Source organism: Paenibacillus antarcticus, assembly GCF_001637225.1.
GTDB lineage: Bacteria > Bacillota > Bacilli > Paenibacillales > Paenibacillaceae > Paenibacillus_AQ > Paenibacillus_AQ antarcticus.
In genome coordinates, this window is record NZ_LVJI01000025.1 from 1 (window position 1) to 99473 (window position 99473).

Sequence of the window (99473 nt, forward strand, 5' to 3'; positions counted from 1 at the left end):
CAACCGGAGCAGCAGGAGCAACAGGAGGAACTGGGGCAACAGGCGCAGCAGGAGTATTAAGCTTTGCTGATTTTTTTGCCTTGATGCCTCCGGATAATGCAGCAACAGTTGCTCCTGGCACAGATGTAAGTTTTCCTCAAAATGGACCAACCAGCGGGACTACTATTGCCCGAACGGGTCCCAGTACATTTAATTTGGCCGCCATTGGCACTTATCAGGTATTGTTTCAGGTCAGTGTAACTGAAGCTGGGCAACTCATTTTAACGCTCAACGGCGCTGATCTGGCCTATACAGTAGTCGGGCGAGCAACAGGTACATCTGAGATTATAGAAATGGCTCTTGTACAAACAACAGTCATTAATTCCATACTGACCGTACGAAATCCTGCCGGCAATTCCACTGCACTAACTATCACTCCTCTCGCTGGAGGGACAAGGGCTGTTTCAGCACATCTTGTTATCACACAAATTGCATAGAGGGAAGTTACTAACGATTTAACTGTTTAATAGTAGACGTTTTTATCTTTTAGCCAAATTAGAAAGAGGATGTGTGAACGTCCTCTTTTTAATTTATAGAAGATAATGAAGAGACCACAATGGGAATATGTCAATATGTTCTTTGGTTCAATGGAGTGTCTTCTCCTTATTTATACAAATATACAATAAACTCTGTAAACACTGGATTTATTTACAATCTTGCTTTGGGTAAGTTCCTTATCGAATCCTGTAATTAATGGAAGAATAGATCTGATAATGATAGCCCATACAGACCTTATCCTATTGTGATTTAAGAACAATAGATACTTTTCTTGAAGCTCGAAATGAATTGGGTTAGAATTTAAGGTACGTTATAATATTTACTGACATATGGTAGCAAAGTAGGAAACAGAAATCGATACAGAAGGAAGCGGTGTGTTTGTGCAACATGCAATTGCAATATTAGACTCGGGTGTTGGGGGGCTAACGGTAGCTAAAGAAGTGATGAGACAGCTCCCACGTGAGAAAATTATATATTTTGGAGATACTGCCCGCACACCATATGGACCAAGGTCATCGGATCAAGTCAGATTATTCACCGAACAAATTGTAGACTTCCTTCTCCAATTTGAACCTAAGATGATTGTTATTGCATGTAATACTGCAACGGCAGCGGCACTCACATATATTTCGGAAAAGGTAAATATACCTGTTATTGGCGTTATTCATCCAGGAGCTCGTGCAGCGATCAGTGCAACGAAGACAGGGGACGTTGGTGTTATAGGGACAGTGGGTACAATTGGGAGCGGGGCCTATACGGCTGCCCTTAAAGAACTCTCTCCATATGTAAATGTGATAAGTGAAGCTTGTCCACTGCTTGTACCACTTGTAGAGCAAGGATTATTCCGAGCAGAAGGGACAACAGATATTGTGAAGCGGTCACTACAGAACATTCGTGACACTTCTATTGATTGCCTTATTCTTGGATGTACACACTATCCTTTTCTTATGGATTCCATTCAAGAGGTTATGGGAAGTAATGTTAAACTGATTAGTTCAGCTGATGAGACGGCGAGGGAAATCAGTACGATTTTATACGAAAAGGGCCAACTTGCAAAGAGTGATGAAAGCCCGGTACACCAGTTTTTCTGTAGTGGAGATGGCGAAATATTCAAGAAGATTGCGAATGAATGGTTGGGCGAACAGATAAGACGTACTCCTGTCGTCTGGCAAGTGTCTACCTTTGAAGAATGAAGTTAGTCATCAGCACAACTGAATCATGAATAGAGTAGACTAGCCCGAAGTTCAATTGAACTTCGGGCTTTTTGCATATCTTGTAGAACGAAATAATTATTTCGTGATTACGAATGAAGGACAAGGGTATAGACATACAATCTAAGCACCAAATCTTTGATGTTTGTGGCTCACACCAAGTCATAAAGAAAGGATGGTATGTATGCTAGAATATATCGTTCGTGGAGGAGATACATTGCAACGCATCGCTATGATTAGAGGCCTTAAACCAGAGAATATCCTGAACGCCAATCCTTGGGCCTCTGATCAACCCTATCTTATTCCTGGACAAATATTATTTATACCTTCTACACCTCGGCGGAGATATGCTATACAATCGGGTGATACACTTGCACGCGTGCTAGAACAATTTTCAATTACGGAACAGGCTCTCGAAGGGTTTAATCCTGGTATCTCCCACGATCGGTTCCCGATTGGACGCATTCTTGTACTTCCTTCGTCGGAAAAGATGTCTATTGTTGAACCTCAAGGTGAATACGGATACAGAGATATGATGAAGCATATTACAGAGTTATTGGGTAAATATAAGTTTATTGAGGCAAATTCAATAGGTGAAAGCGTTATGGGTAAGTCGCTTGAAATATTAAAAATAGGAAAGGGGAAGCGAATAATACATGTGAATGCATCCATCCATGCTAATGAATGGATGACAACGTTATGTGTGATGCGATTCGTAGAGGAATACGCGGAAGCTTATCAGAGTCAGCGTATGTGGAATGGGTATAATCCACAAGAATGGTTCGACAATTGTACGTTATGGGTGCTGCCTATGGCTAATCCAGACGGTGTAGCTTTGGTTCAAGAAGGTGTTACTCCTGAACATCCCTTCTACACTGAAATTATGGAATACAATAGTCACCGCAACGATTTCAAACATTGGAAAGCGAATATTCGAGGTGTAGACCTTGGGGATCAGTTTCCCGCGCATTGGGAAGAGGAAGTGATCCGTAGAGGAAAGATACTCCCAGCACCTCGTGATTATGCAGGAACAAGTCCATTATGTGAACCGGAATCTAGAGCACTTGCTGCTTTCACATTAGATATAAGCCCTGACACGGTCGTGGCGTTACACAGCCAAGGCCAAGAAATATACTGGAATTATCGTGACTATGAACCAGAGATGAGTGAGAAATGGAGTCAAAAATTAGCCCAAGTCAGTGGATATCGTTCAGTGAAATTACAGGGTAGTGACGCAGGCTATAAAGATTGGTTCATTCAACATTTCAAACGTCCAGGCTTCACGGTGGAAATAGGTCAAGGTGTGAATCCCCTTCCACTCTATGATTATCGAAATATGAGTCTTGAGGTAGGTTTAATCGTGGGTGAATTGATGAGTTTATGAAATCATTATGAAACATTTTCAGCCTCAAGTCGTATGTTATACCAGAGGGGGCCGACCGCTTAAGCATGATTCTTTTCCTTCAAGCGGTTGCTTCCTCTTTTTCATAGGTCTAAGACTGGAGGTAGAAATTCATGAAACGAAGAAGAATATTTTCCTTTAAGCATTGGTCTGTCATGTTTACAAATGTACGAAGATATGTAATGTCATCTCAGGTTTCGCTAGGAGACAAGTTGTTATTCTTAGTACCTGTAGTTGTTTATTGGATTTTTCCTTTTGATTTATTACCAGGACTACCTATAGATGATATCGGAATAACAATGTTATTAATGGGTTGGTTTACAACACGGGTGGAACGCAAATATCCAACATTGTAGATGTATGGGTTCCACAACAATGAGTTGCTAATCTGTCATAAATAAGGACAAGCCATGTCTTGCGAATTAGGATCTGTTTCTTTACAATATATAAAGGAATTAGCCATCACATCTAATTTAGGAGATGCAGCAGATGAAGTGTAAAATTACTCGTAATGCGGCAAAAGTACTATCTAAAGAATTGAGCAAAGAAGACAATAAAGAATTGAAAATCCGTGTACTCATCACACACGCCCATGGGGACCATGCCCATTATGGTTTGGACTTGGATATGGCAACGGAGAATGATGAAGTGGTATCGACGGATAAAGATATCGATGTGATTTTGAATAAGAATGAGCCATTACTTGATGGTGTAAAAATTGATTACCTGTACCTTCCTGAGGAGGGGTTTGTTATAACGAATCCATCCATGGGCAATCACGGGGACCACTAAGATAGAAAAAGTGAAGAAGGTTGGAATGAACATGGCAAATGATATACGCGTATGTGATAAGTGTAAGCACATACGGCTCAAAAGTATTGTACCCAAGATTCAAAAGATGGCGCCTGACGCTGAAATTCAGGTCGTATGTAAATCTTACTGTGGTCCTTGCGGAAAAAGAGCATTCATCTATATTAATGGACGTTATATAAGTGCACCGACAGAAGATGAGGTACTAGCTAAGGCAGCTCCGTTTATAAAAAAATAGCCCATTGGTAAATGATGATGTTTCTCTTTGTGCATAGTTCTTTTCTGTTGGAACCAAGCTAATGATGGTGACTGATATGGAATATGTACTAAAAGGGGGAGCATATGAATGTCTAAACGTGATTTTTCTAGTATGCAAACGAACACACCTGAGTCTCAAGCGAATAACGCTGTGGATCGGCTCCATCAGTCGATCACTCAAGCTGTAAGCCATCCTACGGAGCAGTTGGTGGATCAAGCGGAGAATTCCTTGATTCATGCGGAGCATGCTGTTCAGGCACTTCAAGGCAGCGAGAATGGACTAGCTGCGGAACAAACGGAGGCTTGGCTTGCTGAAGAGAAAAGTAGGCTAGCGGCAGTTAATGTTTCAGAAGGCTAATGATTAATGTTGGTTTAGATATGAAAGAAACCTCCACAATGAGTATTCTCATTTGTGGAGGTTTCTTTCATGTGAAGAATTATTCATCATCCAATTTACTGAGCAAATCATACTGGATAACTTGATCTGAGCTACGAAGTTGAAACTTGGCTTGATCGAAGCCGACACGACAGCTACCGACAGTCGTCTTTTCACGTGTATTGAGATCATAGCAACGACCGTTCTCGAATATGCCGTCTGGGGAAGGAATATAAAATACGTTATTATCTGAGAAAGCCCCAGAACGAAGAACTACAAATCGATCCTCTTCAGCAAATAAATTATTACCTAACATGTGATAGGAATCCGTTGGAATACCAAGTAGGTGGAGGAGAGATGGTGTCATATCCAGTTGGCCAGAAGGCTCTGAATATTCTCCGACTTGACTGCCATCAGGTAGATGTACTAGTAAAGGAACTTGATTCATGATTTGCTCCATATCGAGATCATTCAAGCTTTTACCTAGAAATTGTTCGTAATAGGGCTTGTCTTTAATTGAATTATCATGATCTCCATATACGACAAGGATGGTATTATCCCAAAGCCCCTGTTTTTTCATCTGCTCTGTAAATTTCCCCAGTGCATCATCAACATAATGAATAGATTGTAGATAATTCCCGAATATATTATCACTGAATTCACCCACATCTAAACCTTGTTTATCCTTAGGGATCGTGTAAGGGTGATGGCTGGAAAGCGTAATAAGAAAAGAGTAGAAAGGCTCCGTGATCGATGTCATCTCATCTAGGGATTGTTTGAAGAATGAGTTATCACTAAGTGACCAGCCCATTGGCTCATCGATAGTGAAATCTTTTTTGCTGAAGAAGCGGTCATAACCCATATTGTTATACATGATTGTCCGATTCCAAAAGCTGCTATCGTAAGCATGAAATACGTTTGGTGAGTATCCGTGTTCTTTCAAGATGGTTGGTAACATATCGTAATGATGATTAGGATAACGAACGAATACAGAACCTGAGGGCAGAGGATGTAGTGAACTATGAGAACTAAAGTCTGCATCGGATGTTCTTCCTTGTCCTGTCTGGTGATAATAATTGCTGAAGTACATACTTTCTTTCATTAGTTTGTTGAAATTCGGAGTAATTTCTTCCCCATTGATGCTTTTACCGATCATAAAATTCATGAAGGCTTCAACTTGAACGACTACGACATTACTATTCTTGTACTTTCCGAATGCTTCGTTTTGTACAGAACGTTGATCACTCTTCTGTTGAAATAAGGCCTTAATGGCATCCATTTCTTCTTCCGGAAGTGTGGGATCGGGGCCAAGATGATCTTGGGCATATCGATAAATATCATAGCCATGAAATCCTAGTATACCTGTGACATTGTATAGCGTGATGTTCCACCAATTACTTTCGAACACGCCTTTGGCCCAGGTTTCACTGTAGTATTTAATGGGAGCAAAGGTCAGAACCGATCCAATGACTAAGATTAGAATACCTGTGATGAATCGATGGAGAATACTTTTACGTCTAAGATAGGTTGAACGTGTCTGGTGGATAGGCCAACTGGTGTTTCTTCTAAGTCGTTGAATAAGCTTGATGATGGCATAAGCGCTGATGATTACCCAATCAACAAAGAAGTATAGATCATTCCAGTGTATAAGAGATTGTATACTGTCTCCTAACGAACTGATTTGCCCAGTCTGAAGAAGTACAGGTATCGTAATAAAGTCCCCGAAATATCGATAATAGACCAGATCTGAATACATAATTGCCGTTAGAAATAAATTCAATAGCACAAGCGATATGAGATAGCCTCCGCGGGGTAACCAGAACGCCCAGAATGATACGATCATGATTGATCCTATGGCAATAATAGAATCAAGAAAACTTAGATTTACATACGGAATGTTAAGGCGATGATCGATCAGAGTTATTTTGCAAAGCATGAGAAGAATAAATAATGGATAGCTGATGAATCGGAATAGATGAAGCTTGTTGTTACGGCTCCAACTATTACCGAGGTTGTTGTCTCTTTGGAAATACACGAATAGCGCTCCTTTTTGTTAACGAAATGTAAAAGTAATAGGCTTTTTCTATCATATCACTCCAATGATTGTTTTCAATGGAAGGTAGGTTTTAGGATGTGGGATTAGAACAGCGTATAGATAGACAACAGGAGCGAATTCAGTAGTGTACTGAATTCGCTCCTGTTGATCATGCGGGGAATTGATAGTTATTCAATGTGTAATTGGGATTCCCCACGCCCACGAGGTGGAAGTGGTCCAAGGTATTGATAATATTGACATTCGATGGTTCCGTTGTATAACTTGCGCCGTTTGTCAGCTTTCTTGTTGAAGATGGTCTCGAAACGTTTAGTTGAACTAATCGCAAAGAATGACCAAGAAGGTATACTTACCGTCAGCTTCTTTAAATCACGGATAATTTGTTCTACTTCCGCTATTTCACTTAAACGCTCCCCGTAAGGTGGGTTGGTAATTATGCAACCGAAATCTCCTTGAGGTCTTGCTTTGCTGATGGGTAATACTTCTAACTTAATATCTTTTGCAAATCCAGCTGCATTTACCGCAGCTTGAGCAACTTCGATAGCGCTTGGATCGATATCACTTCCGGAAATCTGCAAAGGAATATCATCGCGAACGGAATCAAAAGCTTCTTCCCTTGCTTCATTCCATAGATGTTCAGGGATGATAGGCCATTCTTCAGAGTTAAAGGTACGACGTAGTCCCGGAGCGATGTTCCAGCCAATCATCGCGGCCTCAACTAAAAGAGTACCTGAACCACAACATGGATCGTAGAAAGGTCTAGTAGGATTCCAACGGCTTAATTGGATAAGTGCCGCAGCCATTGTCTCCTTCAATGGAGCTTCCGTCACGAGCTTACGATAGCCACGTTTATGAAGACCAGATCCTGTTGTATCAAGTGTGATCAAGGCAGTATCATTTAACATAATGACCTCAACGACATAACGTGGTCCATCTTCAGGGAACCATTCCGTATGGTAAGTCTGGTTTAATTTGTCGACGATTGCTTTCTTAACGATACTTTGACAAGCAGGCACGCTGCTTAGTTGTGACTTCAGTGAACGTCCTTCAACAGGGAATTCACCGTTCTGAGGAATCACATCCTGCCACGGTAATGCTTTGACACCTTCGAACAATTCGTCGAAAGTGAGAGCCGTGAATTCGCCCATCAGAATCAAAATACGGTCTGAGGTACGAAGCCATAAATTACAACGACATATATCGATTAAGTCACCACTAAAGATGACACGTCCATTCTCAACCGTCACATCATGGTAACCGAGTTCTTTTAATTCTCGAGCCACGATTGACTCTAAGCCCATTGGTGCGGTAGCAATAAGTTGCAAGTTAGCCACGGTTTACAATTCAACTCCATCCGGCCATCTGTACTGCATTACGGCAATACTGAGAGACCTATAAATTTAAAGCAGTCTTGCCGATTATCGACAAAACACATACAATAATGACTTAGTAACGCTTAAACGTACAACCAAACATTTATTATAAAACAAATAGGCTTATATGGAAAGTTAGTCTTAAGGAGGAAATGGCGTTGAATTTAACCCCTGATGAATATGTTAACCAATTGTATCAAGAAGATGAGCAATTGCAGCAAGTAAAAAAAAGTATTATCAAAAAGGGAATGCCAGAAGTGTCGGTAGCTCCTGCATATGGCAGGCTTCTAACGTTACTTGTTCAGACAGCTCGTGCGCAGAGTGCTCTTGAAATAGGTGCTTTGGGTGGATATAGTGGCATTTGTATTGCAAGGGGTCTTCCAACGAATGGACAACTACTCTCCTTGGAATTAAAGGAAGAGTATGCGAATCTTGCGAAGGGTAATCTGGAATCCGCAGGACTGGGTTCCCATGTGGATTATATGATCGGGCAAGCACTCGACAGTCTAGAAGAACTCAAACAAGCTGGTAGAACGTTTGATTTCTTTTTTATTGATGCTGATAAGGAGAACTACCCATTGTACTTAGAGTATGCTATTCAGTTGTCCAAGCCTGGATCATTGATTGTAGGGGATAACTGCTTCTTACGTGGACGCACATTGAATTCAGAGAAGAATGGACCAGCGGTTCTAGGAATGCGTCATTTCAATGAGAAAGTGGCTACAGATGATCGTCTTGTGAGCACATTACTTCCAGACTACGATGGATTGTCCATCTCATGGGTCAAGTAAGAGGTTAATTGATCATAATAGTAATCGTTGCAATTATTTTAAGGGGCTATCCCAAAGGTCTGATTCATGACCTTAGGGTATAGTCTCTTTTTGTTGACACTTTGTAATATTTAACGAAATGTACGATGTTTATCGATACGGGTATAGAGCTTTAGTCTTACCCATACCATGTTCAGTAGAAGTAAGCATCCCGAGATGATAAATAAGCCCTCGATTCCAATGATGCCAGATAATAATCCTCCAACTACGGCACCCATCATACTACCGAGGGCAAGTGTACTACTGTTAAATCCAAATGAACGACTCTCCATACCATCAGGCGTATAGGCACGAATGAGAGCATTCACACTCGGTAATAAACCACCCATAAACATACCCATCAGGAATCGGATCACGATGAGTTGCCATACATTATGTACAAATGCTTGAGGGATCAGAGTAAGTGAGGTACCTATTAAGGCATAAGTAAGGATGCGATGAGCTCCTAATTTATCACTTAACTTACCAAGGACGGGTGAAGAGATCATATTAGAGACCCCTGTTACAGCTATAACTACACCAGCCCAAAAAGCAATGTCTTCAGAAGAGTTATGAAGTCTTTGTACATATAATGCTAATAATGACATGGGGCTTACCATGGCAAATTGTAAAAGAAAAGTCACAGCAAATAGCGCTGGCAACTGAGGAATGTGTGCTAAATCTTTAAAACCTTGGATGACAGATACTTGAGGGATTTGTGAAGCTTCTTCGCGATCAAAGGTTTCTTTGACTAAGAATAGTGCTAGGAACGATGCGAGCAGAATTAGAATTCCTGTAATATAGAAAATAGGACGAAATCCGATAATATCAGCCAGAATACCACCAATTAGTGGACCAAGGATGGTTCCAGCAACAACACCAGATTGCATCATTCCCATGGCAAATCCCATACGGTCTTTAGGCGTGGTTCCTGATACAAGTGAGATTGCGGCGGGATTGAACCCTGATATGGTACCGTTCAATAGACGGAGTAACAATAGTTCCCACGGATTTCTTGCGAATCCCATAAGCACGATGACAATGGCCATACCAAAACCTGACCGTAATAACATGATTTTACGTCCATATCGGTCTGCAAGCTTACCCCAAAGTGGCTGAAATAAGAATGACGTCAAGAAGTTAGCAGCGAAAATGAGTCCAGCCCATATGCCAATGGCATGATCGTCTTGTACTCCTAAATCTTTGGCGAGATATAAAGCTAAGAATGGTGTAATCATAGTCATTCCAGCATTGATGAGAAATTGTCCAATCCAAAGTACGATAAGATTTACCTTCCAAGTCTTCAAATGCCGTCACTTCCTTATCTAAGGTGTCGATACAATTTGCTTAAAGAACAATATTTCAGTATAGCACACAAGGTTTTGCTAAAATGATAGGAATGTCATAGTATTGCCATGACATTGTACGGTGTGATAGTTGTTACTTACTTTTAAAAGGGGCATAATATATGAAGGGAAAACTTACTATACTGGAGGCCTATGAATGACCTACAATGATACTTTTATACGCGCTTGCTTTAAGCAGGATGTTAAACATGTACCCGTCTGGTATATGAGACAAGCGGGTCGTTATGATCCGGAATACCGCAAAATCAAAGAAAAATATAGTTTACTTGAAATATGTCGTCAACCGGAGCTCGCAGCTCAAATTACGATGATGCCCGTACATAAGCTAGGTGTCGATGCAGCTATTCTTTATTCTGATATTATGAATCCTGTAGCTTCCCTTGGTATTGATTTCGATATCGTCAAGAACATAGGACCTGTGATTGATAATCCAATTCGTTCTGCCGCAGATATTGAACGCCTCCGCCCAATTGATGTGGATAAGGATCTAAGTCATATTTTAGAGACCATTCGGATTCTAGATAAAGAATTGAATGTTCCACTTATTACTTTTGCCGGAGCGCCTTTTACAATTGCTAGTTACTTGATTGAAGGTCGACCGTCCAAGAACTATATTCTTACGAAGACTATGATGTATAGTGAGCCGCATCTTTGGTTCTCCTTAATGGACAAGCTAGGAGATATGGTCATTACCTATGTGAGATCACATATTTCCAATGGTGGTAAAGCAATCCAGCTATTTGATAGTTGGGTAGGGGCACTTGCTCCGAAAGACTTCGAGAAGTTCGTGCTTCCAACGGTTACTCGTATCTTTGCCGAACTTTCGGATTTGAATGTACCCAAAATTTATTTTCCAGGTGTAAGTTCTGGAGAACTCTTACCAAGGCTAAGTAACTTGCAATCTGATGTGATTGGTCTAGATTGGAGATTATCTATCTCTGAAGGACGAAGAAGAACAAGTGGTCGATTTGCTATGCAAGGAAATCTAGATCCATTTATCTTGACTGCGCCTATGGATGTTATTAAACAATATGCGAAAGAAATCATTGATGATGGTATTGCTGAACCTGGTTTTATTTTCAATTTAGGACATGGGTTATTCCCAGAAGCATCGCTTGATAAACTGCGTGAATTGACAGAATTTGTTCATGAATATTCTGCTTCCCAAATCCAATCCTAAAAAGATTAATTTGTGTAAACCTATACTGACTTAGAGGTGGTTAGCTCGTGAAATCTAAAGTAGGCGTGTTGGTTATGTCATACGGAACACCGGAGAGCATAGACGGAATTGAAGCTTATTATACGCATATTCGCCGGGGCAATGCCCCAACTCCAGAGCAACTTCAAGATTTAACAAGTCGTTATGAAGCGATCGTGGGTGGCGTATTCCCACTTCGCGAGAATACGAATCAACAGGTATCTGAACTACAAGCAGCACTCAATCGAGACCAAGAACAATCCGAGATTGAGTATGTGTGCTACCAAGGATTAAAACATGCATCGCCATTTATTGAAGACGGTGTAGAGGAAATGGCTAAAGACGGTATCAAGCGTGCAGTTGGTATTGTGTTAGCACCTCATTATTCCATCATGAGCGTAGGTAGCTATATCAAACGGGCTCAGGAGAAAGCAAAGGAATTGGGAATAGAGATGTCCTTTGTCGAAAGTTATCATCTACATCCTAAGTTGATTCAGGCACTTAGCGAACGTGTAAGTACGAAGCTGGATCAATTCGAGGAAGCGGGAGCTGTTCGTGAGGAAGTAAGAGTATTATTTAGCGCACATAGTCTACCTAGTCGAATCGTCGAGATGGGAGACCCATACCCAGAGCAACTACTGGAGACTTCACGAGCTATCGCTGAAGCGACAGGAGTTACTTCATGGCAGTTCTCTTGGCAAAGCGCTGGGCGGACGGCTGAGCCATGGTTAGGACCTGATATTCTGGATACTCTTCAAGAACTTAGTGTAGAACAAATCGAGAATGTACTTGTAGCACCTGTAGGTTTCGTATCAGACCATTTGGAAGTATTGTACGATCTGGATATTGAGGCTCAAGCCATCTCGAAAGAACTGGACATGCGTTTAATGCGTATTGATTCGTTGAATAGTGATCCTCTCTATATGGAAACTCTTCGTGATGAGGTTCTGGCTGCTTTAACAAATTCATAATTCAGTTGTATCAACTGAATTTATAAGACATAATGGCATCACAATAGGAACTCCCGAATTATTTCGGGGGTTCTATTTGTTTAGCTGAACCTGATATAATGAAAAGTGATACGGTTCGAACATTTTCAAGGTATAAGAAGGAGTGAACAATGTACCCACCACGTTCTAGTAAAAGTAAAGCAACAAGAAGAGTGAAAAAAAGGCGCTCCAGCAAGTCATGGGTGCTACTTAATGCATGTCTAGTTACGTTGATAGTGATGTTATTTTCGTATTACTGGATAACCAAAGATAATAAATTGGCTCAACCGCCTGTGAAATCATCATCTAATTCTTTCTCAGAGCTTCCACCTACAGCAGATAGTCCAAGTATTGATACTGATAGTTCACCTGCGGAAAATTTAGAGAAGGATCAACCTATACCCAAGGATGAAGCGAAGGAAATAACGAATGAAACGAATGATACGAAAGAAACGGAAACCATTAAGCTTGAATCTCCTAAAGATTCGGAAATAGTTAATGAACACAAATTATCAGAAGAACCCAAAGAGACGGTGAAACCTGTCGAATCGGATGATCCGAACAAGATCGTAGCGAATGCAGATACCATTCTTAATTTCCACTTTGCAGGGGATATGATATTCTCCGGTAAAGTAGAGGGTAAACTGAAACAAGAAGGGTATGATTATCCCTTTAAATATGTAGGGGACCTTTTTCAAAAAGATGACCTTACGATTGCAAACCTAGAAACACCGGTAACGACAGCGGGCGTAGGAGCTACTAATAAACAATATGTATTCAAGTCCTCCCCTAAGGCGCTTGATGCCCTGAAGAAGGGGGGAATGGATGCCGTAGGCCTTGCTAATAATCATATCTTGGATCAAGGCGTTCCAGGACTGCTGGATACGTTGAAACACTTGGAAGAGAGTAAGCTTCAGTATGCGGGTGCTGGTAAAAATGCAGAGGAAGCCTATGCACCAGAGTATTTCACACGTCAAGGTGTAAAGATTGCACTTGTAGCCGTCAGTCGTGTAGTACCTGATACCGAGTGGTTTGCAACAAAAGGCAAACCGGGTGTAGCATCAGCTTATGATCCAACTGCGGCTCTGCAATCTATCGCAAAGGCGCGCAAAAATGCTGATATCGTCATCGTTATGGCACATTGGGGAATAGAGCGAGCTTTGACTCCTAATGTGAATCAGACACAGCTAGCTCATCAATTCGTAGATGCTGGTGCTGATCTTGTCATAGGATCTCATCCTCATGTCCTTCAAGGGCTTGAGCAGTACAAGGGCAAGTGGATTGCCTATAGTACGGGCAATTTCATATTCACTAAATCGGCAACGCCATCGACTTGGAAGACAGCTGTCTTCGCAACCACTTGTACGCCGAAGGGTGATTGCAAGATCAAGCTTATTCCTTTCCACGCGGAGATAGGTCAACCCGTACCGATGTCAGCTGAAGAAGGGCAACAACTGTTTAAAGAAATACAGACCTTATCTATTGGTGGTGTAACCATAAATAAAGACGGTACAGTTATTAAACCTAAATCATGATTTCGTCATACCTTGAGGAGGTTGAAGCATTGTGAATAATTTATGTGTAGCCCACAGGGGATTTTCATACATTGCTCCTGAGAATACCATGGCAGCGATAACAATGGCCATGGCAGAATCTTTTGTGCAATGGGTTGAGATTGATACACAACTATCGAAGGATGGTATACCTGTTGTTATTCATGACTTCACACTGAATCGGACGACGAACGGTAAGGGCTTAGTGAAAGATCACACATGGGCACAACTTCAGCAACTAGATGCAGGGAGCTGGAAGAGCCGTGCTTTTAGAGGAGAACGGATTCCTACACTGGATGAAGTACTTAAGCTTAGTTGTGGGAGACTTCGCCTTAATATTGAACTAAAGACGAAGGGGGACATGTACCCTGGTCTTGAGCAAGCTGTTATGGAACGAATTGCGTATTATCATATGCAGAACGATGTGGTACTGACGTCATTTGACACAGATGCGTTAAGAAAAGTGAAAGAATTAAATCCTAATTTTCCAACAGGGCTTATCATAGATGCCAGGCCGCTTGATTTACTGGAGAGACTTAAAGAGCTGCGTTGTTCATTCCTATCGATAGGGGCAACTCATTTGGATTCAACGCTTGCCTCGATGCTTGTCTCGGCAGGAATAACTGTCATGGCATGGACCGTGGATGATGCTACGGGAATGAAACGTCTGGCATCAATAAATCCAGAAATCATGATATGTACCAATCGTCCAGATGTATGGGGCGCTACTTTCTTAGAACACAAACAATCTTTTTGGCATTGGAAATCACAAAAAAGGGACTGATAAACTCATGGATTCAATGATTCGTAATGTCTATTGTGTTGGCCGTAACTACAGATTACATGCAGCAGAGCTGGGTAATGCTGTACCGCAAGAACCAATGATATTCATGAAACCTTCTCACGCGGTTATTCCACTTGATCAGAGCATCATTACATTACCCCAAGATCAAGGTGAAGTACATTATGAAGGGGAAATTGTTATCCTAATTCATCGGGATTATGAGCCAGGGATTTCTGTTAATGAGTTAGTTGACGTTATGGCGTTAGGAATTGATTTCACGTTGCGTGATGTTCAGCAAGTCATTAAGGAAAAGGGTCATCCGTGGACAGCTGCGAAAGGGTTTAAATCATCCGCACCACTTACGCCATTCGTCGCATTTCCAGGTTTGGAAGAATTAAATGCACAAGACTTTACGGTCATTAAGAATAACGTGGAAGTACAGCGTGGTAATGCGAGTGATATGATCTTCTCATTGCAAAATATTGTGGATTACATAGGCTTACATTATGGATTAGGTAAAGGTGATTTGATCTTTACGGGTACACCAGCAGGTGTTGGACCTGTATCTTCAGGAGATGAATTCAAGCTCTTATGGGGAGATAAACAGCTGGGAAGCTGTGTTATTGGATAACGCGGTATGATGTGGATTATAGGTATTATATGTGCACTAATGGTATCAACTTCAGCCTATCGGAAGAAGTCCCTTACGTTCTCAGGTGCACTTGCGGCAACGATCATGGGGACCATATACTTCGCGGCTGGAGGTTTATTCTGGTTCGGTATTTTACTTGCATTCTTCGTCTCGTCATCAGCCCTATCCAAGTTCCGTCAAAGCCAAAAGGCTGAATTGGAAAAGTCATATGCAAAGACTGGACGGCGTGATGCTGGACAAGTACTAGCAAACGGTGGATTGGGGATGGTGTTATGTATGCTAAATGCGATATGGCCTCATCCTGAATGGTCTTACCTATTCATAGGCATTATGGCTACAGTGACTGCAGATACATGGGCTACGGAGATAGGAAGTTTAAGCACCAGACCTCCACGCTCAGTGTTAAATGGTAAGGTGTTGACGGTTGGAACATCTGGGGGCGTATCCCTCTTAGGAAGCGCTGCTGCGGCTGCTGGTGGAGCGATGATTGGGGGATTTGCGTGGGTGTTGGAAGTCTTATCTAGCCCATGGTCAGATATTCAATGGACGGTGCTTCTGATATGGGTACTAGTAGGGCTTGTCGGAGGACTCGTGGGAGCCTTTACTGATTCATTGTTAGGAGCATCGATTCAGGTCATGTACAAATGTAGTGTATGTGACAAAGAGGTAGAAGTGATAAACCATTGCGACATACCGACAATACAGGTCCGAGGTTGGCCTAGAATGAATAATGATGCCGTCAATGTATGGAGTTCTGTCGTTGGAGGAATCGTTGCTTGTATAATTGGATTATATATGGGATTATAAATGGTTGATAATAAATGGTACAATGGATTGGAATGATTCGCTGCTGATACAAGTACATCGAATGATTGCCGTTCAAATATGATAAGTTAGTAGGGAAAAATAGAGATGAACATATTGACTGTAGAACATATAAGTAAAAGTTATGGTGAAAAGGTACTATTTAAAGATGCTTCTTTCGGTATGGAAGATCAGGATAAGATTGGTATTGTTGGTGTAAATGGAACGGGCAAATCAACGTTCTTACGTATTATTGCTGGATTAGAAAAGCCGGATGAAGGACAAATCTCAAGTGGGAATGGCGTTAGAATTAGAACACTCGCACAGAATCCTGATTATGACCCTGAAATGACCGTATTACAACAAGTCTTCCAAGGTAATGATCCGCAAATGAAAGTTGTGCGTGACTATACAGAAACGATGGATTTATTAGATCTTGATCCTTCAAATGAAGAAGTCCTGGAGAGATTGTTGGAGTTAAATCAGGATATGGATACACTACAGGCTTGGAATCTTGAAAGTGAAGCGAAGATCATTCTGAATAAGCTAGGACTTACACAGTTTGAAAGTTTGATGGGGACGCTATCTGGTGGACAACGCAAGCGTGTAGCATTGGCTAATGCCCTAATTCAACCTTGCGAATTGTTGATCCTGGATGAGCCTACGAACCATATTGATACGGATTCCGTAGCGTGGTTAGAGCAATATTTACAGAAGCGCCGTGGTGCGTTACTCATGATTACCCATGACCGGTATTTCCTTGACCGTGTAGCAAACGTTATGTTGGAGCTTGACTATGGGCGGTTATTCCGATATCAAGCCAATTATTCAGCATTCTTGGAATTGAAAGCAGATCGCGAAGATAGAGAAGCTTCTACGGAGCATAAGAGACAGAATTTACTTCGTTCTGAGCTTGCTTGGATGCGTAAGGGGCCTAAAGCGAGATCTACCAAACAGAAGGCACGTATTGATCGCTATGAAGAGCTTAAAGATCAGCAAGTTGTACAACGCGCTGGATCGATGGATATGTCTGTAGCTTCAAGCCGTCTCGGTCGTAAAATTCTAGAGATTGATCATTTACACAAAACCAACGAAGGGATCACTCTTATTGAGGATCTTACTTATATTGCTGTGCCGGAAGATAGAGTAGGAATTGTGGGTCCAAACGGAAGCGGGAAATCGACGCTACTTAACCTTATAGCAGGTAGACTCGAACCGGATGGTGGAGAGATTAGTCTAGGTTCCACAGTGAAGATTGGTTACTTCACACAAGAGCATCAAGAGATGAATGAGAAACAACGCGTTATTGAATACATCAAAGAAGTAGCAGAAATCATTACTACTTCAGATGGAAGTACGATTACTGCCGGAGCGATGTTAGAACGTTTTCTATTCCCTCCAGTTCTTCAATGGACACCGATCGTGAAGTTATCTGGTGGAGAGAAGAGACGTCTATACTTACTAAGAGTACTTATGGGAGCACCTAACGTTCTTCTTCTTGATGAACCGACGAATGATCTCGATATCCAGACATTAGCTGTCTTGGAACAATATTTAGACGAGTTCCCTGGTGTTGTATTTACAGTATCGCATGATCGGTACTTCCTAGACCGTACGGTAGATAAGATTGTTGCTTTTGAAGGAAATGGAGATCTTAGAGTTCATGTCGGTTCATATAGTGAGTATGAGGAATGGATGGCTAAGAATGTTTCCAAAGGGTCAGATCGGAAGCGTGTAGATCAACCTTCGGAACCTGTTTCCAAACCAACACCTGAACCTAAAGAACCGGTTAAAACTGTATCTTCAACTGAGAAAGTCAAGTTCAGCTTCAAAGAACAACGGGAATTTGATCAGATCGATAGCCTAATTCTGGCATGTGAACAGAAAATAGTGGATCTAAATACTCAGATGGAAGCTGCCTTTAGTGATTCAGCACGTCTACAGGAACTTATGACCAAGCAACAGGAAGCACAACAAGAGCTTGAACACCTCATGGAGCGTTGGACGTATTTAAATGAGTTAGCGGATAAAATGTAAAAGAGTAATCTTAAATAGATGCAACAAAAAAAGGGACTGTTCCAAAGTCGAAATACGACTTAGTGGAACAGTCCCTTTTTGAATTAAATAATTATGACTGCAAGTATGCTGCAAGCAACTTTGTTGTATTGAATACGGCTTGCTTATGTGTGCGTTCCATGGCATGAGAAGCATGCACACCTGGACCAATCAAAGCGGCACGAATGTTGTTCCCTGCACTGAGTGCTGCAGAAGCATCAGATCCATAGTGTGGATATATGTCGACAGCATAAGGAATATTCTCTGATTCGGCTAATGCGATAAGACGGCTTGTCATCTCATAATCATAAGGTCCTGAAGAGTCTTTAGCGCATATAGATACATCTGTTTCCTTACAACTAAGATCATCACCAATACAACCCATATCGACTGCAATCATCTCCACAATATCGTCCGGAATGGATGCAGCTCCGTGCCCAACCTCTTCATAGTTGGATATCAGAATTTTGACCGTTGTGCGTGGTTTCCAACTCTCACGTTTCATAGATTCAAGGAGACCAAATAGAGCAGCTACACTGGCTTTATCATCGAGATGGCGAGACTTAATATGTCCACTGTCCGTGATAATGGATCTAGGGTCGAATGAAATGAAGTCACCTACAGCAATCCCTAATTTCAATACATCATCTTTCGATTCTACAAGTTCATCAATACGAACTTCCATATGATCTTCTTGTCGTTTGAAATCACGCGCATCACTGTAGACATGTACAGAAGGATGAGTGCTTAGAATAGTTCCGGTATAGGTCTTGCCGCTACGTGTATGTATCGTACAGTATTCGTTCTCAATAGCTTGTAGCATGAAACCGCCAACCAATGTAAGTCGAAGGGTGCCTTCAGATTTAATCGCACGAACCATTGCGCCTAATGTATCGACATGGCCACTCAGACCTATCGTACGGCTGTTATCATGACCCTCTACGGTTAAGATAGCCCCGCCTTTATGATTCCATGTAAGAGGCACTTGAAGAGCTACTGCTTCCTCCTCAATATATTTCATGACTTGAGTAGTATATCCACTCGGACTAGGTGTGTTTAGTAACTTCTGAAGAAAGGTTAGTATATATTTCTCATTTGGTTGAATTGACAAGTGATGCATCCTCCTTAGGATCTTCTAGGGTGTCTGATATGTTATTTGGGGAAGGTGAATATCCTGTTGCTTGTATAACATGATTAAGCTCACTTCCCAAACGTTTAATTTCTCGTTGAAGCTTATATTGCCTATAGATACCATACGAGCCTACGATGATACCTCCGATAAGCGTACATCCTATGATAAGTAGAATGAGGGGAAGACTGATCACACTGAAATAAAAATTAACCTCAACGGGATTTACATTAATGACAGCAAATACAGCTGTTAATAGGGCAAACAAAAGTCCAGCAATTAATGACCATTGCATTTTCATATAATTATAAGCACCTCCTAAAATTGTTTTTATAGCGTTCTTCTGAAAGTCCATCGCAGAAAAAACTTACATCGAAAAGTTAAGGCTTCAATGATAGTATAAAATCCCTTGACCAAATGGACAAGGGATTTTATAACGATTGTTCAAAATATAATATTATTTGGCGAGTTGCTCCATTTGAGTAATTAATTCTTCGAATACGCTCATTGCTTCGCGAATAGGTTGCGGTGAGGACATATCCACACCTGCTTTACTCAGAATATTAATGGAGTAATCACTACCTCCGCTTTTGAGGAATCCAAGGTAACGGTCAACGGCAGGCTGGCCTTCTTCTAAGATTTGTTTAGAGAAGCTAGTTGCAGCAGAGAAGCCAGTAGCGTATTTGTATACATAGAAACTGTTATAGAAGTGAGGGATACGTGCCCATTCCATAGCGATCTCTTTATCGACTACCATATCTGAACCATGATATTTGACAGTTAGATCATAGTAGATATCGGAGAGTGCCTGAGGTGTAAGAGTTTCACCTTCCTCAGCATGCTCATGAATGAGCTTCTCGAACTCTGCAAACATGGTTTGTCTGAATACCGTTGTGCGGAATTGATCTGCGTAGTAGGTGAGTAAATACATTTTTTCTTTAGGATCAGTTGATTTCTTCAATAAATAATCCATCAACAGTGCCTCATTCGTAGTGGAAGCCACTTCAGCTAAGAAAATGGTGTATTGTGCATCACGATAATTCAATGCTTTATCTGAATAGTAAGAGTGTAGCGCATGACCCATCTCATGAGCTAAGGTAAACATGCTATTCAAATTTTCATTGTGGTTCAATAGAACATAAGGATGAGTACCATAAGCTCCCCAGCTATAAGCGCCAGTTCGTTTGCCCTCATTCTCATATACATCAATCCATCCATTATCGTAACCTTCCTGTAGCGCACTCAGGTAATCTTCTCCAAGTGGTTTTAGGCCTTCTTTAATGGTTTTCTTTGCTTCCTCATAAGTAATGTCCATTTTGTATTCATCTACAAGTGGAGCAAAGAGATCATACATGTGTAATTCATCGACGCCAAGAAGTTTCTTGCGAAGCTTCATGTAACGATGCAATAACGGTAAGCTTTCATGAATGGTATCGATTAAATTGGTATAGACTTCCTTCTGAATATTGTCGCCGTATAGAGACATTTCAAGCACAGAAGGATACTTACGGACTGTTGAATAAAAAATATTTTTAGTTACATTTGCACTTAATGTTGCAGCAATGGTGTTTTTTTGTTTGCCATAGGTTTCATAGACCGCCTTGAAAGCACGACTACGAACGTCACGGTTAGGACTTTCTAGATATTGAATATAGCTACCATGAGTCAGCTCAACTTCTTTGCCATTCTCATCTTTAATCTTAGGAAACTTCATATCAGCATTATTAAGCATACCGAAAATGTTTTGTGGTGCTTGAGATAAGTTACCTACTTGTGCAAGTAGCGCCTCTTCTGTCTTCGAGAGAACATGAGCTTTCTCACGCTTCATTTCTTGGAATGTAAATTTATAGTCACTTAAGGTTGGATCAGCAATGAAAGAATCTAATTTATCATCTGGCAGGGCTAAAAGTTCAGGTGTAACGAAGGATAATGCCTCACCTGCGTCAACGCTTAATTTCTTTCCTTTTTGAGTTAATGCTTGGTATGTAGGGTTAGTTGTATCCTCATCAAGGTGCATATGGGCATAAACGTAAAGACGCTCAACGTCGAAGGAAATTTCATCATCTAGAATAAAACAATCCTTCACAGATTGAACCGAATCTAATTTACCTTGAAAGTCAGATGCTTTCGAAATTTTCTTCTGAACTTCTTTGTAAGTGTGGTCCCAAGCGGATTGGTCTTTAAATAAATCTTGTAGGTTCCATTGATTGTCCTTGGATACTTCAGAGCGTTTCAATAATTGATCCATGGGAATCCTCCTTAAATGTTGTGTGAGTAAAGGTTGGGTTCCTGCTGAGGCTTTAATGGGTTGAGAATAAGGACTGGACACAATACTTAGGGCGATGATGAGTGATACAGTCTTGGTTAGTTTCACCAGAGTTGTACCTCCTTTACATATGCAATCAGCCTGTAGTATATCCAGTCCTACAATAAATTATTAATATTCTCTCATCAAACTTAGGAACCCATGTTTAGAAAACTGAATACGATTAAGATAAAGGCAATGAGGATCATAATGATGGCGGTAAGAGCCATCCAACGCTTCAATGAAGGTGGGATGGAGTTCTTACCCATGATTAGGACACCACCTAAAGCAAAAGCTAAGATAATAAAAATGAGAGTGCTACTTGGGTCCATTGGTAATTATACTCCTTTAAAGGCAGCCATTAACTCGCGCCACTCGTCTTCTTTATCAATAAACTCTTCTTTAGGAAACCTAATGTTTGCCCAATGCATGAGCGCGGGCCGACTTAGAAAAGTCTGAGTTTCTTCTCCCCATTGATCAGAGATTTCACGAAGAACGAGGTATTTTCCTTGAACTTCGATGGTCATCATATTCCAGTTGTCTTTTTTGTATATTTCATGTTTTTTAATCATATGCACATATCTCCGTTTGCTCTTTTGATAAAATGATAACGCAGACACACTTATAAAAGCAAATAAAAACGGAGATATCCTAATAATTACTGTGTTGCATGTGTGAAATTCATGAAGTATTTTATTTGTAATCGCCAGATCTGGCGATATTTTTAGGAGGTTGTTCATTTGAAGGGAACAGTTAAATGGTTTAATGCGGAAAAGGGTTACGGTTTCATTCAGGTTGAAGGTGGCGAAGATGTATTTGTTCACTTTTCTGCCATTCAGGGAGAAGGTTTCAAGACGTTAGATGAAGGTCAAGCGGTTGAATTCGAAGTTGTTGAAGGTAATCGCGGCCCCCAAGCGGCTAACGTAATTAAATTATAAAGAAGAGCTCTGTCATTATAAGAATATAAAAAATAGTATAGGCGCGATTCTCTTTACAGAGGATCGTGCTTTTTTTGTTGCGTATTCGTGATGGATGATGTCTGTAATGCCTTTGACCGATTCAACAACGAAATGATACACTAGTAGTGAAGAAACATACAATTTTATAGGGAGCGCTACCGTTATGAAGTTTAAATTGTTTAAAGATCGCAAAGGGAAAGCGGATCAAGCAAAGAATAACAAATTCGTGAAACTTGGCCGTGAAATTTATGTGCAAGCTCGTAAAGGTGGACCTAATCCGGACGCAAACTTTGGCTTGAAGACAGCTATTGCGAATGCTCGTCAGATTAACATGCCTGTTGATAACATTGAACGTGCAATAAAGAAAGCTGCAGGTAACGGTGATAACGTAGAATACGATGAAATCTATTATGAAGGTTATGGCCCCGGTGGCGTAGCAATCATGGTGAAGTGTCTGACAGATAACCGTAATCGTACAGCTGCAGATGTGAGATCCATTTTTAATAAGCGTGGTGGTAACATGGGAGAGTCTGGTTGCGTCTCTTACATGTTTGATCAGAAGGGCTTACTTGTTATAGATCGTGAGAAGTATGAAGATTTGGATGAAGATACACTCATGCTACAGGCGATTGAGGCTGGGGCTGATGATGTCATTACGAATGAAGAGAGTTTTGAAGTTATAACTCATCCTCATGAGTTTGAAGCGATTAAGAGTATTTTGGAGAAAGCTGAACTTGAATTTAGTAGCTCTGAAGTACGTTGGATTCCTCAGAATACAATTGATGTAGAAGGCGAGAATGCAGAGAAATTGCTACGTATGATGGATCTTTTTGAAGATAATGATGATGTTCAAGATGTATATACTAACTTTGAAATTAGTGAAGCAGAGATTGAACGAATTGGTTAACCACTTTAGGTACCATCATAAAAAATGCACTGACCTTGGAACTTAACCAAGGGATAGTGCTTTTTTTGCGATAAGTTACTTTGAAATTGATGGGTTAAGGATGTCTTTACTAAATTCCGACAAAATTTCTGAATCTGTAACAATAAAAATGAGAAAAGTGATTTTGTTTATTTGTACAAAATGGTGGTACATATTATAATAATGATGGTTTGAATTATGAAATAATTAGACAACCATGTGGAGGCACCGTCATTGAAAGATAATGAGCAACGCCTAAATCAAGTTCCTAGTAATCCATTAAGTCTAATGAGTCGAGTATATAAGCATATTTTGCCGGAAGTACGGAAGGAATTGAGCGCTTGGCGCAGGCTAGCAAGCGATATACCAGATCCAGAGCTCCGTATGCAGGCACTTGCTAGCATTGACACGAAACAATTTCATTGTCAGGGTGGCGCTGTGTATGCAGCCATTGATCCCCCGTATAGAAATGTGTTAATTCGTCTCATTGTGTCGTATCAGACCATTAGTGATTACCTTGATAATTTATGTGATCGAAGTACATCTATGGAAGCTGAGGATTTCAGATTGTTACATCAGTCTATGTTAGATGCTGTGGATCCTGATGCATTGCAACATGATTATTACGCCCTGCATAAGGAATTCGATGATGGTGGATACCTATCTAACTTAGTAAAGACCTGCCAGAGTTGTATTGGAATGCTTCCAGGTTATTCTGCTACCCTACCTTATATAAGAGATCTAGTAAGTCTGTACACGGACTTACAAGTGTACAAGCATATCCATCCAGATAGTAGAGAAGAAGCGCTACTGAACTGGTGGTCCATGCATAAACATCGAACTCCTCATTTGGAATGGCAGGAGTTCGCTGCTGCTACAGGGTCTACACTAGCTGTTTTTATGCTGTTTCTTGCTGCAACTGATGCTGGATTGTCTGAAGATGGAGCAGCGTCCATTCATACATCTTATTTCCCACATGTGTGCTGTCTGCATATTATGTTGGATTACTTAATTGATCAGGAAGAGGATCGGTCAGGTGGTGATCTTAATTTCTGTAATTATTATACGAATACAGAAATGATGCTAGATCGGATCACCTTCCTTGTAGAATCTGCAAGAAAGGATGTTGCTACAATCCCTTCGACTCCTTTTCATCGAATGATTATTGAGGGGCTATTGGCTATCTACTTATCCGATCCCAAAGTAAGCGAGCAACAGGAAGTTGTTATGGCATCAAAGCAATTGATGAAAGGAAGTCCGCTTACCCGAATCTTCTTCTTCATGAATAGCCGTTGGATTCGTAAACGTTTGTATAAGTAATACACAAGGAGGAGAAAGAAATCATGACAATAAAAAAAATAGCAGTATTAACAAGTGGTGGCGATTCTCAAGGAATGAATGCAGCTGTACGCGCGGTTGTTCGTAGTGGATTGTATTATGGCTTAGAGGTATATGGTATTCAAAGAGGATATCAAGGACTTCTAAATGATGATATATTCTCCATGGATCTAAGAAGTGTGGGTGATATCATACAACGTGGGGGAACGGTACTTCAATCTGCACGATGTAAAGAATTCATGACTCCTGAAGGTCAGCAAAAGGGAGCGGATATTTTACGTAAACGTGGCATTGATGGCTTAGTCGTTATCGGTGGTGATGGTTCTTATCATGGCGCTAATAAGTTAAGTAAGTTGGGAATCAACACAATGGCCCTACCGGGTACTATTGATAATGATATTTCTTTTACAGATTTCACAATAGGTTTTGATACATCTGTAAGCATTGTTGTGGACGCCATCAACAAGCTGAGAGATACGATGTCATCTCATGAACGTTCATCCATTGTAGAAGTTATGGGTAGACATTGTGGTGATATCGCATTATATGCAGGTCTTGCTTCAGGAGCGGAAACAATTATTGTACCTGAGGTACCGTTCGATATGGATGAAATTGCAGAACGTATGAAGCAGAATTTCGCTCATGGTAAACGTCATAGTATTGTTGTCGTTGCTGAAGGAGCAGGTAATGGTGAGAATGTAGCGAAACAACTGGTTGAACGCTGCGAGACTTTGGAGCCAAGAGTAACCGTTCTAGGTCACATTCAACGTGGAGGAACACCAACACCAGCAGATAGAAACCTCGCAAGCCGTTTGGGTGATTTCGCTGTACGTATGCTTATTGCAGGGGAATCAGCTAAAGCTTGTGGAATTATTAGTAATGAATTGGTTCTTACGGATATCGATAAGGTCGTTAACAGTAAGAAAGAATTTAATATGGAATTGTATGAACTGGCTGCTCGTCTTTCCCAATAATCTTTATTTAACAAAAAAGAGCCTTCCCTTGAGTAGAATAATCTAATCAAAGGAGGGCTCTTTTTTTTGGATCCAGATACTGTTTTTTTGAAGCACAGAATGATGAATGAAGATAAGAAGCTAGAGTTGTGGAAGATTATCATGTACAATTTTAAATCGTTTCTGGATATACATGAGACGTCTAAGAAGAAGAATGGCCCCTATAGCTAATCCAGCAATTAAACCGATCCAATAACCATCTGCTCCAAGTGTAGTGTAAGTAGCTAATAGGTAACCGACAGGAAGACCTATAACCCAGAATGATATGAAGGCAATGATAAATGCGGGAGTAACATCCTTATAACCACGTAATACGCCTTGAGTTGGCGTTGCAATAGCATCGGAAATCTGAAAGAAAATGGCATAGACTAGAAAATGCTGAATGAGCTCAATGATATGATTCTCATCCGAGTAGAGGAATGCGACTTGTCTACTTGCGAAAATAAGTACAACGGCTGTGAGGAGCGAAAGGGCAACAGCCGTACCGATGCCAATTAATGCGTACTGTCGTGCATCTTTGGTTCGTCCTGCGCCTTTTTCAAATCCGACTAAGATCGTAAGGGTCATACAGATACTTAAAGGAATCATATATAAGGTTGTTGCAAAGTTTAAAGCTGCTTGATGTGCTGCAATGGTAGCCGTGTTAAATTGACTCATTAGTAGTGTGACCGCAGCAAAGACAGCCGTTTCAAAAAACACAGAGAATCCGATAGGTAAGCCTATCTTTAATAGTTCTTTCCATGCTTTCAAGGAAATCTTATAGAACTTATGAAATATACCGAATACGGCAAATTGTTGTTGACGGTGCACAAACCATATCGCAATGAAGAATATGCACCAGTATGTTATACCAGAGGCGATACCTGCACCAGCTCCACCAAGACGCGGGAAACCGAATTTACCAAATATTAATAAATAATTGAGAGTGATGTTGATTGGCAAAGACATTAGTGTAATTGTCATGGAGGTTCGTGTTTCACCGAGTGCATCAATTAAGCTACGTAATACCATATATCCGAACAAAGGAATAACACCTATGGAAATACCCAATAGGAATTGGTGAGCAATCTTTCTCACATTAGATTCCAAACTCATTGCATCTAGAATGGGAGAAATAACAAGTCCTCCTAAGATCAGAACCATTACCGCGAGAATGAGTGAGAGCCAAAGTGCTTGTACGACCTGATAAGAAACTTTGTTCTTTTGGTTATTCCCAATTAATTGCGATACGATGGGAGTAAGGCCCATTAGAATTCCACTAAGACCGACTTGGACGGGTATCCAAAGACTAGAACCTATGGCTACGCCGGCGAGATCGACAGAGCTTGATTTTCCTGACATATTCGTGTCAAAAAAAGTGATCGCTGATAAGGTGATCTGGGTTATCAGAATGGGTAATAAAATGACTAGAAATTGCTTGTATTTTTCTCGGATGGTTGTTGTAGGTTTCATTAATATTCCTTTCTAAACTAACCAGTAAGATGGATTTAATATCACACATGCAAAAGGCCCGGTTATTGACCGGGTCCTCTTTGGGTTGAATGTACTATTGGATGGACTATTTATAAGTTACACCCTTACTATATCGATTGTTAGCATTCCAGAGCAGATACTCATCCACTTTCATATCTTTCATCGCTCGGATTTGTTCTTCTACTTCGTTCTTGCCATATTTAGTGTAGTGTCCGCTACCTAACCAACTGGCAGTGAAATCTTGAATCCAAGGCCGTATGATAGGTTTTTGATCTCCAAGTGGATCAAGTTTCTTATGGGTATCGACCATTGAGCCTTTAATTACAGCGTAAGGTTCTTTATCAGGGTTTGTTGCGCCAAACCAACCGGTGGAGTAATGACTCGGATATACCATAGGTGCGATAACATCCACATTTTCAGAAATTTTGACCATATCTTGTCCAATACCTTCAGCTGCTGGAACGGATGCAGCGTATCCAAAGATATCGACTGATACGCGAAGTCCGAGTGGAGCCAACTCTTTGCGTGCATATTGAACAAATTCAGTAACAATATCTACACGAGATTTTTCATTTTTAACATATGTCATCGCATCTGCACGTTTCTCAAATCCTTCAGGGAAACGAACGTAATCGAATTGGATTTCTTTAAAACCTAGTTTAGCGGCTTCCTTCGCTAGTTCAATATTGTAATCCCATACTTCCTTGCTATAGGGATTTACAAATGCATCTCCATTCCCATTCTTCCAAAGCGTACCGTCTTTTTTAACAAAAGATAATTTGGGATTCTTGGTAGCTAGAATAGTGTCTTTAAATACAACAATTCGTGCGATAGGGTATACATTATGTTTTTGTAGTCGTTCCATTAGTGATCCGATGTTTCCAATGTAAGGCTGGGTTTTGCCCAGTTTTTGAAGAATTGGATTATCAGATTTGTACGTTATGTAACCAGCATCATCCTTGAGATCAATAACCATAGCATTAAGGTCAGTTGAATCAATAAGGTCTAACAACTCAGTCATGCGTGAACCTCCTGCACTATGAGCTGTGACATAGATCCCTTTAACAACGGGTGCATCCTTCTGAGGGTCTACCTTGTCCGACGGTTGTAATGGATCTGACGGGTTGCCTAATGTAGTAGTAGTTCCCGTGTTTTGGGTCATAGCTGAATGAATAGATGATTGCAATTTGCTGATCGTCCCTGGTTGATCTGTTGACTGCCCTGATGTACTTCCCAATACTAATAACATTAATGCCCAAATGATGTTCATAATCTCTCTCCCCTATAGCGTATGCGCTCTCATTAGTATGATTATATAGAAGCAATGGCTTCTAAAAACAACAGCTTTGTAACAATCATTATTTCAAATAATCTTATTGTGTTTTAACCTCAAATGAAGGGAATTAAACAATCCTATACATATAAAATGCCGTCTATTCCGCCAAAAGTGGGGAGGAGACGGCATGAAAATCTAGCTTACTTCTGTTAATGAAGATGAGCGAGGTTCTGATGTTCGCAAATACTGATTTGGATAATCTCCATGGCATCCTGGGGTTCAAGAATACTAAGTCCGTCACGCAACATAATGAGGGAATTTAGTTCTTTTTGTTTTAAGAAAGGCATCATATCAGGATACCAGCGTTTAACAATCTGAGACAATGTTACGGATTCCATTTCCACAAAAAATCACCCTTTCTCCTTTAAATTCTTTACTGTCAAAAGTTCTTGAGTAGCGAATAGGAAAAATCTTTCGTGCCTGGGCATTAAGGGTGAATCTGTATCTTATGCGATGAAATGGAAATTACGCATCTATAATATAACATAAATTTGAATCCATAACACGCTGTTTATCAAAAATCATCTCCTGCGGAATGATCCCATAATACCTACCGTTTCCACAATGTTTACAAAGGCATTGGGATCCGTTTTTTTGATGATTCGTTTTAGCTCTGCTAGCTCATATTGGGTCGTGACAGTCATCAACATATCTCTAGGCTCGTGAGAATAGGCGCCTTCTGTTTTGATCTTGGTAACGCCACGTGGAATTTTAAGTAGCTGATCTAGTAGTTCCTCAGTCTGATTGGTAACAATATATACCGTTACTTTAATGTGACTGATATGTATAAGATCTAGGACCCTACCTGTAATGTATATTGAAGCCATAGAAGCCAAGGCTACATTCCAATTATTACTTAAGTATCCTGCCGCAAGAATGACCATACCATTCATGACAACGATAATATTGCCTACTGGGAAATCACGGTAGCGTGTAATTAATGAACCAATGATATCAAATCCACCAGAAGATCCACCTACACGAAAGGAAATACCACTTCCTATTCCAACGAGTACCCCTCCGAACACACTAGCCAGAAGGAAATCGGTTATGACGAGTTTAACGGGGATAGCTGTTAGGAACCATGTGGTTGCAACAACAGAGAGTATGCTGAGACTGATGAATCGTTTCCCCAATTTAAACCAACCTGCAATCAGAATTGGGATGTTGATGATGAAGTACATGGCACTAAGACTAAAATCACTGAAATAACTGATTAGTAAGGATACACCAGAAACACCGCCACTCAGCAGTTGGTGTGGAATAAGAAACAAATTAAAGCCACATGCTATAATTGCGGCGCCGAGAATTATTGATATTGCATTCCAAACATCTTTTAACAAAATAAACCCACCTCTTATGTCTTGTTTTATGTCTTTTGTTAGTAAATATTTTTATTATTCGGATTAACTTAGTAGTAAATGCAATTTGTTTTGTGATATAATGTATTGGATGTTCTTGAGTAGGGTTGTACAATAGTATTATTTTTGCATTATTTCGGCTTAATAATAACCGAATAGTCATTTAAATGGTTTAAAAAAATCCGAATAGCGCTATGAACTTTTGTTCATGCAATATTTTACGGCATGTATGGCTACCCTATACACGTATGCCGCTACTTAAGAATACAGAGAAGAATGTGGAATGTCCACTTACAAGAAAGTGGAATATCCACTATATAGAAGGAGCATGAATATATTTGAAAACATTTGCAGAATTTGGCTTGGAGCCTAAGATCCTCCAGGCAATTACGGAGCTAGGATTTGAAGAATCCACGCCAATTCAAGACCAAGCTATTCCTATCGCTATGTCAGGAAGAGATTTGATCGGTCAAGCACAAACAGGTACTGGTAAGACAGCGGCATTTGGTTTACCGTTGATTTCCAAAATTGCTAAAGAAGAAGAAAGAATCATGGCTTTGATCATGACTCCGACTCGTGAGCTTGCAATCCAAGTAGCTGAAGAAATCGGTAAACTTTCTCGCTTCAAAGGAATTCGTTCGTTAGCTATTTATGGTGGTCAAGATATTAGCCGTCAAATTCGTTCCCTTAAAAACAAACCTCAGGTTATCATTGGTACACCTGGACGTCTTCTGGATCATATTAACCGCAAAACAATCAAGTTGACTGATGTTCAAACGGTTGTATTGGATGAAGCAGATGAAATGCTTGATATGGGCTTCATGGAAGATATTCAATCCATTCTAAAGTTGGTACCAGCAGAACGTCAGACTATGCTTTTCTCCGCAACTATGCCAGCTAACATTCAGAAGCTTGCACAACAGTTCTTGAATAATCCTGAGCACGTATCAGTTATTCCTAAACATGTAAGTGCTCCACTTATTGATCAAGCTTATATCGAAGTTCCTGAGCGTCAAAAATTCGAAGCACTTAGTCGTCTAATTGATATGGAATCTCCAGATCTTGCCATCGTATTTGGACGTACTAAACGTCGTGTAGACGAATTGTCTGAAGCTTTGCAGAAACGTGGATATTCAGCTGATGGATTACACGGTGACTTGTCTCAGAACCAACGTGATGCTGTAATGCGTAAATTCCGCGATGGCAGTATTGACGTACTAGTTGCAACAGATGTAGCAGCTCGTGGTCTTGACGTTTCTGGTGTAACTCACGTTATCAACTTCGATCTTCCTCAAGATCCTGAGAGCTATGTACACCGTATTGGTCGTACTGGTCGTGCAGGTAAAGAAGGTACGGCTTGGTCATTCGTAACTCCACGTGAAATGGATCATTTCCACTTTATCGAGCGTGTTACTCGTCACCGTATTACACGTAAACCACTTCCAACAATGGCTGAGGCTATTGAAGGTAAACAACGTATTACTGCTGAAAGATTGCTTGAAACGTTGGAAAAAGGTGAGTTGAACGAGTACAAAGGAATTGCTATCCAGTTGTTAGAGCAATATGATTCAGTTCAATTGTTAACTGCAGCTATGAAGTTACTTACAGGTGAGAAGAAGGATAGTGATATCCATTTGACTCCGGAAGATCCAATGCGTGCTAAACGTCGTAAGCCAGACATTCGCAGTGGTCGTAAGCCTTCAGGTGGTGGTAGCTATAGTTCCCGTAACGGTAGCAGCAGTACTTCTGGATCCAGCACAGGCGGTGGTAACTATCGTCGTGATCGTGACAGTAGTGGTGGTGGAAGCCGTGGTGGATATGCTGGTAAGAGCAGTTACAACAAAGATGGCGGAGCTAGTCGTGATTCTGCAGCACGTACGAACAGACCGCGTCCAAGTAGTAGCACTAGCAGCACTGGCAGCAGCGCTAGCCGTCCGGCTAAACGTCCTGACAGTTCATTCGAATAATATTAATACAACTATAAGGCGAAGTGTAATTACACTTCGTCTTTTCTTTATGTGAAATAATAAAATACATAAGTAGAAAATTATGGACTGGCATTCTCTACCGTAAATACGGTATATTATTATGTACATGCATGTTTACAGAGGAGGAGAGATCTTGGAATTTAGAGGCGCAATGGGAGGAATTTACAAATTAACGGAATGGGTTTCGCGAATAGCACTCAGTAACATACTGTGGGTGATCTGTTCTGCTCCGTTTTTATTTGTACTATTATTTAAATTCTTGTTGTTTCAAACGACAGCGACAGCAAATGATCAATTATTGTTAAACTGGGCTATGGGTATTTTGGCACCGTTTACATTGTTTCCTGCGATCTCAGCTTTATTTGCTACGGTACGGAAGTGGATTATGGGGGATACTGATGTACCTGTGATTCGCACATTTTTTAAGGGTTACAAGGATAATTACAAACAGTCTATGATTGGTGGATTCTTCTATACACTGTTGTTTGTTATTATGTTTATTGATTATAAGGTTTATATGACATTGGATAACTTACAACTCGTGGGTGGAGTCATGCTCCTACTACTTGTTATGCTATTTGTTTCTATGTTTAATTTCTTCTCTATGGTTGTCCATTATCACATGAGTATTTTCCTGATTATAAAAAATGCCATTCTCCTAACGCTCATTCGTCCTTTTAAAATGGTTGCGACAGTAGCTGGTTGTGGATTATTGTTATATGTCACATCATTATATCCCGTATTGATTGTATTTTTCATCATCACGTTAATGGCGATGTGGTCATTCTTTAACTTCTATGGATCTTTCCTCAAAATGCAAGAGAAGGCGGAACGGATGAGACTCTTAGAAGAAGAGAAGCAACAAGAAGTGACTGAGTCTTCTTCTTTAGAAGAAGGTACAATATCTAAGAATTAACTTTGATCATGAATTGTAATAAAATGGAGTGAAAAAAAGACTCCATTTGAGTTTACATTTATAAGTGTTAGGATTATAATAATAACAAATCCTGCGATGTTCGCCACGGTTAATCGTTATTTTGAACCAATGATGATGTCTAGGGAGATCAATAAGGAGCGTGGCTGAAACGCCCTGTCTATATGACATGGGGACTTCAAAAACATTTCTGCGATCACCCACCTGCTACTGCAGGTTCAGAAGACAATTTGACCGAACGGCATAAGCGGGATTCTTTTTATTTAACTTATGAATTATAATTCCCAAAGCATTTCACTATCGATAATTATCGATGCTGGAATGCTTTTTTTGTTGAGACTACGAGATTATATGGCCAACCTCTTTTGTTCTGGAGAGTTCAATGTTAAACTATTATGTATTGATGGTTATTTTAAAGGGGGAAAGGTCTTGTCGTTAAAGAGAGTTCTAGTGGGGATCATACGTAGTCAAGAAGGAACCGGAGACAGAGCAAAAGATCCTAAAATGAAAACGCGCTATTACAATTTATCGAAAGACAAGGCATGGGAGGAGATTTCTTCCACGCTTAAAAAAATTCCGGGTTATAAAGTGTTACATGAAGTTCCAGGTGTTGGAGAGATTATTCTTGAGAAGAGGACTTCTATGGGACGTACGGTGGATATTACCGTGTCTGTTCTTTCGACGGGTCCTGTTCGTAGTGCAGTGGATATATACTCAGCATCTAGAGGTTCGTTGGGTGATCTAGGAGCTAATTATCGATATATTATTCATTTGTTTGCAGCTCTAGATAAGAAGTTGGCTAAATTTAAAACATCTGAGTAAGAATTCGAGTTATTAATTTAAAAAAGCGAGAGGAAGAAGATCTCTTTCTCACGCTTTTTTAAGCATAAATTACAGCAAAGATTTAACTGCTTTTACAGCATCTTCATAGTTTGGATGTTCTGTCATTTCACTAAGATATTCAACATAAGTGAGCTTATCGTCTTTGTCGATTACAAATATCGAACGCATATCAAGACGGAATTCTTTAATTAATACGCCATATGCTTCACCAAAAGAAGATGTCTTATGGTCAGACAATGTAACGACGCGCTCCACACCGGCTGCACCGCACCAACGTGCTTGTGCAAATGGGAGATCCATACTAACGGTAAGGATAATGACATCATCGCCTAACGTAGATGCCTCTTCGTTGAAACGACGTGTTTGTGAATCACAGACACCTGTATCTAAAGAAGGGACGACACTGATTAATTTAATTTTACCTGCGTAATCCTTTAAGGATACGTCTTCAAGCAAGTTTTTGCTAACAGTGAAATCAGGAGCGGAATCACCTGCTTTCAGTTTTGGTCCAATCAATGTAATAGGGTTACTCTTGAAAGTTGCGATACCAGTACGTTCTTGTGCCAATGTGATTATCCTCCTTGATTTTTTAGATTTATTAAAGACTGTCAAGGGTATTATAATCTTTTTAGAATAACATTACCAATCATGATGTTGTTAGTATAGAGTAGAGGAAGGTTTATATGATATTTATCCGAAGTGAAAATTGGAAAAGTTACTTGAGATTGTATCCTGTAACATCATTATTGCTATTAGCAAACGTTATTATGTTCTTGGTGTTAACTTTTAATGGTGGTTCTACCCATAACGAGACGCTTTATAAGTTTGGCGCGTTGGTTAATGAGGGAGAAAGCTGGAGATATGTGACAGCGATGTTCCTTCATAGTGGATTTGATCATTTATTATTTAATTGTTTCGGATTACTCGTATTTGCTCCGCCGCTAGAACGGCTCATGGGTTCGTGGAAATACATTTTGTTGTACTTCTTGAGTGGTATTGTGGGGAATGTGCTGTCATCTGCTTATAATATTCAAATGGATAAGAATGTTATATCGGTTGGGGCTTCAGGCGCAATCTATGGGATATACGGTGCTTACCTATACATCGCTCTGTTCCAAAGAAAGTTTTTGGATGAAGCCTCTCGTAAGACGTTGTATGCTATGCTTATATTTGGGGTTATTTCTTCACTCATTGTGGCGAGTGTGAATTGGATGGCTCATTTTGGTGGTTTAATTGGTGGATTCTTCATATATGGACTCATCATTAGACTGTTAGGTAAGCGACGATAAATTAAGGTTAAGATCATACATTCTAGATTGGAGCGATCATTCGCGTGGAACTGAGACAGTTGCACTATTTCATGAAAGTAGCACAGAAGGAGCATGTAACCCAAGCGGCAGAAGAACTTCATGTAGCTCAGTCTGCTGTAAGTAGGCAGATCCATCAATTGGAACAAGAACTGGGCGTTGATTTATTTATGCAAAAAGGAAGGAATCTACAATTGACACCTGTAGGGCATTTGTTCTGTAAGCGGGTTGAGAGTCTTATGAAGGATTTAGAGAAGGCGGTAGCTGAAGTTCATGAATTCTTGGATCCTGAGCGAGGAGAGATTCGAATAGGCTTTCCTCATAGTCTTGGCATTCATTTGATTCCATCTGTTGTTGCCGAATTTAGAAAGCGTTACCCTAATGTGAGATTTCGATTTAAATCGGGTATGTATCCGTCGCTTATTCGAGATGTTGTATCTGCTGAAGTTGATCTGGCCTTCATATCTCCTTTTCCGGAGGGGCATGAGCAAGTAGAAGGTGATGTGGTGTTGACCGAAGAAATGTATGCTATTGTTCCTCCAAATCACGCACTTGCACAAGAAGAATCTATTACGTTAGATCAACTGAGAGAAGATAAGTTTATTTTGTTTAGCAAGGGTTATTCTTTACGCCCAATTGTCTGGCAAGCGTGTCTTGATGCGGGTTTCACACCTCAAATCGCCTTTGAGGGAGAGGAGACGGATACGATTCGGGGATTAGTTGCGGCAGGCATGGGTGTCAGTCTGTTGCCGGAGATGGCATTCTTTCAAAGTAATCCACTTCAACCTGCACGTGTTAGAATATCTGAACCGAAAGTAACGCGAACAATCGCATTGATTCATAGATCAGATGACAAGTTACCTCTGGTTGCACAAGCATTCCGCAATTTTTTACTTACATATTTCGAACTTATGAGTGAAACAAAGAAAACCCCGTTCGGTTCTTAAACCGATCGGGGTTTTCTTTGTTTTGTTGTAGGGGCTTCCCTCTTACATATTAGTCACGACTGTTATTGAACATCATGACATATCGAATGAGCTCGAGTATGGAGATTAATGCAGCAGCAACGTATGTGAGGGCGGCGGCATTCAATACCTTGGCGACACCACGTTCTTCATCGTTAGTTATGAAGCCTTGCTCCACCATAATGTTACGTGCGCGACTGCTGGCGTTGAATTCAACTGGTAATGTTACGAGTTGGAAAGCTACAGCAGCGGAGAAGAAGATAATTCCTAGGCCAAGTAGATTAGTGAATGAAAATAAAATACCTGCGATGAGTAAGAATGGCGCTACTCCTGAAGCGAAGTTAACAACTGGGAACATCCGGTGTCGCATAACTAGCATTGGATAGTGCTCTTTATGTTGAATGGCATGACCGATCTCATGACAGGCTACAGAAACGGCTGAAATGGTACTTTCGTAATACACAGGTTCCGATAAACGTACGACTTTATGAATAGGGTCGTAATGGTCGGTTAGTGAGCCTCTAACTGGCTCAATTGGGATATGTTGCAGGTCGTTTGCGTCTAACATACGTCGAGCAGCTTCATAGCCGGTTAGTCCATTATGATTCTCTACTTGTGCCCACTTTTTAAATGTTCCCTTGACACGAAATTGTGCCCAAAGTGAGAATATGAATGCAATAATGATGAGAATAAACATAGAATTAGAGTTCATTTCCTTACCTCCTAGTAGTAGTTATACCTCGAATTATGCGAAAAGCTTTACATTAATGGTCCATGATTGAGTAAGAGCTTTAAGGCTTCTATAACAGCTGCTCCCTGAGGGAGTAGTTGCGTCAACATGCGTCTAGCCTGCCCAGGTTTCATTTGTTCAATGATAGGGCTTAGTTCCCTAACTTCCTTCTCTAACTGCAACATATGAAGTTCTAGGTGGGTTAGCTTGTCTGATACCTGTTCTTCCTCTGTGCCCATATTCCATTTGTCTAGCTTTTCCTTTATTTCCTCCAAAGTATACTTCTCTTGTTTTAGTAGATTAATACGCACCAGACGGGCAGAGGTTTCATAGCTATAAAGGCGGTAATTTTTCTCTGTTCGACTTTCAGGAACAATTAATCCTAACTTCGTGTAATAATCGATCGTCCTCTCGCTGACACCAGCAACTTTTGCTAATTCTCCAATTCTGTACAACGTCATATCCACAATGCGAATCACCTCACTTACATAAATATGAATCAATAACACAACTTATCCATTTCTTATCCATTTAATGATGATTTACTTAATATTAACTATTTAAAATATGATACTCGAAGGTTAACCATACAGTCAAACGTATCACTTTTACAAACTTCTCCAATGTTATATATAATGACATGATAAGTAAGGAGTTGGATTATTTTTGAAAAAACTATTGTCAAAAGTTACCCTTTCTGCTTATAATGAGATTATGAACTTGGAGTCGTGTTAGAAAATATGACATAAAGAGGAGCGGTTACGATGAAAAAGAGAATGTTGGGTATTGCTTTAGGAATGTTGGCACTGTTAGCTTTTCCACTTAGTGCATTTGCGGATGATGGAGCTACAAATTTGGAATTGCAAGCAGGCATTAACTCGGTATTCGTCTTTCTAGCGGTCATGCTCGTATTCTTTATGCAAGCTGGGTTTGTTCTATTAGAAGCTGGAACGGTTCGTATGAAGAATGCGGGTCACGTTGCTGGTAAGACCGTTTTGACTTTAGGAATTTCGGTTATCGTATTCTGGGCTGTCGGATTTGCTCTAGGATTCGGAAATGGTAATGGAATTATCGGTCAAACAGGATTCTTCTTAAGTGGAGAGAGCATGGCGAGCTCATTCGATTCATTAGCTTTCTCAGATGTATCATTAACCGTTAAGTTCTTATTCCAATTATCATTCGCAGCGATCTCGTTAGCTATTGCCTCAGGAGGTATGGCAGAACGTGCCAAACTGAGCGTTTACATTATATTCGGAACGTTGTTCATGATTGTTATTTATCCTGTTGTGGCTCACTGGGTATGGGGTGGTGGATGGCTTGCTCAACTAGGTATGCAAGATTATGCAGGTTCTACTGTAGTCCACTTGACGGGTGCAACAGCTGCTCTTGTAGCGACTTTCTTATTGAAGCCACGTCTTGGTAAGTATAATAAAGATGGTAAACCGAACGTTATTCCAGGACATAACCAAGTTTATACTGTACTAGGTGTTGTTATTCTCTGGATAGGCTGGTTTGGATTTAACCCAGGTAGTGGATTATCAGGATTAGGTGATTTCTTCGGATATGTTTCACTTACAACGAATATTGCAGCTGCGGGTGGTGCATTAGCGGCACTTGCTATCTCTTGGATGGTATTTGGAAAGGGAGATATTCCTAGCATGTTAAATGGTGTACTTGCTGCACTTGTAGCGATAACAGGTTCTTGTGCCTTTGTTGAACCGTGGGCAGCTGTTATCATCGGTGCTGTGGCTGGTACAGTCGCTTTCTTAGCTGGTCAGTGGTTGGAACGTGCTGGATTAGATGATCCAATCTATGCTGTATCTGTTCACGGTATAGCGGGTATCTGGGGAGCTCTATCTACAGGGTTATTCGCAACGGCGGAATTGGCTGAAAAGACTGGAGTAGGTCAAGCAGGATTATTCTATGGTGGTGGTGTACATCAATTAGGAATTCAAGCTCTAGGTGTAGCTGGTACCTTTGGATTTGTACTTGTGGTCTCATTCATTATCCTTGGTGTTATGAAAATGATCATGGGGCTTCGTGTGACAGAAGAAGAAGAGATGATGGGTCTAGATATAAGTGAACACGGAACGTATGGATACCCAGAACAAATGAAATTACTTACGGATGCTGAAGCTTTATCCCGTACTCATAAATCGACTCCCCCTGTAAATTAAAGGGGAATGAGATTCTGACATTCTGGTTGAGGTAAGTACCAGAATGCTCAGAAGAGAGGGGGAATAGCATGAAATTGGTAAATTCAACGGATTGCATTTTGGACTTTTCGGGCATTTCTGTTGCCAGCTCGTGGAGTCAATTAAAGGAACAACGTATAGAATATCAGACTCACTTGCAACAACTGAGGCTTACGTTAACGTTCTTAGAGTGGATGACACAAGTCAACCTAATGCATGACTTAATTACGACGAAGGCCTTGGAGATCTGTGAGAGCGATATGTTGGAAGCGGGCTATGGTCCGCCTCCTGTTCCATATTCCTTTATCGTGTTCGGGAGTGCAGGACGTATGGAATCCACCTTGTGGAGCGATCAAGATAATGGGCTTATTATAAGTAATGAAACGAATGAGTTTAAAGATCGATACTTCGAAATTTTTGCAAATCTCCTTTGCGACCAATTGGCATATTTGGGATATGAGAAATGTTTGGGTAAGGTGATGTGCTCGGAACTACTCTGGAGAAAGACTTTGATGGAATGGGAATTGACATTAACTGAGTGGCAAAGCGACATGAGTTGGGAGCCGATTCGTTATCTAATTATTGCCGCAGATATGCGTCATATTGCTGGCGATCAAAGTTTGACTGTTGCGCTTAAAGACCTGTTCTATCGAGGATTTAAAGAAGTTCCAGAACTACAATATGCGATATTGCGTAATACAGTTAGGCATAAGGCAACATTAAATATTTTAGGGCAAGTTGTGACTGAGCGTTTTGGAGATCATGCAGGTGGTTTTGATATCAAATATGGGGTCTACATTCCATTAGTTAATTTTGTGAGGTTTATGGCGTTACAGTTAGATGTAAGAGAAACAACAACGAAGAAAAGGTTACAGAAGTTAATATCTTTGGATAGTGACAATGTATTGCTTGAAAGCTGCCAAGAGGCCTTTGACATGGCTATAAAGCTAAGGATGAGTACGCCTTGTACACTATCGGATGGATTGTTAATCAGTAGTAACTACATCTCGGAACAAGAGCTTAAGAATAAAACAATCATGCACGAACTTCGTGAAAGCCTAGGTGTCATTAGAAGAACTCATAGAGCATTACAACGGTTGCTGCGTTTTGCGGAGAGGAGAAAGATATGAAGGAGCCGGTAAGGGGTGTCAATGGATTGTGGAGCACGTTTCGGCAGGGAGGTATGCCGTCTGCGATAGCTTCTGTAATGGGAGCCCCTACCGCTCAGCATATGGCTTTTATTCGCTCACTCATGAGAGAGCAAAGAAGACCTGAGGTTCTTAGTATTCCGTTAACTAAACTTGAGACCGTTGTATTCGATCTTGAAACGACAGGTTTTGCTCATCAACACGGTGATGAAATTTTATCATTTGGTGCTGTCAGGATGGTGGGCGAGGAGATAGTATCAGAAGAACAGTTCTATTCACTGGTGAACTGCCGTAAGCTTGTTCCAGATCATATCACTGAATTAACAGGTATTACACAGGAGATGACTGATGAAGCTCCTACACTCATGAATGGTTTACATGACTTTATGTCATTTGTGGGGGGAAGGGTGCTAATAGCTCATGGTAGCGCTCACGACAAAGCGTTCTTGAATGCAGCTTTATGGAAAACATCAAAGATTAATTTAGGCCATCGTGTTATCGATACGATGATGATTGCGCGCTGGCTTGAACCACAACGTGGAGGGTATGGGCTTGATGAATTACTACTAGATCGTGATATTCCTATTAAAGGAAGACATCATGCATTAGAGGATGCTTTGATGACAGCTAAGCTGTGGAAATCGTTCTTAGATGATATTTCAAAGCGTAGGGTAGATACATTAGGTGATCTGTATGCTCATTTAAGTCACTGTTAATTGCGTTCGCAAAAGACGAAAGTTATCGTTGATCTCTGTCTTGGAATGGAATGAAGGATGGATAATGCGATAAGAATGGATGATGATGGAGTTGCTGCTCTCATTAGGTGAACAGATCAAATAAGCATCCAGTAATTGTCCGTATCCATTTAACTTGGTTAGATCATCTTGAGATGGTATAGGCTGCGAATGGGGATGGGAATGAACAATTCCTACGAGTCTCTCGGGATGTAAACAGAACTTGATCCATTCCTCAGGATGAAATGTGAAAGCATGCAGCGGGTCAGGCGCTACGTTACGGATGGGATGGAACTTCTCGATCTGTATGCTACCCGCTGCAGCAGTACCTAGTAGGACCCCGCATGATTCATGTGGAAGATGGAGAAGGGTATGCGTTGCAAGTTCACGAGCTGCGGCAGCATGTATTAACACTTCCTCATTCCTTACTAAAAGCTTGGTCATCGTGTCGTACCTCTCTCTCTAATTGGCTTCTGCGTTTATGCAGAAGTCCTTTTTTTTATTTTTATTTAGTCTTAGATGAATCGATTGTAAGTTATTAAAGAAAGAGGGTAGAATAAAAGGTAATAACTTAATGAAAAGGAAACGATCACTACATGAAACGTAACGTATATATTGTAATTGCCACATTAATTCTGATTGCGATAGCTATTTCTCAGAATAAAGGTTCGGGGGTTCAAACGGTATTTCAAATGAACAAACCCCTTCCTACAGAGACGGGTTCAGAAGCGGGATTGTTAGCTCCTCCATTCTCAATGGTTGGATTGGATGGGAAGACATATCATGTTGGTGGTAAGCAGGAGAAGGCTATCATTATGAATTTCTGGGCTTCTTGGTGTGATCCGTGTCAAGAAGAAGCTCCTGAATTAATTAAAATAGCTGATAAGTATCATAATGATCTTACCATCTATGGCATGAATGTAACTAAATATGATAATAAGAAAAATGCTGAGAAATTCATCGACAAATATAACATTAACTTTCCGGTAATTCTTGATTCAGAAGCGGCTGTATTTGATCAGTATAAAGGTGTTGTATTCCCAACGAATGTGTTAATTGATAAACATGGGGTTATTCAGGAAATTATCCTAGGGATAGTGTCGGAGAAAGAATTAGAGAAGAAAGTGAAAAAGTTAATTGAATCTTAAACAATAAAACCTCGATAGCCAACGTTATGGCTTCCGAGGTTTTATTATGTAGATTTAATGATTTATTAGACCATGTTGTTCATTAATATTAAGTTCTTTCTCATTCTGAGTGCTTTGACCTAAAAGAGCATACCGAATACTGTCGACTAATGCTTCCCAACTGGCTTCAATCACATTAGTAGAAACCCCGACGGTCGTCCATGTGCGTTCAACATTTTTGGACTCAATAAGTACACGTACTTTAGCGGCCGTTGCATCTTTCTCATCTAAGACACGAACCTTATAGTCAGATAGATGCATTTCCTTAAGGATTGGAAAGGACTGAGAAAGGGCTTTTCGAAGCGCATTATCGAGTGCGTTAACAGGTCCATTTCCTTCTGCTGCGGTATATACGCTTTCTCCATCAATCTTCAATTTAACAAAAGCTTCACAAATAACGGAATTGCTTGAGTTCTTCTCAATAAGCATTTTAAACGATTCGAAATTGAATAATTCAGTAATTTGACCATTAGCTTCGCGTAGTAACAGCTCTAATGAAGCATCAGCCGCTTCAAATTGATATCCTTGATGTTCTAGATCCTTTATCTTATCAATGACTTTGCGGGACTGTTCATTGCTAGGATCGAATGCTAGGCCCATCTCCTGCGCTTTGGACAGAATATTACTCTGACCGGCTAACTCTGACACAAGGATGCGCTGTTTATTACCTACAAGTTCTGGTTCGATATGTTCATAGGTTCGTGAATCCCTGAGGATTGCAGAGACATGGATTCCACCTTTATGAGCAAAGGCTGCGTTACCAACATAAGGTTGATTCACAGGCATGTGCACGTTTGCAATTTCACTTACATACCGAGCAGTGTTAGCCAGTTGAGCTAATGAAGCGGGCTCGATACAATCGTATCCCATCTTCAGTTGAAGGGTTGGAATGATGGAGCAAAGATTAGCATTCCCACATCGTTCTCCGTAACCATTGATTGTTCCTTGAACTTGACGTGCGCCTGCTTGTATAGCACTTAATGTATTCGCTACAGCAAGTTCACAGTCGTTATGGGTATGAATACTTAAATTGGCTTGAGGTAAATTAGAACTTAAAGTAGAGACGATATCATAGATTTCGTGTGGAAGGGTTCCGCCATTCGTATCACACATCGTCAGCCAATCTGCGCCAGCGTCTTTTGCTTTTCTTAGGACGGCAACGGCATATTCTGGGTTATTCTTGTAACCATCGAAGAAATGTTCTGCGTCAAACACAACTTCAAGTCCATTTTGTTTGAGAAATGAGATCGAATCGTATATCATGGCCAAGTTCTCATCTAGTGTTGTCTGCAACGCGGTATACACATGGAAGTCCCATGACTTACCTACAAGGGTCGCAGCTTGTGAGCCTGAGTCAATAATTGATTTTAGATTTGCGTCTTGTGAGGCCTCTGTATTCTTTCGACGTGTATTCCCAAATGCCGTGATCTTGGCATTAAGTCCTAGAGACTGAACCCTTTTGAAGAATTCAATATCTTTACTGTTACTTCCTGGAATACCACCTTCAATATATTGGACACCCAGATCGTCTAGTTTTTTGGCAATTTTTAATTTGTCATCGGCTGATAAACTGACCCCTTCACCTTGGGTGCCGTCTCGTAAAGTAGTATCGAATATAGAAATTGATGCAGACATGGTTGCCCTCCTTTGGAAGTCTATCTTAACGTGTTTTTTATAGTTCATAATTATATCACTTCTACACTGGAATGTAACAAAGAATTGAATATTTTGTAATGTACATCAATCTTGACCTATAGTTAGTCGGGGGTTATGCTGACACTTGAGTTCATTTATTTAGGTGAAGAAGGGGTTTTAGCGTGAGAACAATCGATGAATATTATCCAGCGAATGGCAGGGTTATACTTCATGTCGATATGAATGCTTTCTACTGCTCGGTACATGAAGCGGAAGAACCCAATAAATATCGTGGCAAGCCTACAGCCGTAGCGGGAAGTGTTGAACTTCGTAAAGGGATCATTGTGACTTGCTCCTATGCTGCTAGACGCTTAGGTATTTCTACAGGAATGCTTGTGAATCAAGCATTAAAGAAATGCCCTAACTTGATCGTAATACCACCCGATTTCACTGCCTATCGTAAATATTCTAATGCGTTTATGAAGATAGCCTACGAATACACACCTTGTATGGAAGCGACATCTATAGATGAATGTTATTTAGACATCACAGGCTCCAAACAGTTCGGTACCCCTCAGGAGATTGCTGCGATCATTCAGGAGAGAATATATATGGAGTTGTCTCTTCCGTGCTCTGTAGGTATTGCGCCGAATAAATTACTGGCGAAGATGGCATCAGATATGAATAAACCTAATGGGTTAACTGTACTTCGAATTCGAGATGTACCTAAGATTTTGTGGGATAAGCCGTGTGATCAATTATTTGGTATTGGAGGCAGAACAGCAGATAAGTTAAAGAAATTAAACATTCATACGATTGGGCAGTTAGCGAACAGTGAGGAAATGCTGCTGACACAAACATTTGGTGTGTTAGGTGTGTGGATGAAACAGGCAGCCAATGGATTGGATCAGTCTCCTGTGTTAGAAAATCGTGAGCAGAGTAAGTCCATAGGGCACACGACGACACTCCCATCAGATATTTATTTGAAAGAAGATGTTCACAGAGTTCTTTTAAATCTGAGCGATCAGGTGGCTCGTAGGTTGCGACGTAAACAAATGGTTGCGGGTGCGATCCAGATTACCATTCGAACACCTGATATGAAGACGATTACTCGAACGCATACACTTAGTGCACCAACAGAGAATACAGAGGATATTTATGCGAAAGCATGCCAATTATATAATGAACACTGGAGTTGGGATAAGTCTGTGAGATTATTGGGGGTGACGTTGCAACAACTTATGCCAAAAGAAGACTCAGCGATTCAATTAGATTTATTTAATTATGAGCAGCATCCTAAGAAAGAATCCTTAACCAAAGCCATGGATTTATTGCGCAATAAGTACGGAGAGAATGCAGTCCTGACAGCTGGAATGCTTGGGGATGATCCTTCTGTTTTAATTAAAAATCATAAAATTAGAGGGACGTCGTTACAGATGGATTTCAGGGATAAAGAAAATGAAAATTTGTCATAAATGTGAAAGTGATTTGAAATTATGTTTGAAATCAATTGAAAATTCATTTTTTTTGGTTTAATATTATGGCTAATGATCTTTTTACTTATAGACAGTAATGAATGAATGGGTATACAGGAGGAAGAGAGAAATATGGCTAAATATACATGGGTTGAGAAAGATACGTGCATTGCATGTGGTGCATGTGGTGCAACAGCGCCTGACATTTATGATTATGATGATGAGGGAATTGCTGAAGTCATCTATAAGAGTGATTGTAATCATGGTAATACAGAAATACCTGAAAGTTTGTATGACGATTTAGATGATGCAAGTGATGGTTGTCCTACAGATTCCATCAAGATTGCAGATGAACCTTTTAATAAAGAGGGATAATAATAGCTCTAACTAAATGTAGACATTCTGATTCGGTAAAATTCCGAGTGTGAGTGTCTATTTTTTTTGTCTATTTCTGCCGATATAAACAATAAAACAATATTTTGGAGGTCCAGATGAAGGATTTGTTATACCTCAAAAAATATGTAGAGTTACATTCTGATAATAAAATGGGATGGTACTTATTAGGTAAGGAATATGAAAAGAACGGCGAGGAAGGTAAGGCCAATTATTGTTTCAATCAATCAGGCGAGGTATATGAGGCTTTCGAACTGAGCAAAGCGCCAGATGATCTTTGGATGGAATACCAATATAGAGTATTGCAGGAATCACGTGATAAAGAGAGACGTTTGAACAAAATTCGTATTCTATTACTGGGATTAGTGATGATATTTCTAATTTTTACACCGATGAACAATATCCCAGGTCATCCTAGCGCATCTAATGTGGAAGAGCAGATGGTAACAAGTGTTAACGGACAGCAACCTGGGTTAGTACCTGATGTGAACGAAAAGAAGGTTGGGAAAGTAAGTCCAATATTTACTGCTCAAGCGTTAGGCTCTATTCAGGATAGGTCGCGTACGTTATCTTCGATGTTGAATCATCCTGTAACTTTACCAGTGAATTTGGTTGTGCTAGGCATGGGACGACAAGATAAATGGTTATTATGGAAGCACGGTATGCCGATTGCTTTTACTTTAAAGAAAAATGAAGATTCAGCAGTGACTTATCAATCATATAATCGGGATGAATGTGATTGTAAACCTCCAGAGGAGCCAAAGCTTAAGGAATCTGCAGAAGAGTGGATTAAGGAGCAAGAAGATTTGTTAGTTCTCTCTAGAGCTATTCGATCCTTCACACAACAAGAAGGTAGAGTACCCGTCAGTCTCAGTGAATTGGTTCAGCCTTTCCCTCGTAATGTCCTCTCTGGATCAACAGATAATATGAAACGTCATTTCAGAGAGCTTAGTGCAACATACGCTGAAGGTGGAGATGGGGAAGGATCTTCAACCCCAGTGCAGAATAAAGGTGATATATTACCAACAGCGGGATCAACATTAGCATCTGCTATAGGGGATGATGTCTATTTCAAAAATCCTATAGAAGTGATTGTTGACAAAAATAATCATCGGTTAGCTGTCGTTAGTGGCAATATTATGTTACGTAATTATAAAGTAGGATTAGGTGGAGCGAAGACACCAGAAGAAGAATTTGTTATATCGGACAAGGTTGTGAATCCAAATGGAAGTGCAACGGGGGAATTTGGTAGTCGGGGAATGCAGTTATCTGATAGCAGGTATGCTATTCATGGGACGGATGAACCCAATAGTATTGGACGTGATGAATCAAATGGTTGTGTCCGTATGTCGAAGGAAGATGTGGAAGAATTATTTGATCTCATTCCTATGGGGACGAAAGTACGAATTGTGAAAGGGGAGCTGCCTGATGCCATACTGGTTCCTAAAGATCGTTATCAAACGCAGCATAAACATGATCAGACGAACCCCCATAAAACGTACCATTGGCTCTAACTGTTAACAATAAGTAAGACGATCATGACGATTATAACCAGAGATACACTGATACCAACCCATAAGAGCGCTTTCTTGTTTACTTCCTGTTTGTTCTGATGAAGTGTCGGTGGTTTGCGTTTGGCTGTCATAAAGATCAACCCTCTCTCTATCATTTTCAGTGGCTATCCCAATTGTAATAGGTTTGTTTGTAAATTGCTATAGCGCTATTTTGGAGATATTGTGGAACATTAAAGGGTTGTATTACTTTCTTTTTAGTCCGTAAAAGGCTAAAATGAAGTACAGAGAAAAATGTGGATGGAGTTGAAGATAAACCTGTGTTATACAGAAATATTGCTAAGCCGTTATTATTTAAAATAGATGCAGAGAAGGCGCATCATCTAGTCGTTGGAGGATTACATACTGCGGGTGCCGTACCAGGTGCAGCTAAAGCTTTGCATAGTATATGGGGAGTGGAAGAAACTTCAGATTTAGCAGTTGATTTGTTCGGATTACATTTCCCTACGCCAGTTGGCCTTGCAGCAGGATTAGATAAGAATGCGGCAGCTGTAGAGGGGTTCTCATCGATAGGGTTTGGATTTATGGAAGTAGGAACTGTCACACCTATAGGACAACCTGGGAATGATCAACCGCGTCTGTTCAGACTTCCAACAGATGAAGCACTTATCAATCGCATGGGCTTCAATAATGAAGGTGCGGAAGCTATGGCTCGGAAGCTTTCTGGAAATCAAAGTCGACGAATTCCTGTGGCTATTAATATTGGGAAGAATAAAGTTACGCCAAACGAAGAAGCCTACATGGATTATCAGAAATGTATTCGTACGCTATACCCTTATGGTGATTTCTTTGTTGTAAACATTAGTTCACCGAATACGCCGGACTTGCGTAATCTGCAGTATGGTAATGAACTATCTTCTCTTCTTGGCTTTATCATGGAAGAAATGAAGGAACAGTCCATTAAGCATGGTTCTTCTAAGCATATATTGGTAAAGATCGCACCAGATGTGAGCGATATAGAACTCGAGTCTATGATAGATGTTCTTGAATCAAGTGGCGTATCAGGAGTCATTGCGACGAATACAACCTTATCTCGTGAAGGACTGAATCATCAAAACGCCAAGGAAAGTGGAGGACTGAGTGGCAAACCGCTTCGAAGTCGATCTACAGAAATTATATCTCGCATTTATAAACGGAGTCATGGCCGCCTACCGATTATCGGTTCAGGGGGAATTTTTACTGGTAAAGATGCCTATGAGAAAATTAAGGCGGGGGCAAGTCTGGTTGAAATTTATACTGCCCTTATCTTTGAAGGGCCGGATGTGAATCGGAAAATACATGCAGAGTTAAGAAAATGCCTACAGCAGGATGGATTCAAGCATATATCAGAAGCGGTAGGTGCAGATCATAACTGAAGGTGAACAGATAGGAGGCTCGGTGGAATATGGGGATAGACAACAGGGATTGGAGCATGTTTTTGCTCCCATATGAACAGTCAGTAGAAGAACTTAAAGTTAAGTTTAAAACGATGCGTTCTGAATTGAAGAAGCGTGAAGAATATGCTCCCATTGAGTTTGTAACAGGTAGAGTCAAGAAAATATCTAGCATTCTCAATAAGGCAAAGCGCCTAAATGTTCCTATGGACCAACTTGAGAGTGGGATCGAGGATATAGCGGGAATTCGGATCATGTGCCAATTCGTCGAAGATATACGGCGCGTAGCTGAATATATTCGTAATCGCAAAGATCTGAAAGTACTGTATGAGAAAGATTATATTACGAATTATAAGGAAAGTGGTTATCGTAGCTTTCATATGATTATTGAATATCCAGTACAAACCGCTCTTGGACAGAAAATTGTTCTAGCTGAAATTCAAATCCGTACATTAGCGATGAACTTCTGGGCTACCATTGAACATTCCCTTAGTTATAAATACCGTGAGAGCTTACCAGATAATATTCGCAAACGGTTGACGAAGGCAGGAGAAGCTGCATCTATATTGGATAACGAGATGTCGAGTATCCGTGAAGATATATTAGAAGCACAGATGCAATTTGAGGAAGATTCAAATGTTACAACACAGGTTCTTTCACTTATCCACCAGTTGTATTTCTATCATTTGGTTAATGAGGCTATTGGATTCCAAGATCGATTCAATGACATCTGGCAGAGACATGATATGGATGAGATGAAGTTGTTATTGGATGAGGTGAAGCAACTGATTACTTTAACAAAAAAAGGTCAGAATCCCGATGAAATATGAGAATTTATATCTTTCTTATCTCATCTATTTCAATCGAGATCAAGACTATTTCGAATGTCATGAGGTACTAGAAGAACTGTGGCTTCATAATAATCGCGATCCACTATATAAAGGACTGCTTCAGGTGGCAGTAGGGCTGTATCATTTCCGTAATAATAATGTAACAGGTGGTAGGAAGATGTTGCACAGTGCTGCAGATCAACTGGAGAAATACCCTGTGGACACGCTTGGTATTGAGATGGGTTCATTAGTAAGCCAAGTGCGCCTTTATGCTAAGAAATTAGAGCAATATGAGGAGTCTCCATTTCCGTATTACGACCTTACCATTATTATTGTTGATCCAGAACTGCAACTTGCGGTAGATTGTGTTGAAGGAACAATTATACCTAATATTCCGCAACGGCGGGGACCGGAGCCACCGGATCGTCCGAGGAATAGACAGTCACATGTGGATGAATAATCTTGGTTAGTGGACAATGTTACCTTTGGTATAATGTATGAAACAACCCGCTATGATACCTCATAGCGGGTTGCTCCGTAAATAGAAGTTATGTTTGAATTAATCTGTTTTGTAAGAAGAGGTAGAATAGCAGTTATAGTTATCAAGGAGGTGGATCACAATGAGTGGTGGAAAACGGACGACGCAAAGAATTGATAAAATTCTGGCTCATATAGGCTATGGTTCGAGAAATGATATAAAAATCATGGTGAAGCAAGGATTTATTAAGGTGAATAGCGTCATTGTGAAAGATAGAGGCTTGCACGTGGATCCTTATAAAGATTCTATTGAGGTAAATGGCGAGAGGGTTGAATACAAAGAGTTTATCTATCTTATGTTGCATAAGCCTCCTGGGGTAGTGTCCGCTACAGAAGATAAGCGAGAAGCTACTGTGTTAGACCTAATAGACTCTAAGGATTCTGTGTTTGAACTCTTTCCTGTGGGAAGACTAGATAAAGACACAGAGGGATTACTGTTGCTAACGAATGATGGGAAGCTTGCACACAGCCTTTTGTCTCCGCGAAGACATGTACCTAAGACCTATGAGGCACTTGTTGATGGGGATGTTGGGCCGGATGATGTTTTGCAGTTCGCTGCTGGAGTTACGCTCGATGATGGGTACAAGACGTTACCTGGCGAGTTAGTTGTGCATAGTCAGGAGCATGGAGATCGGGTGATTTCTAAGATTTCACTGACGATACATGAAGGGAAGTTTCATCAAGTCAAGCGGATGTTCGAGGCTGTTGGTAAAAAGGTGATCTATCTCAAACGTGTTCAGATGGGGCAACTCAATCTTGATCCTACACTAGAAATTGGAACATATCGAGAATTGACCCCAGAAGAGTTATCCTTGTTAGTGAAGGAATCATAATAGATAGATGTAGATAAATATAGAGATAGAAAAGGATGGATGGAGAAATGAAATACAAACTAATTGCACTGGACCTAGACGGTACACTTCTGAATGATGATCATGATATAAGTGAACAGACAATGGAGACGGTAAAGGAAGTATCTAAGCAAGGAGCAGAGATTATTGTATGTACAGGCCGTGGCCCTCAGAACTCCATTCCCTTTATGGAAAAGATGGGATTAATGGGATATGTTATCAGTCATAATGGCGCAGCCACTGCAAAGGTCGAGACAAGAGAAATTGTTCATCAATTCTCAATGGACTCAGGGGCTTTAACACCGTATATTGAATATTGTCGTGAGAAGGATATTCATTTTGACGTAAATACAGCGTTTGAAATGTTCGTTGAAAGTGTGGAGAATCTGAAAGTAGAGGTTCGTAGTATGTATGAGAACTTTTTGACTTTACCTTTTAATTTGCCAGCATGGACTGACTTAAAGGATCCTATCGTGAAATTTACGATGTTCGGTGAGTCGGCACAATTGGATGAGGCTTATAAGGAATTTAGCACATGGACATCTGATCTTAATATGCTTCGTAGTGGTGAATACTTCATTGACCTGATGGATAAAGAGGCTTCTAAAGGAAATGCACTTAAACAGTTTGCTATAAAACGAGGAATTCAACAGGAAGAGATTCTGGCTATAGGGAATTATCATAACGATATTACGATGCTTACCTATGCTGGTAAAGGTATCGCAATGGATAATTCTCCGATAGAAGTTAAAGCAGCTGCTGATGAAATAACGCTATCGAATAATGAAGATGGTGTGCATGTTGCTCTTCTTAAATATTGCCTTTCATAATAGAAATTGATAAATAAATCAGCCTTTAGACTACCCTTTCTGCATAACAAGCGGATTGAGGTAGTCTTATTTTGTTTAAATAACAAATAATATATCCTTGCACTTTGTTATTTATTAGTATAAAATTAAATTGTGCACAACCAATATAACGAGATAGGGGATATTAATAATGACAAAAACATTATTTACAACAACAGTAACAGTTGCTGGGGGAAGAGAAGGAGTAGCCGTTTCTGAGGATGGAAACTTTACAGTTGAAATTGCGATGCCTGGGACCCCTAGGGCAATAGAGATACCTGAAGCAACGAATCCGGAACAACTATTTGCAGCTGGATATGCGGCTTGTTTTGATAGTGCTTTACAATCCGTTGGTAAAGTTGAGAAAGTAAATTTTGATTCCAAAGTAACGGCTAGTGTCAGTCTATTGATGGGCGAGATGCATCAATATAGCATAGCTGTAAAGTTAGCTGTAAAGGGAACGGGGATAGATCAAGAGAAATTCGAAGCGTTGGTTCATAAAGCGCATGAAATGTGTCCTTATTCCAAAGCTACTCGTGGCAATATAGACGTATCCTTTGAAATCACTGTGGATTAATATGTTATGGCGTCATAGACATTAGATCAAACACAAAAACGCTTGAGACTTCTCAAGCGTTTTTGTGTTTTACTAGAACTCTTCTAAAGTTTTTAATAACTGTAGCAGTGAGGATTTTAGATCTTCAACTGCTTTTTTATCCTTACCAGACATATCCGCAATACGTTCAGGGATGAAGCAGGCCTCTACTTTTAGGCTAAGTCCTTTTTCAGTCAGCTGAATCATAACAGATCGTTCATCCTGAGTGGACCGGTTGCGTTCAATTAGACCGTTATGCTCCATTCGTTTTAACATCGGAGTCAGGGTTCCTGAGTCAAGAGAAAGCAGTTCTCCTAACTTTTTGACTGTGAGAATATCTTGTTCCCATAGTAGAAGTAGGACAAGATATTGAGGATAGGTTACATCCAGTTTATCAAGTAGTGGTTTGTACTTCTTTGTCATTTCCCTCGAACTTGCATAAAGAAGGAAGCATAATTGATCTTCTAGTACATGTTCTATCTTATTTTTCATCATATCACCAGCTAGTAGTAGTCCATGTGATAGGTAATACATATCACACTTCTCTTTAATATAATCTTTATACCCTATAAAATAAAGCATTATCCGTAATTGAGATCAAGAGGAGAGCTGTTTGGCTTCTTTTGTGGATGAAGATGTATAAAAAGGACTGACCTTATTCTTACCCGTTGTCTTGGAGCGATACATGGCTTGATCTGCCTGTGATACCAATTCTTCTGCTGTTACATTCTTTCTAAGACTACTATATCCAATGCTAATCGTCACGATGGTCTCGAGTTCGACACGTGTTCGCACACTTTCTGCTATCTGATTTACTTTCGCACGTTTGTCTACGATTGCTGCTACGAGTTCTTCTCCCCCGTACCTGCCTGTCAGGCCATAGCTAGATACTTCTTCCTCTAGAATGGCGGATACCTGTTGCAGCACTTGGTCTGCCTTACCATGTCCCTGTGTATCATTCAACTTCTTGAAATTATCGATATCACAAAAGATAACAGAGACCTTCAGACCTTGATCTACATATCGATTTATATTCTTCATGAAGAATCGACGGTTATAAAGATTAGTTAATCCATCCGTAATCGAGGAACGATAGATAGATTGCATCTGCTCTACAATTCGTTCAAACAATATAAAAAAGATGACGGTGTAATAGATCAGAGGCAGAAACATTCTCACCGTATTGAAAGCAGTACCACAATCGTCTGCATATCGATAAATGAGATTCATGATAACCCAAATTAGAATAATCAGAATGCCCAAATTATATTTACTTCGTTGGCCAATACGTGGAGATATCACACTGAAACCTATGATAATAATGATTCCTTGATAAAGGCTGAGATAGAGCAGTTGCCCTGAACTGATGTGAAATAACGATAAACCTGAAGAAAAGAAGGGAACAAAGAAAAGAAGGAACATAAATCCAAGAATGACATAGGCTTTCTTACTCATTTTTCTATAAAGGAGATAGACAGAGACATTTAAAATGAGAAAGGAAAAGACCTGCATTCTTGCCTGCCAAATCGATTGATCTTGATTGTCGTGTGAAAGGTTGAAATGGATGTTCATCCCTTCATATGTCATAATAAAGAGGAAGGCAAGTACCATATAAATGTATGCTTTCTTGCGTTGCTTGCTATACATAATGAGGCACATTACCGTCATAATGAGTACAATGTATAGACCGATTGCTGAGGCGATCCCCGATAGGATAGGGGAGGACCACGGTGAAGATGGCATCGTTATTCCTCGTTCCTGTAAGTGGCGTGTTTGCATAATACCATTTAAAGAGATTAAGCGTTTTCTATGTATTAGAAATTGAAACATATGTTCTAAATATACCATATATCCTCAAATTATGAATAGTTAAGGGCATAATAGAAAGAAGGAATACACAATGAAATTACTTCAAGCACTTTTTTTTCCACCAGAGCAACCAGGTGGTGTTTCATCCATGATTCCCTATATGCAAGAGCGATTCAGTTCTTCACGTTGGGAGATGGAATTGTTCTGGCTTCCTAGGAGACTACGAAATAAGGGACGGGAAGACATTGTATTCGATACGTTCGATTGGACTGTATATGCTGAGAGCGAAATTGTGCAGAAATATATTCAGACGTACAGAGATTATATCTGGTGGACTCGCATGCGGATTCAACAACCATATGAACTCATACACGCGCATCATCCGATTGCAGGACTAGCGCTAAAGCATGTGTTTCCAAATGTTCCTCTTATCCAAACGATTCACTCAAGTTATGAACGAGAGTTAATTCTCAATGGACGTATTGAAGAGAATGGACTTGAGCATCAATTTCTAGTGTCCTTGTATCGTGAATTAGAAATGAAGAGTGAGCGATTAATAACGGTATCTCAGTCTTTTGCGGGATATATTTCTTCTTTCGTGGATCAACCCGACCTTATTCACGTCATTCCAAATGGATTTGATGAGAAGCGATTCAAACCGGTTCCTCACGAGAATGAGGTACCCCAACTCGTATGCGTCTGTCGTTTGGTTCCTGCTAAAGGTTTAGATATTCTATTCAAAGCCTGTGCCGAACTTAAAAAACGAGGCTATGATTATGTGTTGCATATTATTGGGGATGGACCTTTCCGTAAAGAACTGGAAACACTAGCACAGGATCTAGGTATTTATAATGAAACGATATTTTATGGATATACCTTGCATCCAGAAGAATTTGTTCCTTTCTTTGATATATTCGTATTGCCTTCTAGAGCAGAGGCATTTGGTTCTGTATTTGCTGAGGCGGCACTAAGTTGCCTTGCGCTAGTTGGGACGGATGTGGGGGGGATTCCTGAGCAAATAGAGGATGGGATTAACGGCTTGCTAGTTCCTGTAGAAGATTATCTAGCACTAAGTGAAGCCTTGGAGAAACTCATTAGTGATCCCTCCTATCGCTATGAACTTGCCCGTTCAGCTTGGGAAAAAGCGAAAAGTCATTATTCATTGACTCATGTAGTTAACGAACTCAAGAAAATGTATTTACAATTTGACGGAAGAAAGAGTGAGTAATCATGATTCCTTTTCGGTTCATTCATACCGCTGATCTTCATCTAGACAGTAAATTCACTGGAATGAAGGGGTTGTCGGATACTTTACGCCAACATCTAAGGGATTCAACCTTTACAGCGTTACGTCATTTAATGACGCTGGCTATAGAGAAACAAGTGGATTTCATGGTAATTAGTGGCGATATATATGATGCAGCAGATAGCTCGTTGAGAGCGCATCTCTCGTTACAAGATGCATTTGAAGAACTGGGTAGGCACGGAATTCATATCTATCTTATTCATGGGAATCACGATCCTTTAGATGGTCCTCGTCTTCAAATTAAGAATGCAGAGCATGTACATGTGTTCGGTGCTGAAATTGAGAGTTATATAGCTCGACGTCGGGGTGACCAACAAGAGGTAGCGGTCATAAGTGGGATTTCTTATCCTACGTCTAAGGTTACAGAGAATACTGCTATGAAGTTTCAAAGAGATCCAGAGTCTCATTTGTTTCATATTGCAATTCATCATGCCAATGTGGATGGAGATCCCGGGCATGAGACTTATTCTCCTTGCACTCGAAAGCAGCTAGAAGCATCGGGTTATGATTATTGGGCGTTAGGTCATATTCATCAACGTAGGGTCATACAGGAATCTCCACATATTGTATACGCAGGTAACATTCAAGGAAGAAGTGTGAAGGAGACCGGTCCTAAGGGTTGCTATGTTGTAGACGTGTTGGAAGATTCTTCGCTTCATATGAACTTTCATGAATTAGACAGCGTTCGTTGGTTTCGCGAAGAAATATCGATTGAAGGTATTCACAATGAAGATGAATGGAGAATCCGAGTTGAGGATAAGGTCGATGCTATTCGACGACTTCGCCCTGAAGAGATGAGTATCGTTCGCTGGATAATGACAGGTCGTAGTTCGTTACATCGTGAATTAGAAAAGGGACATGTAGTAAGCGAACTAGAGCAGGAACTTCGACGTAGAGAACTAGCGAGAGCAGAGAGTGGGCATTTCGGAGGATTAGTCTGGAGCGAAAGTATTTCTCTCCAATCAGGGATTGAAATCGATCGAAATGACATGATGCGAGAAGATAGTTTCTTAGGCGAAATGATCCGTCTTGAGGTTCAAGCGGAGCAAGATGATGCATTAGCTAAAGAATTAGTGGAGAAAGCTTTGGCTCCATTAATGAGCAACAGAGAGATCAGACGAATTATAGGCGAGTATAGTGAACAAGAGAGACAGGAGTGGCTATACCGCGCCGGAGAACTTGGCGCAGTGTTACTACTCGATAAGGCTGCTGATGGAGGCAGAAATTGATGAGAATTGAAAGACTTCAGATTCATGGTTTTGGACGCATGAAGGAACAGGATATTACGATAAAGTCAGGAATTACAGTATTCATGGGGCCGAACGAGGCAGGTAAAAGTACGCTTATGCAATTTGTAAGAGCAATGCTATTCGGAATTCCTAGTCGTACATATCCTACAGAAAGATATGAGCCCCTTGCTGGTGGAGTTCATGGTGGTGTTCTGAATGTAATAGATGAGGATGGGGCGAGATGGACTGTTTCACGGTTTGCAACATCTGGAGATGCAAGTACGGGATCTGGAACCCGATTGGAGAAACTTACTATTGTCAAGACAGATGAACATGGACAAGTTCGTAACTTTACCCAACAGGATATGGAACGTGAGCTGTTGGGAGGTATGTCCCGGGAAATATTCAACCAGCTATTTGCGATTTCGCTGAGTGAACTTCAGGAAATACGTACACTGCAATCCGATGAGATGAGTAGCTATTTATTCCATGCGGGGATAGGTGGTGGCGGTGAAATTATTCAGGCAGAACGAAAGCTTGTTCAGGATATGGAGAAAATTTATAAACCGAAGGGCCGTGTGCAAGAAATAGCGAAAGTATTACAATCTATGGAGCAACTTGAGAGAGACATTGTGGAAAGTCGCTCTTTCCTTCAAAGATATAATGTGAATGTAATAACGCTAAATGAAACGGTTCAGATACTTCATCAAGAAGAGAAAGCTCGCCATAAGCAATCGTTAAAGCTACAATTGCTAAAAAAAGCTAAGGAAATCAGACCGATGTGGTTAAAGTGGAGCGAAGCAATGATGGAACATGCTTCTTATCCGTTGGTTTCTTCGTTTCCTGAGGACGGAGTGCGAAGATGGGAGTCACTTGAAGGAGAAGAGAAAGCAGCCTCACTAAGACACACTCAATTGCTCCGAATTCAAGAAGAACTACATACTCAATTGGATAACTTGCCGAGAGATGAGCAACTGGAGGAACAAGGTAGTGTTATAGAGCGGTTAAGCAATCGTCGAGAATCGTACGAAGTTAGAAAGAGAGATTGGGGGGAGACGAAAGCTGAAGCAACTTCATTGGATAAGCGGTTAACTCATATTTTGCGTCAGATTAATCCGGCTTGGAGCAGGAATGAACTTCAGAAGTTCTCTACTTCAGTTGGTGAACGTGAATCTGTCCGACGATATGCTGTAGGTTTCGCCTCCTATGACCGCAGAATAGAAAGTCTGGGACAAGAGACACAACAGCTACGACGACAGGTAGATTTAGCAGAGGACGATTATCGTAAAGCTAGACAAATCACCAAGGAAGAGGAAGATACTGGGCGTAGCCGATTTGCTATGATGGTACCTCATAGCCCACAAGAAATGGCTACGTTGTGGAATGAACTTCAAGGAGCGGTTGAACGGTGGCGTGAGAATCGAATACTAAGGCTGTCAGCGAGTGGACAAGTAGATAATGAAGTAGATATAAAGCGTCGTATGAAGAATATGTATCTTAATCTTTTGTGGGGAAGTGGGATCTTAACGATCGTCACGCCTATTCTTGTCTTGTGGAGTATGGGTTCCATGAAGGCAACTGTTTCCATAGGGTCTCTATTGCTAATAGTGGATGTCATTCTATTGTGGAATGTGGTTATGAAGTCGTCACCTCCACAAGTTAAGCGCTCTGAATTAAGTCATATTACCGATGAAGCTACCGAACTTGAACGTATTACTAAGCTGATGTCTTTACTTATTACAGATCCCTTGAATGCCGCAGGAAGTGAGGGTTATAAGAGGAATTCTGTAGATGCAGGAGTGTTAGAATCCAGCATACGTGAATTACGTAAAATGATGGATGTATGGCAATCATGGCAACAAAAGTTGGATAAATTGTATGCAGAACAGAAGGTTTGCCAAGAACGTGTTCATGTTCTTTCTCGTGAACTGTCAAGGCTTGGAGAAAGTATTGCAAAGGAAGAACGTACCTTTGAAGAGCTAGAGGAAAGCTGGGGTAACTGGTTACAAGATCGCGAGTTAAATGACCAACTCTCACCGGAAGCCGTACTTGATATGTTTGGACTTGCGGAGCAAGGGTTAGAGAATATTGATAACCTGGACAACCTACGCCGCAAAGAGTATCAGTTGGAACAGGACTGTCTTGATTATGAACACGATATTTCTAGTCTGTTACCTACGGGAGTAGAGAATAAGGACTTGTCTCCAGGGGCATGGATTGAATTGAAGAAGAAGGAATGGATCGACTACCAGGAAGTTCTCCGTAAACGAGATGGATTATTATCTAGATTAGAGGCAGTCCATGAAGATGCCAAGCTTATTACGGATGATCTGCAGCGTATCTCTGCTCTCATGCAAGAACTGATGATGGAGGGAGAGGCGAATAGTAGAGAAGATTTCTTGCGATCTGGGAGAATATACAGTCGACGCCAAGAATTATCGGGTACCATTCGCCAATTTGGAATTGTTATGTTTAGTGGCTCAGATGAACGACGTAAAGAAGAAATCCTGCATGTGTTGAATATGCAAGATGAGATGGAATTAGAATTGGCATGCAACAACGATGAGTTGATAATGAATGAGATTGAAATACGTTGGAACGAATTACAACAGCAGCATGGAAGGTTGTTACAAGAGAAAGATCAATTAGAGTTGTTATGCCTTCATGATACTGCACTTCAGCAACTAGAAGAACAGAAAGCAGCATTGAAAGAGATGACTTCGAACTATGCAGTGATGTCTATATGTGCGGAACTCATCTCTAGAACTCGGCGTGTTTATGAAGAGGAGAAACAACCTCAAGTTTTGAAGATGGCATCCATATATTTCGAACGTTTAACCAATGGTGCATATACTCGAATTGTGATGAAATTAGGTGCGAAGGAGTTACTTGCTGAACATCGTAATTCAGGTCTGATCGATAGTGGCAAATTAAGTCGTGGGACAGCTGAACAAATGTATTTAGCCATGAGATTTGCGTTAGCCAATACGATGAATACAACAACGGCGATCCCTTTACTATTTGACGATATCTTCGTGAATTTCGACGAGGAACGAATGATTTCAGCATTATCCTTACTTCAAGAGATATCCTTAAATCGTCAAATTATTATGATGACGTGTCATCCCTATGTGGTCAAGCATATTCAGAGTATTGATCCTACTGTAAATGTTATTTCTTTACAACCATCAGTTTGACGACCCATAGTAAACTCAGAAAACCGAATAATGGATATAGAATAGATAACAAATTACTGAAGCCGAATTGACTGAATAGAAAGCATAACATCATGACGACAATAGCGATTAATTTGGGAGAATAATTGAAATGTTGTTGCAGCTGCAAGGTTACACCATATACATCGGCGACAAATGTGGTGAATATTTCCAAGAAAATGAGTATTACGTAGATCATTTGTACAACAACGCCCAATTGAAAAGCGATGCTTCCCATGGGGATTTCATATTGCATAATGCCAGGCATATTCGCGGACATCGCAAAATGTGCGGCCATTAACATAAAGCCTACACCTATCCCCCCGAGTATGCCTCCCCATTTAATGGCTGAGATACTCTCTGTATGGCTACCAAGAGGGACAAGCACGGCTTGAGCCATAACAAGATTGAAAGCCGTATATAGAATGGGTGATAGCCATGCCATGGTTAGGTTACGGTCTGTAGTTAAGGTTAGAAAGCTATTTGCATTGGGCATTTGCCATGTATTTGAGATAATGAGTAGGGAAAGAGTCAACATCATAGGTACTACAATACTATTCATGTACATAATGGAGTTCATGCCTCGATTGAGTAAAAAATACGATGCAACAACAGTTAGGATAAGACCTGTCTGGTAATGTAGATTGAGGTGTTGGACAAATACGGAACCAGCGCCTGCTAACATGATACTATTTACTCCGATGAGAATGAAAAGCATGATAATGCTGATGTATCCGCCTGACTTATGTCCAAATAGATGTTTGTTGAGATCCTCATATGATTTCGCATGAATTTTTCGAGAAATGATCATCATTTTCGTACCCAACCAAATAAAAAGGACAGTTGAGAGGATAATGGTGAACGTAGCCCATTTGCCATATTGGGTGAAGAACTGGAGAATTTCCTGTCCAGTGGCAAATCCTGCGCCAACAACGGTACCTATGTAAGTGAATGCAATTTGCATAATCCGGACAGCGTTTTTCATCCTTTTCCTCCTTGAACGTAGACTTCCATTAGTACAAGGTATGTTGAAAATGAGAAGGACATGACTGTAACATGTCCAAATAGCTTGATGTATAGGCTTGAAATATGGTACTTTAACGTCAAAGGATTGGCTTGGGAGGGCAAATGAAATGATGGAATTATTAAAACAACGAATTATTGAAGAAGGCGTAATCATATCTGATCAGGTGTTGAAATTGGATGGATTATTGAATCATCAAGTGGATCCACAACTTACGATGGAGATGGGACGTGAGTTCGCAGCGAGATTTAAGGAATCGGGTATAACGCGAGTGCTTACGGTTGAATCCTCTGGGATTGCGGTTGCGTTTGCTACGGCTTATGAGTTGGGCGTACCTCTCGTATTTGCACGCCGCAAAAAAACACTGCTTGCTGATGAAGATGCATACTGTGAACGGGTTCCCTCTTTTACAAAAGGTATTGTGACGGATATTATGTTATCGCGACAGTTCTTAAATAGTGAAGACCGCGTTCTATTTATCGATGATATTATTGCTAACGGAGATGCCGCTAGAGGATTGATTAAGATTATCGAACGATCTGGAGCGGAATTGGTAGGACTTGGAATCGTAGTCGAGAAGTGCTTTCAAGCAGGAGCACGTACGATAAGAGAACAAGGCATCACGTTAGAATCACTTGTGAAGATTGAATCACTTACAAATGGGACGATAACCTTTGGTGAATAGTCGATATTGGACCAGCCCAATTTAATACAATGACTTTCCAGCTTGTTGATTATCGCTTATAATATAAAGTATAAGAAGGAGAGAGGAGGCAACACAATGGGGAAAGAACCGGTATCAGAACAATTCTTTATTGATAAGTTGGCCGCATCCAAGGATCACTTCGAACGTGCACTGGATTGTAAACACACGGCGTTTGATGATCTATATCCCTATATGCTTGAGCATCCTCAATTTTTTTGGTATAAACGTTATGTCGCCTGGTCAGAATTATTGACCATTGTGAGCTTATGTGAGGAACTCACCTTCACTTGGAAGGAATTGTTCACGACGCAACAAGTGGCATATTTGGATAGTCGAGTGATGTCAGCTACAGTGTTAGATTTCTGGTTTGAGAAGAACGATAGCAAAGAACATGCACAGCGGTAATCACGGATAATAATCTTTTTTCTTAATTATAGAGATCTAACGATATGGCCTAAATAAATTGTTTAGGTCTTTTTTTAAAATATAAGGAAGTATTAGGTTCACTTGATACGTTACTTCTTATATTTCTGTAGAAACGGATACTCGCCCTAAGGGACGATGTAGCCGTTTCTTCTTGTGAGACACATGTTTAGGAGAGTGAATTAATTGATTAGTGATGAGGAATTGAATGCTTTTCGTGTTGGTGGACAGAAAGTTCGAGTCGTACGCGATGCCGTTGCGAGTAATGATATAAGAGGAATTGTTGTGGCTTGGGATGCAGATCAGGTATTGATTCGTCGACCTAATCGTAATGTGGTTAAGTTGGATCGAAATTACGTCTATCAATTATCAAGTGAGCCACGTCCTGAACTATTCGAATAGTGGTCGAGCTTATAAATAAGAAAGAGATATAGAATCGTCCGAAATTGGACGGTTCTTTTTGCATTTTATAAACAAACATACGTATAAAGAAAAGAAGCCTTATATATAAAGGCTTCTTTTCTTTATGATAGGATGCGGCCAAGAGGACTCGAACCTCCACGGTTGTTACACCACTAGAACCTGAATCTAGCGCGTCTGCCAATTCCGCCATGACCGCGAATATTGATAAGTAAATCTAAGTAAGGAATATTTTAACATGTGATATGAAGTGGAGTCAAAAGTATTTATTTTTAAAAATATAATATCAATGGTTTTTATTGGTTTACACTATAAATAGTGGTGATTTAAACTATCCTTTAATCGAATGTATGGATTGAAAATCGCTCTGAGAATTTATTCATATAGTGATGGAAGGAAGCAATTACATTGAGGGTCAAGCGTCGTTATATGGTTGCTCTAATGATTCTGTTACTGATTGCCTCAGGATTTACATATCAGGTGGTCGGTGTAAGAAAAGATATGAAAGAGATGCTTCCACCAGGTCAAATGATTGAAGTCAATGGTCATCAGATGCATATCTATGCAAGCGGGAAGAAAGAGGGGGAATATACGACGGTCCTAACCTCTGGTAGCGGCACCACGTCACCATTTGCAGACTTTTATCCCTTGTACAGCAACCTTAATGCTAACAGGCATGTCGTTGTATATGAGAGACCGGGTTATGGCTAGAGTGAACCCACCGGGGATACCCGGGATATTGATGTAATCACAGAAGAATTGCATGATCTGCTGAAAGATTCTGGAGAGCAGGGACCGTATGTGCTGATGGCACATTCCATGGGATCACTCGAAATGATCCGTTTTGCGCAGCTGTATCCTAACGAAGTGGTAGCGCTTGTCATGATTGATGGGATTAGCCCACAGTATGCAAGAGATTATCGGATGACACCTTTAATGAAGCTGGGTTGGGAAGCTATGCATGTTGCCAAAAATTCTGGATTATTGAGGGGCCTAAGCAAGTTCGGTGTGACGGACAAACTGTTCATCGATATTGCAGGACTGCCGCAAGAGATCAGAGATACCAAAGTGGTGATGTCACTTAAGAATTTAAATAACGACAATATGAAAGTTGAAATGAATGCAATGAGCGACAATGGGAAAAAGGTTGGAGGGTGGCTCACTCGGTGATTTGCCGATGCTGCTGTTCTACGCTACAAATAATGGTTACAAGAACTGGGAAGAGACGCAGGATCAACTGAAAGTATTGTCCACGGATGTCAAACAAGTTATTTTCCCAGACACCAAGCATTATATTCATCATCAGAAAAGCAAAGAAATTGTAGAAGAATTGAACGCGTTCCTTGCTCAAATACTTTGATGAAGCTATCCATAAATAATATTCGGATGATAAATTTAGACCTCGTTAGCGATCAATGCTACGGGGTATTTGGTATTGGATTAGTGTCATGATTCGGGAGGTCCGTTCTCGATTAAATGTTTAGATTTATCTTCGAGGTTTTACACAAGGATACCTTATGTTTAACAGATAGTTAACACTCTCTTGCTACACTTATGTAATCAAGTACATATTATACATTTAAGGGAGAGTTCAAATGATTCTTTTTAAAAAAGCTGCAAAACCTGTGCTTTCTCTGATCATGGCAGTTACGCTGATCGGCTCTAGTGTACCTGTTTTTGCAGAAGATGTTACATCACCAGTAGTACCTCCTATCAGCAACGAACAAGGAAGTACCCCGTTAACACCGACGGTTGAAGGTGATACTGTTAGCGATCCCGTAACCACTCCAGAGGAAATAATAGAAGATAAGGTAGAAGTACTTTCAGTTGAACCGGAAGCGATTGTGGCTCCGGCGCTTGTAAATAAAATAACAGTAACGTTTAACGGTGATACTACAACTTCTAAAGGATTCACCTGGTATAGCAAGGTTACTGATTCTGTATACGGTGATTTACAAGTAGTTGAGATGAAGGAAGGAAGTCAAATTGATTTCACATCTTCCCAGAATTTCGTGGCGCGCTCATCCATTGCCAAGAACTCCCCAACAGAGTTGATGTACAAGGCGGAAGCTACCAGTTTGAAGCCCGATACGGCATATTACTTCCGTATTGGTAATGAATTGTTGAATAGTTGGAGTGACGTAGGTACATTCCGCACAGCACCAGTGAGCGGTGCATTTACATTCATTGATTTGACAGATACGCAAGCTAAAGATGTAGAAGAGGCTGATCTATCAGCACAGACAATTGCAAAGGCTATGGCAACGATCCCCAATGCGAATTTCATTTTGCATAGCGGTGATATTGTCGATACAGGAACCAAGGAAGAACAGTGGGACTGGCTTCTAGGTCATTCGCAACAAAGTTTAATGAACATTACCCTAGCCCCAGCTGCTGGCAACCATGAAGATAAGAATTATGGCTATTATGAACATTTCAACGTAAAGGAAGCTACGAATTCCCAAACCGTGTCTGGAGCTTACTACTCATATGATTACAGTAACGCTCACTTCATTATTATGAACTCAAATGAGACTTCTGCGGAATATTCAAATTTCACACCAGATCAGGTGGAGTGGATGAAGTCAGATGTAGCTGCTGCTCGTGCAAAGGGTGCGAAGTGGATTATCGTGAATTTCCACAAAGGAGCTTATACGACCTCAAACCATGCATCCGATAGTGACATCATGGGACCTACAGGTGTTAGAAATAAGATTGCACCGATTATGGCTGAGCTTGGCATTGATTTCGTCGTTCAAGGACATGATCATATCTATGCACGCACGAAGCCAATTAATAAAGAAGGTAAGGCTACAGTACCTGAGATGATTACCGAAACCTTAAATGGACAAGAAATCCAATATAGTGTGAATCCGGATGGTGCGGTCTACATGATTCCAGCGGCAGCTGGACCTAAGGTTTATTACAAAAATAAGAAAATGGATGATGCTTACTACGGTCTCTTTGATGTTGCAGATGAGAACCATGCTGCGAAGTACGGACCAGATCCAAGTGATAACTCACGTCCTAAGCGTGGCATGATTCAGAACTTCGTTGGGATTACCATTGATGGCGATAAGCTGACAGCAGTAACCTATGAAATAGATCAGCAAATAAACGGCGGGCAACCATTTATCATCGACCAATTTGGGATCGTTAAGAAGACAGAAGTACCTATAAGCAAAGTGACGGTAACCTTTAACGGAGATACCACAACCGCAAAAGGATTCACTTGGTATACACCGAAAACTTCTACTGGAAATGATCTACAAGTAGTAGAGAAAAGTAGTGACGGTGCTGACTTCACTAAATCTACTCGTTTCAATGGACGATCTGCTATATCTACGAATTCACCAAATGAACGTCTGCATAAAGCAGAGGCTACTAATTTAAAGCCAGACACTATGTATTATTTCCGTGTTGGAGATGCATGGCTGAATAGTTGGAGTGATGTGGGTACATTCCGCACAGCTCCAGTGAGCGGTGCATTCACATTCATTGATTTGACGGACACGCAAGCCAAAGAAGAAGATGAGGCAGACCTATCAGCACAGACGATTGCAAAGGCTGTGGCAACGATCCCGAATGCGAATTTCATCTTGCATAGCGGAGATATTGTTGATACAGGAACCAAGGAAGAACAGTGGAATTGGCTCTTAGGCCATTCACAACCAAGCTTGCTAAACATTACCATGGCACCTGCTGCTGGTAACCATGAAGATAAGAAATATGGGTATTACGAGCATTTCAACGTGAAAGAAGCTGCTAATTCCCAAACGGAGACGGGGGCTTACTACTCATATGATTACAGCAACGCCCATTTCATTATTATGAATTCGAATGAGAACTCGGATGAGTATGCAAATTTCACACCTGCTCAGGTGGAATGGTTGAAGACAGATGTAGCAGCTGCCCGTACGGAAGGTGCCAAGTGGATTATTGTGAACTTCCACAAAGGACCTTATACGACGTCAAACCATGCATCCGATAAGGATATTATGGGTACGAATGGTGTAAGAAATAAGATTGCTCCAGTTATGGCTGAGCTTGGCATTGATTTCGTCGTTCAAGGTCATGACCATATCTATGCACGCACGAAGCCAATTAATAAAGAGGGTAAAGCTACAACAGCTGAGACGATTACAGAAAAGTTAAATGGAAAAGAAATTAAGTATACTGTGAACCCAGATGGTGCGATCTACATGATTCCAGCTGCTGCGGGAGCTAAGGTATATTACAAAAACACAAAAATGGATGAAGCTTACTATGAGCTCTTCAATGTAGCGGATGAGAACCATGCTGCGAAATACGGACCAGATCCTGGTGACAATTCACGTCCAAAGCGTGGCATGATTCAGAACTTCGTTGGGATTACCATTGATGGCGATAAGCTGACGGCTATATCGTACGAAATTGACCAGAGTGTAGACGGTGGTAAACCGTATATCATAGATCAATTTGGAATTAAGAAACAGTCTAAAGACAGTGGAACTGGAACCAATCCAGGGGACGGTAATGGAAGTAACCCAGGTAGTGGAACTGGATCGGGCAGTAATCCGGGAAGTAGTACAGGTAATCCCAACAGCACTACAGGTACTGCGAGAGGAACTACTACAGGTACTACAGGAGGAACTACAAGTGGTTCAACAACACCTACACCTCCAGTTGTTCCAACACCAACGAAAGTGAACTTCTCAGACATTTCGAAACACTGGGCAGCAGATGTGATTACGCAGGCTGCAAGTCGTGGTTTCATAAATGGTTATGAGGATGGATCCTTCCGTCCAGATCAAAAGGTGAACCGTGCAGAATTCATAACGATGCTTGCTAAAGCATTGGAATTAACAGGCACTGGCAAAGCATTGGATTTTAAAGACAACAAGAAAATCCCTGTATGGGCTCAGAATTTCGTTTCTTTGGCCATACAAGCAGGAATTGTAAATGGGTATGATGATCAACAATTCCGTCCTAATCAGCAGATTAGTCGGGCAGAAATGGCTGTATTGATTGGTCGTGCTATGGGTATTCAGATTAACCAGTCAGCGAAACTGTCCTTCACAGATGCGAATAAGGCTCCGAAATGGGCTGTTCCTTATATAGCAGCTATAACGGAAGAAGGTCTCGTAAATGGGATTGGTGGGAACCAATTTGCACCGAATCAAAGTGCAACACGAGCAGAAGCAGCGACATGGATTATTTCGTTATTACAACATCAATAAGTCCAGCTAGCAAATAAATACGGTTGATATTGTTATAAGACCAAGCCAAGGCCATCCTTTCGGGGAGTAGCCTTGGCTTTATTTCTAATTGAGCTCTTATAATATTCCGAACTAACTGTTGATCGTAGTAGATTCACATATTTCTATTCATGAGTTAATATGGATGAATGAGCGGTAGAAGATGTATAAAGAAATTAAGTTTAGAGAGGAGAGAACAGAACAATATGTCAATCATCTTATTAATCGCAATTCTTGGTGCAATCGTGTTTAAATTTAATAGAAAGCCAATTTCAAAGATGGTTTCTCAAGACAATAAAATAGTTCAACTACTACAAAATGCAAAGTGGTATCAAAATCATTGGGCAGGCGGAGTGTTCTTGTTTCTGGTTAATGCGGTTTTATTTACTGCTACGATATTCGGACTTTACTTAGCAATATATTTTTCAATATCGTTCGTTCTTTTGATTGTGATACTGTTGGGCGTAATCGGAAGTATCTATTCATGGTTAATACTTAAGAATGCTTGGCAAGGTAACAACAGTAATCGATTGAGAATGGGTTTAGTTGGGAGTAGTTTTTATGCAGTATTGACTCTTGTGTTAGTGTTTATGTGGATCACACTTAAACCGGCCTATCCAGGTGAAGATACTTTTATGGGCGGCATTGGCCTTGTTTTCGGAATATTCCTTACAATCATTGCATTTAGTACATGTCTTATCGTTACAAGTTACTCCAAGCAGCAAGAAGCCAACTAGATAAGTAGTTGGGAAATACGTATAAGTAATATTACATATCTAGCTGGTTAGTACATACAAGGGGAGTACTATAGAATACTCAGGGTGATGATTTGATGGTGCAAGTGACACTTACTCTGATGCACTTTTCCTGAAAATCAGTAGGGTCTGGATGGCGTCATTAGCCAATTTCAGGCCCTATTTTATTTATTCGACTTGAGCAGATAGACATTGGTCATACGTTACAATACTGTGGTTACTTCTTACGTATCCATTACTTAATAATCATCAGGTGGTTAGTCTGGGGAAATCGATTGAAGGATTTAAGGGAGTAGAATCGAATTAGTCATGATCGACTATTACTATAAGTTCAGGAGAATAGATATGAATCGACTGAGGAAGATCCTAATCATTGAAGACGAACAAGATATTGCACGAATTATAAAGGACTATATTAACAAGAATGGGTATGAGGCTACCATTGCTAACAACGGAAGAGATGCCTTGCATGACATTGAATTATTGAATCCGGCGTTTATTATTCTAGATATTATGTTGCCTGATATTGACGGTATCGAACTCTGTCGGCAAATTCGTGAGAAGAATAATGTTCCTATTCTTATCCTTAGTGCTAGAGGTAGCGATACAGATAAGGTTCTTGGGCTTGGATTTGGTGCAGATGATTATATGACGAAGCCATTCTCATTAACTGAATTGTTAGCAAGAATTAAATCTAATTTACGAAGAGTTGAGAGCATGAGCATGATAAGTTCACAGCCAAAGCCATCGGAACATGAGGATATATTACATATGGGAAAGATCACGATTGACAAAAAGGGATATAAAGTCACGAAGGAAGACAAAGAAATTTCACTATCTGCGAAAGAACTAGAGTTGCTATTTTTTCTATCTAAGCATAGAAACCAAGTATTCACAAAAAGTCAGCTATTAGACGCTGTATGGGGATATACGGCATATGGAGACGAAAGTACGATAACGGTGTATATTCGAAGAATACGAGAGAAGCTGGAACTTGATGCATCGAACCCGGAGTACATTAAGACAGTATGGGGGATTGGATACAAATTTAGTTATGATGAATGACACGTAAGAATAGGAGATACCTATGTATTTGACGGATTGGATTAGAAAATGGTTTAACGTCGTTATTATTTCTCTACTCTTGATTATCGGATGTGCGGTAGGTTTGCTCTGGGATAACTATAGAAGTGAGTCCAAAGATGATTCTCGTTATGTCATTAATCAGGTGCGACTCCAAGTGAGTGATATAATGTTATTTCTAGAGCAGTATAATGGGGAAATTAAAGATGATCCAACGTTGCAAGACACTCTCCAAGCCCTGTCTCAAGATCATCAAGTCAGCTTAATATTTGCACAATTAGATGGCCGTATTATGTATAATTCCTCACCTAACAACACCCTCCAACACATTCATTTAAAGACGTCGCTTCACTATGATTTATATCATGCAAGAGTAGAGAAGGATGCCTACAGTATCGCTTTTCCAGTGGTGGACGAGGTGAGCCAAATTCAAGTTGGAAATGCGATATTTGGTATGTCTGCAAGCAGGGTCGTTCCTAAGAAATCCTACGCTACCCCCTTATTCCTATTCACAATGATCACTTTGTTGCTACTCATCTTATGCCTCTTGATGGTGCTTATTAAGAACAAAGTCCATAGAGATATCATCCAACCCATTCATCACTTAAAGGATTCCTCAGAAGCTATTATGAAAGGAAATTATGAGCAAGAAGCCACACACGTAATCATGGACGAGATCGGAGAGGTCTATGCAGTGTTTGATCAAATGAGAATGGAGATTATGCATCTTAACCTACGGAGAGATGAACAAGAGAAAGCACAGAAAGAACTGATCACTAATATTTCTCACGAAATAAAGACACCTCTAACAACGCTGAGGGCTTATATTGAAGCGATACGAGAGGGGGTCTGTCCAGATATGGCATCGGTTATGGAGTATGTTGATGTCATGCATAACAATGCGGATACGATGACGAGATTGACGGAAGATCTATTGCTACATGCATTACAAGAATTAGGGCAGATCTCAGTGACGCTTACTGAGCAATATAGTAGGGATATGTTGCTTAAGATTCTCCAACCAATGGGCCATTACGTTCGTACAACAGGAGTTGATTTCATAGAGCCCACGGATATTCCTAATATGCTTATTCGTGCGGATGCCAACCGATTGGAACAGGTCATATCTAATCTCATTGCTAATGCTTTAAAACATACTTCAGCGGGAGATTCCATCACTGTGAATATTGAGCTTTCGCTAGGTCAGCTGAAAATAACGATAGCAGATACAGGGAAAGGGATCCTTCCACAGGATATGCCTTTTGTATTTGACCGCTATTTCAAAGGAAAGCAGCATTTGAATCCCGTGAATGAAGGAACCGGATTAGGTCTCTCCATTTGCAAACATATCATTGAAGCACATGATGGGTCTATTTCTTTCAAAAGTGTACATGGTCAAGGAACGGTATTTCATTGTTGGATTCCGTTATGTTAGGTTGTGGTTGTAATATTTCATTAATATTTAGATAAGATTCTATACATAAGTGCCCTTTACAATGAGAATATGACATTATTTCAGGAGGGCTTACCATTGGCAACGAAAGCGATTATTAGAGCAACGAACCTTTGCAAGACGTATTCCACAGGCAGCGAACAATTCCATGCCATCAAAAATCTGGATTTAGAAGTTTATGAAGGGGATTTCACAGTTATTATGGGGAATTCAGGCTCAGGTAAGTCTACGCTACTGTATCTTCTAAGTGGTCTAGATTCCGTAACGGTTGGTGAGGTGTACTTCAAAGAAGAACGTATCGACAACTACAAAGAGAAGCAATTAGCTGATTTCAGGGCAAATAAAATCGGATATATTTATCAAAGTATTAATCTGGTATCTGATCTTACTTTACGTGAGAACATCTCATTGCCTGGGTATATTGCCGGGCGCTCTAAGAAGGAAGTGAAGCGCAGGGCGCTCTCACTAATGAAAGCTATGGAAATCGAAGGCCAACAGCATCGTCTACCATCCCAGACCTCAGGAGGACAACAACAAAGAGCAGCGATTGCCAGAGCGTTAATCAATTCCCCAGATGTTATATTTGCGGATGAGCCAACGGGAAGCTTAAATTATGATCAAGGTGTGGCTGTCCTAGATATTCTAACGGATATGAATCGTAAAGGGCAGTCCGTGGTCATGGTAACTCATGATATTAAAGCGGCTTGCAGAGCTGATCGTCTTATCGTGATAAAAGATGGGAAAATAGCAGATGTGTTAGATTTTGATAAATTTGATAATACCCATATCCAAGATAGAGAAGCGATCATATTCTCTTGCGTCTCGGGAAAGGGGTAAGCACTTATGTATGCAGTATACTCTCTTTGTCTAGCTAATTTAAGAAAAAAGAAGATACACAATGGACTGATTGGCTTACTCATCCTCTTATCAACATTACTCCTTGCTACATCGGTCACGGTTATATTGAATACTAATAATTTATTTACCGAGATGCACAATAAAACACATGGCTCTCATGAGATGTTGACGTTAGGCAATGAGTTGCATGATCCGCAAAAGGTACATCAATGGTGGAATGAACAAGAAGGGGTTACATCATCAGAATTGGTCCCGTTTCGAACGTTAGGTGGAATCACCAATCATCGAGGGAAGGAATCTTCTGCGGGGCTCTCAGCCATTGGATTATATATGATGAATACGCCTGCGCGACCTTATGCAGTGGATGAACTGATATTTGCGCAAGGCAATGAGAGTTTAAATCCAGATAAAGGGGATATTTGGGTCCCCACTTCGATTGCCTATCTATATGATATTTCAGTAGGAGATACACTTGGATTTACAACGGGTGAGAATGATTTTGAATTAAAAGTATCCGCCGTAATTGTGGATATTCCGTATGGAGGGCCCTTTCCCTCAGGTGCACGCATATGGATGAATCATCAGGACTATAGTGAACAATTTCAGGCCATGCAGGGTACAGATCAGTACTTGATGGGACTGAGATTCGATGATTATAGTCAGAGTCCAAGCTACTGGGAACAATTCGAGAAAGATATGGGTACGCCTTATCTTGATTCAAAAATGAATTTTGGGGAAATGACTGCGTTTTATCTGATTATGAACAAAGCCATTGGATTTATTATGATCTTTCTAGGTTTTGTAATGATGGTTGTGGCTTTATTTACGATTGGATTCACGATTTCAGATGATATCTTATCCAATTATAAGACGATTGGTGTGATTAAAGCATTAGGATTATCCTCAAGGCGATTGATAGGAGTCTATCTAGCTCAATATGTATTGCTTGCTATAGTCTCGATTATTCCCGGGTTAATAGCTAGTCATTTTATATCTAACGTTATCGTAGAAAGTACACTTTCGTCTCTGAAGACTGGAACGAATCAAGTTACGTTGGAAGGTAATCTTTTATCCTTAGCTGTTGGGATATTTGTCTTTATACTTATTGTATTATGTGTGTTCTTCTTTTCTAATAAAGCTCGGCTTGTAGAGCCTATGCAAGCCATTCGATATGGCATGTCGGAAAGTGATAATAGCACAATGTCTAAACGTATCTCGGCTAAAGAAAATCTTATGATTTCGTTTGGTAGAGTACCACTCCTTGTCGTTATTGGGCTAAGAAATATGTTGAAGAATAAGAAAGCATCCCTTCTAATGATGCTTCTTGCAGCCATTATGTCAGCCGTGCTAGTGTTGGGTTTTATCTTATTAAACAGTTTAAGTTCCAGTTCTATGAAGCAGACATCACCGTTATGGGGATATGATGCATCTGATGTTATCCTACAGGTGAATAACAAATCAGCCTTCTCACGTGCGGAGTTTGATAAAGAGATATTGTCTGATTCCAGAATTAAAAATATCGGTTGGATAGGCGGAATAAATGGTGTTGTATCTTCAGAAAGGAACCTGAACGCTTATGACTCAGATTCCCAGCCACCGATGAATTTTAGTATAAGTGTCATAGATGGAAGTTATGATGAAGTTGGATTTACCACATTAAGAGGGGAAAACCCTCGAAATAAAAATGAAATCGCGATTGGAATTAAGGTAGCTAAACAACTGAACAAAGATGTGGGAGACGTTGTAGAGGCCTATATTGATGGATCCAAGCATTCTTTTATGATTACCGGAGTCTATCAGTCCATAGCTAACATGTCTAATTCGGCAAGAATTACAGTGGATGTGGTCAAGGTGAATCGACCTGATTACAATAATCTAGATGCCGTGTTTATTAATCTGAAAGAAGAGCGAGAAACAGATCATGTTGTAAATGATTTGAATGTAAAGTATAAGGAGTCTGCATCAGCAGTTAAGCAGCAAACGTTATTGGATTCCACATACAAACAAGCTGTTGCATCTTTAATTCTGCCTATGAGTATCATGGGATTGTTATTCACTGGAGTTACAATCATCATCGTCTATAGTATTAGTCGGATTAACATCCGAAAAGAGAGTAAAACCTATGGCATATATAAATCTATAGGATTGACTTCAACTAAGATTAGATTGTCTGTATCGCTTGGGATCGTAGCGCTTTCTGCTATCGGTGCGGTCATAGGTATGTTGGTGGGTGTGTATATTTTACCTTTGATTCTAGGAAGTATTCTCTCTGATTATGGTATAGCTGAATTACCTTTAATAATGCATTGGGGAGGGATCATTGCCTTTGCCTGTGTGGCAATGATTTCAGCAGGGCTTGGTTCTTGGGCTTCTTCAAGAGTGGTGGCTACAACTTCTCCACAGATACTCGTGATTGAGTAACGGGGTAATATCCAAATGTACGGTTCACCTGCATTCGTCGTATTTAGAATATTTATACTTAGATTTCAATGGAAGTGTACCCCTAGTTTACTAGGGGTACACTTTTGTTTTTAGCAGGGAAACTCCCATTCTGCATCCTGAAAAGGGATATTGTGAATGGATATTTCGGTTATCAGTATAAATGGAATATTAGGAATCATAGAACAATATAGTGATTAATAGAGTTCAGATTCTGATCTTTGAAGTATTGTATCTAAAGATTCCACCAGTTGTAAGTGATTACATGTGTTGGGTAAAAGACAAACAGGAGGAACCCTAAATGGAAAATGGGAAATTCCAGAGAAAACCTACAGTCGTGTTACTAGGTACTTTTGACACGAAAGGAACGGAATATGCTTATATCAAAGAACTTCTGCAGGTAAGCGGAGTCCATACGATCTTGATTGATGCTGGTATATTGGGAGAGTCTCAACTATCAGAGGATTTCTCTCGTCATGATGTTGCAGAAGCTACGGGCACTAGTATATCGGAATTGGTTGCCTCCGCTGATCGGGGAGCATCCATTACGGCAATGGCACGGGGAGCAAGTGTTATTGTTCACCAATTATATGTAGAAGGCAGGATAGATGGAATTCTAGGGCTTGGGGGCTCAGGTGGGACTGCCCTCGTCACACAAGTCATGCGAGCATTGCCGATAGGATTGCCCAAGCTGATGGTATCGACGATGGCCTCAGGTGAGACCCGTCCATATGTAGGGGCGACGGATATTACGATGATGTATTCCGTTGTCGACATTGCTGGAATCAACCGGTTGTCAGCCAAAATTCTAAGCAATGCAGCGGGAGCCATTTCGGGTATGGTTATGATGGCAGAACCAACGTTAACAAGTGAAAAACCGCTAATTGGTGCTACCATGTTTGGAGTTACGACTCCTTCTGTAGAAGTGGCACGAGAAAGACTTGAACAACTCGGCTATGAAGTTGTGGTCTTTCATACTACTGGAACTGGAGGGGCGTCTATGGAGTCTTTAATCAAAGATGGGTTCATCACAGCAACGCTAGACGTGACTACGACGGAACTAGCCGATGAACTTGTTGGCGGTGTGCTTTCCGCAGGGCCAGATCGTCTATGCTCAGCAGGTGAAGCAGGTATTCCACAAGTGGTTTCTCTCGGCGCTCTTGATATGGTTAATTTCGGCCCAATGGAGACGGTACCGTCGAGTTATAAAGACAGACTACTGTATAAACATAACGAAACAATTACTTTAATGCGTACAACTCCTGATGAGTGCGCGGAATTAGGTCGAAGCATTGCACGTAAGCTAAATGCTTCGAAGGGTCCGATTACACTTTTCATTCCACTGAAGGGGTTCTCTATGATCGCAACAGAAGGGCAAATATTCTATGATATTGAAGCTGATCGTGTGCTCATTGATGCTCTAATGGAATATCTAGATCAGAATGTGGTGGAAATCATACAACTGGATACCGATATAAATAATCCCCAATTTGCAGAAGCCATGGCGGATCGCTTACATGAGCTTTACCAAACGAAGTACCAACAGTAACTGCTGAGCTTAGGCAATACAAACGATAGGATCGTTATTCTAACGTTAGATGGTCATGGTGTATGAGATCAACGGGTGAGGCTAAGAGTAGGTAAATTAATTTCGTAATCATCAAGGGGGAATTACATGCTTATTCGGCAAGAATTACTTGAACGTATGCGTAATGAAATTGCAGCAGGCTATCCCATTATTGGAGCGGGTGCTGGAACCGGTCTTTCAGCGAAATGCGCTGAAGCTGGAGGTGCAGATCTAATCATTATTTATAATTCGGGTCGATATAGAATGGCCGGAAGAGGTTCTTTAGCTGGACTTATGCCTTATGGCGATGCCAATGCGATCGTTGTAGACATGGCGAGTGAGGTCCTTCCTATTGTTAGAAAGACACCTGTATTGGCAGGTGTATGTGGAACAGATCCATTTCGAAGCATGTCCGTATTTCTGAAGCAGATCAAAGATATGGGCTTCGCAGGAGTGCAGAACTTCCCAACAGTGGGACTCATTGATGGTGTGTTTCGCGCTAACTTGGAGGAGACGGGCATGGGCTTTGACTTGGAAGTCGAGATGATTCGGCTAGCGCACGAAATGGACCTTCTGACAGCTCCATATGTATTTGACGAAACACAGGCGGTTCAAATGGCTGAAGCGGGAGCAGATATACTCGTACCGCATATGGGGCTTACCACAAATGGATCAATTGGCGCACAAACGGCGATAACACTCGAAGATGCAACCCAAGGTGTACAGGCTATGCACGACGCAGCGAAATCGGTAAACCCAGACATTATTGTCCTCTGTCATGGTGGTCCGATTGCTACGGCAGAGGATGCAGCATACATACTTAAGCATACGAGTGGCATTGTGGGTTTCTTCGGAGCATCTAGCATGGAGCGTCTTCCGACGGAGCTTGCAATGACCTCAAATATGGTCACATTCAAATCTATTATTGGAGGGAATTAAACATGACAAACATTGATAAAGGGACAATTCCAACACATTCTTTTGACTGGGGGCTGATTAAGTGGTTCGTAACGCCAGATATTACGGAAGGTGCATCCGTAACGTTTGGGGAGGTTGTACTGTTACCGGGCAAGGGTCATGATCGCCACAATCATCCGGAGTCTGAAGAGATTCTTTATGTTCTCTCGGGTGAGGGTGTACAGATGCTTAACGATGATGCTCCTTTTCCTGTAAAAGCAGGAGATATCATTCATATTCCTACTGCCGCTTTTCACTCAACGTACAATCATTGGTGGGAGCCACTGCGATTGTTGGCCTTCTATAATCCGGGTGGAGCTGAGAAGGGATTGACAGGATTACCTGATTTCAAAGAACTATCTCCTGGTCAGATTCAAGGTTATACGCGCACTTAAATGTATTGATAAGCTACAAATCGTCAAGAATGATAATGAGGTGAACTTTATGAAATTACTTATCATTCTTGGCAGTATTCTTATTCCCATTGCGATGTTTGTGGTACAAAAGGTTTGGATGAAGTGGCGAATCTATTTCAACGTGGTTGCTGTTATGTCTACAGTTATATTCGGAGAAATTGCGGCTCTAGCGATTTACGAAATCCTTAAAGATAATACGGTGTTTATGACACATATTCATGCTATTTTTTTGAATCCACTGTTTCTTATCACGGGAGCATATCTTGGAATATATTTTCTTTATCGATTGATGTGTCTTTTGTATGAGGAAAGGGAGTTACATTAATCTTGTTCTCAATGTCCTATTTAACCTATGTTACTCTTCATCCTGAATTCGATAAAAGGGTAATAAGTCAGTTCTATGCTGTGTAGGTTATCCATCCCGCCTGTTCATCGCGAAATGAAACCCTCGTACCTATCCTTCCAGTGTCTGATTGATTTCTTTAACATTAAGCTGTGCTCATACATATTTAGTCCCTCTTACTCAAACAATGAAAGCAGAAGTAAGAAAGGGTGAACGTTATGAGTAAGATAAGTCGTTGTATATTTATATGTAGTCGTCATCTAAAGCTTCGCAAATTCGCAATAGGTTGTCTTGGTCTAAGTATCATTTGTAGTATGAACATCGGATACGCTAGTGCATCGAAAGTAGATGCGGATAGTTCCTCTGAAGGTAAGCCTAAAGTGGCTATTATTATTGATGATTTCGGTAACGGACAGAAGGGTACAGAAGAGATGTTCCAGATGCCTGTAAAAATAACAGCAGCGATTATGCCATTCTTACCAACAAGTCATCGTGATGCTGAGATAGCGCATAAGCGGGGGTATGATGTGATTGTTCATATGCCAATGGAACCAAAGACTGGGAAAGCAAGCTGGCTTGGACCTGGAGCCATCACAACAGATCTTAGTGATTCGGAGGTTCGCAAGAAAGTGGAGGCTGCCATTGATGATATTCCTTATGCGATTGGCATGAATAATCACATGGGATCCAAAATTACCGGTGATGAGCGAATTATGGGAATTGTACTGGCAGTTTGCAAGGAGAGAGGATTATTTTTTGTCGATAGCAAGACCAATTATCGTTCTGTTGTTGGATTAGTCGCCACCCAAAAGGGCTTGCCTCCTGTAAATAATCATATCTTCTTAGACGATACTCATACGACCAGTCACATCACTAAACAATTACGTGAGGTCGAAATGTGGGCAAATCAGAATCGATATTGTGTTACTATCGGTCATGTAGGTAAGACAACAGCAGATACCCTCAGAAATAGAATTCCACAAATGCAGGGAAGTGTGGAATTCGTTGGAATAAGTGATCTTGTGAAAGAAAAGTGGGGTTGGAATGCATCCCCTATGTTACCGTCAAATAACCAATAATACCTGCAACGATTGCTTCTGCAATAGCAAGTTGCTTACGAGGATTACACAACATGGCCCGATCTTCAGCATTACTTAGGAAGCCCATCTCCACAATAACAGCCGGGTCTTTAACATAGTTGAGAATATAATATGGTTTACCATATACCGGCTGATGTTGGGTAGCATACAAAGGATTTAATTGGGCTTGAATCTCATTGGCAAGAAGGAAACTGCGTCCTTCATTCTGGTATAGTACCAGTGGCCCTTGATTGCTTGCTCTCTTCCCCCAATTGACATGGAGGCTTACTACAACCTTCGTAGGAACGATACGACTTAGTTCCTTCCGCTGAGCAAGGTCACGTGTGTGGCGGGAAGAATTGTTCAGCCAATGATTATCATCACTGAGTGCGTAATCACCTGAACGATTCAATACAGCTTCAAAGCCTTTGCTTCTAAGGAGTAAGAATACTTTCCTAGCGATACTTAAATTGATATCTTTCTCTAGAATTTCTTGAAAAGATGTTCCACCGTCAATTCCACCATGACCAGCATCAATGAGAAGGATTTCTTGTGGGAAGGCTGGGTGTTCTGGTTCTGATACAGGAGCTGCAGATATAGAACTTAGTTGTAATTGAGGACTGCAGAGGTATCCGACAGCTAAGATTAGAACTAGTAGATATTTCATCCAAGGATTCGTGATCATGTAAGCGATGTGCCTCCCTATATAATTTATCGTTTCTTGTATTGAAGCAACTAAATGTTAGAATGTGCAAAAATGGGAAAAAGATTCATACATCCAATCAGAAGTTTAATTTTGCTGTAAGTTGCACATCCTAGACATAGGAAGACATAACTTATCTCAAATTAAAAAGGGGATAGCGGTATGGGCGATGAACTGAAATTAGTGAAATACATTACAGAACAAGTGGTAACATACATTGAAACACCACGTGAGGAGAGGCATCATACGGAGTTCAAAGAACCATGGTCTACGAAATGGTTCGGTATGATTCCGATTAGTCTGAGTTTGTGGAGAAGTAACGCACGTTCTTCACGTGAGGTTTCATGGGAAGAGCAAGACCCAAGCTTGAAAGAACATGTTAATTAGGGATCGCTATATCAGAGAAAATGAAGGAAACACAATAATGGGGCTTGTCCGAGAAGGTCATATACGACCTCTTTGGACAAGCCCCATTATTGCATACTAGGGTATTACTTGGAGACTAAAGGAAAAGCATGAAATATACCTTTATTAAGCAAAATGGAAAGAGGGACGTATCGATGTCCTGTGAGACCTGTACCGGCGTAAACTACGGAATGTGTTCCTTCTTGTGTAGAATACCACTTCTGATAACCGGATATTGCAAAAGGTCCACCCACATCATCATTATGATTCGGTGAGGTGAAGATTAAAGAATTATGTTTATTAATGTAGGACTCAACATCCAAATCTGAAGACACCGATAATGGTGTTGATGTAATCCACATGAGATTATCATACGGGTCTTTCTGACCTTTGCTTGATATAACTTGAGAGGAAGTGAAAGAATCACCCTTTGAAGAAAAAAGGGTATCACTTAGTTCGGCGGTCTGTGGATTGAGTTTCTTCCAGTGGGACTCGTCCCATGCTAGAACATCCATCGTTAGAGCATTGAGATATAAGGTCTCCTGATGACCAAATGATACTTTCCATAAGGGCAGGAGAGGTGCATATAGAGGTACTATGCTCGTTGGAGATGTAGATGAAGGAGAGATAATGTCTAACTCTGCCAAGGTGTGATGCAGAGCCGTTAGATCGTAGGGTGAGGATGGAGAAGTACCATATTCGCTAAGTATATATTCTTGAGTATTTGTATTCTTTGCTGTGAGAATGAGATAACCAAGCTCTTTCTCATCCCGAGATACCGTTACGAGCCAGCTATGTGTGCCAGGACCAAGCGGGAAGTATTGAAGCTCAGAATGGTTCCAAGAACTGAATACTTGTTGTTCAGAGAGTTGTTTCACAACCATCTCAGAAAAATCCTTTAAGGACGAAGGAGCAAGGCTAACACTTTTACCCATCGTAAGAGCCCAATCGTCAGAACTTTTATCATTTATTTGAACAGATGTTGTGACACCCGTAGCGGAGACAGGAGCTGATGAATGAACGGCTGACATTAATAAATGTAAACTGATTAGGACAACTACTAATTTAGAGGTTATGCCCACTGATTTCATACAATCCACCTTTCTGTATTGTAAACTTATCCCAGTGTAACGGACAAGCATTAAAAAGGGTGTTATATACTGTCATGAGGAACAACGATTATGAAGGTCTTTTTTTGCACTCTTTTAGCGATGAAGGTCACACTACCTCTATTGAATTGGTCTCAAGTGAAATAGACCGCAGGTTATGGCGGATACATTCACTTTAGGCTCATATTGCCATGTCATTTCACTACGCCTGCGATTGTATTGTTCACGAATAAGGTCGTTTTTCTCTTCCTCAGGATCGTTCATCATGTTCTCATAATAGGAATCGATGATCGCAAGTTCGTCTTTCAAGCGTTCCTGTGCCTGATCCGCCCATTTATAGTCGAGTTGACTAAGCATAGTAGTTAGATGGGATTGCAAGTGCTCAGCGGCTTTAGTTATCGATAATTCTGCCGGATTAATATGGACATTCTCTGGAAGTCTAGGACTTAAATTTTTACCAACCAACAATTGTCTAAAGTCATCCGTTATAACCCCAGTCAATAATGAAATCCCCATGAAATGAAGTTGTTCTTTCTTCACATCACAGGTCATTTCTACTTTGAAGCATACCGCGAGCCAAGGTTCATAGGCCGCAGAGAATAAAGCTCGGCGCTGTAGATCTCCCGGTTGCTCAAATAAATAGACATAGGAGCCCTCTTGGCGAGCCACATCCCATATTTGTTGGAGTCTTCGACTGCCATAATTCACATCTTCGCGTTGGATACGACCCGGGCCTATTCGTGGAACGACAGGTGCTACGCCGAAATAACGTGACATAATGCTATCCTGTGGAGTGCCTTCTGGAACAGGAGCGGGCGGAACATCTACAACCGTATAACGTTCAGGGTCAAATACAAAGGTATAGGAGAGGGTCTCAGGATCGACACCTGTACGTTCGACAAATCCCCAATAATAGGGACGGTTTGTTAACTGTTTATCAGCTTGTGGTGAAAGCTTCACCGTCACATGAAAAGGAGATTTCTCGATAATCTGACAGTCAGTGACCTCCAAATAAGTCATGACATGTTGTTGTACTTGATCTGCAGACATATTCATCTCATGCTTCTTCCTCTCTTACGACTTCGTCCTCTACTTGTCTTTTCACCTCGTCTAATGATTGACCAAGCGAGTTGACTTTCTGGCGAATCTCTTCATCTGATTGTGATTCTAATACGATTTTATATAAACTTTTTTCGAGGGATCCCTTTTTTTCGAAACGTTCCAATATAACGTCTAAGCCACCGATAACCATTTCGAACATATTTATTTTTTCGTGAAGCAAGTTTAGAATATGTTCTTCAATCGTTCCTGTAGTAGATAGATTATATATTTTCACATCATTCTTCTGACCTAATCGGTGAATTCGTCCAATTCGTTGTTCTACTCGCATAGGGTTCCATGGAAGATCGAAGTTGATCATGTTATGGCAAAATTGTAGATTAATCCCCTCGCCGCCAGCTTCTGTAGCAATCATGACTTGTACGCGACCACGAAATAAATCCATCATCCAATCTTTCTTGCCGCGGTTCATTCCTCCACGATAGGGCACGCAACTGATATCATTGGCACGGAAATACTGTAATAAATACTCTTGCGTGGCACGGTATTCTGTAAATACGATCACTTTCTCATTCATTTCACGGATGAGTTCAATCGTTTTCTCAGCTTTTGTATTGGCCTTGATTTCTTTGATCATATAGACAAGGTCCCAGATCTTGGCTCGTTGAGGAGAATCCTCAGCCATTTTCTTCGTCAAATTGACTAACGTAACGAATACAGCGTCACGGCTACTACAGACTTCGCGTTGGAGGGTCACGAGCGATAGCATACTGCTTAGATTGCCCCCTGCTGCGTGATACTGATCTTTGACATAAGAGGTCACACCATCATATAGCGCTTGTTCTTCAGGAGAGAGTTGTAGATTCACATTCCTAACCGTTCTTTTGGTGAAAATAGTAGGTCCTTCACCACGGCGATTACGAATCATAACTTTAGATAGTTCTTCCTTTAATTGACCTTCATTCTTGGCTATACGCTTATCTACAACAAAATTTGATGAGAATTCGCCTTGTTTACCTAACTGCCCAGGCTTAAGTAGCGTAATGAGGTTGAATAGTTCGCCAAGATCATTCTGAACAGGGGTTGCGGTGAGTAGTAGACAGTACTTTTTTCGAAGCTTCTGTATGAATTGGTAATTGGATGTTTTCTTGTTTTTAAGTTTGTGTGCCTCATCAATAATGAGCATGTCATATTCTTGGTCTAACAAAATATCCTTATGGGGATCTCTCTTAGCTGTATCTATCGATGCAACAACGATATCTGAGCCCCATGAATAGGCTTTTTTCTGCGCAATGGCTTGGATGCCGAATTTACTATTTAATTCACGAACCCACTGAAGAACCAAAGAAGCTGGAACGAGAATAAGGACTTTAGAGACGAGTCCACGAATGATATATTCTTTAAGAATGAGTCCTGCTTCAATCGTCTTACCAAGGCCCACCTCATCTGCCAAAATAGCTCTTCCGGACATTTCAAATAGTACTTTACGAGCGGTATCGATTTGATGAGGAAGTGGGGTGAGATCTTGGATATATTTTACACACAGTAATTCATCAAAGCTTGTAACAAGGCGGGATTCTTCCCCTTGTACGGCCAGTTGGAACAATCGCCAATCTCCCCAAGGCCCTCCTTTATCAAGGCGACTCTCTAAATTCTCAAGCCAGCTATGGTCTATAACGAGTGGGACAGGTAGGCTTTGCGTTGTTGTCATATGTTCAATGAATGGCGTATCCAAGGTTTTCGCCTCCTTATTAGAATCGTGTGAATTAGAATCTTGTAAAGAGTAGTATGCACGGAAGTAGGGAAGTTCATAACTATAGATATGATGGCGTGATTATTATTTGCTGTAATTGCGTGATTTACATAGTTATTTCAAAGTTAGTTGATGAAAGAAAGAGAATATAGGAGATAGAGAAAGGTTGTCTAACAAGGAAGTGCTTTCTTGCCTGAAATTTCACGAATACGACATGGAATTACAATATGTAGTGTAGTATACTTTGTTAATCACAATATATAGGGTTTATGGGTATGGTGTTTATGGTTGTAATGTCTTGAAGTAGTTATACTAGGAGGTTGTTTTTTTGAGTGAATTGCAGCGTACAAGTCGATTAGTTGGCCTAAGTGAAAAAATATTTCTGGATAGATATGCTTGGAAGGATGCAGATAGTAATCACGCCAAAGTTGGCGATGTAGTCCTCGTTCTAACGAAGGACGATCCTAAGTTCCCTACGAAAGAAGTAGGGGATATAGTTAAACGTGAGGGTAGAATGGTAACGGTTAAGACACGTAGTGGGGAGCTTGTTGAATCTGATATTGAGCGACTTACATTAAATATTGAGAAAACCCCTGAGGAGATGTGGGACCGCTTAGCGAAGGCGATGTCCTCAGTTGAGGCTACACCAGAACTACAAATGGAGTGGCAAGCCAAATTCCGTCATCTATTGGATGATTGGAAGCTTGTTCCCGGGGGGCGGATCGCCGCTGGTGCCGGTGCGAGTGAAGAGTTGACCTTATTTAACTGTTATGTTATTCCTTCTCCACAAGATAGCCGTGGTGGCATAATGAAGACATTAACCGAAATGACGGAAATTATGGCGCGTGGCGGTGGTGTAGGTATTAATTTATCTTCTCTTCGACCGCATAGAGCGATCGTTAAGGGAGTTAATGGATCATCAAGTGGTGCGGTATCATGGGGTGGACTATTCAGCTATACAACAGGTCTAATCGAACAAGGCGGTAGCCGACGTGGTGCGCTAATGTTGATGATCAATGATTGGCACCCCGATGTGCTTGATTTCATTACAGTGAAGCAGACGATGGGACAAGTAACGAATGCCAATCTTTCGGTGTGCATAAGTAACGGGTTCATGAAGGCTGTTAAGGAAGACTTGGATTGGGAATTGGTATTTCCAGACACAACCGATCCTGAGTATGATGAGTTGTGGGATGGCGATTTAGAGAGATGGAAGTTGTCTGGACACGCTGTGATTCCGTATCGTACTGTGAAAGCACGTGAAATTTGGAATACGATTATTGAGGCAGCTTGGAAATCTGCTGAACCTGGCATTGTCTTCATGGAACATTACAATGATATGTCTAACAGTTGGTATTTCAATCCGATTATTTGTACGAATCCTTGTGGTGAACAAGGCTTACCCGCTTGGGGGGTGTGTAATTTATCGGCGATTAATTTATCGAAGTTCTACGATGAAGAGAATCATGATGTAAATTGGAATGAACTAGCTACAACGACTCACTATTCGGTACGGTTCTTGGATAATGTCATTAGTAAGACGCCTTATCACTTTGAAGAGAATGAGAAGAACCAGAAGAACGAGCGTCGTGTAGGTCTTGGTACGATGGGACTTGCGGAGCTAATGATTAAGTTGAATATCCGTTATGGTAGTCCAGAGTCACTGGAATTTCTAGATAAAATATATGCTTTTATTGCACGTGAGTCATATTTAGCTTCCTCAGACATCGCTAGTGAGAAAGGGTCCTTCCCAGCATTTGATGCTGAGAAATACTTACAAAGTGGATTTATGCGCAACATGACAGATGTGTTCCCAGAAGTGGGAGAAGCTATTCGAGAAAAGGGAATGCGTAATGTTACCGTAATTACTCAAGCACCTACAGGTAGTACCGGTACAATGGTCGGCACTTCCACAGGTATAGAACCATACTTTGCATTCAAATACTTCCGTCAAAGTCGCCTAGGATATGATGAGCAATTCGTACCTATTGCTCAGGAATGGCTTGAAGCACATCCTGGTCAGGCATTGCCAGATTACTTCGTGACTGCGATGGATCTGTCAGCGAAAGACCATATCCGTGTACAAGCGGCAATTCAACGTTGGGTAGATAGTTCCATTTCGAAGACAGCCAATTGTCCTTCAGATTTTACTGTAGAAGAAACAGCAGAGCTATATGAAATGGCATTCGATCTTGGGTGTAAAGGCGTGACGATCTACCGCGATGGTAGTCGTGATGTACAAGTGTTGAATACAAGTAACAAGGAAGACAAGGCAGAAAGGGCAGATGTTGCAGCTCTCGAAGAGGAAGCAGAGCAACAAGTCGCGGATCATTTTGCAGGTGAAGAAGCAGCGCTTGAATCACTAAGTGGTAACCTTACTGTTGCTGAACCACAAGGAAGTAAAGTCGTAGACAAGCAGTACAAGAGCCGTCCGCAAGTTCTACGCGGGGCAACATACAAGATCAATACCCCATTCGGAATGGCGTATATTACGATTAACGATCTTGATGGGATACCTAGCGAAATCTTCTTAAATGTAGGGAAGGCGGGTTCCGATGTATTTGCTATGGCAGAAGCGTTGGGCCGCGTATGTTCTCTGTTCCTTCGTTATGGAGATCATGGTCATAAGGTTGAGCTCTTAATTAAGCATCTCAAGGGTATCGGCGGCTCAGGTGCGATTGGCTTCGGCGTAAATCGAGTGGAATCCATTGCAGATGCAGTAGCGAAAGCACTCGAATCGCATGTGCAAAGTGGATTTGGTAGAGACTATGACCCAGCGCCAGTTGTTGCAACACGTGAGGAAGAAGCTGTTGTGGGTCAAGGTATTGGGGATGGCGCTAGCGGATACAACCATGCCTCTAAAGAAACGTCTCGTGACCTGTGTCCTGGGTGTGGAACAGCATCGTTGATTAACATCGAGGGATGTAAAACGTGTAGTCATTGTGGATATAGTAAGTGTTCGTAGGTTCGGGGAATAACTGTATGCTATCTAAGTGTGATGGATCGCGAAAGTTGCAAATAAATCTACAAAAGTTGCGAAATGTAGATCACATAACGACAAGATAATGTTATGTAAGAAGGATAGTTTACTACCGATATAATCAGACTGCTTAATATCTGAAGGTACGCCTTAGGATGAAAGGCTAAAGATAAAACTTCACACAAGAAGTGGGGGAAATGAATAGAAACCAGTCAAACAGTTTATCGTGTTTGGCTGGTTTCTACTCATTTTAAAATTACTTAATTTTTTCTAATTTAAAAACAAACTCCCATTTCGCTGTATTGCCAGAGTAACGTCCACGATTTTCAACGACAGTTACAGTCATTTTCTTATTGATGGATGATTTAAAAGATGATAACTTAACAGTTGCATTCGTAGCTCCATCATCAGGATACTTATCTTGCTCCTGAGCTTCTGCACGCAACTTAATAGATCCATTAGAGTCTGCTTTAATTGTTACGCTTGAACCATCTGATAATTCCTTTCCGTTAACAAACCCTCCCCACCACCATTCATTTCCTACGCTGTTATTTTGGACCAATGTGGCACTTACGAAGGTTACTTTAACTTTTTGCGTCTTTCCAGCAGCTGAGATTGGTTGTCCACTTAGAACAAAAATCAAAATCAACAAAACACTAAACTTGATGAATTTCCATTTCATAGTAGTACCTCTCTATCAGTCTAATTTTTACCAATTGTAGCATTTTAAATATAATAGTTCTATAGACCCAAAAACTGTTTTTAATTTATGGAATGAGAGAGGTGAAATATTTAGAAAGATTTGTATTTATTCAGTTTCCCAGCCCATACGCTGCTTGTCCTGATATGGTAATATTTCTTATGGAGGAAATATATTTTTGGGTGTAATTATTAATTAAATAAATAGGATAATGGGTACAAAGTTCTACAAAATAAGAGGAATATCTCTCCTTTTGTCGAAATAATTAGTATCTATCTCACGGAGGGATCTTATGGCACGAAGAAAAAGTAAGGCTAAACTGGAAGAGGAGTTAATAAACGGGGTTATGGGACTTGCGTTACTAGGATCTTTGGGGGAACCTATACTTTAACGAAATCTCTGCAAGCATCTATCATTGTCACCATTCTTGTAGTTGCAGTTGTGATTGCCGCTTTAATCGCTCGTAAATTGAAGCATGAGGCACGCTTGAAAAGTTCGGGCATAGCTGAAATTGACAAGATGGAAGGTGTTCAGTTTGAACAATATCTTGGGCATCTATTCCGTTCTCAAGGATATAAGGCAGAAGTGACACAAGCAACTGGTGATTATGGAGCTGATCTAGTCTTATCAAAAGACGGCAAACGGATTGTTGTACAGGCCAAGCGCTATAGCAAGAATGTAGGTCTTAAAGCGGTACAAGAGGTTCGTGGTGCTGTTGCTCACTATAGAGCTTCTGCTGCATGGGTAGTAACGAATAGAGATTATACTGAGCAAGCATATAAACTAGCCAAATCAAATAACGTACGTCTTATCAGTCGTGACGAACTCATTGAAATGCTACTACAAATGAAAGAAAAAGTATTAGCTTCTAAAAAGACAGTAAACGCAGAGACTAGTGTATAGGTATATTCAATTACTTAAATAGCGCAGTAAGACGTATCATTTTAATGTTACATTATACATATAAAAAATATTACTAAGATGCATGAGCGCCCAATGGGGCGCGCTTTTTTAATTAGGTCAGGAAAAGTTTACTTACATGAATAGCTGGGGGTAAATATAAATAATGGGATGTAATAGTGATCCAAAGTGAGATAAAGCATATCAGATCTACAAATCAAGCAATGGAGATGTAAGAGGAACGGGCAGGATAGTTATAATTATGTAATTCTAAATATTAAATAGTCCATAATAACATTTTTGAAAAAAGTGTCGTAAAAAAAGAAACGAATATTTTCAGGGATTTTTCTTTTTTTTTACTAGAAATTACTTCTGTACCTACTTATGCGGCTGCAACAAATATCAATTATGATAATATAGAGAAGAGATTGTGAAGAATGTACTTAAAGAAACGGGCAGTTTAGTTGAAGAAAAAGCCGTTCCGTTTATGTTAGAATCTAAATGGAATACTAATCATAAGATACTTAAAAAGGTGAGGATATACGATGATTGCAAAAACAGAAGAAGATTTTAATGGTTTGAAGGAAATTGGCAAAATTGTTGCCTCCATTAGAGATGAATTGGTACAAAGAACAATTCCTGGCATAACAACGAAAGAACTTGATGATATAGCCAGGGAGTTGTTAGAAAAAGCAGATGCAGTTTCAGCCCCAAAAGGTGAATATGATTTCCCTGGCTATACTTGCATTAGTGTTAATGAAGAAGTGGCACATGGTATTCCAGGTCATCGGATTATTCATGAAGGGGATTTAGTAAATATAGATGTTTCTGGTTCCAAAAATGGGTATTTCGCAGATACAGGAATCTCGTTTGTAGTAGGCGAAGGCGAAGAAGTATTAACGAAAATATGCGACGTTGCTAAAAAGGCATTTGAAGCAGGGCTTAAGAAAGCAAAACCTGGTTCAAAAAAAAGTGGAATCGGAAAAGTAGTATTCCAAACAGCGAGAGAGAATGGATTAACGGTTATCAAAAACCTTACAGGGCATGGTATTGGACGTACAATACACGAAGCACCTGACCACATTTATAATTATAATGATACATCGGATGATGAATTATTGAAGGAGGGGATGGTTATCGCATTCGAACCATTTATCTCGACCTTTGAAGAAGAAGTATCCCAAAAAGAAGACGGTTGGACCTATGTTACAGAAAAAAGCTTTGTAGCTCAATACGAACATACAATTATTCTTACGAAGGCTGGACCGATTATTACTACATTGTAAGAGCAATAATAATTATGAAAGCATCTTAATTAAAAGGTGTTTTCATAACGTTTATAACAACTTGTACAAATAGCATTCATTAACAGTCTTTCCGACTATAATTAAGGAATGTACTTTTTTTCCTTTCTAAATAAATCCCGACTGATCTCTTTATTTCATAGATAAGTCGGGATTTTTATGTATAGAAATACCCTTATCGTTGTAAATACGCATTTTCCTGATGCTACCCGATTAAATAAAAACGATAGTCCAGAATTAACCGCATAATAATGAAGTGACCCCTTAGAGTATTAAGCTAACGGTCAGCGGTCTCGGCTCTGATCGGTTATCTGACGTCGTAAACCACTTCCCTGCGATGATGATAGATCACTAATCCCGAATTGGCTCTAGATAACACGAACAATATAAGAGGATAAGCCCCTAAGAACCACGACTGGATGAAAAATCTGGGATCGTGGTTCTTTTTTTACGCTGCTGACTATGCCATGATAGCTATGGGGGCGATGATGAATGTTTAAGGATTTCAAGCTCATTGCAGGACGACCGGTATATATACAAGTCAAAGACTATATGAAGCACTTAATTATAAAAGGGGCGCTACAAGGCGACCAGAAGCTCCCGTCCACACGCGAAATGGGTGTACTGTTGCAGGTTAGTCGTAACTCGGTAATCGCTGCTTATGAGGGACTGGAGGACGACGGGTTTGTCTATGCCGTCAAAGGGCAAGGGAACTACGTGGCCCCTTCTGCACCCGGTACGGTTAAGATCTCGTCTCGAATCATGGATTGGAAATCACATTTGAACGGCCACGCAATGCTTGCCGAAGAGCTGGATATTATGAAGCACGGTATCCGTGCGGAGAAGGGGACGATTTCTTTTACCAGTATTGCGCCTGACGAGGGATTGTTCGATCTTGACAATGTAAAGCGGGCCTTCATGGACCGTATGGCAGTGGCAGGAAATGTCCTGCTGAACTATGGCTATGCCAAGGGCTACAAGCCGTTGATTGATTATTTGCACCAATATATGGAGCACAAGGGCGTGGATATGAAGGGGAAGGATATCCTGATCACCAATGGGTTTACGGAGGGATTTAATATCGTACTATCCGCTCTGAACCGCAAGAGTGGCCATGTCCTGACCGAGAATCCTACACATCATACGGCGATCAAGAATCTCAAGCTGCATGGATTCGGGATCAAGGGTATTCCCATGGAGCGAGATGGCATTCACTTGGGAGAGCTGGAGAAAGCGTTGGATGAGGGAGAGTACGATTGTGCCTACTTCGTGCCTTCGTACCATAATCCGACGGGGATTGTTATGTCCCCTGAGAAAAGACAGGGCCTGATGAAGTTGATGGCGGGATACGATATTCCGCTCATCGAGGATGGTTTTAATGAAGAGCTACGTTATTCGGGGTCGCATGTATCGCCGCTGATTGCAACGGCCGGTGCAGGCAATAGTGTGATTTATCTCGGAAGCTTCTCCAAAGTCTTATTCCCTGGCCTTCGGGTAGGATGGGTGCTGGCTGATCGGGAACTGATTTATTACCTGGAGAGTATCAAGCGGGCGCAGACGATTCATACTTCAACCTTGGATCAATCGATTCTCTATCAATATTTGTACAATGGCAATCTGGAGAAATATTTGAAAAAGGCGAGAGCGGAATATAAACGGAAGTATGAGTTGACCTTGGCATGCTGCAAGCAGCATATTCCTTACCAAACATTGACGGGCGACGGCGGACTGCATTTGTTCGTAGCATTTGCTGAGGGCTTTAACACGAGAGAATTGCTTGCGGTGTGTCGTAATCAAGGCGTTATTTTTACGGCAGGAGAGATGTTCTATACCGATGGCGGCGGGCAGCATACGATGCGGCTAGGATTCTCCAGAGTAGCGGATGGGGATATCCGCAAGGGGATCGAGATTATAGGTGAAACAGCGCACAAATTAATGGGATGAAGGAGTGCTGATGATGAAGGTTGGCGTAATTATGGGAGGCGTTTCCTCCGAAATTGAGGTGTCGCTGAACACGGGCAGGGAGATGATGAATCATCTGGACCGTAATCAATATGAGGTGATTCCAGTTGTATTCAGTAAGCCAGAGGAGCTTGTGGAGAAGGTGAAGGGACTTGACGTTGCTCTCTTAGCTCTTCATGGGGCTTATGGCGAGGACGGGACGATACAGGGGACGCTCGAGACATTGGGCATACCCTATACAGGAAGCGGCGTGCTAGCGAGCAGCCTGTGCATGAATAAGGATTTGTCCAAAAAAATCCTCCGTTATGAAGGGGTCAACACGCCCGACTGGCTATGTTGGGACAGTCTGGAAGATTATTCTTCAGAAGCCGTTGAACGGCTAGGGTATCCAGTGATGGTGAAGCCGAATTCAGGCGGTTCCAGCATTGGGATGGAAAAGGTGAACGATGAGATGGGGTTATATAGCGCGGTGCTGAAGGCTTTTTCCAGTGACCCTGAACAGTCGATCCTGATTGAACGGTATATCGTGGGCGAGGAAATCACCTGCTCCATTCTAGATGGGGAACTCCTGCCCGTGTTAGGGATCACTTCTGCATCTTCGGAATGGTTCGATTACAGTGCCAAATATGAGGAATGCGGGGCAGATGAGGTGGTGATGGCCCTGCCGTCGGAGCTAGACCAGTTGGTTCGTAAGGCGGCAATGACCTGTTACAAAGCGTTGAAGTGCAGTGTGTATGCCCGTGTAGATATCCTATTGTTGGATGGTGTTCCTTATGTACTGGAGGTCAATACGCTGCCTGGGATGACTGCAACGAGTCTTCTTCCCAAAAGCGCCGCAGCAGCCGGACTATCGTACAGCGCGTTACTGGACCTCATTATCAGCTGCTCTCTGACGGAACGTAGCAAGAACATAACAAGGGGGTGCTAGTTCATGTTGAATAATTGGATTGCACCACGCGTACGGGACATCCCACCTTCTGGGATACGTGCTTTCTTTGACCTCAGTGCTGGAAGTCAGGATATCATCTCGCTCGGCGTAGGTGAGCCGGATTTTGTCACCCCGGAACACATCAGGGAAGCATGCGTGCAGGCGCTGAGAAAGGGAGCAACGAGTTATACGCCGAATGCGGGTTTGCCTGAACTAAGAGAAGAAATTGCTGATTATTTACGTAAAAATTTCAATCTGCACTACGATCCTGCAAGTGAGGTGCTCGTCACAGTAGGTAGTAGCGAAGCGCTAGACCTGGCGCTGCGGGCGTTCACCGGTCCAGGAGATGAAATTCTTCTTCCATCTCCTAGTTATATCGCTTACTCGCCGATCGGCTATCTGAACGGCGGTACCGTAGTGGAGGTGGAAGCGAAAGCGGAGGATGGTTTCAAGCTGACGGCAGAGGCTTTACGAAGAGTGATTACCCCGCGGTCTAAGCTGCTGATGCTGAATTATCCTAACAACCCGACAGGAGCGATCATGACTGTAGAGGACTGGCAACCGATTGCCGACATCGTTAAGGAGTACAATCTGTTAGTCATCTCTGATGAAGTCTATGCCGAGCTGACCTATGACCAGAAGCATGTCAGCATTGCCTCATTACCAGGGATGCAGGAGAGGACGATTGTACTTAGCGGGTTTTCCAAAGCGTTCGCAATGACCGGCTGGAGAATCGGCTATGTCTGCGGTCACCGCGAGCTGCTAGGGGCGATGCTAAAGATCCATCAATATACTGCCATGTGTGCTCCGGTGCTGGGACAGATTGCTGCGATAGAATCCCTACGGCATGGCCTTGAGGCTATGAATGAGATGATAGAAGTGTATCGGCAACGCCGTGAGATGCTGGTGAACGGGTTTCGTTCAATCGGGATGCCTTGCCATGTACCGGAAGGTGCATTCTATGTATTTCCGAGTATCGTTCACACGGGGCTCGACTCCGAGACGTTTGCCTTGCAGTTATTGAAAGAATCAGGTGTTGCTGTCGTACCCGGCCATGTGTTTGGTGTAGGTGGAGAGGGGCATATCCGCTGCGCCTACTCGGTATCCACGCAGAAATTATCACAGGCGTTGGAGCGGATGGAGAGCTTCATGAAGGTGAGAAAATAGTACATTCACATATTCTGGCACAGTATAGTATAAATTTAAATCTTCTTCCCCAGTCTAGTTGATGGGACTTTTTTGTTAAATATATATATTCCTCTGTACTTCTTGTTATAGATGGGTCAAGGGAATCGTTGACAAAATAGAATGTGATATTTATACTTTTGTTAAACTCTAAATAGTGGTTTATTCTTAAAAAGAAGTAAGCAGAATAGGATTGAAAATACAATAACAAGGTATCTGATCGTTTTTTTTGGTTATTTACGTAAACGTTTACGTTTCTAAATAAAATTAAGAGGAGTGGATTTAATGAAGACGAAATGGTGGCAAACAGCGGTGATTTATCAGGTCTATCCGCGCAGTTTCCAAGATAGTGATGGCGATGGCGTTGGTGATTTGAAAGGTATTATTGAGCGATTGGGTTACTTGGAACATTTGGGGATTACGGCGATTTGGCTAAGTCCGGTTTATCAATCACCTAATGATGACAATGGGTATGATATTAGCGATTATCAAGCGATTATGACGGAGTTTGGCACGATGGATGACATGGATGAACTGATTAAGCAGGCTAAAGAGCGAAACATCAAGATAATCATGGATATCGTTGTTAATCATACATCGGATGAGCATAAGTGGTTTATCGAGTCCAGTAAAAGCAAAGATAACCCATATCGAGACTATTATATCTGGAGAGATCCGGTAAATGGTGGAGTTCCTAACTCACTTGGGTCAATTTTCAGTGGTTCTGCTTGGCAATATGACGAAGCAAGCGGTCAATATTTCCTGCATCTGTTTAGTAAAAGACAGCCTGACCTAAACTGGGAGAACGAAAACGTTAGACAAGAAGTATGGGATATGATGAACTTTTGGTTGGATAAAGGTGTTGGTGGGTTCCGTTTGGACGTTATTGACTTGGTTGGTAAAATTCCAGATGAGGAAATCACGGGAAATGGTCCGAAATTGCATGAATATTTGCAAGATATGAATCGGGAAACGTTCGGTAAACATGATGTTTTGACCGTAGGAGAGACTTGGGGAGCAACGCCGGAAATTGCCAAGTTATATTCTGATCCCAACCGCAACGAGTTGTCTATGGTCTTCCAATTTGAACATGTTTCTCTAGATCAACAAGAAGGTAAAGATAAATGGGATCTTAAACCTTTACAGGTTAGTGAATTGAAAAATATCTTAAGTAAGTGGCAAACCGAATTAGGCAACGAGGGATGGAATAGTCTTTTCTGGAACAATCATGATCTACCAAGAATTGTATCCCGTTGGGGGAATGATTCCACTTATCATAGTGAGAGTGCGAAAATGTTTGCCATTTTGCTTCATTTAATGAAGGGCACGCCATACATCTATCAAGGTGAAGAAATTGGGATGACGAATTACCCTGTCAGCGATATTAGTGAAATTAATGATATCGAAAGCGTGAATATGTACCATGAACGCTTGGCGAATGGCTATAGTAAAGAAGATATTCTCGCTTCTATTAATGTAAAAGGACGCGATAATGCCCGAACGCCTATGCAATGGGACGATACAGAAAATGCCGGTTTTACAACCGGAACCCCTTGGCTGCATGTAAATCCGAATTCAAGTGAAATTAATGTGGCAGCGAATTTGGATAATCCGAATTCTATCTTTTTCTGTTATCAACAATTAATTCAGCTTAGAAAAGAGAACCCAATTGTCGTATGGGGTGACTTTGAATTAGTAACGGAAGTTCCTGAGCAAGTCTTTATGTATTTAAGACGTTACGAAGGCCAAACTTGGGTGGTTGTTGCGAACTTTGGGGAAGAGAAGGTATCTCTAGAGCTACCGAGTCTTGGACAAAGTGACGATGTAATCATCAGTAACTATGAAAGATCATCGGTTAACTTTAATCAACTCGCTTTAAAACCCTATGAAGCTTTTGCTGTGAAAGTCTGAAAAATTGCATCAACGATCATAAATAATGCTTGAGTTGAATCAATATTTAATGAAGCTAGCCTACAGTAGGTATCAAATGCTGTAGGCTATTTTTTATATTATGACCTAAGGGGCAGACTAGAATGGAATCAACATAACTGGATAAGACTTAGTCCATGGATGGTTCATCTGAAAGTTCATTGAATAGCTGTCGCCTCGAAGTATACGGATATTGAAGATGCATTAGCATGAGCAGTAGCATCATGGGGGATATATAATGAAGCCAATTATCTAAGCCACTTATAAGCACTGTGTCATAGGAATATAATCAATTGTGGACATAAGAATACAACTTTGATGGATACCGTATTCTTTCAGGATATGAAACTTTTGACGTAAACTGATGTATTATATATGTAATGTAACTCTTTTCGAGGAGGCTTATGATGGGGATTTTATCAAGATTTAAAGATATTATGGCAAGCAATATGAACGCTTTACTGGATAAGGCAGAAGATCCTGAGAAGATGATTGATGATTACATGCGTCAGTTAAACAGCGACATGGGTAAGGTCAAAGCAGAGACAGCTTCGGTGCTCTCAGATGAGAGAAGAGCGAAGAGAGTGCTTGATGAATGCAGTGCAGAGATTAGAAAGCTGCTTAATTATGCTGAGAAGGCCGTAGAATCAGGCGATGAGGAGAATGCTCTAAAATTTCTCGAGAGAAAGGCAATTCAGGTAGAGAAACTGAACCAATTACAAGTCGCATATGATACTGCTTATGCTAATGCCTTGAGCATGAAGCAAATGCAGGAGAAAATTGTGTTAGATATGGGTCACTTGGAAGGACGACGACTTCATCTTAAGGGTAAAATAGCTGCAACTAAAGCACAGCAAAAAAATACTAGCAGCGCCTCCGTACTCGATGCCATGGAAGAGAAGATTAATCTTGCCTATGATGAAGCTGTGGCTCTAGCTGAGCTTAGGGCAGAACCCAAGGATGATCTTGATGATCTGATCGCACAATTAGAGAAGAGTACGAATACGAATCCAGAAGATGAGTTATCTGCAATGAAAGATCAAATAAAGAATAAGGAATAACATTTTCTGGGTGATAGAGGTGAGTAAATGCAGGTTATTGATTACAAATGTCCAAATTGCGGGAGTAGCATGGTCTTTGATAGTGAGACAGGAATGCTATCTTGTCATAGCTGCGGAAGGAAAGACGATATAGAACAATTTCCTGATCCTCTGAGAGAAAATGTTTTTTCAGAAGATGAGGTTGTGGAGTATCATTGCAACAGCTGTGGAGCAATCATTATGACGGAATCCGAGACGAGTGCAACGGTGTGTAGCTTTTGTGGTGCAGCGGTTGTACTTGGCGATCGACTGACAGGGACACTTGCTCCGGCGAAAGTCATACCCTTTTCTATTAGTAAGGAAAAAGCGATGGATGCCTTTCAGAAATGGTGCAGGAATGGTCGTCTGACGCCTAATGGGTTCATGACAGCGGATCGAATCAAAGGAATAACAGGCTTATATGTGCCCTTCTGGTTATTTGAATTACATAATAAAATTGAAGTTCATGGTCTTGGTACGAAGGTGAGAACCTACAGAAGAGGTGATTATCAGTATACGGAAACGCAGCATTTCGATGTATACCGGAAGATCGACCTGAATTATGTACAGGTACCAATCGATGCTGCTGAGAAAATGAATGATGAACTGATGGATAAATTAGAGCCTTTTCCTTACGATCAGCTAAAAAGTTTTAAAACGGCATATCTCGCCGGCTACATCGCGGAAAAATACAGTTATAATGACGAGGAGCTTTACCCAAGGGCAAAAGAAAAAGTGAGTGCATACATTAATTCTTCTATTCAGTCTGCGATGAGTGGGTATTCCACCATGAGCTATACCAACAAGCAAATTGATACAAGATTACAACATGCAGATTATGTTCTGCTTCCGGTATGGGTTGTTCATTATGACTATAATAAGTCGGAGCATACGTTTGCGATGAATGGCCAGACGGGTAAGGTAGTTGGTAAGCCTCCAATTAGTATGGCGAAAGTGTCGGCATGGTTTGCAAGTATCACGGGTGCTTCCTTCATTTCACTGAAGTTAATAGCTTTGATGATGGGGGGAGGATTATGGTGATGAAGAAAAGAAACATCTTGGCTATCTTGTTCTTTATCGCAGTATATCTAGCAGTGCCCATGGAGATGAGCCTGGCTTCAGCAGAATTGAAAACACTAATATATGATGAAGCGGGTCTACTGAATAAGGAAGAGTATAATGAGCTTAATGTGATGGCTAATGAATATAGTGCCAAGAGAGAAACGGATATTATCATTTTAACTTCTACCAATGACGATAATATAGATGTTATGAAAATGACGGAAGATTTCTATGATGAGAAGGCACCTGGATATGATAAGCCTAATGGTAATACAGTTATATTGACCATGGACATGAGAAATAGAGATTTCTATTTGGCTGGATTCTATAAAGGTAAGGAGTACTTAGATGAAGGTAGGCTCAATAAGATAAACGACAAGATTACCCCGGATTTAGCGAATGGTGATTACAGACTTGCATTTCAGAAGTATATTCAAACGGCGTATAAATATATGGGGTTTCGCCCAGGTGTAAATCCGGACAACATATTATTTAATGGGTGGTTTCAATTGGCTGTTTCGCTGGGGATCGGGGGAATTATCGTGGGTACGATGGCTTATCGTTCAGGTGGTCGCGTGACGGTAAATCGACAGACCTACGAGGATGCCAGTACGTCAGGAATCTTGGAACGCCAGGACACGTACATGCGAACAACGACAACGAAACGGAAGATCGAAAAGAATAATAGCGGCGGCTCAGGCGGCGGAGGCGGTGGGACCACTGGTGGTGGCCATTCGCATAGTGGTAGTAGAGGATCATTTTAAATAGAAGGGATGATTAAACAATGGGGTTCTTCAAAAATCAATTTGCTAATGTTGTGGAATGGGAAGAATTTAGAGATGATATGATTTTTTGGAAGTGGAGCAACCGCGAGGTTAAAAAAGGAAGTAAGTTAATTATCCGCTCTGGTCAAGACGCTATTTTCGTAAATAACGGCAAGATCGAAGGGATATTTGAGGATGAAGGGGAATTCAACATTGATTCAGACATCATCCCGTTCTTATCGACGTTAAAAGGATTTAAATTTGGCTTTAACAGCGGGATGAGGGTGGAAGTCTTATTCGTTAATACGAAGGAATTCACCGTCAAATGGGGGACGCAAAATCCGATTCTGATCCCGACTCCACAGCTTCCAGGCGGTATGCCTATTCGAGCCAACGGTACATTCAATTTCAAAGTGAATGATTACGTTACGCTGATCGATAAGATAGCGGGTATGCGCAATAGTTATCTTGTTGAGGATATTAAAATAAGAATTACTTCTGTATTAGACCAGTTATTAATGAAATGGATTAGCAGAGAAGGAAAAGACATGTTTGATTTACAAGCGAATGCCTCGGATATTGCCAAAGGTATTCGCGAGGATTTAGATATGCAGGTCATGGACAACGGGATGACGATTACAGGGTTTCAAGTGATGAGCTTTAATTATCCTAAAGAAATTCAAGATATGATTACGAAAACAGCTTCCCACGAAATGATTGGTAACTTGCAAAAGTATCAACAGGTTAGCATGACAGATGGTATTGCATCCGGCAAAGTACAAGGCGGAGGTGCTGCTTCGGATATGGCGGGTATGATGATGGGTATGAACATGGCTAATGAAATGATGAAGAATATGAATCAGAACCAGAAGCCATCCTCTGAAAATCAGCAACCTAGGCCTGCTTCTCCCTCTTCTGAAGAGCATAAGAAGCCCAACTTCTGCCCGAATTGCGGTTCGAAAACTGAAGGGGCTAATTTCTGTCCAAATTGTGGTCAGAAGTTGTAATAGCCATTAGGTAATGAAGTAAGAAAGAACCCGCTCAAGTGATATGCTCCCCTTATAGTAGACAGAAAAAAGCAAGCCGATTAATCTGTCTATTATGGAGGGGATTTTTTTATGGG

At 40.9% G+C, this 99473-nt stretch carries 94 protein-coding genes, 1 tRNA gene, 1 other RNA gene and 1 pseudogene; 70 read left to right on the forward strand and 27 right to left on the reverse strand.

Going from position 1 to position 99473, the window contains the following annotated elements; all coding sequences use genetic code 11:
* The 7 genes and pseudogenes from PBAT_RS25640 to PBAT_RS17285 all read left to right on the forward strand — a co-directional run.
* Nucleotides 1–476 (forward strand): annotated as a pseudogene (locus tag PBAT_RS25640) (collagen-like protein); the annotation flags it as partial.
* Between the two features lie 441 nt (nucleotides 477–917).
* Nucleotides 918–1730 carry a glutamate racemase gene (gene racE, locus PBAT_RS17260; RefSeq protein WP_068651395.1) on the forward strand — a complete coding sequence of 271 codons (813 nt, stop codon included), beginning with the start codon at nucleotides 918–920 and terminating at the stop codon, nucleotides 1728–1730.
* A gap of 202 nt (nucleotides 1731–1932) precedes the next feature.
* Nucleotides 1933–3132, forward strand: a complete 1200-nt coding sequence (locus PBAT_RS17265; RefSeq protein ID WP_068651248.1) for a M14 family metallopeptidase — start codon at nucleotides 1933–1935, stop codon at nucleotides 3130–3132.
* A 131-nt stretch (nucleotides 3133–3263) separates the two neighbouring features.
* Complete coding sequence (locus tag PBAT_RS17270; protein ID WP_068651250.1) at nucleotides 3264–3506, forward strand: hypothetical protein; 243 nt, start codon at nucleotides 3264–3266, stop codon at nucleotides 3504–3506.
* A gap of 133 nt (nucleotides 3507–3639) precedes the next feature.
* A complete protein-coding gene (locus tag PBAT_RS17275; protein WP_068651252.1) occupies nucleotides 3640–3942 on the forward strand; it encodes a heme biosynthesis protein HemY in 303 nt (100 codons plus the stop codon).
* A gap of 31 nt (nucleotides 3943–3973) precedes the next feature.
* Nucleotides 3974–4198 carry a YuzB family protein gene (locus tag PBAT_RS17280; protein ID WP_068651254.1) on the forward strand — a complete coding sequence of 75 codons (225 nt, stop codon included), beginning with the start codon at nucleotides 3974–3976 and terminating at the stop codon, nucleotides 4196–4198.
* A 108-nt stretch (nucleotides 4199–4306) separates the two neighbouring features.
* Entirely contained in the window at nucleotides 4307–4576 is a 270-nt protein-coding gene (locus tag PBAT_RS17285; RefSeq protein WP_068651256.1) for a hypothetical protein, read from the forward strand.
* 79 nt (nucleotides 4577–4655) lie between these two features.
* Here PBAT_RS17285 and PBAT_RS17290 read toward each other — a convergent pair whose 3' ends face one another.
* Entirely contained in the window at nucleotides 4656–6629 is a 1974-nt protein-coding gene (locus PBAT_RS17290) for an LTA synthase family protein (protein WP_068651258.1), read from the reverse strand.
* Nucleotides 6630–6817: 188 nt separating this feature from the next.
* Nucleotides 6818–7981: a THUMP domain-containing class I SAM-dependent RNA methyltransferase gene (locus PBAT_RS17295; protein ID WP_149466301.1), complete on the reverse strand. Its 1164-nt coding sequence runs from the start codon at nucleotides 7979–7981 to the stop codon at nucleotides 6818–6820.
* A gap of 191 nt (nucleotides 7982–8172) precedes the next feature.
* Here PBAT_RS17295 and PBAT_RS17300 point away from each other — a divergent pair, with 191 nt between their 5' ends.
* Nucleotides 8173–8811, forward strand: a complete 639-nt coding sequence (locus tag PBAT_RS17300) for an O-methyltransferase (RefSeq protein WP_068651260.1) — start codon at nucleotides 8173–8175, stop codon at nucleotides 8809–8811.
* Nucleotides 8812–8921: 110 nt separating this feature from the next.
* Here PBAT_RS17300 and PBAT_RS17305 read toward each other — a convergent pair whose 3' ends face one another.
* Nucleotides 8922–10136: an MFS transporter gene (locus PBAT_RS17305; RefSeq protein WP_068651261.1), complete on the reverse strand. Its 1215-nt coding sequence runs from the start codon at nucleotides 10134–10136 to the stop codon at nucleotides 8922–8924.
* A 196-nt stretch (nucleotides 10137–10332) separates the two neighbouring features.
* On the opposite strand from PBAT_RS17305, the gene hemE reads away from it, so the two are divergent.
* The 7 genes from hemE (at nucleotide 10333) to PBAT_RS17340 (ending at nucleotide 18213) form a co-directional block, all read left to right on the forward strand.
* Nucleotides 10333–11376 carry a uroporphyrinogen decarboxylase gene (gene hemE / locus PBAT_RS17310; RefSeq protein ID WP_068651263.1) on the forward strand — a complete coding sequence of 348 codons (1044 nt, stop codon included), beginning with the start codon at nucleotides 10333–10335 and terminating at the stop codon, nucleotides 11374–11376.
* Between the two features lie 47 nt (nucleotides 11377–11423).
* A complete protein-coding gene (gene hemH / locus PBAT_RS17315; protein ID WP_068651265.1) occupies nucleotides 11424–12365 on the forward strand; it encodes a ferrochelatase in 942 nt (313 codons plus the stop codon).
* A 149-nt stretch (nucleotides 12366–12514) separates the two neighbouring features.
* Nucleotides 12515–13918: a CapA family protein gene (locus PBAT_RS17320; RefSeq protein WP_068651266.1), complete on the forward strand. Its 1404-nt coding sequence runs from the start codon at nucleotides 12515–12517 to the stop codon at nucleotides 13916–13918.
* A gap of 31 nt (nucleotides 13919–13949) precedes the next feature.
* A complete protein-coding gene (locus tag PBAT_RS17325; protein ID WP_068651268.1) occupies nucleotides 13950–14720 on the forward strand; it encodes a glycerophosphodiester phosphodiesterase in 771 nt (256 codons plus the stop codon).
* 7 nt (nucleotides 14721–14727) lie between these two features.
* Complete coding sequence (locus PBAT_RS17330; protein ID WP_068651270.1) at nucleotides 14728–15351, forward strand: fumarylacetoacetate hydrolase family protein; 624 nt, start codon at nucleotides 14728–14730, stop codon at nucleotides 15349–15351.
* Between the two features lie 6 nt (nucleotides 15352–15357).
* On the forward strand, nucleotides 15358–16179 hold the full coding sequence (locus PBAT_RS17335) for a DUF92 domain-containing protein (protein WP_068651272.1): 822 nt from the start codon (nucleotides 15358–15360) through the stop codon (nucleotides 16177–16179).
* 105 nt (nucleotides 16180–16284) lie between these two features.
* On the forward strand, nucleotides 16285–18213 hold the full coding sequence (locus PBAT_RS17340) for an ABC-F family ATP-binding cassette domain-containing protein (RefSeq protein ID WP_068651274.1): 1929 nt from the start codon (nucleotides 16285–16287) through the stop codon (nucleotides 18211–18213).
* A 91-nt stretch (nucleotides 18214–18304) separates the two neighbouring features.
* On the opposite strand, the gene PBAT_RS17345 is transcribed toward PBAT_RS17340, so the two are convergent.
* The 5 genes from PBAT_RS17345 to PBAT_RS17365 form a co-directional block, all read right to left on the reverse strand.
* Nucleotides 18305–19342: a M42 family metallopeptidase gene (locus tag PBAT_RS17345; RefSeq protein ID WP_068651276.1), complete on the reverse strand. Its 1038-nt coding sequence runs from the start codon at nucleotides 19340–19342 to the stop codon at nucleotides 18305–18307.
* Nucleotides 19323–19661 (reverse strand): LapA family protein, encoded by a 339-nt coding sequence (locus tag PBAT_RS17350; protein ID WP_068651278.1) that lies wholly within the window; start codon nucleotides 19659–19661, stop codon nucleotides 19323–19325. Before PBAT_RS17350 ends, PBAT_RS17345 begins: the two co-directional genes overlap by 20 nt.
* 156 nt (nucleotides 19662–19817) lie before the next feature.
* Nucleotides 19818–21608 (reverse strand): oligoendopeptidase F, encoded by a 1791-nt coding sequence (gene pepF / locus PBAT_RS17355; protein WP_068651280.1) that lies wholly within the window; start codon nucleotides 21606–21608, stop codon nucleotides 19818–19820.
* A 209-nt stretch (nucleotides 21609–21817) separates the two neighbouring features.
* Nucleotides 21818–21997, reverse strand: a complete 180-nt coding sequence (locus PBAT_RS17360; protein WP_068651282.1) for a hypothetical protein — start codon at nucleotides 21995–21997, stop codon at nucleotides 21818–21820.
* 6 nt (nucleotides 21998–22003) lie between these two features.
* Entirely contained in the window at nucleotides 22004–22237 is a 234-nt protein-coding gene (locus tag PBAT_RS17365) for a hypothetical protein (RefSeq protein WP_068587241.1), read from the reverse strand.
* Nucleotides 22238–22405: 168 nt separating this feature from the next.
* On the opposite strand from PBAT_RS17365, the gene PBAT_RS17370 reads away from it, so the two are divergent.
* The 4 genes from PBAT_RS17370 to pfkA all read left to right on the forward strand — a co-directional run bounded on the left by PBAT_RS17370 (nucleotide 22406) and on the right by pfkA (nucleotide 25861).
* Nucleotides 22406–22603 (forward strand): cold-shock protein, encoded by a 198-nt coding sequence (locus PBAT_RS17370; protein ID WP_068587242.1) that lies wholly within the window; start codon nucleotides 22406–22408, stop codon nucleotides 22601–22603.
* A 184-nt stretch (nucleotides 22604–22787) separates the two neighbouring features.
* The gene (locus PBAT_RS17375; RefSeq protein ID WP_068651284.1) at nucleotides 22788–23531 is read left to right on the forward strand and encodes a YebC/PmpR family DNA-binding transcriptional regulator; all 744 of its coding nucleotides are present in this window, start codon (nucleotides 22788–22790) and stop codon (nucleotides 23529–23531) included.
* A gap of 306 nt (nucleotides 23532–23837) precedes the next feature.
* Nucleotides 23838–24869, forward strand: coding sequence for a tetraprenyl-beta-curcumene synthase family protein (locus PBAT_RS17380; RefSeq protein ID WP_068651399.1), 1032 nt, complete (start codon nucleotides 23838–23840; stop codon nucleotides 24867–24869).
* A 20-nt stretch (nucleotides 24870–24889) separates the two neighbouring features.
* Entirely contained in the window at nucleotides 24890–25861 is a 972-nt protein-coding gene (pfkA, locus tag PBAT_RS17385; protein ID WP_149466303.1) for a 6-phosphofructokinase, read from the forward strand.
* Nucleotides 25862–25981: 120 nt separating this feature from the next.
* Here the strand turns inward: pfkA and PBAT_RS17390 are convergent, their stop codons facing one another.
* From PBAT_RS17390 to PBAT_RS17405, 4 genes are all read right to left on the reverse strand, one after another.
* Complete coding sequence (locus tag PBAT_RS17390) at nucleotides 25982–27352, reverse strand: MATE family efflux transporter (protein ID WP_068651288.1); 1371 nt, start codon at nucleotides 27350–27352, stop codon at nucleotides 25982–25984.
* A gap of 106 nt (nucleotides 27353–27458) precedes the next feature.
* On the reverse strand, nucleotides 27459–28643 hold the full coding sequence (locus PBAT_RS17395; RefSeq protein ID WP_068651292.1) for a putative glycoside hydrolase: 1185 nt from the start codon (nucleotides 28641–28643) through the stop codon (nucleotides 27459–27461).
* A gap of 215 nt (nucleotides 28644–28858) precedes the next feature.
* On the reverse strand, nucleotides 28859–29053 hold the full coding sequence (locus PBAT_RS17400) for a hypothetical protein (protein WP_068538187.1): 195 nt from the start codon (nucleotides 29051–29053) through the stop codon (nucleotides 28859–28861).
* Nucleotides 29054–29230: 177 nt separating this feature from the next.
* A complete protein-coding gene (locus PBAT_RS17405; RefSeq protein ID WP_068651294.1) occupies nucleotides 29231–30052 on the reverse strand; it encodes a YitT family protein in 822 nt (273 codons plus the stop codon).
* A 356-nt stretch (nucleotides 30053–30408) separates the two neighbouring features.
* Between PBAT_RS17405 and cshA the strand changes: the two genes are divergently transcribed.
* From cshA to PBAT_RS17425, 4 genes are all read left to right on the forward strand, one after another.
* The gene (gene cshA / locus PBAT_RS17410; RefSeq protein WP_068651296.1) at nucleotides 30409–32037 is read left to right on the forward strand and encodes a degradosome RNA helicase CshA; all 1629 of its coding nucleotides are present in this window, start codon (nucleotides 30409–30411) and stop codon (nucleotides 32035–32037) included.
* Between the two features lie 154 nt (nucleotides 32038–32191).
* Nucleotides 32192–32974 (forward strand): YesL family protein, encoded by a 783-nt coding sequence (locus tag PBAT_RS17415; RefSeq protein ID WP_068651298.1) that lies wholly within the window; start codon nucleotides 32192–32194, stop codon nucleotides 32972–32974.
* Between the two features lie 85 nt (nucleotides 32975–33059).
* Nucleotides 33060–33250: non-coding RNA, 6S RNA (ssrS, locus tag PBAT_RS17420), on the forward strand.
* Nucleotides 33251–33421: 171 nt separating this feature from the next.
* A complete protein-coding gene (locus PBAT_RS17425) occupies nucleotides 33422–33814 on the forward strand; it encodes a DUF1499 domain-containing protein (protein ID WP_068651301.1) in 393 nt (130 codons plus the stop codon).
* Between the two features lie 69 nt (nucleotides 33815–33883).
* On the opposite strand, the gene tpx is transcribed toward PBAT_RS17425, so the two are convergent.
* Nucleotides 33884–34402, reverse strand: a complete 519-nt coding sequence (gene tpx / locus PBAT_RS17430) for a thiol peroxidase (RefSeq protein WP_068651303.1) — start codon at nucleotides 34400–34402, stop codon at nucleotides 33884–33886.
* Nucleotides 34403–34518: 116 nt separating this feature from the next.
* On the opposite strand from tpx, the gene PBAT_RS17435 reads away from it, so the two are divergent.
* On the forward strand, nucleotides 34519–35124 hold the full coding sequence (locus tag PBAT_RS17435; RefSeq protein ID WP_068651305.1) for a rhomboid family intramembrane serine protease: 606 nt from the start codon (nucleotides 34519–34521) through the stop codon (nucleotides 35122–35124).
* Between the two features lie 44 nt (nucleotides 35125–35168).
* A complete protein-coding gene (gltC, locus tag PBAT_RS17440) occupies nucleotides 35169–36089 on the forward strand; it encodes a glutamate biosynthesis transcriptional regulator GltC (RefSeq protein ID WP_068651307.1) in 921 nt (306 codons plus the stop codon).
* Nucleotides 36090–36138: 49 nt separating this feature from the next.
* On the opposite strand, the gene PBAT_RS17445 is transcribed toward gltC, so the two are convergent.
* Nucleotides 36139–36819, reverse strand: coding sequence for a zinc metallopeptidase (locus PBAT_RS17445; RefSeq protein WP_068651309.1), 681 nt, complete (start codon nucleotides 36817–36819; stop codon nucleotides 36139–36141).
* Between the two features lie 47 nt (nucleotides 36820–36866).
* Nucleotides 36867–37298, reverse strand: coding sequence for a MerR family transcriptional regulator (locus PBAT_RS17450; RefSeq protein WP_068651401.1), 432 nt, complete (start codon nucleotides 37296–37298; stop codon nucleotides 36867–36869).
* A gap of 303 nt (nucleotides 37299–37601) precedes the next feature.
* On the opposite strand from PBAT_RS17450, the gene PBAT_RS17455 reads away from it, so the two are divergent.
* The 3 genes from PBAT_RS17455 (at nucleotide 37602) to PBAT_RS17465 (ending at nucleotide 40896) form a co-directional block, all read left to right on the forward strand.
* Nucleotides 37602–39014, forward strand: a complete 1413-nt coding sequence (locus tag PBAT_RS17455) for an ammonium transporter (RefSeq protein WP_068651311.1) — start codon at nucleotides 37602–37604, stop codon at nucleotides 39012–39014.
* A gap of 68 nt (nucleotides 39015–39082) precedes the next feature.
* Entirely contained in the window at nucleotides 39083–40162 is a 1080-nt protein-coding gene (locus PBAT_RS17460; RefSeq protein ID WP_068651313.1) for a DUF294 nucleotidyltransferase-like domain-containing protein, read from the forward strand.
* Nucleotides 40159–40896, forward strand: a complete 738-nt coding sequence (locus PBAT_RS17465; RefSeq protein WP_068651315.1) for an exonuclease domain-containing protein — start codon at nucleotides 40159–40161, stop codon at nucleotides 40894–40896. The genes PBAT_RS17460 and PBAT_RS17465 overlap by 4 nt, the downstream gene beginning before the upstream one ends.
* Here PBAT_RS17465 and PBAT_RS17470 read toward each other — a convergent pair.
* A complete protein-coding gene (locus tag PBAT_RS17470) occupies nucleotides 40882–41358 on the reverse strand; it encodes a M67 family metallopeptidase (RefSeq protein ID WP_068651317.1) in 477 nt (158 codons plus the stop codon). The genes PBAT_RS17465 and PBAT_RS17470 overlap by 15 nt on opposite strands.
* Nucleotides 41359–41510: 152 nt before the next feature.
* On the opposite strand from PBAT_RS17470, the gene PBAT_RS17475 reads away from it, so the two are divergent.
* A complete protein-coding gene (locus PBAT_RS17475; protein ID WP_068651319.1) occupies nucleotides 41511–42062 on the forward strand; it encodes a TlpA disulfide reductase family protein in 552 nt (183 codons plus the stop codon).
* A 54-nt stretch (nucleotides 42063–42116) separates the two neighbouring features.
* Here PBAT_RS17475 and cimA read toward each other — a convergent pair whose 3' ends face one another.
* Nucleotides 42117–43736, reverse strand: a complete 1620-nt coding sequence (gene cimA, locus PBAT_RS17480; protein ID WP_068651321.1) for a citramalate synthase — start codon at nucleotides 43734–43736, stop codon at nucleotides 42117–42119.
* A 182-nt stretch (nucleotides 43737–43918) separates the two neighbouring features.
* Between cimA and PBAT_RS17485 the strand changes: the two genes are divergently transcribed.
* The 3 genes from PBAT_RS17485 to PBAT_RS17495 all read left to right on the forward strand — a co-directional run bounded on the left by PBAT_RS17485 (nucleotide 43919) and on the right by PBAT_RS17495 (nucleotide 47118).
* Nucleotides 43919–45211, forward strand: a complete 1293-nt coding sequence (locus tag PBAT_RS17485) for a DNA polymerase IV (protein WP_068651323.1) — start codon at nucleotides 43919–43921, stop codon at nucleotides 45209–45211.
* A gap of 132 nt (nucleotides 45212–45343) precedes the next feature.
* On the forward strand, nucleotides 45344–45586 hold the full coding sequence (locus PBAT_RS17490) for a ferredoxin (protein ID WP_068651325.1): 243 nt from the start codon (nucleotides 45344–45346) through the stop codon (nucleotides 45584–45586).
* Between the two features lie 116 nt (nucleotides 45587–45702).
* The gene (locus PBAT_RS17495; protein ID WP_068651327.1) at nucleotides 45703–47118 is read left to right on the forward strand and encodes a L,D-transpeptidase; all 1416 of its coding nucleotides are present in this window, start codon (nucleotides 45703–45705) and stop codon (nucleotides 47116–47118) included.
* Here PBAT_RS17495 and PBAT_RS26245 read toward each other — a convergent pair.
* Nucleotides 47115–47249, reverse strand: a complete 135-nt coding sequence (locus PBAT_RS26245; protein WP_276326589.1) for a hypothetical protein — start codon at nucleotides 47247–47249, stop codon at nucleotides 47115–47117. The two genes, PBAT_RS17495 and PBAT_RS26245, sit on opposite strands and share 4 nt — an antisense overlap.
* Before the next feature lie 186 nt (nucleotides 47250–47435).
* Here PBAT_RS26245 and PBAT_RS17500 point away from each other — a divergent pair, with 186 nt between their 5' ends.
* The 6 genes from PBAT_RS17500 (at nucleotide 47436) to PBAT_RS17525 (ending at nucleotide 52191) form a co-directional block, all read left to right on the forward strand.
* Nucleotides 47436–48530: a quinone-dependent dihydroorotate dehydrogenase gene (locus PBAT_RS17500; RefSeq protein WP_068651403.1), complete on the forward strand. Its 1095-nt coding sequence runs from the start codon at nucleotides 47436–47438 to the stop codon at nucleotides 48528–48530.
* 35 nt (nucleotides 48531–48565) lie between these two features.
* Nucleotides 48566–49378, forward strand: a complete 813-nt coding sequence (yjbM, locus tag PBAT_RS17505; protein ID WP_068651405.1) for a GTP diphosphokinase — start codon at nucleotides 48566–48568, stop codon at nucleotides 49376–49378.
* The gene (locus PBAT_RS17510) at nucleotides 49368–49838 is read left to right on the forward strand and encodes a DUF309 domain-containing protein (protein WP_068651329.1); all 471 of its coding nucleotides are present in this window, start codon (nucleotides 49368–49370) and stop codon (nucleotides 49836–49838) included. Before yjbM ends, PBAT_RS17510 begins: the two co-directional genes overlap by 11 nt.
* Nucleotides 49839–49998: 160 nt before the next feature.
* Entirely contained in the window at nucleotides 49999–50748 is a 750-nt protein-coding gene (locus tag PBAT_RS17515) for a pseudouridine synthase (protein ID WP_068651331.1), read from the forward strand.
* Between the two features lie 47 nt (nucleotides 50749–50795).
* Nucleotides 50796–51596, forward strand: coding sequence for a Cof-type HAD-IIB family hydrolase (locus tag PBAT_RS17520; protein ID WP_068651407.1), 801 nt, complete (start codon nucleotides 50796–50798; stop codon nucleotides 51594–51596).
* A gap of 169 nt (nucleotides 51597–51765) precedes the next feature.
* Complete coding sequence (locus PBAT_RS17525) at nucleotides 51766–52191, forward strand: Ohr family peroxiredoxin (RefSeq protein WP_068651333.1); 426 nt, start codon at nucleotides 51766–51768, stop codon at nucleotides 52189–52191.
* Between the two features lie 72 nt (nucleotides 52192–52263).
* On the opposite strand, the gene PBAT_RS17530 is transcribed toward PBAT_RS17525, so the two are convergent.
* Nucleotides 52264–52701 carry a MarR family winged helix-turn-helix transcriptional regulator gene (locus PBAT_RS17530; RefSeq protein WP_068651409.1) on the reverse strand — a complete coding sequence of 146 codons (438 nt, stop codon included), beginning with the start codon at nucleotides 52699–52701 and terminating at the stop codon, nucleotides 52264–52266.
* 105 nt (nucleotides 52702–52806) lie between these two features.
* Nucleotides 52807–53952, reverse strand: a complete 1146-nt coding sequence (locus PBAT_RS17535) for a GGDEF domain-containing protein (protein ID WP_149466304.1) — start codon at nucleotides 53950–53952, stop codon at nucleotides 52807–52809.
* 157 nt (nucleotides 53953–54109) lie between these two features.
* Between PBAT_RS17535 and PBAT_RS17540 the strand changes: the two genes are divergently transcribed.
* The 3 genes from PBAT_RS17540 to PBAT_RS17550 are packed head-to-tail and all read left to right on the forward strand — an operon-like array spanning nucleotide 54110 to nucleotide 59750.
* Nucleotides 54110–55246 (forward strand): glycosyltransferase family 4 protein, encoded by a 1137-nt coding sequence (locus PBAT_RS17540; protein WP_068651335.1) that lies wholly within the window; start codon nucleotides 54110–54112, stop codon nucleotides 55244–55246.
* A 2-nt stretch (nucleotides 55247–55248) separates the two neighbouring features.
* Nucleotides 55249–56553: a metallophosphoesterase family protein gene (locus tag PBAT_RS17545; protein WP_068651337.1), complete on the forward strand. Its 1305-nt coding sequence runs from the start codon at nucleotides 55249–55251 to the stop codon at nucleotides 56551–56553.
* Entirely contained in the window at nucleotides 56553–59750 is a 3198-nt protein-coding gene (locus PBAT_RS17550) for an AAA family ATPase (RefSeq protein WP_068651339.1), read from the forward strand. Before PBAT_RS17545 ends, PBAT_RS17550 begins: the two co-directional genes overlap by 1 nt.
* On the opposite strand, the gene PBAT_RS17555 is transcribed toward PBAT_RS17550, so the two are convergent.
* Nucleotides 59725–60753 (reverse strand): YkvI family membrane protein, encoded by a 1029-nt coding sequence (locus PBAT_RS17555; protein WP_068651341.1) that lies wholly within the window; start codon nucleotides 60751–60753, stop codon nucleotides 59725–59727. The two genes, PBAT_RS17550 and PBAT_RS17555, sit on opposite strands and share 26 nt — an antisense overlap.
* Before the next feature lie 151 nt (nucleotides 60754–60904).
* Here PBAT_RS17555 and PBAT_RS17560 point away from each other — a divergent pair, with 151 nt between their 5' ends.
* The 3 genes from PBAT_RS17560 (at nucleotide 60905) to PBAT_RS17570 (ending at nucleotide 62323) form a co-directional block, all read left to right on the forward strand.
* On the forward strand, nucleotides 60905–61477 hold the full coding sequence (locus tag PBAT_RS17560; protein WP_068651414.1) for a xanthine phosphoribosyltransferase: 573 nt from the start codon (nucleotides 60905–60907) through the stop codon (nucleotides 61475–61477).
* A gap of 96 nt (nucleotides 61478–61573) precedes the next feature.
* On the forward strand, nucleotides 61574–61903 hold the full coding sequence (locus PBAT_RS17565; RefSeq protein ID WP_068651343.1) for a hypothetical protein: 330 nt from the start codon (nucleotides 61574–61576) through the stop codon (nucleotides 61901–61903).
* Nucleotides 61904–62107: 204 nt separating this feature from the next.
* Nucleotides 62108–62323, forward strand: a complete 216-nt coding sequence (locus PBAT_RS17570; protein WP_068651345.1) for a hypothetical protein — start codon at nucleotides 62108–62110, stop codon at nucleotides 62321–62323.
* 133 nt (nucleotides 62324–62456) lie between these two features.
* Here PBAT_RS17570 and PBAT_RS17575 read toward each other — a convergent pair.
* Nucleotides 62457–62540, reverse strand: a tRNA-Leu gene (locus tag PBAT_RS17575).
* A gap of 209 nt (nucleotides 62541–62749) precedes the next feature.
* Here PBAT_RS17575 and PBAT_RS25995 point away from each other — a divergent pair.
* The 14 genes from PBAT_RS25995 (at nucleotide 62750) to PBAT_RS17635 (ending at nucleotide 78528) form a co-directional block, all read left to right on the forward strand.
* Nucleotides 62750–63052 carry an alpha/beta fold hydrolase gene (locus PBAT_RS25995; protein WP_246168653.1) on the forward strand — a complete coding sequence of 101 codons (303 nt, stop codon included), beginning with the start codon at nucleotides 62750–62752 and terminating at the stop codon, nucleotides 63050–63052.
* A 48-nt stretch (nucleotides 63053–63100) separates the two neighbouring features.
* Complete coding sequence (locus tag PBAT_RS26000; RefSeq protein WP_248912436.1) at nucleotides 63101–63511, forward strand: alpha/beta hydrolase; 411 nt, start codon at nucleotides 63101–63103, stop codon at nucleotides 63509–63511.
* Nucleotides 63477–63701: an alpha/beta fold hydrolase gene (locus PBAT_RS26005; RefSeq protein WP_246168656.1), complete on the forward strand. Its 225-nt coding sequence runs from the start codon at nucleotides 63477–63479 to the stop codon at nucleotides 63699–63701. Before PBAT_RS26000 ends, PBAT_RS26005 begins: the two co-directional genes overlap by 35 nt.
* A gap of 235 nt (nucleotides 63702–63936) precedes the next feature.
* On the forward strand, nucleotides 63937–67560 hold the full coding sequence (locus PBAT_RS17585; protein WP_068651347.1) for an S-layer homology domain-containing protein: 3624 nt from the start codon (nucleotides 63937–63939) through the stop codon (nucleotides 67558–67560).
* A 224-nt stretch (nucleotides 67561–67784) separates the two neighbouring features.
* A complete protein-coding gene (locus tag PBAT_RS17590; protein ID WP_068651349.1) occupies nucleotides 67785–68315 on the forward strand; it encodes a hypothetical protein in 531 nt (176 codons plus the stop codon).
* A 363-nt stretch (nucleotides 68316–68678) separates the two neighbouring features.
* Nucleotides 68679–69398, forward strand: coding sequence for a response regulator transcription factor (locus tag PBAT_RS17595; RefSeq protein ID WP_068651351.1), 720 nt, complete (start codon nucleotides 68679–68681; stop codon nucleotides 69396–69398).
* A 28-nt stretch (nucleotides 69399–69426) separates the two neighbouring features.
* A complete protein-coding gene (locus PBAT_RS17600) occupies nucleotides 69427–70851 on the forward strand; it encodes a sensor histidine kinase (protein WP_246168658.1) in 1425 nt (474 codons plus the stop codon).
* 96 nt (nucleotides 70852–70947) lie between these two features.
* Nucleotides 70948–71706: an ABC transporter ATP-binding protein gene (locus PBAT_RS17605; RefSeq protein ID WP_246168666.1), complete on the forward strand. Its 759-nt coding sequence runs from the start codon at nucleotides 70948–70950 to the stop codon at nucleotides 71704–71706.
* 6 nt (nucleotides 71707–71712) lie between these two features.
* Nucleotides 71713–74148, forward strand: a complete 2436-nt coding sequence (locus PBAT_RS17610; protein ID WP_068651359.1) for an ABC transporter permease — start codon at nucleotides 71713–71715, stop codon at nucleotides 74146–74148.
* Nucleotides 74149–74467: 319 nt separating this feature from the next.
* On the forward strand, nucleotides 74468–75715 hold the full coding sequence (locus tag PBAT_RS17615) for a Tm-1-like ATP-binding domain-containing protein (RefSeq protein WP_068651361.1): 1248 nt from the start codon (nucleotides 74468–74470) through the stop codon (nucleotides 75713–75715).
* A 126-nt stretch (nucleotides 75716–75841) separates the two neighbouring features.
* Nucleotides 75842–76672, forward strand: a complete 831-nt coding sequence (locus PBAT_RS17620; RefSeq protein ID WP_068651363.1) for a phosphoenolpyruvate hydrolase family protein — start codon at nucleotides 75842–75844, stop codon at nucleotides 76670–76672.
* A gap of 2 nt (nucleotides 76673–76674) precedes the next feature.
* Complete coding sequence (locus PBAT_RS17625) at nucleotides 76675–77085, forward strand: cupin domain-containing protein (protein ID WP_068651365.1); 411 nt, start codon at nucleotides 76675–76677, stop codon at nucleotides 77083–77085.
* Nucleotides 77086–77134: 49 nt separating this feature from the next.
* Nucleotides 77135–77431: a transposase gene (locus PBAT_RS17630; RefSeq protein ID WP_068651367.1), complete on the forward strand. Its 297-nt coding sequence runs from the start codon at nucleotides 77135–77137 to the stop codon at nucleotides 77429–77431.
* A gap of 236 nt (nucleotides 77432–77667) precedes the next feature.
* A complete protein-coding gene (locus PBAT_RS17635; RefSeq protein WP_084403178.1) occupies nucleotides 77668–78528 on the forward strand; it encodes a divergent polysaccharide deacetylase family protein in 861 nt (286 codons plus the stop codon).
* On the opposite strand, the gene PBAT_RS17640 is transcribed toward PBAT_RS17635, so the two are convergent.
* On the reverse strand, nucleotides 78503–79213 hold the full coding sequence (locus PBAT_RS17640) for an N-acetylmuramoyl-L-alanine amidase (RefSeq protein WP_149466305.1): 711 nt from the start codon (nucleotides 79211–79213) through the stop codon (nucleotides 78503–78505). The genes PBAT_RS17635 and PBAT_RS17640 overlap by 26 nt on opposite strands.
* A gap of 180 nt (nucleotides 79214–79393) precedes the next feature.
* Between PBAT_RS17640 and PBAT_RS17645 the strand changes: the two genes are divergently transcribed.
* Nucleotides 79394–79618: a YqzE family protein gene (locus PBAT_RS17645; protein ID WP_068651369.1), complete on the forward strand. Its 225-nt coding sequence runs from the start codon at nucleotides 79394–79396 to the stop codon at nucleotides 79616–79618.
* Between the two features lie 104 nt (nucleotides 79619–79722).
* Here PBAT_RS17645 and PBAT_RS17650 read toward each other — a convergent pair whose 3' ends face one another.
* From PBAT_RS17650 to PBAT_RS17660, 3 genes are all read right to left on the reverse strand, one after another.
* Nucleotides 79723–80727, reverse strand: coding sequence for a hypothetical protein (locus PBAT_RS17650; RefSeq protein ID WP_068651371.1), 1005 nt, complete (start codon nucleotides 80725–80727; stop codon nucleotides 79723–79725).
* Nucleotides 80728–80865: 138 nt separating this feature from the next.
* Nucleotides 80866–81801, reverse strand: coding sequence for a YqhG family protein (locus tag PBAT_RS17655; RefSeq protein WP_068651374.1), 936 nt, complete (start codon nucleotides 81799–81801; stop codon nucleotides 80866–80868).
* Between the two features lies 1 nt (nucleotide 81802).
* Nucleotides 81803–83515: a DEAD/DEAH box helicase gene (locus PBAT_RS17660; RefSeq protein ID WP_068651420.1), complete on the reverse strand. Its 1713-nt coding sequence runs from the start codon at nucleotides 83513–83515 to the stop codon at nucleotides 81803–81805.
* Nucleotides 83516–83885: 370 nt separating this feature from the next.
* Here PBAT_RS17660 and PBAT_RS17665 point away from each other — a divergent pair, with 370 nt between their 5' ends.
* Nucleotides 83886–86522 (forward strand): adenosylcobalamin-dependent ribonucleoside-diphosphate reductase, encoded by a 2637-nt coding sequence (locus PBAT_RS17665; RefSeq protein ID WP_068651376.1) that lies wholly within the window; start codon nucleotides 83886–83888, stop codon nucleotides 86520–86522.
* 271 nt (nucleotides 86523–86793) lie between these two features.
* Here the strand turns inward: PBAT_RS17665 and PBAT_RS17670 are convergent, their stop codons facing one another.
* Nucleotides 86794–87219, reverse strand: coding sequence for a hypothetical protein (locus tag PBAT_RS17670; RefSeq protein WP_068651377.1), 426 nt, complete (start codon nucleotides 87217–87219; stop codon nucleotides 86794–86796).
* A 459-nt stretch (nucleotides 87220–87678) separates the two neighbouring features.
* Between PBAT_RS17670 and PBAT_RS17675 the strand changes: the two genes are divergently transcribed.
* The 10 genes from PBAT_RS17675 (at nucleotide 87679) to PBAT_RS17720 (ending at nucleotide 99357) form a co-directional block, all read left to right on the forward strand.
* Nucleotides 87679–88140, forward strand: coding sequence for a restriction endonuclease (locus tag PBAT_RS17675; RefSeq protein WP_246168669.1), 462 nt, complete (start codon nucleotides 87679–87681; stop codon nucleotides 88138–88140).
* Between the two features lie 542 nt (nucleotides 88141–88682).
* Complete coding sequence (gene map / locus PBAT_RS17680; RefSeq protein WP_068651381.1) at nucleotides 88683–89423, forward strand: type I methionyl aminopeptidase; 741 nt, start codon at nucleotides 88683–88685, stop codon at nucleotides 89421–89423.
* Between the two features lie 510 nt (nucleotides 89424–89933).
* Nucleotides 89934–91385, forward strand: a complete 1452-nt coding sequence (locus PBAT_RS17685) for an aminotransferase-like domain-containing protein (protein WP_068651383.1) — start codon at nucleotides 89934–89936, stop codon at nucleotides 91383–91385.
* Between the two features lie 13 nt (nucleotides 91386–91398).
* A complete protein-coding gene (locus tag PBAT_RS17690; RefSeq protein ID WP_068651384.1) occupies nucleotides 91399–92331 on the forward strand; it encodes a D-alanine--D-alanine ligase in 933 nt (310 codons plus the stop codon).
* Nucleotides 92332–92334: 3 nt separating this feature from the next.
* Nucleotides 92335–93498 (forward strand): pyridoxal phosphate-dependent aminotransferase, encoded by a 1164-nt coding sequence (locus tag PBAT_RS17695; RefSeq protein ID WP_068651385.1) that lies wholly within the window; start codon nucleotides 92335–92337, stop codon nucleotides 93496–93498.
* Nucleotides 93499–93801: 303 nt separating this feature from the next.
* Complete coding sequence (locus tag PBAT_RS17700; RefSeq protein ID WP_068651386.1) at nucleotides 93802–95427, forward strand: glycoside hydrolase family 13 protein; 1626 nt, start codon at nucleotides 93802–93804, stop codon at nucleotides 95425–95427.
* Between the two features lie 425 nt (nucleotides 95428–95852).
* A complete protein-coding gene (locus PBAT_RS17705; RefSeq protein WP_188017021.1) occupies nucleotides 95853–96506 on the forward strand; it encodes a PspA/IM30 family protein in 654 nt (217 codons plus the stop codon).
* A gap of 27 nt (nucleotides 96507–96533) precedes the next feature.
* Nucleotides 96534–97565, forward strand: coding sequence for a TFIIB-type zinc ribbon-containing protein (locus PBAT_RS17710; RefSeq protein WP_068651391.1), 1032 nt, complete (start codon nucleotides 96534–96536; stop codon nucleotides 97563–97565).
* A complete protein-coding gene (locus PBAT_RS17715) occupies nucleotides 97565–98350 on the forward strand; it encodes a TPM domain-containing protein (RefSeq protein ID WP_084403179.1) in 786 nt (261 codons plus the stop codon). Before PBAT_RS17710 ends, PBAT_RS17715 begins: the two co-directional genes overlap by 1 nt.
* 20 nt (nucleotides 98351–98370) lie before the next feature.
* Nucleotides 98371–99357: an SPFH domain-containing protein gene (locus PBAT_RS17720; RefSeq protein WP_068651393.1), complete on the forward strand. Its 987-nt coding sequence runs from the start codon at nucleotides 98371–98373 to the stop codon at nucleotides 99355–99357.
* The last annotated feature ends 116 nt before the right edge of the window (nucleotides 99358–99473 follow it).

Coding starts and splice junctions, on each gene's coding strand:
- PBAT_RS17520 (WP_068651407.1), top strand. CDS start 50,796: ATGAAATACAAACTAATTGCACTGGACCTAGACGGTACACTTCTGAAT.
- PBAT_RS17450 (WP_068651401.1), bottom strand. CDS start 37,298: ATGACGTTGTACAGAATTGGAGAATTAGCAAAAGTTGCTGGTGTCAGC.
- PBAT_RS17270 (WP_068651250.1), top strand. CDS start 3,264: ATGAAACGAAGAAGAATATTTTCCTTTAAGCATTGGTCTGTCATGTTT.
- PBAT_RS17690 (WP_068651384.1), top strand. CDS start 91,399: ATGAAGGTTGGCGTAATTATGGGAGGCGTTTCCTCCGAAATTGAGGTG.
- PBAT_RS17515 (WP_068651331.1), top strand. CDS start 49,999: ATGAGTGGTGGAAAACGGACGACGCAAAGAATTGATAAAATTCTGGCT.
- PBAT_RS17695 (WP_068651385.1), top strand. CDS start 92,335: ATGTTGAATAATTGGATTGCACCACGCGTACGGGACATCCCACCTTCT.
- PBAT_RS17565 (WP_068651343.1), top strand. CDS start 61,574: ATGGGGAAAGAACCGGTATCAGAACAATTCTTTATTGATAAGTTGGCC.
- cimA (WP_068651321.1), bottom strand. CDS start 43,736: ATGTCTGCATCAATTTCTATATTCGATACTACTTTACGAGACGGCACC.
- PBAT_RS17350 (WP_068651278.1), bottom strand. CDS start 19,661: ATGAAAATGCAATGGTCATTAATTGCTGGACTTTTGTTTGCCCTATTA.
- PBAT_RS17525 (WP_068651333.1), top strand. CDS start 51,766: ATGACAAAAACATTATTTACAACAACAGTAACAGTTGCTGGGGGAAGA.
- PBAT_RS17435 (WP_068651305.1), top strand. CDS start 34,519: ATGATATTTATCCGAAGTGAAAATTGGAAAAGTTACTTGAGATTGTAT.
- PBAT_RS17490 (WP_068651325.1), top strand. CDS start 45,344: ATGGCTAAATATACATGGGTTGAGAAAGATACGTGCATTGCATGTGGT.
- PBAT_RS17530 (WP_068651409.1), bottom strand. CDS start 52,701: ATGAAAAATAAGATAGAACATGTACTAGAAGATCAATTATGCTTCCTT.
- PBAT_RS17465 (WP_068651315.1), top strand. CDS start 40,159: ATGAAGGAGCCGGTAAGGGGTGTCAATGGATTGTGGAGCACGTTTCGG.
- PBAT_RS17615 (WP_068651361.1), top strand. CDS start 74,468: ATGGAAAATGGGAAATTCCAGAGAAAACCTACAGTCGTGTTACTAGGT.
- PBAT_RS17670 (WP_068651377.1), bottom strand. CDS start 87,219: ATGAAATGGAAATTCATCAAGTTTAGTGTTTTGTTGATTTTGATTTTT.
- PBAT_RS17595 (WP_068651351.1), top strand. CDS start 68,679: ATGAATCGACTGAGGAAGATCCTAATCATTGAAGACGAACAAGATATT.
- PBAT_RS17635 (WP_084403178.1), top strand. CDS start 77,668: ATGAGTAAGATAAGTCGTTGTATATTTATATGTAGTCGTCATCTAAAG.
- PBAT_RS17650 (WP_068651371.1), bottom strand. CDS start 80,727: ATGAAATCAGTGGGCATAACCTCTAAATTAGTAGTTGTCCTAATCAGT.
- PBAT_RS17445 (WP_068651309.1), bottom strand. CDS start 36,819: ATGAACTCTAATTCTATGTTTATTCTCATCATTATTGCATTCATATTC.
- PBAT_RS17475 (WP_068651319.1), top strand. CDS start 41,511: ATGAAACGTAACGTATATATTGTAATTGCCACATTAATTCTGATTGCG.
- hemE (WP_068651263.1), top strand. CDS start 10,333: ATGACCTACAATGATACTTTTATACGCGCTTGCTTTAAGCAGGATGTT.
- PBAT_RS17700 (WP_068651386.1), top strand. CDS start 93,802: ATGAAGACGAAATGGTGGCAAACAGCGGTGATTTATCAGGTCTATCCG.
- PBAT_RS17395 (WP_068651292.1), bottom strand. CDS start 28,643: ATGAACATCATTTGGGCATTAATGTTATTAGTATTGGGAAGTACATCA.
- PBAT_RS17340 (WP_068651274.1), top strand. CDS start 16,285: ATGAACATATTGACTGTAGAACATATAAGTAAAAGTTATGGTGAAAAG.
- PBAT_RS17510 (WP_068651329.1), top strand. CDS start 49,368: ATGAAATATGAGAATTTATATCTTTCTTATCTCATCTATTTCAATCGA.
- PBAT_RS17390 (WP_068651288.1), bottom strand. CDS start 27,352: ATGAAACCTACAACAACCATCCGAGAAAAATACAAGCAATTTCTAGTC.
- PBAT_RS17590 (WP_068651349.1), top strand. CDS start 67,785: ATGTCAATCATCTTATTAATCGCAATTCTTGGTGCAATCGTGTTTAAA.
- PBAT_RS26245 (WP_276326589.1), bottom strand. CDS start 47,249: ATGACAGCCAAACGCAAACCACCGACACTTCATCAGAACAAACAGGAA.
- PBAT_RS17610 (WP_068651359.1), top strand. CDS start 71,713: ATGTATGCAGTATACTCTCTTTGTCTAGCTAATTTAAGAAAAAAGAAG.
- PBAT_RS17330 (WP_068651270.1), top strand. CDS start 14,728: ATGGATTCAATGATTCGTAATGTCTATTGTGTTGGCCGTAACTACAGA.
- PBAT_RS17470 (WP_068651317.1), bottom strand. CDS start 41,358: ATGACCAAGCTTTTAGTAAGGAATGAGGAAGTGTTAATACATGCTGCC.
- PBAT_RS17710 (WP_068651391.1), top strand. CDS start 96,534: ATGCAGGTTATTGATTACAAATGTCCAAATTGCGGGAGTAGCATGGTC.
- PBAT_RS17300 (WP_068651260.1), top strand. CDS start 8,173: ATGGCGTTGAATTTAACCCCTGATGAATATGTTAACCAATTGTATCAA.
- PBAT_RS17535 (WP_149466304.1), bottom strand. CDS start 53,952: ATGCCATCTTCACCGTGGTCCTCCCCTATCCTATCGGGGATCGCCTCA.
- pepF (WP_068651280.1), bottom strand. CDS start 21,608: ATGGATCAATTATTGAAACGCTCTGAAGTATCCAAGGACAATCAATGG.
- PBAT_RS17335 (WP_068651272.1), top strand. CDS start 15,358: ATGATGTGGATTATAGGTATTATATGTGCACTAATGGTATCAACTTCA.
- PBAT_RS17280 (WP_068651254.1), top strand. CDS start 3,974: ATGGCAAATGATATACGCGTATGTGATAAGTGTAAGCACATACGGCTC.
- PBAT_RS17380 (WP_068651399.1), top strand. CDS start 23,838: ATGAGTCGAGTATATAAGCATATTTTGCCGGAAGTACGGAAGGAATTG.
- PBAT_RS17360 (WP_068651282.1), bottom strand. CDS start 21,997: ATGGACCCAAGTAGCACTCTCATTTTTATTATCTTAGCTTTTGCTTTA.
- PBAT_RS17720 (WP_068651393.1), top strand. CDS start 98,371: ATGGGGTTCTTCAAAAATCAATTTGCTAATGTTGTGGAATGGGAAGAA.
- map (WP_068651381.1), top strand. CDS start 88,683: ATGATTGCAAAAACAGAAGAAGATTTTAATGGTTTGAAGGAAATTGGC.
- PBAT_RS17545 (WP_068651337.1), top strand. CDS start 55,249: ATGATTCCTTTTCGGTTCATTCATACCGCTGATCTTCATCTAGACAGT.
- PBAT_RS17685 (WP_068651383.1), top strand. CDS start 89,934: ATGTTTAAGGATTTCAAGCTCATTGCAGGACGACCGGTATATATACAA.
- PBAT_RS17365 (WP_068587241.1), bottom strand. CDS start 22,237: ATGATTAAAAAACATGAAATATACAAAAAAGACAACTGGAATATGATG.
- PBAT_RS17715 (WP_084403179.1), top strand. CDS start 97,565: ATGAAGAAAAGAAACATCTTGGCTATCTTGTTCTTTATCGCAGTATAT.
- PBAT_RS17320 (WP_068651266.1), top strand. CDS start 12,515: ATGTACCCACCACGTTCTAGTAAAAGTAAAGCAACAAGAAGAGTGAAA.
- PBAT_RS17550 (WP_068651339.1), top strand. CDS start 56,553: ATGAGAATTGAAAGACTTCAGATTCATGGTTTTGGACGCATGAAGGAA.
- PBAT_RS17455 (WP_068651311.1), top strand. CDS start 37,602: ATGAAAAAGAGAATGTTGGGTATTGCTTTAGGAATGTTGGCACTGTTA.
- PBAT_RS17640 (WP_149466305.1), bottom strand. CDS start 79,213: ATGATCACGAATCCTTGGATGAAATATCTACTAGTTCTAATCTTAGCT.
- PBAT_RS17375 (WP_068651284.1), top strand. CDS start 22,788: ATGAAGTTTAAATTGTTTAAAGATCGCAAAGGGAAAGCGGATCAAGCA.
- PBAT_RS17660 (WP_068651420.1), bottom strand. CDS start 83,515: ATGACAACAACGCAAAGCCTACCTGTCCCACTCGTTATAGACCATAGC.
- PBAT_RS17560 (WP_068651414.1), top strand. CDS start 60,905: ATGGAATTATTAAAACAACGAATTATTGAAGAAGGCGTAATCATATCT.
- PBAT_RS17620 (WP_068651363.1), top strand. CDS start 75,842: ATGCTTATTCGGCAAGAATTACTTGAACGTATGCGTAATGAAATTGCA.
- PBAT_RS17555 (WP_068651341.1), bottom strand. CDS start 60,753: ATGAAAAACGCTGTCCGGATTATGCAAATTGCATTCACTTACATAGGT.
- PBAT_RS17460 (WP_068651313.1), top strand. CDS start 39,083: ATGAAATTGGTAAATTCAACGGATTGCATTTTGGACTTTTCGGGCATT.
- PBAT_RS17655 (WP_068651374.1), bottom strand. CDS start 81,801: ATGAATATGTCTGCAGATCAAGTACAACAACATGTCATGACTTATTTG.
- PBAT_RS17705 (WP_188017021.1), top strand. CDS start 95,853: ATGGGGATTTTATCAAGATTTAAAGATATTATGGCAAGCAATATGAAC.
- PBAT_RS17275 (WP_068651252.1), top strand. CDS start 3,640: ATGAAGTGTAAAATTACTCGTAATGCGGCAAAAGTACTATCTAAAGAA.
- PBAT_RS17265 (WP_068651248.1), top strand. CDS start 1,933: ATGCTAGAATATATCGTTCGTGGAGGAGATACATTGCAACGCATCGCT.
- PBAT_RS17540 (WP_068651335.1), top strand. CDS start 54,110: ATGAAATTACTTCAAGCACTTTTTTTTCCACCAGAGCAACCAGGTGGT.
- PBAT_RS17630 (WP_068651367.1), top strand. CDS start 77,135: ATGAAATTACTTATCATTCTTGGCAGTATTCTTATTCCCATTGCGATG.
- PBAT_RS26005 (WP_246168656.1), top strand. CDS start 63,477: ATGGGAAAAAGGTTGGAGGGTGGCTCACTCGGTGATTTGCCGATGCTG.
- PBAT_RS17645 (WP_068651369.1), top strand. CDS start 79,394: ATGGGCGATGAACTGAAATTAGTGAAATACATTACAGAACAAGTGGTA.
- PBAT_RS17585 (WP_068651347.1), top strand. CDS start 63,937: ATGATTCTTTTTAAAAAAGCTGCAAAACCTGTGCTTTCTCTGATCATG.
- PBAT_RS17625 (WP_068651365.1), top strand. CDS start 76,675: ATGACAAACATTGATAAAGGGACAATTCCAACACATTCTTTTGACTGG.
- PBAT_RS17285 (WP_068651256.1), top strand. CDS start 4,307: ATGTCTAAACGTGATTTTTCTAGTATGCAAACGAACACACCTGAGTCT.
- PBAT_RS17495 (WP_068651327.1), top strand. CDS start 45,703: ATGAAGGATTTGTTATACCTCAAAAAATATGTAGAGTTACATTCTGAT.